At 62.2% G+C, this 115,343-nt stretch carries 86 protein-coding genes and 1 pseudogene (1 of these 87 running past the window's edge); 41 read left to right on the top strand and 46 right to left on the bottom strand.

Features of this window, described 5'->3' with window-relative positions; all coding sequences use genetic code 11:
- A protein-coding gene (locus tag F7R19_RS18725) for a LysM peptidoglycan-binding domain-containing protein (protein WP_249043165.1) crosses the window boundary here: on the bottom strand, positions 1-1,979 show its 5' end (the start). Its footprint begins 2,023 nt before the window's first position; 1,979 of the gene's 4,002 nt are visible here — the first part of the coding sequence; the start codon lies at positions 1,977-1,979; the stop codon falls past the left edge of the window.
- A 15-nt stretch (positions 1,980-1,994) separates the two neighbouring features.
- On the opposite strand from F7R19_RS18725, the gene F7R19_RS30225 reads away from it, so the two are divergent.
- Both F7R19_RS30225 and F7R19_RS30640 read left to right on the top strand, forming a co-directional pair.
- Complete coding sequence (locus tag F7R19_RS30225; protein WP_223506034.1) at positions 1,995-2,609, top strand: RHS repeat domain-containing protein; 615 nt, start codon at positions 1,995-1,997, stop codon at positions 2,607-2,609.
- Entirely contained in the window at positions 2,555-2,959 is a 405-nt protein-coding gene (locus tag F7R19_RS30640) for an SDR family NAD(P)-dependent oxidoreductase (RefSeq protein WP_170292612.1), read from the top strand. Before F7R19_RS30225 ends, F7R19_RS30640 begins: the two co-directional genes overlap by 55 nt.
- Positions 2,960-3,338: 379 nt before the next feature.
- Here the strand turns inward: F7R19_RS30640 and acnB are convergent, their stop codons facing one another.
- Positions 3,339-5,930, bottom strand: coding sequence for a bifunctional aconitate hydratase 2/2-methylisocitrate dehydratase (gene acnB / locus F7R19_RS18715; protein ID WP_150981582.1), 2,592 nt, complete (start codon positions 5,928-5,930; stop codon positions 3,339-3,341).
- A gap of 541 nt (positions 5,931-6,471) precedes the next feature.
- Here acnB and fliL point away from each other — a divergent pair.
- From fliL to fliR, 7 genes are all read left to right on the top strand, one after another.
- Positions 6,472-6,963, top strand: coding sequence for a flagellar basal body-associated protein FliL (gene fliL, locus F7R19_RS18710; protein ID WP_061958828.1), 492 nt, complete (start codon positions 6,472-6,474; stop codon positions 6,961-6,963).
- A 144-nt stretch (positions 6,964-7,107) separates the two neighbouring features.
- The gene (gene fliM, locus F7R19_RS18705; protein ID WP_150981581.1) at positions 7,108-8,121 is read left to right on the top strand and encodes a flagellar motor switch protein FliM; all 1,014 of its coding nucleotides are present in this window, start codon (positions 7,108-7,110) and stop codon (positions 8,119-8,121) included.
- The gene (fliN, locus tag F7R19_RS18700) at positions 8,114-8,581 is read left to right on the top strand and encodes a flagellar motor switch protein FliN (RefSeq protein ID WP_061958830.1); all 468 of its coding nucleotides are present in this window, start codon (positions 8,114-8,116) and stop codon (positions 8,579-8,581) included. The genes fliM and fliN overlap by 8 nt, the downstream gene beginning before the upstream one ends.
- A complete protein-coding gene (fliO, locus tag F7R19_RS18695; RefSeq protein WP_150981580.1) occupies positions 8,578-9,141 on the top strand; it encodes a flagellar biosynthetic protein FliO in 564 nt (187 codons plus the stop codon). Before fliN ends, fliO begins: the two co-directional genes overlap by 4 nt.
- Complete coding sequence (gene fliP, locus F7R19_RS18690) at positions 9,138-9,947, top strand: flagellar type III secretion system pore protein FliP (protein WP_061958831.1); 810 nt, start codon at positions 9,138-9,140, stop codon at positions 9,945-9,947. The genes fliO and fliP overlap by 4 nt, the downstream gene beginning before the upstream one ends.
- 12 nt (positions 9,948-9,959) lie before the next feature.
- Complete coding sequence (gene fliQ, locus F7R19_RS18685) at positions 9,960-10,229, top strand: flagellar biosynthesis protein FliQ (RefSeq protein WP_061958832.1); 270 nt, start codon at positions 9,960-9,962, stop codon at positions 10,227-10,229.
- 32 nt (positions 10,230-10,261) lie between these two features.
- A complete protein-coding gene (fliR, locus tag F7R19_RS18680; protein WP_150981579.1) occupies positions 10,262-11,050 on the top strand; it encodes a flagellar biosynthetic protein FliR in 789 nt (262 codons plus the stop codon).
- Positions 11,051-11,101: 51 nt separating this feature from the next.
- Here fliR and blaOXA read toward each other — a convergent pair whose 3' ends face one another.
- Positions 11,102-11,938, bottom strand: a complete 837-nt coding sequence (blaOXA, locus tag F7R19_RS18675; protein ID WP_150981578.1) for an OXA-1206 family carbapenem-hydrolyzing class D beta-lactamase — start codon at positions 11,936-11,938, stop codon at positions 11,102-11,104.
- 135 nt (positions 11,939-12,073) lie between these two features.
- On the opposite strand from blaOXA, the gene F7R19_RS18670 reads away from it, so the two are divergent.
- The 3 genes from F7R19_RS18670 to F7R19_RS18660 all read left to right on the top strand — a co-directional run bounded on the left by F7R19_RS18670 (position 12,074) and on the right by F7R19_RS18660 (position 16,677).
- Positions 12,074-13,759, top strand: coding sequence for a hypothetical protein (locus F7R19_RS18670; protein ID WP_150981577.1), 1,686 nt, complete (start codon positions 12,074-12,076; stop codon positions 13,757-13,759).
- A gap of 69 nt (positions 13,760-13,828) precedes the next feature.
- Entirely contained in the window at positions 13,829-15,337 is a 1,509-nt protein-coding gene (locus F7R19_RS18665; RefSeq protein ID WP_084004294.1) for a metallophosphoesterase family protein, read from the top strand.
- A 56-nt stretch (positions 15,338-15,393) separates the two neighbouring features.
- Positions 15,394-16,677 (top strand): cytochrome-c peroxidase, encoded by a 1,284-nt coding sequence (locus tag F7R19_RS18660; RefSeq protein ID WP_150981595.1) that lies wholly within the window; start codon positions 15,394-15,396, stop codon positions 16,675-16,677.
- Here F7R19_RS18660 and F7R19_RS18655 read toward each other — a convergent pair.
- The 4 genes from F7R19_RS18655 to F7R19_RS18640 form a co-directional block, all read right to left on the bottom strand.
- Positions 16,638-18,266, bottom strand: a complete 1,629-nt coding sequence (locus F7R19_RS18655) for a methyl-accepting chemotaxis protein (RefSeq protein WP_061959957.1) — start codon at positions 18,264-18,266, stop codon at positions 16,638-16,640. The two genes, F7R19_RS18660 and F7R19_RS18655, sit on opposite strands and share 40 nt — an antisense overlap.
- Positions 18,267-18,569: 303 nt before the next feature.
- Positions 18,570-19,925, bottom strand: a complete 1,356-nt coding sequence (locus F7R19_RS18650; protein WP_061959958.1) for an LLM class flavin-dependent oxidoreductase — start codon at positions 19,923-19,925, stop codon at positions 18,570-18,572.
- A complete protein-coding gene (locus tag F7R19_RS18645) occupies positions 19,925-21,187 on the bottom strand; it encodes an SfnB family sulfur acquisition oxidoreductase (RefSeq protein ID WP_150981576.1) in 1,263 nt (420 codons plus the stop codon). The genes F7R19_RS18650 and F7R19_RS18645 overlap by 1 nt, the downstream gene beginning before the upstream one ends.
- 1 nt (position 21,188) lies before the next feature.
- Entirely contained in the window at positions 21,189-22,400 is a 1,212-nt protein-coding gene (locus F7R19_RS18640; protein ID WP_150981575.1) for an SfnB family sulfur acquisition oxidoreductase, read from the bottom strand.
- 259 nt (positions 22,401-22,659) lie between these two features.
- Here F7R19_RS18640 and F7R19_RS18635 point away from each other — a divergent pair, with 259 nt between their 5' ends.
- Together F7R19_RS18635 and F7R19_RS18630 are read left to right on the top strand one after the other, a co-directional pair.
- Entirely contained in the window at positions 22,660-23,235 is a 576-nt protein-coding gene (locus F7R19_RS18635; protein WP_223506032.1) for a biliverdin-producing heme oxygenase, read from the top strand.
- A 17-nt stretch (positions 23,236-23,252) separates the two neighbouring features.
- Positions 23,253-24,962, top strand: a complete 1,710-nt coding sequence (locus tag F7R19_RS18630; protein WP_084004296.1) for a sensor histidine kinase — start codon at positions 23,253-23,255, stop codon at positions 24,960-24,962.
- 44 nt (positions 24,963-25,006) lie between these two features.
- Here F7R19_RS18630 and F7R19_RS18625 read toward each other — a convergent pair whose 3' ends face one another.
- Positions 25,007-25,444, bottom strand: coding sequence for a response regulator (locus F7R19_RS18625; protein WP_061959960.1), 438 nt, complete (start codon positions 25,442-25,444; stop codon positions 25,007-25,009).
- A complete protein-coding gene (locus F7R19_RS18620) occupies positions 25,407-27,842 on the bottom strand; it encodes an ATP-binding protein (RefSeq protein WP_170292611.1) in 2,436 nt (811 codons plus the stop codon). Before F7R19_RS18620 ends, F7R19_RS18625 begins: the two co-directional genes overlap by 38 nt.
- 346 nt (positions 27,843-28,188) lie before the next feature.
- Here F7R19_RS18620 and F7R19_RS18615 point away from each other — a divergent pair, with 346 nt between their 5' ends.
- On the top strand, positions 28,189-28,554 hold the full coding sequence (locus tag F7R19_RS18615) for a hypothetical protein (RefSeq protein WP_150981573.1): 366 nt from the start codon (positions 28,189-28,191) through the stop codon (positions 28,552-28,554).
- A 163-nt stretch (positions 28,555-28,717) separates the two neighbouring features.
- On the opposite strand, the gene F7R19_RS18610 is transcribed toward F7R19_RS18615, so the two are convergent.
- The 9 genes from F7R19_RS18610 to F7R19_RS18570 all read right to left on the bottom strand — a co-directional run bounded on the left by F7R19_RS18610 (position 28,718) and on the right by F7R19_RS18570 (position 39,301).
- Complete coding sequence (locus F7R19_RS18610) at positions 28,718-30,265, bottom strand: tripartite tricarboxylate transporter permease (protein ID WP_061959962.1); 1,548 nt, start codon at positions 30,263-30,265, stop codon at positions 28,718-28,720.
- A 5-nt stretch (positions 30,266-30,270) separates the two neighbouring features.
- Complete coding sequence (locus F7R19_RS18605; protein ID WP_211922757.1) at positions 30,271-30,753, bottom strand: tripartite tricarboxylate transporter TctB family protein; 483 nt, start codon at positions 30,751-30,753, stop codon at positions 30,271-30,273.
- A 325-nt stretch (positions 30,754-31,078) separates the two neighbouring features.
- Positions 31,079-32,176: an alpha-hydroxy acid oxidase gene (locus F7R19_RS18600; protein WP_150981572.1), complete on the bottom strand. Its 1,098-nt coding sequence runs from the start codon at positions 32,174-32,176 to the stop codon at positions 31,079-31,081.
- Positions 32,176-32,862, bottom strand: coding sequence for a Fe2+-dependent dioxygenase (locus F7R19_RS18595; RefSeq protein ID WP_061957397.1), 687 nt, complete (start codon positions 32,860-32,862; stop codon positions 32,176-32,178). Before F7R19_RS18595 ends, F7R19_RS18600 begins: the two co-directional genes overlap by 1 nt.
- A gap of 125 nt (positions 32,863-32,987) precedes the next feature.
- Entirely contained in the window at positions 32,988-35,273 is a 2,286-nt protein-coding gene (locus F7R19_RS18590) for a TonB-dependent receptor (RefSeq protein WP_223506031.1), read from the bottom strand.
- A gap of 366 nt (positions 35,274-35,639) precedes the next feature.
- Positions 35,640-37,016, bottom strand: coding sequence for an ATP-binding protein (locus tag F7R19_RS18585; RefSeq protein ID WP_061957396.1), 1,377 nt, complete (start codon positions 37,014-37,016; stop codon positions 35,640-35,642).
- On the bottom strand, positions 37,013-37,750 hold the full coding sequence (locus F7R19_RS18580) for a response regulator (protein WP_061957395.1): 738 nt from the start codon (positions 37,748-37,750) through the stop codon (positions 37,013-37,015). The genes F7R19_RS18585 and F7R19_RS18580 overlap by 4 nt, the downstream gene beginning before the upstream one ends.
- A 203-nt stretch (positions 37,751-37,953) precedes the next feature.
- Positions 37,954-38,379, bottom strand: coding sequence for a cupin domain-containing protein (locus F7R19_RS18575; protein ID WP_150981571.1), 426 nt, complete (start codon positions 38,377-38,379; stop codon positions 37,954-37,956).
- 82 nt (positions 38,380-38,461) lie between these two features.
- Entirely contained in the window at positions 38,462-39,301 is an 840-nt protein-coding gene (locus F7R19_RS18570) for an AraC family transcriptional regulator (protein ID WP_150981570.1), read from the bottom strand.
- Positions 39,302-39,677: 376 nt separating this feature from the next.
- Here F7R19_RS18570 and F7R19_RS18565 point away from each other — a divergent pair, with 376 nt between their 5' ends.
- A complete protein-coding gene (locus F7R19_RS18565; protein WP_061957392.1) occupies positions 39,678-41,258 on the top strand; it encodes an isocitrate lyase in 1,581 nt (526 codons plus the stop codon).
- Between the two features lie 134 nt (positions 41,259-41,392).
- Here the strand turns inward: F7R19_RS18565 and F7R19_RS18560 are convergent, their stop codons facing one another.
- Both F7R19_RS18560 and F7R19_RS18555 read right to left on the bottom strand, forming a co-directional pair.
- Positions 41,393-41,974: a PAS domain S-box protein gene (locus F7R19_RS18560; protein WP_150981569.1), complete on the bottom strand. Its 582-nt coding sequence runs from the start codon at positions 41,972-41,974 to the stop codon at positions 41,393-41,395.
- 325 nt (positions 41,975-42,299) lie between these two features.
- Positions 42,300-43,163 (bottom strand): LysR substrate-binding domain-containing protein, encoded by an 864-nt coding sequence (locus tag F7R19_RS18555; protein ID WP_150981568.1) that lies wholly within the window; start codon positions 43,161-43,163, stop codon positions 42,300-42,302.
- Positions 43,164-43,393: 230 nt separating this feature from the next.
- Here F7R19_RS18555 and psrA point away from each other — a divergent pair, with 230 nt between their 5' ends.
- From psrA to F7R19_RS18535, 4 genes and pseudogenes are all read left to right on the top strand, one after another.
- Entirely contained in the window at positions 43,394-44,488 is a 1,095-nt protein-coding gene (gene psrA, locus F7R19_RS18550; RefSeq protein ID WP_150981567.1) for an iron-containing alcohol dehydrogenase PsrA, read from the top strand.
- A 58-nt stretch (positions 44,489-44,546) separates the two neighbouring features.
- On the top strand, positions 44,547-45,833 hold the full coding sequence (locus F7R19_RS18545) for an MFS transporter (RefSeq protein WP_061957388.1): 1,287 nt from the start codon (positions 44,547-44,549) through the stop codon (positions 45,831-45,833).
- 104 nt (positions 45,834-45,937) lie between these two features.
- Positions 45,938-47,383 carry a phosphonoacetaldehyde dehydrogenase gene (phnY, locus tag F7R19_RS18540; protein ID WP_150981566.1) on the top strand — a complete coding sequence of 482 codons (1,446 nt, stop codon included), beginning with the start codon at positions 45,938-45,940 and terminating at the stop codon, positions 47,381-47,383.
- Between the two features lie 247 nt (positions 47,384-47,630).
- Positions 47,631-47,901, top strand: a pseudogene (locus F7R19_RS18535) (AMP-binding enzyme); the annotation flags it as partial.
- 1 nt (position 47,902) lies between these two features.
- On the opposite strand, the gene phnA reads toward F7R19_RS18535, so the two are convergent.
- Positions 47,903-49,123, bottom strand: a complete 1,221-nt coding sequence (gene phnA / locus F7R19_RS18530; protein WP_150981565.1) for a phosphonoacetate hydrolase — start codon at positions 49,121-49,123, stop codon at positions 47,903-47,905.
- A 110-nt stretch (positions 49,124-49,233) separates the two neighbouring features.
- On the opposite strand from phnA, the gene F7R19_RS18525 reads away from it, so the two are divergent.
- Positions 49,234-50,121, top strand: a complete 888-nt coding sequence (locus F7R19_RS18525; RefSeq protein ID WP_061957386.1) for a LysR substrate-binding domain-containing protein — start codon at positions 49,234-49,236, stop codon at positions 50,119-50,121.
- Between the two features lie 33 nt (positions 50,122-50,154).
- Here F7R19_RS18525 and F7R19_RS18520 read toward each other — a convergent pair whose 3' ends face one another.
- Complete coding sequence (locus F7R19_RS18520) at positions 50,155-50,379, bottom strand: hypothetical protein (protein ID WP_223506029.1); 225 nt, start codon at positions 50,377-50,379, stop codon at positions 50,155-50,157.
- The gene (locus F7R19_RS18515; protein WP_249043164.1) at positions 50,376-50,828 is read right to left on the bottom strand and encodes a DoxX family protein; all 453 of its coding nucleotides are present in this window, start codon (positions 50,826-50,828) and stop codon (positions 50,376-50,378) included. Before F7R19_RS18515 ends, F7R19_RS18520 begins: the two co-directional genes overlap by 4 nt.
- 174 nt (positions 50,829-51,002) lie before the next feature.
- Here F7R19_RS18515 and F7R19_RS18510 point away from each other — a divergent pair, with 174 nt between their 5' ends.
- On the top strand, positions 51,003-51,905 hold the full coding sequence (locus F7R19_RS18510) for a LysR family transcriptional regulator (protein WP_150981564.1): 903 nt from the start codon (positions 51,003-51,005) through the stop codon (positions 51,903-51,905).
- Between the two features lie 238 nt (positions 51,906-52,143).
- Here F7R19_RS18510 and F7R19_RS18505 read toward each other — a convergent pair whose 3' ends face one another.
- Complete coding sequence (locus tag F7R19_RS18505) at positions 52,144-53,751, bottom strand: hypothetical protein (RefSeq protein ID WP_061957382.1); 1,608 nt, start codon at positions 53,749-53,751, stop codon at positions 52,144-52,146.
- Positions 53,752-53,990: 239 nt separating this feature from the next.
- Between F7R19_RS18505 and F7R19_RS18500 the strand changes: the two genes are divergently transcribed.
- Positions 53,991-55,100, top strand: coding sequence for a helix-turn-helix transcriptional regulator (locus F7R19_RS18500; RefSeq protein ID WP_150981563.1), 1,110 nt, complete (start codon positions 53,991-53,993; stop codon positions 55,098-55,100).
- A gap of 73 nt (positions 55,101-55,173) precedes the next feature.
- Here the strand turns inward: F7R19_RS18500 and F7R19_RS18495 are convergent, their stop codons facing one another.
- Entirely contained in the window at positions 55,174-56,118 is a 945-nt protein-coding gene (locus tag F7R19_RS18495) for a LysR substrate-binding domain-containing protein (protein WP_061957380.1), read from the bottom strand.
- A gap of 134 nt (positions 56,119-56,252) precedes the next feature.
- On the opposite strand from F7R19_RS18495, the gene F7R19_RS18490 reads away from it, so the two are divergent.
- Positions 56,253-57,659: an FAD-binding oxidoreductase gene (locus F7R19_RS18490; protein ID WP_223506027.1), complete on the top strand. Its 1,407-nt coding sequence runs from the start codon at positions 56,253-56,255 to the stop codon at positions 57,657-57,659.
- A 297-nt stretch (positions 57,660-57,956) separates the two neighbouring features.
- Positions 57,957-58,946, top strand: coding sequence for an EAL domain-containing protein (locus F7R19_RS18485; RefSeq protein WP_223506025.1), 990 nt, complete (start codon positions 57,957-57,959; stop codon positions 58,944-58,946).
- On the opposite strand, the gene F7R19_RS18480 is transcribed toward F7R19_RS18485, so the two are convergent.
- Positions 58,915-60,366, bottom strand: a complete 1,452-nt coding sequence (locus F7R19_RS18480) for an aminotransferase-like domain-containing protein (protein WP_150981562.1) — start codon at positions 60,364-60,366, stop codon at positions 58,915-58,917. The genes F7R19_RS18485 and F7R19_RS18480 overlap by 32 nt on opposite strands.
- A 269-nt stretch (positions 60,367-60,635) precedes the next feature.
- Here F7R19_RS18480 and F7R19_RS18475 point away from each other — a divergent pair, with 269 nt between their 5' ends.
- Positions 60,636-62,687: an ATP-binding protein gene (locus tag F7R19_RS18475; protein WP_150981561.1), complete on the top strand. Its 2,052-nt coding sequence runs from the start codon at positions 60,636-60,638 to the stop codon at positions 62,685-62,687.
- A 127-nt stretch (positions 62,688-62,814) separates the two neighbouring features.
- On the opposite strand, the gene F7R19_RS18470 is transcribed toward F7R19_RS18475, so the two are convergent.
- From F7R19_RS18470 to F7R19_RS18450, 5 genes are all read right to left on the bottom strand, one after another.
- Complete coding sequence (locus F7R19_RS18470; RefSeq protein ID WP_150981588.1) at positions 62,815-65,646, bottom strand: ATP-dependent Clp protease ATP-binding subunit; 2,832 nt, start codon at positions 65,644-65,646, stop codon at positions 62,815-62,817.
- A gap of 217 nt (positions 65,647-65,863) precedes the next feature.
- Positions 65,864-66,301: a PRC-barrel domain-containing protein gene (locus F7R19_RS18465; RefSeq protein ID WP_223506024.1), complete on the bottom strand. Its 438-nt coding sequence runs from the start codon at positions 66,299-66,301 to the stop codon at positions 65,864-65,866.
- A gap of 239 nt (positions 66,302-66,540) precedes the next feature.
- Positions 66,541-67,278, bottom strand: a complete 738-nt coding sequence (locus F7R19_RS18460; protein WP_223506022.1) for a helix-turn-helix transcriptional regulator — start codon at positions 67,276-67,278, stop codon at positions 66,541-66,543.
- Positions 67,279-67,498: 220 nt separating this feature from the next.
- Complete coding sequence (locus F7R19_RS18455) at positions 67,499-67,957, bottom strand: phosphate-starvation-inducible PsiE family protein (protein ID WP_061957405.1); 459 nt, start codon at positions 67,955-67,957, stop codon at positions 67,499-67,501.
- A gap of 97 nt (positions 67,958-68,054) precedes the next feature.
- Positions 68,055-69,083: an LLM class oxidoreductase gene (locus F7R19_RS18450; protein WP_150981587.1), complete on the bottom strand. Its 1,029-nt coding sequence runs from the start codon at positions 69,081-69,083 to the stop codon at positions 68,055-68,057.
- Between the two features lie 319 nt (positions 69,084-69,402).
- On the opposite strand from F7R19_RS18450, the gene F7R19_RS18445 reads away from it, so the two are divergent.
- Positions 69,403-70,617 (top strand): alkene reductase, encoded by a 1,215-nt coding sequence (locus tag F7R19_RS18445; protein ID WP_150981586.1) that lies wholly within the window; start codon positions 69,403-69,405, stop codon positions 70,615-70,617.
- A gap of 86 nt (positions 70,618-70,703) precedes the next feature.
- The gene (locus F7R19_RS18440; RefSeq protein ID WP_061957403.1) at positions 70,704-71,060 is read left to right on the top strand and encodes a host attachment protein; all 357 of its coding nucleotides are present in this window, start codon (positions 70,704-70,706) and stop codon (positions 71,058-71,060) included.
- A gap of 209 nt (positions 71,061-71,269) precedes the next feature.
- Here the strand turns inward: F7R19_RS18440 and F7R19_RS18435 are convergent, their stop codons facing one another.
- Positions 71,270-71,842 carry a hypothetical protein gene (locus F7R19_RS18435; protein ID WP_150981560.1) on the bottom strand — a complete coding sequence of 191 codons (573 nt, stop codon included), beginning with the start codon at positions 71,840-71,842 and terminating at the stop codon, positions 71,270-71,272.
- A gap of 1,120 nt (positions 71,843-72,962) precedes the next feature.
- On the opposite strand from F7R19_RS18435, the gene F7R19_RS18430 reads away from it, so the two are divergent.
- The 13 genes from F7R19_RS18430 (at position 72,963) to F7R19_RS18370 (ending at position 86,217) form a co-directional block, all read left to right on the top strand.
- On the top strand, positions 72,963-73,148 hold the full coding sequence (locus tag F7R19_RS18430; RefSeq protein WP_061957402.1) for a Flp family type IVb pilin: 186 nt from the start codon (positions 72,963-72,965) through the stop codon (positions 73,146-73,148).
- A gap of 110 nt (positions 73,149-73,258) precedes the next feature.
- Entirely contained in the window at positions 73,259-73,855 is a 597-nt protein-coding gene (locus F7R19_RS18425) for an A24 family peptidase (protein WP_150981559.1), read from the top strand.
- 358 nt (positions 73,856-74,213) lie between these two features.
- On the top strand, positions 74,214-75,065 hold the full coding sequence (gene cpaB / locus F7R19_RS18420; protein ID WP_150981558.1) for a Flp pilus assembly protein CpaB: 852 nt from the start codon (positions 74,214-74,216) through the stop codon (positions 75,063-75,065).
- Between the two features lie 44 nt (positions 75,066-75,109).
- A complete protein-coding gene (locus F7R19_RS18415; RefSeq protein WP_150981557.1) occupies positions 75,110-77,020 on the top strand; it encodes a type II and III secretion system protein family protein in 1,911 nt (636 codons plus the stop codon).
- A 24-nt stretch (positions 77,021-77,044) separates the two neighbouring features.
- Entirely contained in the window at positions 77,045-77,353 is a 309-nt protein-coding gene (locus F7R19_RS18410; RefSeq protein ID WP_150981556.1) for a hypothetical protein, read from the top strand.
- 44 nt (positions 77,354-77,397) lie between these two features.
- On the top strand, positions 77,398-78,603 hold the full coding sequence (locus F7R19_RS18405; RefSeq protein ID WP_061957370.1) for an AAA family ATPase: 1,206 nt from the start codon (positions 77,398-77,400) through the stop codon (positions 78,601-78,603).
- A gap of 18 nt (positions 78,604-78,621) precedes the next feature.
- Positions 78,622-80,010: a CpaF family protein gene (locus tag F7R19_RS18400; RefSeq protein WP_150981555.1), complete on the top strand. Its 1,389-nt coding sequence runs from the start codon at positions 78,622-78,624 to the stop codon at positions 80,008-80,010.
- Between the two features lie 40 nt (positions 80,011-80,050).
- A complete protein-coding gene (locus tag F7R19_RS18395) occupies positions 80,051-81,028 on the top strand; it encodes a type II secretion system F family protein (protein WP_061957368.1) in 978 nt (325 codons plus the stop codon).
- Positions 81,029-81,042: 14 nt separating this feature from the next.
- The gene (locus F7R19_RS18390) at positions 81,043-81,993 is read left to right on the top strand and encodes a type II secretion system F family protein (RefSeq protein ID WP_150981554.1); all 951 of its coding nucleotides are present in this window, start codon (positions 81,043-81,045) and stop codon (positions 81,991-81,993) included.
- 58 nt (positions 81,994-82,051) lie between these two features.
- On the top strand, positions 82,052-82,537 hold the full coding sequence (locus F7R19_RS18385; protein WP_061957366.1) for a TadE/TadG family type IV pilus assembly protein: 486 nt from the start codon (positions 82,052-82,054) through the stop codon (positions 82,535-82,537).
- 25 nt (positions 82,538-82,562) lie between these two features.
- Entirely contained in the window at positions 82,563-83,231 is a 669-nt protein-coding gene (locus tag F7R19_RS18380; protein ID WP_150981553.1) for a TadE family protein, read from the top strand.
- 19 nt (positions 83,232-83,250) lie between these two features.
- Positions 83,251-84,567, top strand: a complete 1,317-nt coding sequence (locus tag F7R19_RS18375) for a vWA domain-containing protein (RefSeq protein ID WP_150981552.1) — start codon at positions 83,251-83,253, stop codon at positions 84,565-84,567.
- Between the two features lie 651 nt (positions 84,568-85,218).
- On the top strand, positions 85,219-86,217 hold the full coding sequence (locus tag F7R19_RS18370) for a hypothetical protein (RefSeq protein ID WP_150981551.1): 999 nt from the start codon (positions 85,219-85,221) through the stop codon (positions 86,215-86,217).
- Positions 86,218-86,506: 289 nt separating this feature from the next.
- Here the strand turns inward: F7R19_RS18370 and F7R19_RS18365 are convergent, their stop codons facing one another.
- The 14 genes from F7R19_RS18365 to F7R19_RS18300 form a co-directional block, all read right to left on the bottom strand.
- The gene (locus tag F7R19_RS18365) at positions 86,507-88,606 is read right to left on the bottom strand and encodes a hypothetical protein (RefSeq protein ID WP_150981550.1); all 2,100 of its coding nucleotides are present in this window, start codon (positions 88,604-88,606) and stop codon (positions 86,507-86,509) included.
- Positions 88,607-88,961: 355 nt separating this feature from the next.
- Positions 88,962-89,678, bottom strand: coding sequence for a hypothetical protein (locus F7R19_RS18360; protein WP_150981549.1), 717 nt, complete (start codon positions 89,676-89,678; stop codon positions 88,962-88,964).
- 599 nt (positions 89,679-90,277) lie between these two features.
- Positions 90,278-94,267, bottom strand: coding sequence for a GreA/GreB family elongation factor (locus F7R19_RS18355; protein WP_150981548.1), 3,990 nt, complete (start codon positions 94,265-94,267; stop codon positions 90,278-90,280).
- A 243-nt stretch (positions 94,268-94,510) separates the two neighbouring features.
- Entirely contained in the window at positions 94,511-94,921 is a 411-nt protein-coding gene (locus F7R19_RS18350) for a hypothetical protein (protein ID WP_150981547.1), read from the bottom strand.
- A 138-nt stretch (positions 94,922-95,059) separates the two neighbouring features.
- A complete protein-coding gene (locus F7R19_RS18345) occupies positions 95,060-96,427 on the bottom strand; it encodes a hypothetical protein (RefSeq protein WP_150981546.1) in 1,368 nt (455 codons plus the stop codon).
- A 2-nt stretch (positions 96,428-96,429) separates the two neighbouring features.
- The gene (locus F7R19_RS18340; RefSeq protein WP_170292610.1) at positions 96,430-101,097 is read right to left on the bottom strand and encodes an AAA domain-containing protein; all 4,668 of its coding nucleotides are present in this window, start codon (positions 101,095-101,097) and stop codon (positions 96,430-96,432) included.
- A 494-nt stretch (positions 101,098-101,591) separates the two neighbouring features.
- Positions 101,592-103,997 carry a hypothetical protein gene (locus F7R19_RS18335; RefSeq protein ID WP_150981544.1) on the bottom strand — a complete coding sequence of 802 codons (2,406 nt, stop codon included), beginning with the start codon at positions 103,995-103,997 and terminating at the stop codon, positions 101,592-101,594.
- Positions 103,994-104,782, bottom strand: coding sequence for a hypothetical protein (locus tag F7R19_RS18330; RefSeq protein ID WP_150981543.1), 789 nt, complete (start codon positions 104,780-104,782; stop codon positions 103,994-103,996). The genes F7R19_RS18335 and F7R19_RS18330 overlap by 4 nt, the downstream gene beginning before the upstream one ends.
- A 112-nt stretch (positions 104,783-104,894) precedes the next feature.
- Entirely contained in the window at positions 104,895-106,433 is a 1,539-nt protein-coding gene (locus F7R19_RS18325) for a hypothetical protein (RefSeq protein WP_150981542.1), read from the bottom strand.
- Positions 106,390-107,886, bottom strand: a complete 1,497-nt coding sequence (locus tag F7R19_RS18320) for a TnsD family Tn7-like transposition protein (RefSeq protein WP_170292609.1) — start codon at positions 107,884-107,886, stop codon at positions 106,390-106,392. Before F7R19_RS18320 ends, F7R19_RS18325 begins: the two co-directional genes overlap by 44 nt.
- A gap of 79 nt (positions 107,887-107,965) precedes the next feature.
- Entirely contained in the window at positions 107,966-109,282 is a 1,317-nt protein-coding gene (locus F7R19_RS18315; RefSeq protein WP_150981540.1) for a hypothetical protein, read from the bottom strand.
- Between the two features lie 299 nt (positions 109,283-109,581).
- A complete protein-coding gene (locus tag F7R19_RS18310) occupies positions 109,582-111,564 on the bottom strand; it encodes a phage integrase family protein (protein WP_150981539.1) in 1,983 nt (660 codons plus the stop codon).
- Between the two features lie 916 nt (positions 111,565-112,480).
- On the bottom strand, positions 112,481-114,244 hold the full coding sequence (locus tag F7R19_RS18305) for a hypothetical protein (RefSeq protein ID WP_150981538.1): 1,764 nt from the start codon (positions 114,242-114,244) through the stop codon (positions 112,481-112,483).
- 606 nt (positions 114,245-114,850) lie between these two features.
- Positions 114,851-115,114, bottom strand: coding sequence for a hypothetical protein (locus tag F7R19_RS18300; RefSeq protein WP_150981537.1), 264 nt, complete (start codon positions 115,112-115,114; stop codon positions 114,851-114,853).
- Positions 115,115-115,343: the final 229 nt, after the last annotated feature.

Genomic DNA, 115,343 nt, shown 5'->3' with positions numbered 1-115,343 from the left:
AGGTTCGGCGTCGTGTCCCCAACAACCTTACTCGAGTCATACGGCTTGAACACGCCACTGTCGTTGTGGATGCCGGTTGCCTTGTTCGGGATGTTCAGCGTCTGGCCAACGCGCAGGTCGCGGTCGGAACTCAGGCCGTTCGCTTCGGCAATGCGGTACCACAGCGCCGAATCCCCGTACGCGCTGCGGGCGATGCTCTGCAGTGAGTCTCCGGTCTGCACCGTGTAGCTGCCCGGCGCCGCGTTCGGATAGTTGGCCACGATCGGCTGGTAGCCGAAGTCGTAGTCAGCGTTGTACGAAAAGTTCGGGTTGCCCTGGCCGTCCTTCGGCGTGACCGGATTGATGCCCACGCCGTGCTGGCCCAGCACCTCGCCGTTCACCACGAGTTGGCGGTTGATGTTGCCGCCCTGGTTGACCTGCAGCACATGACCGGCTAGGTCGTTCACGAACGTGCGGTTGTTGGCCGGCTTGGTGGAGTCCGTAACGCTAACCAGGTTGCCGTTGACGTCGTAGTTGCTGGTCGTCGAACCCGGGTTCATCTTGTTACTGGTTCCCGAGACCGTGCCCTGCTTGTAGCCCTCGAACCGCTGCATGCTGTACGCATACCAGTTCGTGTAGCCACCATCGTAGTCGGTCAGCGAGTAGTTCAGCACGTTGCCGGCGGCGTCGTAGGTGTCGTAATTGACGTCCGACTTCAGCGCGCCATTGCTCTTGAGCGTGCGCTGATGCAGCAGACGACCATTGGCGTCGTACTGGTTGATCCGCAACTCCATGCCGTTGGTCTGATCCTGCGGCACACCTTCGTTGAGCTTGGTGACGTAGTCCACCGGCAGGTTGCTGGCGCCAGACACCATTACACGGCCCGCGCCGTCGTAGTAGCGGTGGTCGATCTGTACGCCGTCACGCACCACGCTGGTCAATCGTCCAAGATTGTCATAGCGGTACAGCTCCTCGACGACGCCTTGGGTGCGAACAAACGATGTCGGCGTAGTGCCGTAGATCGCCTCACCGGATTCCTGATAGCCGATGATCACCGACTCGCCGCCGGCGGTGACCACCTTGTTACCGTAGTAGCGGTCGCTGGTGCGGTTGCCGTTCAAGTCATAAGTAATGGCATGGCCCTGCGCGCCAAGATTGCCGTAAGGGTCCACGCCGTCCACGATTGTCTGGCGGTTCATCGCGTCGTACCTGAAGTACCGGCCAGCATCAGAACGGTTGTTGCCGTCCACGGAATGCTGCTCGATGTACGTGCGATTGCCCACGGCGTCGTACTGGAACGAGATGTGGACCTGCCCGTCGGCCACGTCGCGCAGGCGATTTAGTGCGTCATAGGCCAGGAAGTTGTCCTGATATACCACACCGCCCTGCGTGGTTTTCTCTCGCACGCGGTTGCCCGCCAGGTCATAGGCATACGTGGTGACCTGGCCCAGCGCGTTATCGTTGACCTGGGTGACCTGGCCGGCCGCGTCGTAGTAGTAGTTCAGGCTCTGACCTCGCGTATTGCTTTGCGCGATCAGCTGCTGCGCGTTGTCATACGCGTAGCTGTACACTGCGCCGCCGATATCGGTGTGGTGCGTGACTTTGCCGAAGTAGTTGTAGCTCCACGTCGACGCCATGTTATTCGGGTCAACTTCGGCAATTTTGTGGTTCAGCGCGTCGTAGGCCGAACGCGTCAGCTGCCCCATGGGTTGCGTGGTCGACAGCAGGTTGCCGCGCATGTCGTATGCATAGCGAGTCGCGGCGCCGGCGCCGTCGATCTGCATGGTCAGGCGACCGGCCTGGTCGTAGTAGTACCGCTCCGTCACGTTCTGCCAGCCGGCACTCTGCAGGTTGTAGTTGTCGTCGATATAGGTGACGTCAGTGCCTGCGTGGATCGTGCTTGTCAGGCGGTTTGCCGCGTCATACGTATAGCGCGTGAGCCAGCCCATGGCGTCGAGCATCCCCAACTTGTTGCCGAAGGCGTTGTAGCGATAGCTCACCACACCGCCGTCGGCGTGCAGCTCGGCCGTGACATTACCGGCTGCATCGTAGGTCTTACCAATTCTTGGGCAACCACCACGAACTACTTCGACCTGCGCGGCAACCAGATCGCGACGGTCGATGCGCTGGGCTACCTGACGACGAACAGCTTCAATGCGGCGGGCAATATAGTCGCGCAGACCGAATACGCTTCGGCGCTGGGCGCCGGCACGTGGTCGATATCGGGCTACGGTACGGTTTTGAGCTCCGCCGAAGACCGGACGACGACGTACGCGTTCGACCGTGCGAATCACAAGACCAGCGAGACGCGCATCAATGTCGAGTACAGCACGGCGTCGAACGGCGCCAGTACGCGCGGCAAACTGACGACGTCGTACACCTATGACGCCGTGGGCAACCAGACCAGCGTCACCGACGCGCTGGGCAGCAAGACGTACACGTACTATGACGCGCTCGGCCGCGTGCGTGCGATTGCCGCACCTTCGATCGCCAGCACCGAGAGCGGCAGCACACTGGTACCGCTGACCGAGTTCTGGCGAGATGCATACCCGAGGCAGGCATCGACTTTTCAAACTTGGACGGCAGTCGGTCGTACAGCCGGTTTGCTTTCTATGGACAGTCCAAGCTAGCGACAGCGCTTTTCGCAAAGGAGCTCTCCCGACGGCTGGCCGGGGCGAAGATCTCTGTCAATTCGATTCACCCCGGGGCGACGCGCGGCACGAACCTTAATGCGAATGTGAGATTTCCTCTCAACGTGGTGTTGAGTGTGGCGCAGCTCTTCATCAAGTCCATCTCGCAAGGAGCCGCGCCTCAGGTTTTGCTGGCGGCGCACCCGTTGGCAGAAGGCATGACCGGAGACTATTGGGCGGACTGCCAGCCGGCAAAGGGGAGCCCGCTTCTGGAGAATTCTGAGATTTCGAGGAAGCTATGGGACTTCTCTGAGAATTTCTTTTGGAGTCTACGCGCGTCGTGCTCGTAAGCGTTGGAATCTGGCGTCGTGGCTGAGGTAGTTATCCCGCTCGGTCCGGGCGGCACTACTCGGTGGCAAGGCTTCGCGGGGGTCCTGCCAACGTCATAGACGTGATGGAAATTTCTGGCCCGGGCTAGAGCAGACGGGAAATCGCGCGGACCACGAATTACGCTTAATGCGTCACAAATGAGCAAAAAAAGATAAAGGGCAACCCTAGGGGTTGCCCTCGTCAAAACGATCAAAACCGGCTACGCATTAGTTAGAGCCAATGCCACGCCCGGTGCGGGTTTCCCGGCAATCGGGGGGTGGCCATTGGCGTCAAGTAATGCGTTCATTGGCTCTTAGTAATGCTTAGAGCCAATGCGACGATCTACTGAAGCGATGTCGATTACATCGACACGGTGTCAGCCACTTCCTTGAAGTCTTCGATCTGGTCGAAGTTCATGTACTTGTAGATCTTGTCGCCGTTGGCGCTCAGCACGCCCATGTCGGCCATGTACTCTTCCTTGTTGGGAATGCGGCCCAGGCGCGAGCAGATGGCGGCAAGTTCGGCCGAGCCGAGGTACACGTTGGTGTTCTTGCCCAGACGATTCGGGAAGTTACGCGTCGACGTCGACATCACCGTTGCGCCTTCGCGCACCTGTGCCTGGTTGCCCATGCACAGCGAGCAGCCCGGCATTTCGGTGCGCGCGCCAGCCGTGCCGAACACGCCGTAGTGGCCTTCCTCGGTCAGTTGCTTCTGGTCCATCTTGGTCGGCGGCGCCACCCACAGCTTCACAGGGATATCGCGCTTGCCTTCCAGCAGCTTCGATGCGGCGCGGAAGTGGCCAATGTTGGTCATGCACGAACCGATGAACACTTCGTCGATCTTGGCGCCGGCCACGTCCGACAGCGTCTTCACGTCGTCGGGGTCGTTCGGGCAGGCAACGATCGGCTCGTGCACGTCGGCCAGGTCGATCTCGATCACGGCGGCGTATTCGGCGTCGGCATCCGGCTCCAGCAGCTTCGGATCGGCCAGCCACGCTTCCATGGCCTTGATGCGGCGCTGCAGGCTGCGCGGGTCCTGGTAGCCTTCGGCGATCATCCACTTCAGCAGCGTGATGTTGCTGTTGATGTATTCGATGATCGGTTCCTTGTTCAGGCGCACCGAGCAACCGGCGGCCGAGCGTTCGGCGGAGGCGTCCGACAGTTCGAAGGCCTGTTCCACCTTCAGGTCGGGCAGACCTTCGATTTCAAGGATGCGGCCCGAGAAGATGTTCTTCTTGCCTTGCTTGGCCACGGTCAGCAGACCCTGCTTGATCGCGTACAGCGGAATGGCGTTGACCAGATCGCGCAGCGTCACGCCGGGCTGCATCTTGCCCTTGAAGCGCACCAGCACCGATTCCGGCATGTCCAGCGGCATCACGCCGGTGGCAGCGGCAAACGCCACCAGGCCCGAACCGGCCGGGAAGCTGATGCCGATCGGGAAGCGGGTGTGCGAATCGCCGCCGGTGCCCACGGTGTCGGGCAACAGCATGCGGTTCAGCCACGAGTGGATCACGCCGTCGCCAGGACGCAGCGAGATGCCGCCACGGGTGCTGATGAACTGCGGCAGCGTGTGGTGCGTCTTCACGTCGACCGGCTTCGGGTAGGCGGCGGTGTGGCAGAACGACTGCATCACCAGATCGGCCGAGAAGCCCAGGCAGGCCAGGTCCTTCAGCTCGTCGCGCGTCATCGGGCCGGTGGTGTCCTGCGAGCCCACCGAAGTCATCTTCGGTTCGCAGTACGTGCCCGGACGGATGCCCTTGCCATCGGCCAGGCCGCATGCGCGGCCAACCATCTTCTGCGCCAGCGTGAAACCGCGGCCAGTATCGGCCGGGTTCTGCGGCAGGCGGAACAGCGTCGACGGCGGCAGGCCCAGCGATTCGCGGGCCTTGGCGGTCAGGCCGCGGCCGATGATCAGCGGAATGCGGCCGCCGGCGCGCACTTCGTCGAACAGCACGTCGGACTTCACCTTGAATTCGGCGATCACTTCGCCATTCTTCAGGGCCTTGCCTTCATAGGGGCGCAGTTCCACCACGTCGCCCATTTCCATCTTCGACACGTCGAGCTCGATCGGCAGCGCGCCCGCGTCTTCCATCGTGTTGTAGAAGATCGGCGCAATCTTGCTGCCCAGGCACACGCCGCCGAAGCGCTTGTTCGGCACGAACGGGATGTCTTCGCCGGTGAACCACAGCACCGAGTTGGTGGCCGACTTGCGGCTGGAGCCGGTGCCGACCACGTCGCCCACGTAGGCCACGAGGTTGCCCTTTTCCTTCAGCGATTCGATGAAGGCCACCGGACCGCGCTTGCCGTCTTCTTCCGGCTGGAACGCCGCGCCTTCGCGCTTGTTCTTGAGCATGGCCAGCGCGTGCATCGGGATGTCCGGGCGCGTGGTGGCGTCCGGGGCGGGCGACAGGTCGTCGGTGTTGGTTTCGCCGGGCACCTTGAATACGGTGATCGTCAGCGATTGCGGCAGCTCCGGACGGCTCGTGAACCATTCGGCATCGGCCCAGCTTTGCAGCACGGCACGGGCGTTGGCGTTGCCCTTGTCGGCCTTTTCCTTCACGTCGTGGAAGGCATCGAACATCAGCAGCGTCTTCTTCAGCGCTGCCGCGGCGACGGCGCCCACTTCGGCGTCGTCCAGCAGCTCGATCAGCGGCGAGATGTTGTAGCCGCCCAGCATCGTGCCGAGCAGTTCGGTGGCGCGGGCGCGCGAGATCAGCGGGGTCTTTTCCGAGCCGAGCGCCACGGCCGCCAGGTACGAGGCCTTGACCTTGGCGGCGTCATCCACGCCGGCCGGCACACGGTAGGTGATCAGGTCCACCAGGGCCTGTTCCTCGCCCGCCGGCGGGTTCTTGATCAGTTCGATCAGCTCGGCGGTCTGCTTGGCGGTCAGCGGCAGAGGGGGAATGCCAAGCGCGGCGCGTTCGGCAACATGGGCGCGATAGGTATCAAGCATGGGAACCTGCTGTTAATTGGGTTGTAACGGTACGGCTTTGTCTCTTGTGGACCGGCAGCGCGGAGCCGCCGGGTGCCGCGTGATTGTAATCCTAAGTCGGACCGAGATCAAATGTCTTATATCTTATATAAGAGTTAAATTGTGCAAACTCAGTCTGGACAAGGGCTAGCGGATACAAGACCGGTCCGAATCTACAGGTGATCGCCCGCCGATCCATGCTGACGGGCGCTGCCGATGGGCTTCCGCATGGCAGCGCGACGAACCCCGGATCGCACCTTTTACGTCACTTTTATCGAGCCCAGGGGCCACGCCTTGCGCACTTGCGGGCGATTTTCTGGGCGTTGCGCGGCAGGCATGGTCTTAAGTTCCGCCGGCCTCAATCGTTAACCAGTTTGCAGGCGCATATGGCGCGCCGATGCGCCCCTGCGTCCGACGCCCGCCCAGCTCAAACGGCCAAGCTGAGCGGGTTTCCCCCTTTTTATCGGCCCTTTGCTTGCCTGCGATTCGGGAAGAATGGCAGGCATTCCGACACAGGCATCTCATGGCGAACACGCTTTCCCCCTCCCAGACTGGCGGCACTTCGAGCAAGCGCGGCCGACTGATGCTGATCGGCGGCGGCGTGCTGGTGGTGGCGCTGGCCGCTGGCGGCTTCTTCCTGGGCAGCGTTCTGAGCGGCAATCACAACAAGCAGGCGGCTCCGGCCGCGCCTGTGGTGCCGCCGCCGATCTTCGTGCCGCTGGATGCGTTCACCGTGAATCTCAAGAGCGATGACGGCGACCGCTTCCTGCACACGGGGCTGTCCCTGAAGGTGGCGGACGCCGACACGCAGGCGCGCCTGGCGCAGTACCAGCCCGAGGCGCGCAGCCGCATCCTGCTGCTGCTTTCGTCGCAGCAGCCGGGCGATCTGGCCACCGTGGAAGGCAAGCGCAAGCTGGCGCAGGACATTCAGGCGGCCATCAGCCAGCCGTTTGCCCCCAGCCTGCCGCCGCAAAAGATCCTGGACGTCTTGTTTACATCGTTCGTGGTGCAGTGATCCACATCCTGCACCGCGAACCCGGAGCCAAACCGAAATGAAACTGCCCGCCGCACTTCCTTCCTGCCGCCGCGCCCGGCGCGGCGTCTGAAGCCGGACATGGACCGTTTCATCCTTACAGCCGTTCACGGGGCAGGACACTAGATGGCCTACGACAAGTTCCTCTCGCAGGACGAGGTAGACGAACTACTGAAAGGCGTTTCGGGCGAAACCGATTCGCCCGCCGCGGCCAACGTGCCGGCCGTCGAAGAAGGCGGCGTGCGTCCGTACAACCTGGCCAACCAGGAACGTATCGTACGGGGCCGGCTGCACACGCTCGAGATCATCAACGAGCGTTTTGCCCGCCAGCTGCGCACGGCGCTGTTCAACTTCATCCGCCGCGGCGCCGACATCTCGGTCGGTTCGATCAGGATCGAGAAGTACGGCGATTTCGTGCGCAACCTGCCGGTGCCGACCAACCTGAATCTGGTCCACATGAAGCCGCTGCGGGGCACCGCGCTGTTCGTGTACGACCCGAACCTGGTGTTCCTGGTGGTCGACAACCTGTTCGGCGGTGACGGGCGTTTCCACACACGCGTGGAAGGCCGCGACTTCACGCAGACCGAACAGCGCATCATCCGCCGCATGCTGGACCTGACGCTGAACAGCTACAGCCAGGCCTGGCGCACCGTGCATCCGATCGAGTTCGACTACGTCCGCTCGGAAATGCACACCAAGTTCGCCAGTGTGGCCGGACCGAACGATGCCGTGGTCACCACCGCATTCCATATCGAACTGGGCGCCGTGGGCGGCCAGCTCCATATCTGCATCCCCTTCTCGATGATCGAGCCGCTGCGCGATTTGCTGATGAATCCGCTGCAGGACGAAGTCGAGGTGGACAAGCGCTGGCTCGGCCAGCTTTCCACCCAGTTGCGCGCCGCCGAAGTCGATCTGGTGGCCGAATTCACGCATATCCGCAGCACCGTGGCCGAAGTGCTGGCCATGCGCGAAGGCGACGTGCTGCCGATCGAGCTGCCCGAGAAGATCTTCGGGAAGGTCGACGGCGTGCCCGTCATGCAGTGCGGCTTCGGCACGATGAACGGCCAGTACGCACTGCGCGTGGAACGAATGATCAACTACCAAGACAGCGATTCCAACAAGGAAACCGATCATGACTGACGGCACTCAGGACAAGCCGGTCGATCCGATGGACGATTGGGCCAGCGCCCTCGCGGAGCAGACCAGCGCCGAGCAAACGGCGCCCGCTGCCGATGCGGCCGCCACCGCGCCTGCGCCGGCGCCCAGCATGCCCGCCGCCACGCCGGCTGGCGCCAACGTGTTCCCGCCGCTGGCGCCGGACGCGCCGAGCGGCTTCCACAACGATATCGGGATGATCCTCGATATCCCGGTGCAGCTCACCGTCGAACTGGGCCGCACCAAGGTGCCCATCAAGAACCTGCTGCAACTGGCGCAGGGCTCGGTGGTGGAACTGGACGGCCTAGCGGGCGAACCGATGGACGTGCTCGTGAACGGCTACCTGATCGCCCAGGGCGAGGTGGTGGTGGTGAACGACAAGTTCGGCATTCGCCTGACGGACATCATCACGCCGTCCGAACGCATCCGGAAGCTCAACAAATGACAGCCGTTGCGCGCCGGCCGGCAACTGCCGCGCGCATCGCCCACCGCATCGGCCGCCGCATCGCCCACGCTGCGCTCGCCGCGTGCGCGGGCCTTGCCGCGACCGGCGTGCGGGCCGCCGACGTGGTGCTGAGCACCGCGCAGGCCGGCACTGCCGCCAGCGGCGCAGCGGCCGGCCATCTCGCGACGCACACCGCGCCCGTCATCAGCAGCGGTTCCAGCCTTGCGCAGGCGGGCATGGGTCTGTTCGCGGTGATTGCGCTGATCCTCGGCATCGCCTGGCTCGCGCGCCGCGTGGGCCTGGTGCGCCAAGGCGCGGGCAATGCATCGATCAAGGTGGTCGGCAGCCTGATGCTGGGCGCACGCCAGAAGATCGTCACGGTCGAAGTGGCCGGCACCTGGCTGGTGCTGGGCGTGTCGCCCAACGAAATCCGCCCGCTTCATACGCTGCCCGCCCAGCCGGACACCGGTGCCAGCGCGGCCTCGCTACCGTCCCAGCCAATGCACGGCGGCTTTGGCGAGCGCCTGATGCGCGCCATGCAGGAAAACCTCAAGAAATGAATTCGCCGCGTGCCGCCGCCGTCCAGCGGCAACCCGTGAAGCCCTTCGTGCGCCCGTCGCGCGCGGCCGGACTGCTGCTTGCGCTGCTGCCGCTGGCGCTGTGGCTCGCGCCCGAAAGCGCGCTGGCGCAGTCGCTGCCGGGCATGACCAGCCGCCCTGCGGCAGGCGGCGGCCAGGTATGGTCGCTGTCGGTGCAGACGCTGGTGCTGCTGACGTCGCTGTCGTTCCTGCCGGCGGCCATGCTGATGATGACCGGCTTCACGCGCATCATCATCGTGCTGGGCCTGCTGCGCAATGCGCTCGGCACGGCATCGTCGCCGCCCAACCAGGTGCTGGTCGGCCTGTCGCTGTTCCTCACGTTCTTCGTCATGTCGCCGGTAGCCGACAAGGTCTACAACGACGCCTACAAGCCGCTGTCGGAAAACAAGATCAGCCTGGAGACGGCAGCGCAGCGCGCCGCCGTGCCGGTGCGCGCGTTCATGCTGCGCCAGACGCGCGAAAAGGACCTGGCGATGTTTGCCCAGATGGCCAAGACGCCGGAAATGCAGAGTGCCGACGACGTGCCGTTTGCGGTGCTGGTGCCCGCCTTCGTGACCAGCGAGCTGAAGACCGCGTTCCAGATCGGCTTCACGATCTTCATCCCGTTCCTGATCATCGACCTGGTAGTGGCCAGCGTGCTGATGGCGATGGGCATGATGATGGTGCCGCCGGCCACCATTTCGCTGCCGTTCAAGCTGATGTTGTTCGTGCTTGTCGATGGCTGGCAACTGCTGCTGGGGTCCCTGGCGCAGAGTTTCATGAATTGAGCGGAGACTGACATGACACCGGAAATGGTCATGACCATCGCCACGCAGGCGATGAAGATGACGCTGATGCTGTCCGCCCCGCTGCTGCTGGTGGCGCTGGCCGCCGGCCTGGTGGTGAGCCTGTTCCAGGCCGCCACGCAGATCAACGAAATGACGCTCACGTTCATCCCCAAGCTGGTCGCGCTGTTCGTGACCATGGTGCTGGTGGGGCCGTGGATGATCAACACGTTCGTCGATTACATGCGCGAAGTCTTCCAGGGCATCCCCGCCCTGGCGCACTGACCCGCGATCGCAAACAGGCAGGCGCAAGCGTCGTGTTCGAGGTCACCACCGACCAGATGTACGGATGGATCGCCACGTTCTTGTGGCCGATGTTCCGTCTGCTGGCGCTGATCATGACGGCGCCGCTGTTCAGCGAGTCCGCCATTCCGCGCCGCGCCAAGGTCCTGCTGGCGGCGGCGCTGTCCACCATCGTGTCTCCGACCATCGGTCATATCCCGACCGCGCAGGTCTATTCGTTCGACGGCTTCCTGATCATCCTGAACGAGATCGGCATTGGCGTGGCGATGGGTTTCTCGATGCGGCTGGTGTTCGCGGCCGTGCAGATGGCCGGCGAAGTGATCGGCCTGCAGATGGGCCTGTCGTTCGCCTCGTTCTACGACCGCTCGGCAGGCGGGCAGACCATGGTGCTGTCGCGCTTTCTCAATATCGTGTCGATGCTGCTGTTTCTGGCGCTTGACGGTCATCTGATGATGCTGGCCGCGCTCATCGACAGCTTCCAGGGCGTGCCCATCGCCGGCGTGCCGTTGTCCGGCCATGGCTGGGGCATGGTGGCGCGCGCCGGATCGACGGTGTTCGCGGCGGGCACGCTGCTGGCGCTGCCGATGATCGCCGTGCTGCTCACGCTGAACCTGTCGATGGGCATCCTGAATCGCGCATCGCCGCAGTTGTCGATCTTTGCAGTGGGTTTCCCCGTGACGCTGCTGGGCGGCATGCTGTTGATGCTGCTGATCATGCCGCAGATGGGCGTCTACATGCAGCACATGATCGACGCCGGCTTGCAGACCGCCGCATCGGTGCTCGATCAACTGGCGCCCAACTAGGCGGCCAGCCGATCCGGGCTGGCGCACGGCGCGCTCGCCAGGGCCCCAGCCTCAGGGCAGCGCGCCCACCTGCTTGAGCACGGCGCGCGCAATTTCCTGGCGCTTGGCGCCGACTTCCGGCTGAGGCATGTCGAGGTTCATCGCAAATACATAGGTGTCATCGCCATGCGTCACCCAGCCCACCCACCAGCCCACGTCCATCTTGTCCGCCGTGGACCAGCCGGTTTTCGCGCGCAGGGTGTAGTCGGCGGTCTTCTCGATGGTGAGGATGTCGTCGAGCGCCGCGAAGCTGTGCGCCGAGATCAGCGGCACCTGGTGCGCGGCCGCGTCGCGCAGGAAATCGACCTGCTGGTATGTGGAGATACGCAGATGACCGTTGAGCCAGAAGCGGTCTACCGGGCCTTCGACATCGGCATTGCCGAAGTGAGCGGCGCTCAGGTACTTGCGGTATTGCGCCGTGCCCACGCGCCGCGCCAACGCCTGGTAGGCGGGCACGCACGAGTTCTTCAGCGCCACGCGCAGCGACACGTCGCCATTGCACACCGCCGGAAGGATCGGCTTGCCGTGGTGCATCCAGACCTTGCCGTCCCACGGCAGCTTGTCGTTGTCGACGTCAGCCACCGCGCCGGTTTCCAGGCCGATCAGCGCATTGAAGATCTTGAACGTCGACGCCGGCGAATAGGCGATCGCGGCGCGCTTCGGGTTGTAGGTCAGGGTGCGCTGCCGGCGCACGTCGTACACCACCATCGTGCCGTCGACCCCGGCGGCATCGAACAATGGCTTGGCGTCGAGCGGGACGTCGGCGGCATATGCGGCCGAAGCCGCGGCGGCAATCGCGCTGCCGAGCAACGCGGCGCGCAGGAATGAACGGGCAATACTGTTTGGCATATCAACACGCTTGTAGTGAGGAGGTTGTCGTCATGCTGACGGATGGCAATCCAGGCCCGGATCGTGGTGCGCAGCATAGGCAATGGCGCGACACACGCCAACCGCCACGGCCGTAACACGCGTAACATCTCGTCCATGTCCGCCTCCACCATCCTCATCGAACTGGCCGCGCCGCATCGCGTGGCAGGGCAACCGGCGCGCTATCAATCGGTCTGGTTGCTGGCGCGTATCTGGCTGGCCGTAGCGCGCGATCGCGAAGACCTGACCGCCGCCGCACTACGCGCGCGCTTTGCCGACGCCGCCGACGTGCGCATGATCGTGTCGCGCGCATTCGCGGACTTCGCGCGCTGGCAGATTCCAGTGGGATGGGGTCCCGACAAGGCGATCGGCCTTTCGGGGCTGCGCGCCACGGGCCGCAGCCGCGGGCCGTTCTGGATGCCGGCGGCCGCCGCGCGGCGCCTGCGTTTCACCGCGCACGGCAAGCCGCTGGGCGCGGCGGGCGTGGCGCGCTGGCTGGGCCAATCGAACGCGCGCGACGCCGACGCGATCGCCACTGGCGCGCCGGGTTCGACATCGGCGTCTTCCGCATCGGCATCCGCGCCGGCGCAGGACGGCCTGCATTATGTGATGCGCGACATGGCCTTCTGGCGCCATCTGACGCAGGCGATGCGCGGCGCGCAGGACGGCTTTGCCGGCGCACTCGACAGCAGCGTGGCCGAATCGTTTCGCGCGGCGCAGCGCTCGGCAGCCGACGACTTCCAGCAGGCGCTGTCGCTCCTCAAGGAAAGCCTGGCGTGGCGCCGCAGCGACCGCCTGGACAAGAGCCGCGCCGCGTTGCGCCGTTTCGAACGCATCGTGGTGGCGGGCGGCGTCAATGCGGCGCTGCCGACGTTCGCCGCGATGGCGCATGTGGTGCGCGCGTGGGAACACTACGCGCGCAGCGATCTCGATGCCGCGCGACGCGAACTGGCGCGGCTGGCCGGCGATGCGGAACTGCGCCCAGTGGTGCGCTACAACCCGCGCATCCGCTTTGAATCGCTCAACCTCGATGCGCTGATCAACAAGAGCGTGGCGCTGCGCCCGGACGGCGCCGATGCGCCAGGCCCGGCACAGCGCCGGCATGCCGCACGACACGCGCTCGATGCGTTTTCGGGCGCGCTGCAGGCTGCTTACGAAGCCGATTCGGTCGATGCGGTGCAGCATGCGGCGGCGAATATCGGCTGGTCGCTATGGCTGTTCTGGCAACACGGATTGGTCGACGAGGCGCGCACGATGGCCGCAGGCGATGTGCAGCGCCAGTCGATGCGCTGGCTGGGGCTGTCCGAATGGATTTGCGACCGCTTCGGCGTGGGCGGTGGATCGGCATGGAACACGATCTTCCTGCTGCGCGTGGCGCGCGGCGTTATCGATGTGGCTGCCGCGGCGGCATCGCTCGGCGCATTCCGCGCGCAACAGCCGCTGACGGTTGGCGCGGCGATCGATGCGCTGCGCCCATTCCATGCGCCCTTCGCGCCGGCCAAGGGATTTACGCGCTGGTCGTCGGTGGCGGGCTTCGCGCTCGACGAGCACGATACCGGGCGCGTGCGCTTCAACGCGCTGCAACTGGCCAACCTGCTGCTGGAGACCGCGTGGTATCTCACGCACGAACAGGGCGCATCGGTGCAGGCCTATGCGGCGATGGAGCGGCTTGCGGTACAGATCGGCACATTGCGCGCGAGCGAACGCGGCTTCTTTCACGCCGGCATCCGCGGCTTTCCGCCTGAATTGCGCGCCGCGGCGGCCGAGGCTGCGCGCGCACAACGCAAGGCGCGCGCCGAGTGAAGCCTGGGCGTCATATTTCTTACATGCGCAGCAGGTAGGGTGTCTCCCCCAAACAGGGGAGAAACCACAATGCGCACAAAAAAGACCCTCGGCTGGACGGCCGGGATGGCGGCGCTTGCCGCCGTGGCGGCCTTGCACGGCTGCGGCAGCGATGACAACAACGGCACCGGCAATGCGCCCGCAACGCCTCCGGTGACCACTCCGGCTGACGCCGCCACGGACATCGCCAACATCCAGGCCGCCTGGGTTGAGATCGGCGATGGCAACCAGGCCATCGCGCGCGCGATCACGCGCTACGTGCCGTCCGCCGATGCCGGCGCCAACGGCGCGTGTCCGCTGCTGACGGTCAACGGCACGGCGTCGCGCATGACGCTGCGCGTGGCGCCAGCCACGGCGCCGCTGCGCACCACGGCCAGCGCGCCGGCCGATTCCAAGCCTTCCGAATTCCCGGTTTCCGTTTGCGAAGCCACGCTGCCCGCCACCGCAACCAGCGCGGCAATCGGCACGCAGGCGCTGCCGCTGCCCAAGGCGACGCCGCAGCGCATCGTGGTGCTGGCCGATACCGGCTGCCGGCTGAAGAAGGCCGACAACGCATGGCAGGCCTGCAGCGACACCGAGGCATGGCCGCTGGCGTCGCTGGCGGCCACGGCGGCCGGCTTCAATCCCGATCTGGTGCTGCATATCGGCGACTACCACTACCGCGAGAATGCCTGCCCGCCCGACATCGCCGGCTGCCAGGGCAGCCCGTGGGGCTATGGCTGGGATACCTGGCAGGCCGACCTGTTCAAGCCCGCCGCACCGCTGCTGGCCAAGGCGCCGTGGGTGGTGGTGCGCGGCAACCACGAGGAATGCGCGCGCGCCGGCCAGGGCTGGGCGCGTTTTCTCGATACCCGCCCGTACGACGCCACGCGGTCGTGCGACGACCCCGCCAACGATGCCACCGGCAATTACGCCGACCCGTACGCGGTATCGCTGGGCGGCGGCTCGCAGGTGATCGTGTTCGATTCGGCAAAGGCCGGCAAGACTGCACTGGCGACCAACGATCCGCAGTTCATCGCCTACCAGAAGCAGTTCCAGACCGTGGCAACGCTGGCTGCAAAGCCGGGCATGACCACCACGATCTTCACGAACCATCATCCGATCCTGGGCTTCGCACCGGTGGCCGGCGCCAATCCCGCACCGGGCAACCTGGCGCTGCAATCGGTGATGTCGAACCTGAACGCGCAGGCGTACTATCCGCCCGGCGTGCAGGTGGCACTGCACGGCCACGTGCACGATTTCCAGGCGATCAATTTCGCATCGGCGCATCCGGCGACCATCGTTTCCGGCAATGGCGGCGACAATCTCGACGTGGCGCTACCCGATCCGCTTCCCGGCGGCAGCGTGCCCGCGCCGGGCACCACGATCGACAGGATCACGCATCACGCAAGCTTTGGCTTCCTGGTGATGGACCGTCGCGCCGCGCCGTCCACGGGCTGGCAGTTCAAGGCCTACTCGAAGGCCGGCAAGCTGATGGCAACCTGCGACCAGACCGGCAACACGCTGGCGTGCGACAAGACGGGATTCATCGCGCCTTGAGCACCTTGAGCACCTTGAGCACCTTGAGCGCCGTGGGCCACGTTCGCCTCGTCGTCATGGCGGCGCTGGCCGCGGCATCGTTGCCGGCCGCGCCGGCCACTGCGGCAGAAACCACGCTGCTGCCCGGCGCGCCGCCCGCGGTGGTGGTGCGCACCATCGGCGCCGGCACGCCCCAGGTGGCCGCGAAGATCGACGCCACCAGCGCCGTGTTCCGTCCCGATCCCGCGCTGGCGGCGCTGGGCCGGCGCATCTTCTTTGACACCCGACTGTCGATGCCGCGCGGGCAGTCGTGCGCAAGCTGCCATGATCCGGCGCGCGCGTTTTCCGCCACGCTGCCGGCCGGCAGCCCCGGCGTGACGCAGGGCAGCCGCCCGGGGCACTTCAGCCTGCGCAATCCGCCCTCGCTGCTTTACGTGCGCTACGTGCCGCGCCGCCATTTCTACCAGGATGACGATGCTCCAGCGGCGGCGCCGTTCGGCGGCCTGTTCGCCGATGGCCGCGCCGACACGCTGGCCGAACAGGTGCGCGGGCCGCTGCTCGATCCCAACGAAATGAACAACGGCACGCCAGCGCGGCTGCTGCGCAATATCAACGCGACGGACCTTGCCCCGGCGCTGGCGGCCCGCTTCGGCGGCGCGGTGCGCGACGACCCCGAGGCAATGCTGCGCGCGCTCGGCACGGCGCTAGAGGCCTACATGCAAAGCGACGAGATGGCGCCGTTCACATCGCGCTTCGACGCCTACCTGCGCCACCGCACGCCGCTGTCTGCGCAGGAAATGCGCGGGCTGGCGCTGTTCAAGAATCCCGACAAGGGCAACTGCATGAGTTGCCACGCGCTGTCCGACACCGCGCGACGTCCGGAACGATCGTTGTTCACGGACTTCGGCTACGACGCCATCGCCGTGCCGCGCAATCGCGCGCTGCCCGCCAATCGCGATCCACGGCATTTCGACAACGGCCTGTGCCAGACCGCGCGCACGCTGCGCTGGCCCGAGCCCGACCAATGGTGCGGATACCTGCGCACGCCGGGCTTGCGCAACGTGGCCGTGCGCCAGCGCTTCATGCACAACGGCGTGTTCACCACGCTGCGCGACGCCGTGGCGTTCTACAACACGCGCTCGACCGATCCGCGCAAGTGGTACGGCGGCGCGGCCACGTTTGACGATGTGCCCGCCGCCTATCGCGACAACATCAACGTGAACTCGCCCCCCATGAATCGCCGGCCGGGCATGCCGGCCGCACTCACCGAGGGCGAGATCGACGATATCGTCGCGTTCTTGCGCACGCTGACCGACGCCGCCTACGAAAACGCGATGCCGCCCGCCACAGCAAGCCGCTGAGCGGACGTTGCGGGGCGCACCAGGCCACCCGTGGCGGGGAGCTTGAAGAACGCCACGGCCTCGGTCAGCAGGCGGCCCTGTTCCTCCAGCGATTTCGACGCCATGGCCGCTTCGTGCACCAGCGATGCGTTCTGCTGCGTCACCTGATCGATCTGAACGATGGCCTGATTCACCTGCTCGATGCCGCGGTTCTGCTCGCCCGACGCGGCGGCGATTTCCTCGACGATGCGCGTCACGCGCGCCACCGCCTGCGTCACCTCGCTCATGGTCTGGCCCGCCTCGCCGGCCAGCGTGGAGCCGGCCTGCACCTGCGACACCGACGCCTCGATCAGGTCCTTGATTTCCTTGGCCGCGTGCGACGAGCGCTGGGCCAGGCTGCGCACCTCGCTGGCCACCACCGCGAAGCCGCGCCCCTGCTCGCCCGCGCGCGCGGCTTCCACCGCGGCATTGAGCGCCAGGATGTTGGTCTGGAAGGCGATGCTTTCGATCATGCCCGTGATGTCCGCAATCTTGGCGGAACTGGCGCTGATGCCTTCCATCGTATGGACCACGCGGCCCACCGTGGTGCTGCCCATCTGCGCCACGTCGGCGGCGTCTCGCGCCAGTTGGCTGGCCTCGCGCGCGTTCTCGGTGTTGTGACGCACGGTGGCCGTCAACTGCTCGATGCTCGCGGCGGTTTCTTCCAGCGATGCGGCCTGCTGCTCGGTACGGCTCGACAGGTCCATGTTGCCGCTGGCAATCTCGCCCGTCGCCAGCGCGATGCTGGCGCTGCTTTCTCGCACGCTGGACACGGTTTCGGTCAGCTTGTCGTTCATGTCGCGCAGCGCGCCAAGCAGGCGCCCCGTCTCGTCACGCGAATCGACGGCGATATGCGTGCCCAGTTCGCCGCGCGCCACGGTGTGCGCCACTTCCACCGCGCGCTGGATCGGCCGCGTGATCGCGCGCGTCAACAACAGCCCGCCGACGATGCCGAACGCCACGGCCGCCGCCGCCACCACGATCAGGAACAGGCGCTGGCGCGCATAGTCGTCGTTCAGTTGGCGGATCATCTCGTCCTGGCGCTCGCGCGTGAAGCTGGCGTAGTCCTGCGTCGCCTTGACCAGCGCGGCCAGCAACGGCCTGCACTCGGCGTTCATCTTGGCAATCGCGGCATCGTTCTTCTTGTCCAGCGCCAGCGCCACGATATCGGTGGCCACCGGGCCGTAGCGGCCTTCGATCCGGTCGATTTCCGCCACAAGCTTGCGCGCGCCTTCGCTGACGCCTTCGGCCATCACCATCTGTTTGAGCTTGCCCAGGCGCTCGCCCACTTCGGCATGCGCCTTGAACACGTCCGCCTTTTCGAGATCGAGATCGGCCTGGGTGGTCACCAGCACCAGATTGCGCGCGGCAATGGCGCGGCGATCCACCGCCGCAAGCATTTGCGAAGCCATCTGCGCGCGTGCGTTCAGCCCGTTGATATAGGCGCTGAAGCCTTCGGTAGAGCGGCTCAACGCCCGCAAGGAAAGCCCCGACACCACCAACACCACGAGCGCCAGCGTGCCAAACCCCGCGAGGAGCCTGGTCTTGATCGATAGATCACGGAATTTCACGGTTAACCCCTCTCTTTCCCGAATAGGCCGGACGGCAGGCCAATGGCGAACGCGCCATGACGGCGGTCGTGGCGCACGTGTATCGCTGACGGATCCCGTTCCTCGGTATCGGCACTTCGTGCGACGGCCAATGCACTGGCCGGGCACGAATTTGGCGGCAAGGCGCCGTGCTCTGTGTGGTTATGCGAGGCTAACGGCAAGGCGGGCCCGGATTGAGCCCTACGCGCGGAGGGTATGACGGCGAAAATACGTCGGTGTTTACGCTAACCAGCGTATTCCCGGGTGGGCGCCGGGCCGGCAGCCCTACTGCCAGCGGAACGCCGCGGCGGCATGCCGGGGGGGCAGCCGGTCGGCTTCGGCAAACAGCTTGCGCCGCAACGTGCCCGGTGCATAGGCGGTCTTGTAGCGCCCGCGATTCTGCAGCTCCGGCACCACCAGATCGACAAAGTGCTCATAGCTTTCCGGCACCACGGTGCGGCTCAGGTTGAAGCCGTCGATGCCGGTTTCATCGATCCACGATACCAGCGCATCGGCCACCTGTGACGGATCGCCGACGATGGCCGGGTAGCGTCCGCCCAGTTCGAACAGGTCCAGCAACTTGCGGCGCGTCCAGCCGTGCTGCGCGGCGGTGCGCGTGGCTGATTCGATCGCATTGCCGCCGCCGTAATCCACCGGCTCGTCGAGCCCGTACTTTGCAAAATCCACGCCGGTGCTGGCCGCGAAATGCGCCAGTCCCGCCTCGCGGCTGGCATGGTCGCGATATTCGGCATGCAGCGCGCGCGCCTCGGCCTCGGTTGCGCCCGTCACCACGGCTGCGCCCGCAAACACCTTGATATCGCCGGGATCGCGGCCGGCTGCCACCAATTGCTCGCGCAGCGCGCGCACCGTCTGGCGCGCCGCTTCCTTGCTGGGCGGCGAGATGAACACGCATTCGGCATGGCGCGCGGCAAACTGCTGGCCCCGCCCGGAACTGCCAGCCTGGAACAGCACCGGAGTGCGCTGCGGCGACGGCTCCGACAAGTGATAGCCTTCCACGCGGTAGTGCTCGCCATGGTGGCGCACCATGCGCACGCGGCGCGGGTCAGCAAACACGCGCGCCGCCTTGTCGCGCCGCACGGCGTCGTCGGCCCAACTGCCTTCCCATAGCTGGTACAGCACGTCCATGAATTCATCGGCGCGGTCGTAGCGCGCATCGTGCGCCAGTTGTCCTTCCAGCCCCATCGCGCGCGCCGCGCTGTCCAGGTAGCCCGTCACGATATTCCACCCCACGCGTCCGCGCGTCAGGTGATCGAGCGTGGAAAAGCGCCTTGCCAGCAGATACGGCTGCTCGTAGCTGAGATTGACGGTTACGCCAAATCCCAGATGCCGCGTCGCCGCCGCCATTGCGGGCACCAGCAGCACCGGGTCGTTGACCGGCAACTGGATCGATTCGCGCAGCGTCGTATCGACGTTGCCGCCATAGACATCGTAGGTCCCGACGATATCGGCAATGAACAGGCCGTCGAACAATCCGCGCTCCAGCGTGCGCGCCTGATCGATCCAGTAGTCGAGCGAGTGATAGGTGTCGGAGCGGTCGCGCGGATGCGTCCACAGCCCGTGATTGATATGGCCCACGCAATTCATGTTGAACGCGTTGAGCAGGATTTGCTTGCCAGCCATCACAGCGCTCCGTGCCGCGGCGGCAGCTTGTCGTTGAGGTAATAGTTGCCCACGGCGTGATACTTCCAGCGCACCGGATCGTGCAGCGTGTGCGTGCGCGCGTTGCGCCAGAAGCGGTCCAGCCCCAGGCCGTCCAGCGTCGATGCAGTGCCGCCCAATTCGAACAGCTTGCTGCCCGCCAGCAGCGACGCGGTGGTGGTCAGCGCGCGCGCCTCCGCGACGGCGACCGACGCGGCGGCCACGGATTGCTCGTCCGCTGCGCGCTGTGCGGCATCGACGAATCGCCCGGCCCGGCGCACCAGCGCTTCGGCCGCGCGCAGCCGCACCGCCACCTCGCCCACCTGGTGGATGGTCAGCGGATCGTCCGTGGCGCGCGCCACCCGGGCGTCGATCCACGGGCGCGCGTGGTCGCGCACGAACGGCAGCGCGGCGGCAAACGCGCCACGGCCGATGCCCAGATCGATGGCCGCATGCAGGATCTGCGCAAAAGGACCGATGGTGGTGGGCGCTTCGAACGATGCCTGGAACGGCACCACCCAGTCGCGCTCGACCCGCACCTGATCGAACGTCACGGACCCGCTGCCGGTGACGCGTTGACCGAAGCCATCCCAATCGTCCTCGATCGACACGCCCGCCGCGGTGCGCGGCACGAACGCAATCTGCGTCACATCGCGGTCGCCTTGCCGCGCCACCACCAGCGTGGGAATCCAGTGCGCGTACAGCGCGCCGGTGCAGTAGAACTTCTTGCCGTCGACGCGATAGCCGTCGCCGTCCGGATCGATACGGGTGCGGCGCTTGAAGTCCTTGTGGCCGATTTCGGCCAGCGCATTGCCAAAGCGTTCGCCGGCCAGCGCGCGTTCGTAGAAGAACCGCTGTTGCGCCGGCGTGCCGCCCACGCGCAACACTTCCAGCGCGTAGAAGTGGTTTTGCGGAATCTGCCCGAGCGACCCGTCCGCCGCAGCGACCAGCGCGATCACTTCGGCCAGCGTGCCGGCCGACACACCGGCGCCGCCAAATTCCCGCGGAACCGTGATGCCCCACAGGCCGCTGGCGCTGAACGCTTCCAGTTCGGCCCACGGCAGGCGGCGCTCCCGATCGCGCAGCGCCGCTTCCGGCGCAAACCGTGCGGCCAGTTGCGTGGCCACGGCGATCGCCTCGGCGTCGTCGGCGATGCGATGCGGCACTAGATGCGGCGCCGCGGCGGGCGCGGGGCGGCGAGCCGGATCCGCTTCGGCCGGCGCGGGAGTGTAGAGCAGCGTCATGTCAGTTCCAGGAATGCCGTGCCGGCAGTACGTCGTTCAGGTGGAAATTGCCGATCAGATGCAGCTTCCAGCGGACCGGATCGTGCAGCGTATGGGTGCGCGCGTTGCGCCAGTGGCGATCGAGGTTGTGGCGCGCGCGCGTGGCCGACGATCCGGCCAGTTCGAACAGCTTTTCGCTGGCGGCCAGTGCCACTTCTGTGGTCAGTACCTTGGCTTCGGCCACGGCCAGCGACGCGCGCGCACTGTCGCGTGCCGTCACCGGCGCGGCGGCGATCTCGTCCAGCGTGTGGCCAGCTTCCAGCAGCACCGCATGCGCGGCATGCAGATCGATGGCCAGCCGTCCCACGTCGCCGATCAGGTAGGGATCGTCGCTGGCGTGCGCCACGCCGGCGTCGATCCACGGACGCGCGTACTGGCGCACGAAGGCCAGCGCGTCGTCGAACGCAGCCTGCGCGATGCCCTGGTCGATGGCTGCCTGGATCAACTGCGAAGTGGGGCCGAACAGCCCCGGCCGGTCGGCCAGTTGCCAGATCGGCAGCACGTCTTCCTCGGACACCGCCACGGCGTCGAATGTCACCGTGCCGCTGGCCGTGGTGCGCTGCCCGAACGACGACCAATCGTCGATCACCGTCAGGCCGGGCGCATCGCGCGGCACCCAGACCTGCACCGCGCGATCGTCGTCATCGAGCGCGCGCACCGGCACGCGATGCGCGAACAACGCGCCCGTGGAGTAGAAGCGCGTGCCGGTGAGACGCAGGCCGTCCGGCGTGCGACGCAGGCGCGTATCCGATTGCAGTACGGTGCCGCTGGCGGCCGAGCGGCGCGGCGGGCCGGCATTGCCAAGCCGGCGACCGGCGAGCACTTCGCCGTAATAGCGCTGCTTCTGCGCGTCGGTGCCGATTTCGCGCAGCACGCCGAGCAGGCCGAAATGATTCTGCGGAATCTGGCCCAGCGCCGCGTCGGCGGCACTCAGGATCGCAAAGACCTCGGCCAACGTCGCATACGACACGTCCGCGCCGCCGTACGCGCGCGGGACGGTGATCGCACCAAGGCCGCTGGCCGACCAGCGATCCAGTTCAGCCCACGGCAGAATGCGTTCGCGGTCGCGGCGCGACGCGCCATCGGCAAATATCGCCGCCAGCTCGCGCGCCGCGTCGAGCGCCTCGGCATCGCTGGCAATCCGGCGGATGGAAAGGTCGGAAAGTTTGGTCATGGCGCATGGCGTTCAAACGATGCGGCCGAGTCTACGGACGCCGCGCGCAAATCCCAAAGACGCATTTCAACGCTGGTTATGCGCAAACGGTTTTTGCGGCGCTAGACTGGAGGTTCGGCCCGTCATTGCGGAGGCCGACTTCCTGTACCATGTTGTCCTGACGCCGCCCCGGTAGCGCCGCCGTCCATCGCCACGGTTGCCTGGCACGGTTTGCGCGATCATCACCACTGTGACTGAACACTCGACGCCCCCATCCGACGTGCTCGCATCCCTGCGGGCCGCAACCGCCGAACGCCACGCCATACTTGACCGGGCGATGCCGCTCGCGCGCGAGGTTCCCACGCATGCCGACTACCGCGATCACCTGCTGATCCTGCGTGCATGGCTGGCGCCGCTGGAAAACTGGCTGGTGCGCTTCGACGATGGTCCGCAGGACGCCACGCGGCTGCCGGTCGTCACGCGCACGCCGCTGATCGAGCGCGACCTGACGCATCCGTCCATTCCGGCCGGCGCCACCGCCGTGCCCGATATCGATATCGACAGCCTGCCTGGCGATGCGGCATTCCGCTGGGGGCTCTGCTATGTCATCGAAGGCTCGCAGCTCGGCGGCACCGTCCTGTATCGGCAACTGGCGCAACGGCTTGCGCCGCACCCGTTGCAATATCTCGGCGCGGGGCAGTCGCCCGGCCCGCGCTGGCAGCAATTTTTACAAGCGCTGCGCGCCGGCGTCACGACATCCACGGACATCGCGCTCGCGTGTGAAGGTGCGCGCCGTGCCTTCGACGACCTGATTGCGCGCATCCCGGCCGATACGGCCACCGTCGCCAGCCAGTGATCGCGCACGAGTCCATCATGTCAGACGCCGACCGCCAGCCGCCGCGCGCCACACAGGTAGACACCGCGGCACTGTTCGATGCGCTGCCCGAGTCCTACCTGGTGCTCAACGGCCGCCACGAAGTGGTCCAGGCCAACGCGCGCTATCTGGCCATGGCGGGCCGCACGCTCGACGACGTGCTGGGCAGGTCTGTGTTCGACATCAACCCGTCGCTGTCGGCCGCGCAGACGGCGGCGCGGCGCGAATGGCTGATGGCCACGCTCGGCGATCTGCAGGACGGCGAATCGCGCCTGTCGCCGCTGATCCGCTACGACGGCCACCCCACCGGCAACGGCGAGGGCGAACGCTATTGGCAGGTCAAGGCCACGCGCCTGAGCGGCTTCGATCACGAGGAGGGCTCGGTGGTGCTGCTGCACGTCACCGATGTCACCCACCAGATCGTGCAAACCGAGCAGAGCCGGCGCGAACACGCCAAGCTGCGTTCGCAGGCCCGCCTGCGCAAGCTGCTGGTCGACGAAGCCAACGCGGCGCTGCAAACGCATCGCGAGCGGCTGGAAGAGCTGCTGTCGTTTGCCAAGGTGGGCGCGTGGGAGCTCGACATCGCCACCGGGCACCTGTCGTGCACCGACCAGTGCAAGGCCAACCTGGGCCTGGGCCCGCAAGACTCGGTCGACGAAGCGCGCGTATTCAACGTGCTGATGCACCCCGACGACCGCCGCGACGTGCGCGCCGCCATGGACAGGGCCATCGAAACGCGTACGCACTTTGAAGTCGAATACCGTGTGATGTGGGGCGACGGCAGCCTGCACTGGCTGATGTCGCGCGGCGCGGCACGCTATCTGGGCGACGGCACTGCCCAGTCGATGATCGGCTTCACCATCGACATCACCGCGCGCAAGGCATCGGAGCTGCGCTATCAGGCGATCGCCGAAGAAGAACAGCGCGCGCGCGAAGTGAGCGAGCGCGGCGCACGCGCCATGGACCACTTCGTCGCGGCAGTCAGCCACGAATTGCGCTCGCCACTGCATGCCATTCTCTGGTGGACCACGCTGCTGGAACGCGCCGGCGACCCGACGCATGCCACGCGCGCCGCACAGGTCATCGAGCGCAATACGCGGCAACTGGCGCGCATGGTCGACGACCTGCTCGACAGCGGCGCGATCGCCACCGGCAAGCTGTCGGTCGAGCTTCGCCCGCTCGACATGGCGTTGCTGGCGGCCACCGTTGCCGAAGACCTGCGCCTGGATGCACAGGCGCGACAGGTCACGCTGATCGTGGCCGAGCCGGTGCCGTGCATGGTGATGGCCGATGAAAACCGGCTCAAGCAGGTGGTGCTGAACCTGCTGACCAATGCGCTGAAATTCGCCGAGCGCGGCTGCGTGGAAGTAGCGGTGACGCCCAGCGGCGACCACGCCGAGCTATCGGTGCGCGATACGGGCGTGGGGATTGCGCCTGAAGCATTGGAGCGGATTTTCGAGCGCTTCGAGCAGGCGCATCACGATCGCGCCAATCGCGCGCCGGGGCTGGGGCTAGGGCTCTGGATGGTGAAGAACCTCGTGCAGATGCACAACGGCACGGTCACGGCGCACAGCGAAGGGCTGGGCAAGGGCGCCACGTTCCGCGTGCGGGTGCCGCTGATTGGCGCGGCGGCCGTCGATGAAAACCTGCAGGCAGGCGCCGCTCGCTTCGGGGTGCGGGACGATTCCGCGCGCGTTCAGCGCGATTGAGCGGAAGCGGCGGGCTTGCGCGATTCAGCGCAATTCAGCGTGTCTCAGCGCGTGTAGGGCGGCGGTTCGTTCAGCACGGCCCAGAACACGCCGAGATCATTGATGGCGGCCATGAAGTCGTCGAACTCCACAGGCTTCACCACGTACGCATTGACGCCGAGATCGTAGCTGCGCAACAGATCGCGCTCTTCTCGCGACGACGTGAGCATCACCACCGGAATACGGCGCAGCAGCTCGTCGCTGCGCACCGCGCGCAGCACCTCGTGGCCGTCCACCTTCGGCAGTTTCTTGTCCAGCAGGATGACGGCAGGGTTCTCTTCGGGGCGATCCGCGTAGGGGCCTTCGCGGCGCAGGAATTCCAGCGCCTCGGCGCCATCGCGCACGGACACCACCGGGTTGGCCAGCCGGCTTTTTTCCAGCGCGATCAGCGTCAGCTCAATATCGTCAGGGTTGTCTTCCACCAGAAGGATCGGCCTCAGCACGCTCGTTCTCCACATTCTTCAAATCTTTAAACACCGGGCGATACGGCTGCCCGGACGACACCGCGGCAAGTCGCGCGGCGGCTTGCGCGGCCGTCTCGCTGGTGCCGCCTACGCCGTCCTGCACAAACTCGTGCGGCAGCGCGAACCAGATCGTCGCGCCGCGATTGACTTCGGCTTGCGCCCAGGTCTTGCCGCCATGACGCTCGATGATGCGCCGCACGTTGGCCAGCCCAATGCCGGTGCCGGGAAATTCCTCGGCGCGATGCAGGCGCTGAAACACGCCAAATAGCTTGTCGGCATAGCGCATATCAAAACCAACGCCATTGTCACGCACGAAAAACAGGTCGTGTCCGGCCCATTCGTTTTCGCCTTGCACCCTGCCCACTTCGATCCGTCCCGGCGGCGCATCGGCATCCAGGCCGCGCGTGCCGGTGAATTTTACAGCGTTCGCGATCAGGTTTCGCATCACCACGTCCATCAGCACCGGATCGGCAGTGACGGTGCCAAGCGCGCCAATCTCGTATTGGAGCCGCCGCTCGCCGATATCCTTCGATTCCTCGGACATCAGGCGTTCGGCCAGCGCGCGCATATCGATGCGCTGCGGGCGCAACGCCGCGCGCCCCATCTGCGAGAACGCCAGCAGGTCATCGACCAGCTTGCCGCCGAAGCGCGCCTGCGCAATGATCCGTTCGACAAAATGGCGGCCGCGGTCCGACAGTCGGGTGTGGTCCATCTCGCGCAGCAGATCGGCAAAGCCGACGATATGGCGCAGCGGCGCGCGCAGATCATGCGAAATCGAGTACGAGAAACCTTCGAGTTCGCGATTGGCGCGCCCCAGCTCCAGCGCCAGTTGCGCCAGTTCCTCGGCGCGGCGCAGCACGATGCCCAGCAGCGCACCGCGGAATTCGGCGGCGATCTCGAGTTCGGCCGGGCGCCACGCCGTCGAGCGGCCGCGCACGGTCTGGGTCCACACCTCGAAACTCTCGCGCGGGGACAGCGAGCTGGAAAGCGACGACAGCTTTTCGCGCGGATCGCCGGCCCAGTGGATGGTGCGAACCACTTCGGCGCGGAACCAGATCACGTAGTTGCGGAACAGACGCGACAGCGACAGCACCAGCGCGCCTGCCGCTTCCGGACCCACGCCGCACGCGTGCGCTTCGGGCCAGTCTACCTCGAGCTGGTCGGTGGCCAAGACATCGTCCTGGCGCGAATCAAGCCACGTGATCAGCTTTTCGATCACATCGTCGGGAGGCGCATCGCCCATGCGCACGATGCGGCCTTCGAACACCGCCACGGCGCCGGTGGCATCGACCAGCGCCAGCAGATCCTCGGCGTCGCTGGTGATCGATTCAACAAAATCGTCCGTGTTGGCCATGGCCGCCAGCAATTGCGCCTGGCGCCGGCGCAGCGTCAGGCGATAGTCGGCTTCGGCATGGTCTTCCTTGGCCTCGACCTGCAGCGACAGCAACTGCGCGATGTGTTCGCATGCGGCGCGCACCTCGAACGACGGCAGCCGCGCGGTGGCGTGATGGCACGAGATCAGTCCCCACAGCTTGCCGCGCACCACGATCGACATCGACATCGACGCCCACGTGCCCATGTTCTTCATGTACTTCACATGCACGGGCGAAATACTGCGCAGCGACGCATAGGTGAGATCGGTCGGCTTGCCGGTGGCCGGGTGCAGCGCAGGCACCAGCGGCGCGGCCACGTAGTCGGCGTCGGCGATCAGGCGGATGCGATTGCGCACATAGAGCGCGCGCGCCTGTTGCGGGATGTCCGAGGCCGGGAATCGCTGGCCGAGATAGCTCGCGTAGCCTGGTTCCAACGATTCCGCAATGACGTGGCCGTGTCCGTCCTCGTCGAACGAATACACCATGGTGCGGCCGAAGCCGGTGATGCGATGCACTTCCTCTGCGGCCAGCCGGGCCAGGCCCTCGATATCGTCGACATGCTGGAGGCTGATGCTGAAGGAGCGCACCAGCGGGTACATAGACGCGAACACATCGGCGGTGCCGCTGGCCTGCTCCAGTTCGACGATATCCACGCCCTGATGGCGATGCACCACAATCGCCAGCGGCGACCACGCAACCGACGGGTCGCGCGTGCGGCGCGGATCCTCGATCGAGCCGGCATACAGCGGGATGCCTTCCGCATCGAGACGGCCCAGCGCGGCGAGCGCGAGCGGCGCACCGGCGCCAATCACATCGGCCAGCGGGCGACCGATCACTTCGTCGATATTGGTGCCGGCCAGCAGCGCAACGTTCTTGCTGGCCTGCACGATGGCGCCCGCACTGTCGACACTCACGAGAAATCCGTACGGCTGAATGCCGCCCGGGATGTGAATGGGCTCTTTGGCGCAATCGTTGGGCGCCGCCCTTGTCGATATGGAATCCATGCCTGCTCCGCCGATCTGCATGGGCCGGATTTTCGCACAGCGCCTGCAGCGCTGCCGGCTTTGTGCGCAATTGACAGCAATGGCAGCGGGGGCGGTAAAAACTACAAGTTGCGGAAGGCAAAAGCTGGCCACGATGAGCGGATCTACAGCCCGCGATATGGGCTGCGATCTGGCTGCAGTTCGGTATCTGATTTGACATCCGGCACACCATCCGGTCCGCGATCCGGCGTCCGTCCCGGCTATCGCGGAGCGCGATCCGGTGGGTGCTTCATCGTCAATATTTGGCTTGCCAGTCACGGTACGTGCAGCTAGTCTTTGCGAGACCCCACCCAATCCCGGAGCACGCATGACACACGTTGCGAAATACCTTCAGCGCTGGTTGGCCCTTGCTGGCTTGCTGGCGGCAAGCGTTGTCATGCCGGCGCATGCCCAGTCCACCCAGACTCCGGGAGCGGCGGCAGCCATTTCGGAAGCCGTCCAGGAAGGCGGCAGCCCGTACCGCCCACCTTCGGCCGGCACCGCCAATCCCGCGGAAGACAAACGCGCGCGCTGCGAGGCGCTGCTCGATGAAATCGGCGGCACGTCAAAGCGGCGCGGCTATGCGTCGCCGGGACAGGCGACCACCAATGCGCAGGGCCGCGCGGTGCCAAAGATCGAGCGCGACGATGCGCGCAAGCAGTTGGAAGAGACTTATCGCGCTAACTGCATGTAGATGCGGCCAGGGGCCGATTGCACGCGGTGAAAGCCGCCGCACGCGCCAATGACAAAGGGACGGGGCCATCCAACTGACCCCGTCCCTTCTCGCTTTCCGCCGTTGCAGCCGTTCCAGCCGATCCCTCGCACAGGACTCGACGGCCGGCGCGGCCCGAACGGGGTTATTCGTTGACCGCCAGCTCCGTCTCCGGCACCACGAAAGCGGGCTTCTTCTGCTTGGCGCTGCGCGAGCGCCACGCGGACCATGTCACGGCCGTCACCAGCAGCGCGGAAATCACCACGAACGTGCAGCTGATCGGGCGGTCGATAAACACCATCATGTCCCCACGCGACAGCAGCAAAGCGCGACGGAAGTTCTCCTCGACCATTGGTCCCAGCACGAAGCCAAGCAGAATCGGCGCCACCGAGAACTCCAGGTACATCAGCAGCGCGCCGATCAGCCCAAAGGCCAGCACCTCCCAGATCTGGAACAGGCTGCTCTGCGTGCTGAACACGCCCACCGCGATAAAGAACATCGCCGATGGGAACAGGTAGCGGTACGGCACCTGCAGCAGTTTCACCCACACGCCGATCATCGGCACGTTCAGGATCATCAGGATCACGTTGCCGATCCAGAAGCTGGCGATCAGGCCCCAGAAGATGTCCGGGTGATCGCTGATCAGTTGTGGCCCCGGCGCGATGCCCTGGATCATCAGGGCGCCAAGGATCAGCGCCATCACCGCATCGCCCGGAATGCCCAGGCTCATGGTCGGGATGAAATCGACCTGCGTCTTGGAATGCGACGATGCTTCCGGCGAGGCCACGCCCGCGATCATGCCCGTGCCGAATTTCTCGGGCGTCTTCGAGATCTTGCGCTCCAGCGCGTAGGCGACGAACGTGGTGATGGTGGGACCGGTGCCCGGCATCGCGCCAAACAGCGTCCCCACACCCGTGCCGCGTACCATCGGCCAGAACGCCTCCTTCAGTTCCGCCCAACTGGGTCGCATATCGCGGATGCGCAATTTGGCGTTGCTGGTGACCGCTGTCATGCGGTTCACATTGAGAATGAAGTCGGCCACGCCGAACAGGCCCATTGCAATCGCCACCAGTTCCAGCCCGTCGCTAAGCTCGGGAATGCCGAGCGCAAAGCGAAAAGTGCCGGTGTTGACGTCGGTGCCCACCACGCCGCACAACAGGCCGAACAGCGTCATGGCCACGCCCTTGAGCGGCGACCCGCGCGACATCGTCGACCCTGCCAGCAAGCCCAGCAGCATGATCGAGAAGATCTCGGCGGGACCGAACTTGAATGCGATGGCGGTCAGCAGCGGCGATGCGAAGATCATCACCAGAATGCCCACCGATGCCGCGAAGAACGAGCAGATCATGGTGATGCCCAGCGCCGTACCGCCCTTGCCGGCGCGCGTCATCGGGTATCCGTCCAGACAGGTCACCGCGTGCGGCGGATGCGAGGGCAGATTCAGCAGGATGGCGCCAATCGCGCCGCCATATTGCGACCCGTAGAAAATGCCGGCCAGCATCAGGATGGCGGGCACCGGGTGCATCACGTATGTCAGCGGCAGCAGGATCGAAATTGCCGACAGCGCACCCATGCCGGGCAGCACGCCGATCAGGTTGCCAACCAGCACCCCGAAAAACGACCACATCAGGTTGCTTCCCTGGAATGCGACGCCGAAGCCGAACCAGAGATCATGCAAGGCATTGGAAACCATGGCGTTCAGCCTCCCCAGGTAAACAGCGGCAACTGCAATTGCAGCGCCCACGAGAACACCACTGCCGCGATCACGCACATGGCAATCGCCAGACAAGCAGCCTGCTTGATGGTGTTGTTGCGATCGCCAAGCGCCGAGATGAATACGATGGCGAAGGTTGCCGGAATCATCCCGCCGTACTTGCCCAGCAACAGGAATGCCAGCGTGCCCAGCACGATGCAAACGGTGCCGCGCAGATCCGGCGCGGCATGGCTGTGGCCATGGCCGGTTGGTTGCGCCGGGTCGCTCGCCTCGCCGCGTGCTGAGGCAGCGATCAGCACGCCGACCAGCGCGAGCAGCGTGCCCACGGCAACGGGAAAGAATCCCGGGCCCATATGGCTGAGCGTGCCGGTGTGATATTGCAGCCCCGCCATGACGGCAGCCAGTCCCACCAGTACCATCAGCGCGCCGCCGTAGTAATCCTTCTTGAAGCCGTGCGGCTGATTCATGCGCCGGCCCTCCCTTCTCGGCGCGGCGTAGCGCGCGTCGATGCCGGGCAGCTGCGGGTATATCGATCGAACATCGTTCTGTCTCCTTCAAAGCCCCCGCATACGGCGGGTCAGACGGAATCTACAAACGATGTCTTCCAAGGGCCTTTCATGCGGCTTGCAGCGAGCTTACAACTTACATCATGTCGTGATGTATTTCGGAGATGACACGAAGACGTCGGTGTAATCCCTGAATTGAGAGACAGGCACTGCCGCGCTTGAATGTCTTTTCCCGGGACAACCATGGCGGAGCATGATTGGCCGCACGCCAGCGGTGTCTCGCTGCTTATCGGTGCGCGGGTGCAGGGGCCAGCACGGAAGCGTCGATGTCGCGCAGCGTCGGGCAACCGGTCAGCGCCATGGCGATTTCCAGTTCGGTCTGCAGTAACGTCAGCATGTGCGCGATGCCAGGCATGCCACCGACCGCCAGCGCATGGAGCACCGGCTGCCCCACCAGCACCGCCGTGGCGCCCAGCGCGATCGCCTTGACGATATCGGTGCCGCGTCGCACCGCGCCGTCGAGCAGCACCGGCACGCGGCCGGCCACCTGCGCGGCAACAGCGGGCAGGCAATCGATGGTGGCGGGAACGGTGTCCAGCGTGCGGCCGCCGTGGTTGGAGACGATGATGCCTGCCACGCCAGCGCGCAGCGCGGGGTCGACATCGCGCGGATTCAGCAGCCCCTTGACCAGCACCGGCAACGACGTGCGCCGGCACAGCGTCTCGATGTCGGCCCAGGTGGGCGCGTGCTGCAGCATGCCGCGGAATAGCGGACTGCCGTGCGTGGCCGTCGTCGGCCGGTTGGGCGGATATGCATCGAGATTGACGGCGCCCACGCCGGCCGGCAGGCAAAAGCCCGCGCGTTGCTCGATATTGCGCACGCCGCTGACCACTGCATCGATGGTCACCACAATCGCCTTGTAGCCGGCCTGCTCGGCGCGTTGCAGCAGGTCGAACGTATCCTGCTGGCGCGGCTGACAATAGAGCTGAAACCACAGCGGCGCCCCACTGGCGCTCGCGATGTCCTCAAGCGTGACGCTGGCCTGCGTGCTGACGGTCATGCAGGTGCGCGTCAGCGCGGCCGCCTGCGCGGTGGCAAGTTCGCCATCGGGATGCACGAGCCGGTGGAACGCGGTGGGCGCCAACAGGATCGGATAGTCGAGTGTTTCGCCCAACAGCGTGCAGCGCGCGGACGCCGCCGACATGTCCACCAGCGCGCGCGGCATCAGCCTGATCCGGTCGAAGGCGGCGCGGTTTTCATGCTGGGTGATGCCATCGGCGGCCGCGCCGGCGATGTAGGCGCGAATGGCCGGGTCCACGCGCTCGTGGAAGCGCCGCTCGTAGTCCTGCAGCGATACGGTGTCGGGCGGAATCTGCCGATCCATCACAGTTCGGCCCAGCGGCGCAGCAGGTTGTGATAGTGATTCACGAGCGCCAGCACGGCGTCCTGATCGTCGCCGAGTTGCTTGCGGATCGCGATGATGGCGAGATCGAGTTCGTAAAGCATGGCGCGCTGCCCATCGTCCTTGACCATCGACTGGGCCCAGAAGAACGATGCCCAGCGCGCGCCGCGCGTGACCGGTGTCACCGCATGCAGCGACGATGCGGGATACACCACCAGATGCCCCGCAGGCAGCTTTACGGAATGCGATCCGTAGAGATCGTTGATCACCAGCTCGCCGCCCTCGTACTCATCGGGATCGGAGAGGAACAGCGTGCTCGACACATCCGCGCGAATCCGCATGCCGCCGGTTCCCGGCACAGTGCGGATCGCATTGTCGACATGAGTGCCGAACGTCATCGCCTCTTCGTAGCGATTGAACATCGGCGGCAGCACGCGGAGCGGCAGGGCGGCGGAATGATAGGTGGGATTGCGACCCAGCGCCGTGAGCACCAGTTCGCCCAACTCGCGCGCCTGAGCGCTTTCCACCGGGATCTGCAGGTTGCGCTTGGTCTGGGCGGCAAGGTCGCCCGCGCTCACGCGGCCATCGACCCACGGCGAAGCCTCCAGGCACTGCCTGCAATGGCGGATTTCTTCGGCGGTCAGCACATCGGGAATCTGGACGAGCATGATGATCTGAAGGCGCCTGATCGGCGCTGGGGCGGGGGTTGTGCGCGATTGTAGCGGCTGGCCGGGCGGGCAGCGCGCCAACGCCTCGGCTGGCGCCCCGCCCGGCCGGACCGGTCAGGTGTGGCTCAGAACGTCATGCCGACGTTGAGCAGCACAGTCCTGCGCGAGGTGGGCACCGCACGCACGGCACCGAACGACGACTGGTAGTTCAGGTGGTTGGTGAGGTTGTAGCCGTTCAGTGAGATGCGGTACTTGCCCTGCTTGTACGCGATCATCGCGTCCAGCGAGAAGTTGTCCGGCATCTTCGCGGTGTTGGCCGAATCGGCCCAGTAACCGGTGGCGTATTGCAGACCACCGCCGATGGTCAGTTGGCCCGGCACCGGCAGCAACGTGCGCGGAATGTCATACGCGGTCCATAGCGTGACGTTGTGGCGCGAAACGCCGGGCGCCGCGTTGCCCACGATCGACGCAGTGCTCGCCGATGTGACTTCGCCACTGACATACGCATAGGCGACGTTCGCGGTCCAGCCGCCGACGATGCGGCCGCTCAGGCCCAGTTCCAGCCCGCGGATGCGACGGCCCTCGCCGGAATCGGAAAAGCCGTTCGTGATGTCGCCCGTAATCGGATCGACGGTGTAGGCGTTGGTCTTCTTGGTCTGGAACAGCGCGCCGGTCAGGCCCAGTCGCTTGTCCAGGAAATCGAGCTTGGCGCCCACTTCGATCGTATCGGCGCGTTCCGGCTCGGCGTTGACGCCATTCTGCGGCACTTCCGATGCCACACCGCCGACGGCCACGGCGATGTCGGTGCCGACCGGGCGATAGGTGCGCGAGAACGACGTGTAGAACATGTAGTCTTTGGTCGGTTCCCAGATCGCGCTGATGGCCGGGCTCAGCTTCTTCGAATCGGCGGCGCCGCCCAGCGACGATGCGCTGGTGGCGTATTCGCTGCGGAAGTAGTCCCAGCGCAGGCTGCCAAGCAACGAGATCTGCTCGGTCAGCCAGACGCGGTCGTTCAGGAACACGCCGATGTCGGTGGCGTTGGCGTCGCGCGTGCCGGTGTACGACACGCTGGCGTTGGGACTGTTGTAGAACACCGGGTTGACCACGGTCTGGTTGTTGTTGCGGCCGGTCCAAGTGCCCTGGTCGCGGTGGTCGCGCTGATAGATCGTATCGAGCCCCACCATGGCCTTGTGGCGGAAGCTGCCGGTCATGAACTCGCCCTTGGCGCTGAGCACATTCTGGATGCCCCAGCCACGCTGCAGGTATGTCGTGCCGCCACCGGCGCCATACGGCAGTGCCACGTTGCGCCCGGCCAGCAGCGATTGCAGATTGGCGTACGTCAGCGAGCCGGGGTTGGTCGACGAGAAATCGCGCTCGTAGAAGCTGAAGCGCGTGTCGTTGCTGATGGTGATGCCATTGTCGAGCTTGGTCATGAAGTTCGACGACACGATATGCGCATCGGTCGTGTCGCGGTCGGTGTTGCGCACATAGGACGTGGACGAACGGATGCCCGGCACACCGTAGCCGGTCAGCGGACGCAGGATGCCGTCGCCGCCCTGCGCCAGCGGCACGCCGAAGTCGGGCGCGCCGCTGCGGTGCAGGTACGAATAATTCAGGTGCCATTCCGTGCCGGTGCCAAGGCCCGTGCCGAAATCGATCGCGATGCCGCGGCGGTCGTCGTCAACATGGTCGCGATCGGCCACGCGGCCGTTCTGGAACAGACCGTTGACGCGCAGGGCCGACGTGTCGTTAAGGCGGAAGTTGCTGTCCAGCGTGGTGCGGTACGTGGCGTCCGAGCCAAAGCCCTGGTCGATGCTGGTGCTGGTGTTGAGGTTGGCTTTCTTGGTGGTCTGGTTGATCAGGCCGCCGATATTGCCGACGCCAAAGCTCTCGCCGGACGGGCCCTTGATGACTTCGACGCTTTCGGTGTTGAAGGCATCGCGCTTGTATGCGCCGAAATCGCGCAGGCCGTCGACATAGATGTCGCCCTTGGCGGACAGGCCGCGAATACGGAACTGATCGCCATTCTGGCCGCCGTTGCCCTCGCCGGTTGAAATCGTGATGCCCGGCACGTTGCGCAGAATCTGTTCCAGCGAAGTGGCGTGCTGCTGCTCGATAACTTCCTGCGGCACCACGTTGATCGTCTTCGGCGTCTCCTTGACGGTGGCGGGCAGGCGCGAAATGCCGAGCGGCATGTCGTTGGTGTTCTCGCTGGCGCGGCCCGTGACGGTGACCTGCGGCAGCACGCCGGTGCGCTTGCCTGCTGCCGGGCCGGTGCCGGCGGGTGCGTCGGCCCCTGGCGCGGCCTGCGCATGGGCGACCAGCGGCAGCGCCGAGGCGGAAATCACGAGACCTGCGGATGCGCCTGAGACCAGCAGGCGGATGGCATTGGCGATTTTTCGTTGTTGCACGAAAGGCTCCAGAGAAAAGGACGATCGGTCATGACGTGCCGCCGAGCCTTTTCGCTGGACACACTTGCTTTCCTCCCCGTCAGAGGCAAACGCTGTATTCCGACGCTGCCGCATGGCAGGCATCAGCACCCGTCAAAATGAGAATGATTACTATTTGATGTTGTGCGGTTATGTTCTTTTGTGGCGAAATGTGGCAAACCCACGACGCGCTGAACGATTTCGCCACAATCGCCAGCCGGTCTGCGCCGGTCGACGTTGACTGCAAACGGTTGCCGGGCACGGCTTGGTGTGACGGGAGGAAGAGTGACGGCGGTCCGAAGCCGGCCGCCCGGACATCGGTCGATATCGGATAGCGGCGGCAGGCGCCTAGTTGGGCAGTTCGATCACTGCGCGCAGGCCGCCCTCGGCGCAGTTGTGCAGCGCGATGTCGCCGCCATGGGCGCGAATGCATGAGCGCGCGATGGCCAGGCCCAGCCCCAGACCGCCCGTGTGTGCGCTGCGCGCGGCGTCCAGCCGCGTGAAGGGCTCGAACACGCGCTGCAACTGCGCGGGGTCGATACCCGGGCCGTGGTCCTGCACTTCGATACGCAGCACGCGGCGCGCCTTGTCGGCCAGGACACCCAGACGTACTTCGCCGTAGCGCGCGGCGTTGTCGAGCAGATTGTTCAGGCCGCGTTTCAGGTGAACGGGCCGACAGCGATAGCTCATGGCCGGATCGATCTGCAGCGTGCAGGCGATGCTGCGGCCCTGGATCGTCTGCTGGTCGACGATCTCCTGCACCAGCGCGGCGACGTTCACTTCCTGGGTGGGCTCGCGCAATGCGTCGTCGCGCACGAAGCGCAGGGTCTCCTCGACCATCACGCTCATGTCGTCGATGGTCCGCACCATGGCGTTGCGCAGCGCTTCGTCTTCGATCAGCTCCGCACGGATGCGCAGCGACGTCAGCGGCGTGCGCAGGTCGTGGCCGATGGCGGCCAGCATCTGCGTGCGTCCGTTGACGAAGCGCACCAGGTTTTCCTGCATGTCGTTAAAGGCCTGCGTGATCTCGCGCACGCCACTGAGACGGTCCGGCGGCGGAAGAATGACCTGTTCGCCGCGGCTCACGCGCTGCGACGCCGCGGTCAGCAGCTTGAGCGGCCGCATGATCCGGCGGCCGAACAGCAGCGCGATGAGGGCCGTGGGCAGCATGCCCACCAGCAGCGAAAAGCTGAGCACGCGCGACCAGTGCGCCGGCAGCGTAGTCGGCCAATGCCGGCTCTGCAGCCAGCGGCCGTCCGGCAACTGGATATCGATGTCGAGCGCCCACGCACTGGCGCCGCCCAGCGCCGTTTCCAGCCAGTTCGTTGCGTGCCCGGAGCGCGGTCTTGCGTCGTCCTGCTGCAACTGCACGTTCACGGAAGCGTGCGCGGAAAGATTCAGCATGCCGCGCAAGCGCTGGGCGATGCCATGTTCCACGCTGCCCATCGCGTCCGGCTTGAGCGGCAGCGCCCGATCGGCCAACCGGAATGCGGAGTCGGGCAGGCTCAGGTCTTCCAGCAGCGCGGGCGCGTCGGGCGATCGCGCGGCCAGTCGATAGGCCGACAGCACGCGCGATTCAATCGAGCGCACCGCCAGCGGATGGATCGTGACGTTTTCCGCGCGCCACCACGACAGCACGAGCACCGCGATCACATGCGCGGCCACCATCGCCAGCAGCCACAGCGCAACCAGTTGGCCCGACAGGGTGCGCGGGGCCCACCTCATGCGTGTTCGACCGAGACGCGCGTGGCCAGCAGATAGCCGTCGCCGCGCACCGTCTTCAGCATGTTGGGCCGACGCGGATCGGGTTCCAGCTTCTTGCGCAGCCGGCTGACCTGGCTGTCGATGCTGCGGTCGAAGGTCACCGTTTCGGAACGCTGCGTCAGATCGAGCAACTGGCTGCGGCTCAGCACACGGTTGGGGTTTTCGACCAGCGCGCGCAGCAGATGAAACTCCGCGGTACTGATCGGCACGTTCTCGTTGGTGGGACTGCACAGCTGGCGCGTTCTGGTATCGAACGCCCAGCCGTTGAAGCTGAAGCGGTATTCGGGCTGCGCCGGCACTTCGATCGGCTCGCGCGGCTCGGGCGGACGATTGCGCCGCAGCACGCTGCGGATCCTTGCCACCAGTTCGCGCGGATCGAACGGCTTGACGACATAGTCGGCGGCGCCAATCTCCAATCCGGCGATGCGGTCGGCCTGATCCGCCATCGCCGTCAGCAGGATGACCGGCGTTCCCACCCGCTCGGTCACCGAACGGCACAGCGACAGACCGTCCTCGCCGGGCAGCATGATGTCGAGCACGATCAGGCTGAAGCGCCGCGCCTCCAGCCGCTGACGCATCGCCTTGCCGTCGCCGACCGCTTCCACATCGAAATCGAAGCGGCGGATATAGGTGGAAAGGGGATCGCGGATGTCCTGGTGATCGTCGACGATGAGGATGCTGGGGCGGCCGTCCATGCTGCGGTCACGACTTATAAACGAGAATCATTCTCGACATTCTACCGGAAATGTACGTTTTTCAACACGCTTTCCGATATTTCCGATACACCGCGGTGGACTGGCCGGCGCTCGTTCCCTGTCCATCGTTGCCGGGCGCCGTGACCGGCGCGTGGGCGAGCCGCCAGACGCCGCCCGTCCGCCGAACGTCAGGCGTCAGGAGGCTAGATCCACTGGTCGTTTGCGACAGTGCGCTCGCTCGTCGCGCCGTCGCCGGTATTGGCCACGCCGCGCGGCTCGATCAGCAGCACCTTGACCTCGCGCGCGGCGCAGGGCTTGTGCTCGACACCCCGGGGGACGACGGCCATCTGGCCAGCGCGCAGCATGATCGAGCCATCGCCGGATGGACCGCCGCGCACATCGATCCGCAATTCTCCGTCCAGCACGATGAACGTCTCGTCGGTCTCGTCGTGCTTGTGCCAGATGAAATCGCCTTCGAGCTTGACCACCTTGAACTGGTAGTCGTTCATCTCGGCCACCACGCGCGGCTGCCAATGGCCGTCGATCAGGTCGATCTTGCCCGCCATGTCGATGGCCTGGCATTGGCCGCGCGACGCGGGGGCGGCGGTGGAACGGGGGGATGCGGACATCGTTGTCTCCGGTGGGGTTGACGTGTCCTGCAGGATAGATCGCCGGCGGCGCGCGGTATTGAACGATCGTGGGCGGACCGGTTCAGGCGCGCGGCGCGTTGGCCGCGATCTGCTTCCAGCGGCCCGGCGTGAGACCGAAGGTCTTCAGGAAATGGCGCGTCATGTGGCTCTGGTCGGCAAAACCGGCGCCGGCCGCCGCGTCCGCCAGCGACGCGCCCGTCAGCAACAGGCGCCGCACCACGTCCAGCCGGCGCATGGTCAGATAACGATAGGGACTCGTGCCGTAGAACGTGCGGAAATCGTGCGAAAGGCTCCAGCGGTCGCGGCCGGTGGCGTTTTCGAGTTCTTCCAGGGCCACCACGCGCGTGACATTGGCGTGCAGGAAATCGCGCGCCCGGCGCGCCGCGAAGTAATCGCCCTGCCCCGGCGCGCGGCCCCGGACGGCCGGCATGCCCGACACCGCAGCCAGCGCGTGTGCCAGTTCCGCCAGCGCGTCGCTCTGTTCAAGCGGCTCGAATGTGTGGCCGACGCGCTGCAGCAGGGTTTCCGTGGCCGCCGCCATCCGCGCATCGCTGGTCACGCCGCCTTCGACGAACGGTAGCGCGCGCCCACCGAGTGCGTCCTGCAACAACGCCGGTTCCACATAGACCATGCGGTAGCGAAAGCCCTCGCCCGTACCGGCCTGACCGTCATGCGGCTCGTCGGGGTGCAGCACGATGGTGTTGCCGGGCAGGCTGTCGCGCCGGCTGTGCCGATAGTTGAAACGCTGCACGCCAGCCAGCGTGCGGCCGATCGCGTACGTATCGTGCCGATGCATCGCGTAGGCGTTGCCCTGGAACCACGCCTCGATGCGCTCGATGCCGTCTACCGGCTGGGTGCGCACCACCCAGTCGGGGCGTGCGCACGCTGGATGTCTTGGCATGGCGCTGTGGGTGAAAGTGCGCCGGATCGGCGCGGCCCCAGAGAGTGCCACAGGAATCGACCAGGCGTGGCAGCCGGGTCATTACTGACGCAGCGACGGCCGCTTTCCCCGATCCTGAAAGCACCTTTCACATTGCGAAATTTCGCCAGAAATTCGCGCGCGACGCCCTTCCGCTGCCTGAAAAATCGTTCCACATCACGAAATCAACAACCTATCCCATTGAATCATAACGATAAATTTACTCTTATATCTTATATAAGACCTAGGTGCACCACAGCAAAAGGGCCATACAATCTTTTCCACGCTGCTTCGCTTCGGCGCCTCCTGGCGGCACACGCAACCTTTGTTAAACGTGCTTTTTTCTTAGGAATTTCCCATGGCCCAGTATCAAGACGACATCAAGGCAGTTGCCGGTTTGAAAGAGCAACACGGCAGCGCGTGGAATGCGATCAACCCCGAGTACGCCGCGCGCATGCGTGCCCAGAACAAGTTCAAGACGGGCCTGGACATCGCCAAGTACACCGCCAAGATCATGCGCGCCGACATGGCTGCGTACGATGCGGATCCGACCAAGTACACCCAGTCGCTGGGATGCTGGCACGGCTTCATCGGCCAGCAGAAGATGATTTCCATCAAGAAGCACTTCAAGAGCACCGAACGCCGCTACCTGTACCTGTCCGGCTGGATGGTTGCCGCACTGCGTTCCGAGTTCGGCCCGCTGCCGGACCAGTCGATGCACGAAAAGACTTCGGTCAGCGCGCTGATCCGCGAGCTGTACACCTTCCTGCGCCAGGCCGACGCCCGTGAACTGGGCGGTCTGTTCCGCGAACTGGACGCCGCCACCGGCGCAGCCAAGGCCGCCATCCAGGAAAAGATCGACAACCACGTGACGCACGTGGTGCCCATCATCGCGGACATCGACGCGGGCTTCGGCAACGCCGAGGCAACCTATCTGCTGGCCAAGCAGTTCATCGAAGCCGGCGCATGCTGCATCCAGATCGAGAACCAGGTGTCCGACGAGAAGCAGTGCGGCCACCAGGACGGCAAGGTCACCGTGCCGCACGAGGACTTCCTGGCCAAGATCCGCGCCATCCGCTACGCCTTCCTGGAACTGGGCGTGGACGACGGCATCATCGTGGCCCGTACCGATTCGCTGGGCGCCGGCCTGACCAAGCAGATCGCCGTGACCAACACCCCGGGCGACCTGGGCGACCAGTACAACTCGTTCCTCGACTGCGAGGAACTGTCGGCCGACCAACTCGGCAACGGTGACGTGATCATCAAGCGCGACGGCAAGCTGCTGCGCCCCAAGCGCCTGCCGAGCAACCTGTTCCAGTTCCGCGCCGGCACGGGCGAAGCGCGTTGCGTGCTGGACTGCGTGACCGCGCTGCAGAACGGCGCCGACCTGCTGTGGATCGAAACCGAAAAACCGCATATCGCCCAGATCGGCGGCATGGTCAGCGAGATCCGCAAGGTCATCCCGAACGCCAAGCTGGTGTACAACAACAGCCCGTCGTTCAACTGGACGCTGAATTTCCGCCAGCAGGCCTATGACGCGATGAAGGCCGCAGGCAAAGACGTGTCGGCATACGAGCGCGGCCAGCTGATGAGCGTGGAATACGACGACAGCGAACTGGCGAAGCTGGCCGACGAGAAGATCCGCACCTTCCAGGCCGATGCATCGCGTGAAGCCGGCATCTTCCATCACCTGATCACGCTGCCGACGTACCACACCGCCGCGCTGTCGACCGACAACCTGGCCAAGGAATACTTCGGCGACCAGGGCATGCTGGGCTACGTGGCCGGCGTGCAGCGCAAGGAAATCCGCCAGGGCATCGCCTGCGTCAAGCACCAGAACATGTCCGGTTCGGACATCGGTGACGACCACAAGGAATACTTCAGCGGCGAAGCCGCCCTGAAGGCGGCGGGCAAGGACAACACGATGAATCAGTTCTGATATCTGCCCTACGCTTCGGCCCGGCGCCGCGCCGGGTCAGCATACAGACGCCAATCCACCCGGGTTGGCGTTTTTTCTTTGCAGACCGCGGGGATGACGGCGCGCGGCCCGCCAAAGCGCAATAGCTGACGATTTCAGATGCGTCCGAGGCAAAGGCTGAACAGCGCGAGCCGGCCGGAAACACGGAGCTTGCGATAGATGCTGGCGACGCGATGTCCCACTTCGTCTCGCGCCAATCCCGTCCGCTCGGCAATCTGCACTTCCGACAGCGAAGTCAGCAACAGGAAAAATATGTCACGCTCGGGCGATGCCAGTGCGTTCACCACGGCCTCGGGCAGCAGCAATCCGCCATGCCCCGGCTGCCAGGCCGTGACATCGCGCGCAACGCCGAATCGCAACTGATTGGTTTCAAGCCAGCGCGCCGACCAGCGGAAATGAACGCTTGCGCCACTGCGATGCCGATAGCGGTTCTCGAAGCCTTCGCGACGCTCGCCGGAAAGCACCCGTTGCGCCTCGCGCATCGTCATCACGCGATCGGCGGGGACGACGAGGTCCAGCATGCGTACGCCAACGAGATCGGACGCGGCATAGCCGAGGCTTGCTGAACAGTGCCGGTTGACGTACTGGATCACCCCCGCGGCATCCACCAGGAAAACGTTCTTGTCGGAGCGATCCGCAATGTCGAGAAGAGCTTGCTCACCTGTGAAAGCAGTCATGGCCGGCCAGCCGCACGATGAAGTGGTCCGATATTGACACAATCGGACGCGGCTTTGACAGCTCGTTTTCCGCACAGGTGGCTTCGGCAACGCGTGCGGCGGCGGATCGGGACCAGCGCTGACTGGCGTGGTGGCCGGCGAGGTCGACGCGATGGTCCGAGGCCATCAAGCAACGTGCGGCGTCGGAATCGAAAGTCTGGGGCGAATTCATCCGCAAGCGCGGCATCCAGAGTTCCTGAGGCGCAGTGCAAAAGGCGGCGGGTCCATACATGCTGCTCACAGGCGGCCTGATGGCACGACCCGCAGTCCATGCGATAGCGATGACTCAGCCCGCCATGTCGAACACGGCTGCGATAAGTGGCCGCTTCTTTCGGACTTCGAGACAGCACAGCGAGTAGCCGATGCCCAGCAGCGGTTCGTCGACGGGGATAATCCGGAGGCCCGGCAGCGGAATGCACTCGATCTCCGTCACGAAGCTGATGCCGATGCCGCTGGCCACCGCGTGCAGGATGGCCTCGCGGCTATTGATCTCCATGACACACAGCAGCGTCACGCCGTTCTGCGCGGCCGCGTTCTCTACGTGGTTGCGTGTCTTGGAGCCCGCCTCCCGCAGGATCACACCCTCGTCGGCGATATCGCGCATGGTGAGGCTGGCCCTGCCGGCCAGGCGGTGATTGTCCGGCACTACCGCCACGATGCGCTCACGCCGGAACGGCATGATATGGAGCCCCTCCACGGGGTCCGGTTCGGCAAGGATGCCAACGTCGATGTCAAAGTCCTGCAAGCCACGCAGCACGGACACTTCTGATCCGATACTTACGCTAAGTTCCAGCGACGCGTGCCGGCCGCGGAAGCGCCGAGCCAGATCCAGCGCAATCGGTGGCGAAACGCCGCCAACGCGCACGAGGCCGGCCTTGAGCTTGTGGACGCTGTGCAGGAACTGCATGGCCTCGTCTTCCAGGCCAAACAAGCCTCGCGTGATCCCGTAGAGCTGCTCGCCGCTGTCGGTGAGCAGGACCGTGCGGCCTGTCCGATAGAACAGCTCCACGCCGAAGCGCTCCTCCAGTGCCTTGACCTGGTCCGTGACTGTCGGTTGGCCGATGTGGAGATACTGTGCGGCCGCAGTGAATCCTCCGGTACGGGCCACTGCGTGAAAGCAGCGAATCCATTTGTAGTATTGGTGGAACATGGGTCTCGGTCCGGGGCGCGCCATTCATGAATGGCGTCTAGCGAAGAGTCTCCCACAGGCACCTCTCGCCGTGCATGCAGGGTTTTCCCCATGGCGCGCGTGGATCTATCGTTTTCGGCCTTCCGCAGCCGCCCAAAAGCGATTGGACGCGATATCTCGCGGCTCCCACACTGCTGTCAACGGATGACGCGCACCGCGCGGTCCACGACAAGCAGAAGAGAGAGGAGACCATGATTCATTCGTACCACAACCCCGTTTCGATTCACTGCGGCACGGGTAGCCTTGAACTGCTGCCGCAAGTGTTGCGCGGGCGCCGTGCAGTGGTGGTGACTTTCCCGGAGGCTCGCGCACTGGGGTTGGTCGCGCGGCTTGAAGCACTGCTTGGCGCCGACCTTGTTGCGGTGATCGAGGACATCCAGCCCAACCCCGACGTGGCGCAATTGGAGGGCCTTTACAACAGCTTCTGGTCAGACCCGGACGCGTGCGACGCGATTGTCGCCGTGGGTGGTGGAAGTGCCATCGATACCGCCAAAGCGCTGATGGTCGGCACGGCGAACTGCCAATTTGGTTCGCTGGTCGGGCTGCTGGCAACCGGCATGCCATTCACGCCCGCGCGGGTCAAGTCGCTGATTGCGGTGCCGACCACCGCCGGCACCGGCAGCGAAGTGACGCCCTGGGCCACAATCTGGGACGCGCGCAATCAGAAGAAGTACTCGTTGCACCTGGATGCCACCTGGCCGGAAGCGGCCATCATCGACGCGAGCCTGATGCTGTCGGTACCACTGGGCACCACGGTATCCACGGGGCTCGATGCACTATCGCATGCGCTGGAATCGGTCTGGAACGTGAATGCCAACCCGATCTCCGATACCTACGCGATCTCGGCCGCAGAAGACATCCTCGAAACGCTGCCGGCCCTGATCCACAACGCCTCCGACATCATGCTGCGCGAGCGCATGGCCATGGCCGCGCTCAAAGCGGGGCTGGCGTTCTCCAACACCAAGACGGCACTGGCGCATTCGATCTCCTATGAGATGACGCTGCGCCATGGTCTGCCGCACGGCATCGCCTGCTCGTTCACGCTGCCGATGGTGCTGGAAAAAGCCTGGGCCTGTTGCCCGGAGCGTGACCGTGCGCTGCAACGCTTGTTCGGGCCATCGCTGCCCGTCGCGCAGGACAGGTTGCGCGACTTCCTGCAAGGCTTGGGCGTCAAGACCGAGTTTGCAGACTACGGGGTGTCCAACGACGAAGCAGACGCCATCATCGCCCGTGCAATGGATGGCGCACGCGGCAAGAATTTTATCGGCGCCATGTACGCCGCCTGACGACACAACAGCGCACCGGCGAACCACGCCGGGCCAAACATGATGTGAGGAGACAAACATGGAAACCGCCGATCGCGTGCCGGTAGGCACATTCGTTGCCCCTGCGGAGCAGACTTTCCGGCGCGCGCAGTGGCGCATGCTGCTGGCCGCGATGTTCTGCTACCTGTTTTTCTACACCGGACGGCAGACGTTCGGGTTCGCCATTCCCGGCATCCAGCAGGAATTCGGGCTGTCCAAGGAAGTCCTCGGATGGGCGTCGACGTGCCTGCTCTGGTGCTATGCGGCCGGGCAGGCCATCAACGGCAATCTCGGCGACAAGTTCGGCGGCCGTCGCGTGATGACGGCCGGCGCCATCCTGTCGTGCGCCGCCAACTGGGTCGTCAGCTTTGCGGTGGGCTTCAAGAGTCTGGCGATTCCCTGGGGTATCAATGGATACTTCCAGGCCCTTGGCTGGGCACCGGGCAGCCGCCTGCTGTCCAACTGGTGGGACGCGGGCGAGCGCGGCAAGGTCTACGGCTTCTACGTCTTCGCCGCAGGCTGCGCGTCGGTGCTGTCGTTCGTCACCTCGATCCTGGTAATCAACATCCTGCACCTGGACTGGCGCTGGATCTTCCGGCTGCCCGTGCTGTTGATGTTGGTGGGCGGCATCACCTTCTTCCTGGTCGTGAGAGAACGTCCGGAGGAGCTTGGCTTCCGCTCGCCCGACACGGGATGCGGCCGCGCTGGCGCCGAAGAGACCGACGCATCGGAAAGCTCGTGGTCACGCTACAAGGCGGTGCTCAGCAATCCGCGGCTGATGATCGCCGGCCTCTCGATCGGTTTTCAGAACGCGGCGCGCTACGGCCTGATCGTCTGGGTGCCCGTGCACTTCCTGGGCAAGGACTGGAGCCGGGCTGACACGTTCATCAATCCCGCATGGATCTCGGTGGCGCTGCCGGTCGGCATGGCCTTTGGCGCGCTGTCCAACGGCTGGATTTCCGATCGACTTTTCGGGTCCAGCCGCAGCAAGGCCATCGTGCTCTACATGGTGCTGGGCGCGATTGCCTCGATGATCATGTACCGGTTGCCAATGGGCATGACCGCGATCGGCGCGCTGTTCCTGGCCGGCTTCTTCGTCTACGGACCGGCGTCGTCGTTCTGGGCGCTGTGTCCGGACCTGGTCGGCGCACGGCGCGCCGGCACGGCCACGGGCATCCTGAATTTCTTCTCCTATTTGCTGGCGGGCCTCGGCGAGCCGCTGATCGGCCGCATGCTGGATCATTCTGGCAACACGTCGCTGGTGTTCCCCATCGTGGCCACGAGCTGCGTCATCAGCGCAGTCATCGCCGCCTTCATCCGTCGCTGATCACAGCGCAAGAAGCCATGCGCCGGCCCTGCCCGGCGCCTCTCCCCCGCGGCATCCCTTCCGGTTTTTCCACGAGCTTGTCCCGCCTGTCGGGCACGACGACCATGAACGCTTTGCATCCCATTCCCACGCTCCGCCACGAAGCCCTGCGCATCGCCGGCGAAAAGGTCTACCGCGACGACGTGATCGAGGTGACCTATCCCTACACCGGCGAAGTCATCGCCACGGTATCCAAGGCCACGCGCGACGACGTGCGCCGCGCCTATCGCATCGCCCGCGACTACCGGCCAACACTGACGCGCTACGAGCGATATCAGATCCTGATGCGGGCCGGCGAGATCATCGCTTCGCGTCTCGACGAGATCTCGCGCACGATCACGATGGAATCCGGCCTGTGCCGGAAGGATTCGCTGTACGAGGTGGGCCGCGCGTCCGACGTACTGCTGTTCGCCGCCAACCAGGCGCTCGTGGACGACGGCCAGGTGTTCTCATGCGATCTGACGCACCATGGCAAGCGTCGCAAGGTTTATACGCTGCGCGAGCCTCTGTTAGGCGTCATCACCGCGATTACGCCGTTCAATCACCCGCTCAACCAGGTAATCCACAAGGTGGCGCCGGCAGTAGCCACCAACAACCGCATGGTGCTCAAACCAAGCGAGAAAACGCCGCTCGCGGCTTTCCTGCTCGCTGACATCCTCTACGAAGCAGGGCTGCCGCCGCAGATGCTGTCCGTGATCACCGGCGATCCAGGAGAGATCGCCGACGACATGCTGACGCATCCCGACGTCGACCTTGTGACCTTCACCGGCGGCGTGTCCATCGGCAAATACATTGCCAGCAAGGCCATCTATAAACGACAGGTGCTGGAGCTGGGCGGCAACGATCCCATCATCGTGATGGAGGATGCCGATCTTGAGGAGGCCGCCACGCTGGCCGTGAGCGGTTCCTACAAGAACTCGGGGCAACGCTGCACGGCGATCAAGCGCATGCTGGTGCAGGAGTCAGTGGCCGACAGATTTGTCGAACTGCTGGTGGCCAAGACCGAGGCGATCCGCTATGGGGATCCGATGGATCCGAATGTCGACATGGGGACCGTGATCGACGAGGCCGCAGCCATCCAGTTTGAACAGGCGGTCAACGAGGCGATTGCGGCGGGCGCGCGGCTACGCTACGGCAATTTGCGGCGCGGCGCGCTGTATTCGCCGACGGTGCTGGACAACGTCGATCCGGAGATGACAGTGGTGAAGTACGAGACGTTCGGGCCGGTGTCTCCGGTAATTCGATTCAAGGACATCGATGACGCCATCCGCATTTCCAACGGTACGGCCTATGGGCTGTCCTCGTCGGTGTGCACCAACCGGCTCGACTACATCACGCGCTTTATCAGCGAACTGAAGGTGGGCAGCGTCAACGTGCGCGAGGTGCCCGGTTATCGCCTGGAGCTGACGCCGTTCGGTGGCATCAAGGATTCGGGGTTGGGCTACAAGGAGGGTGTGCTGGAAGCAATGAAGAGCTTCTGCAACACGAAATCCTACTCGCTGCCCTGGTAATCCTGCGCAAGCCCGCGGCGCGGCCATCGCCTCGCCGCCGGCGCACTTCCCCGCGCGCCAACTCTCCCTCTGGCGCCACTTGATCCCGCGTCTTCCCTTTCGTGTCTTTCCCGTGATTTCCACGACATCAGTCCGGCCAGAGGCCGGTCCCTGTTTTCCGAAGCCGACGACGGCGGCGTTTCGCACGTCAGTACTCAGTCGTGCCCGGTGGCTTTTTCGCAGAGTCGCTGCAGGTGGATTGGGAGAAGGCGACGGGTCGATCCGTGACAAGGACACCGGCCGCTTCACGATCATGGATCGCATCGACGACGTGCTGAACGCGTCGGACCACCGCATGGGCGCGATGGAGATCGCGTGCCGCCGGTGTCGAACCCCAGCGTCGCCGAGGCCGCCGTGGTAGGACGCCCCGACGACACGGCCGGCGAAGCGATATGCGCGATCGTGGTGCTCAAGCGCTCGCGTTCGACCGGCGAAGAGGCATGAAGATTGCCGCCGAACTGCGCGGCTGGGTGGGCAGACTCAACTGACGTGGTTCAGGGCCAAGCGCAGGATGTCGAAGTTTCGCAAACGCTGGCCCGTCGGCGCCGCCACAGCACGGTTGAACAGCAACGGCACCTTCTGCTCAGACAAGCCACCATGCGAGCGCAGCGGGGCATCGAGGCCGCTCAGGTCATGCCGGGCAGGCGTGGTGCCGATGACGGTCAGGCGCTCGCTGACCACCACGAGGTCGCCGATGCGATCCGGCGGCAGCTCGAACCGCTCGGCGGCCTGGGCCTTGTCGAGGACCAACTCGATGCCGGGCACGGCGGCGATGGCATGCTGGATGGCGGCCACGTCGGCATCGGGCGAAACGTACACGGTCGCGTACGAGCCGAGTGCGCCGTGGTGGGCCACATAGGGATCGGTGATAGGCAGCAGTACGCGCGCAGCGGTATGGCCAAAGCGCGAGTCGAGCCACTCCTGGAGGAACAGGATGTTGGCCTTACCGACAGAATCGGTCTTGGCATTCATCCCGTGGTCGGCGGTGATGCCGATGACGGCTCCCATTGCGTCGAGCCGCTGCAGGTAGCTGTCCATCATCGCGTAGAAGGCGTTCGCTTCGGGAGTGCCCGGCGCGTACTTGTGCTGGACGTAGTCCGTGGTGGACAGGTACATCAGGTCGGGCCGCGTGGTCTCCATGAGGTACACACCAGCGGCGAACACGAATTCCGACAGGTCGGCGCTATAGACCGACGGAAGGGGCTCGCCCACCTTCGCCAGCACATCTTCGATGCCATTCTCGGCGAGCGTGGCCTCATTGGCCTTTTCCGCCGAGAAACAGATGCCTTCCAGCCGGTGGCCCAGTAGTGCGCGCAGCTTGTCCTTGGCAGTGACCACCGCCACGGACGCGCCCGCACGTGCAGCCTCAGCCAGCACGGTGGGGGCCCGCAAATAGCGCGCATTGTTCATGAGCACCTCGGCATTCGTCTCGGTATCGAAGAAGAAGTTGCCGCAGATGCCATGGATGGCGGGCGGCACACCGGTGACGATGGAGAGGTTGTTGGGATTGGTGAACGACGGCACCACGCAATCGCCGCTAAGCACCGTGCCGCGCTGGGCCAGGCTTTCGAAAAAAGGCGCCACGCCAGCCTGCACGGCGAGATTGATGTATTCCTGCTCGCAGCCATCGATACACACGATGACTGTCGGGGCTGTCGGAAGCTGGTAGCGATGCCCGTTGACCTGAATGTCCTTTCTCATGTTCGTCTCATCCTAAATGGGGGGTGAGACGATCTTAATTTGGAAGATTTTTTGACACAATCGACGATATCTCGCCTATTCTGTCAGAAAAATTCACAGGTAAGGACGATATGCCACATAAGCTACCGCCACTCAATGCGCTGCGCATTTTCGAGGTGGCCGTGCGGGCAGGAAGCTATTCAGCAGCGGCCAGGGAACTGCATCTTACGCACGGCGCGGTCAGCCGCCAGATCGAGATCCTTGAAAATTGGTTGGGCCAGCCGATGTTTGTCCGCCAGGGCCAACGCATGGTGGCGACGATTCACGCGGAAGCGTTCGCGCGCGAAATCAGCGCGGCGTTCGATCATATCGGCGCGGCTTCGGAGCGCTACGGCAAGATTGCCGCGCAGAAGATCATCCGGGTGAATGCGCCCGCGACATTCGCGATGCGATGGCTGATTCCGCGGCTGGCCGACTTCCACGCGCGGCATCCCGACGTCGAGGTGCGCGTGTCTACGGCATTCAGCAACGAATCGAATTTCCACAGCACGTTCGACGTGGCCATCCGGCGATCCGCCGACCTGAAAAGCCAGTTCGAGGTGGAGCCGATCTTCAGCGAGGTGCAGACGGTGATCGCCAATCCCGCCCTGTGGCAGGACAGCGCGATGCGCGATGTGCAAGATCTGGCCGAGGCGGTGTGGCTGTACACCGAGACCCGTCCCGGCGATTGGGAACACTGGCTGCAGCATGCCGGCATCGCGTCGGTTCGCCCGCTGCGTACGCTACGCTTCGACCATTTCTTCGTCACGCTGCAGGCGGTGGTGGACCGTCTTGGATGCGCCATCGGCGCATTCCCGACGCTGAATGTCGATCGAGTCGACGGCAGAATCGCGCTGCCCTTTCCGGACATCGTCGCCCCGGGCAGCACGTACTTCAGGCTGCTGCCGCGCGATGCCGACAAGCCTGCCTATCTGCGCGATTTCCTCACATGGCTGTCGGAGCAGGGGCAGCAAGCGTGACCGGCGTGATGGCCATCGTCTTCGATTGATCCATCATGCGCACTTGGATAACAGGTCTCCCACGCCGTAGCGTGTGCCGTCGGTAAAGACGTCCGGACGACGGATGGCGCCATCGGTGAAGACGTCCCGGGTGCCAATTCTTGCGCCATCGGAGAACGCGTCACGCTTTTTATCGGTCGCCGCAAGCGCGGGCAGCGTGACGGTGGAGACTGCAATCAGCAGGCCAAGTGCCATGCCGCGTGTTTGAGCATTCATCATCGAGATCCTTCTGGTTGTGAAACTTGCGCGGTGCACGCCGATCGGTCGGCGGAAGGCCGCGTGCAGGCAATGGCGAGCAATGCGCCGAACAGGCCCACGTTCTTGAGAAAGTGGTTGAGCTGGTTGCCGTAGCTCGCGGCATCGGCAGCCCAGAACGCGTGGAAGAGGAACGTTGCCGGCACGACAAACGCGGCCAGCGTGGCGGCGGCCAACCGCGTTTGCCACGCCAGGAACAATGCCGCGCCGCACCCGGCCTCCACGATGATCACCAGGGTCGTCAGCAGCGGTGCCAAAGGCAGCCCCATTTGGCTCAACCGGGCTGCCAGGGCTGCAAAGCCGATGGCCTTGAGGGCTCCGGATATCAGGAATAGCGCGCCGATCATCGCTTGCCCGATCCGCAGGCCGGCTGGACATCCTCCGGCGCGATCGAGTCGCGTCAGGGTCTTCAAATTCAGGTCCATGGAATATTTCCGTTTCTCGTCACAAAATTTGATGAGCCCGAGAGTAACCTTTCCACTTGCGCCCTGAAATCGCCAATAGGAATAATATCTGTGCCGTTCAGGCAAAAATCACGACGCCGCATCGCCCTCTTTCAGCAAGGGTGCCAACCAAGGGATATACACATGAAGGGATCGACCGGCAGCCGGCTGGATGCGGTGGAAATGTTCTGCGTCGCGGCGCGAATGCAGAGTTTCACGGCCGCTGCCATCCACCTCGGCACGACGCCTTCTGCGGTCAGCAAGTCTGTCCAACGGCTGGAAGCCAGGCTTGGACTCAGGCTCTTCGCACGCACGACGCGGGCCGTCCGCCTGACCGACGAGGGGCAGCTCTACTACGATTCCTGCCAACAGGCGCTCGACCGTATCAACGAAACTGAAACGGCGCTCACCCACGCGCAAGTCCCCAGAGGCATATTGCGTGTGAGCCTGCCATACAGCTACGGCATCAAGCGTTTGATCCCGTTAATTCCGCAATACATGGCGCGCTTTGCCGAGCATGTCAGCATGGAGGTATCGCTGAGCAATGCGGCCGTCGATTTTGTGCGACAAGACTTCGACATGGCCGTGCGTATCGGCAACGTAGCCGATTCCCGCCTGGTGGCGCGCCCGTTGGAAAACGTTCGGCGCGTGGTCGTGGCCACACCGGAATACCTGCGCCAGCACGGCCGTCCGCGAGAACCAGGGGATCTGATGCGCCATCAGTGCATTGGCATGCTGATGCCAGACACCGGGAGATGCCTGCCGTGGGAATTCCGGTCGGACGACGGGAACGTTTCCGAAGTGGCGCTTCGCCCTGCCCTGGCTTTCGATCACCCTCTCGGTGCGCTAGCCGCCGTCACCCATGGTGCCGGCATCGCGCAGCTACTCGAAGTCACGGTGCGAGAGGATTTGGCTAGCGGGCGATTGGTTGAATTGCTGCGCAAACATGCGCCGCCCGTGCAGCCGGTGTTCGCTGTCTATCCAAGCCATAGATATATGCCAGCGAAAGTCCGCGCCTTTATCGACTTTCTTCTGGAAACGCTGTGAGGCGAGCGGAAAGAGATATCGACTATCGGCAATCGACTATCGGCTTTGGATCGAAGACCGCAATCAATCAATTGTCAAAGCCGACGCCGACGAACGCCGCCAAAACACTCCTGTCGGCCTGCCAACGCTCCCATCGATCGCTAATCCCAACAAGCAAGTTACTTATGAGTTAAAAAAACCCCACGCAACCGAAGTTGCGCAGGGCCTGAAGCGCTTTCCCAGATTGGGTTAGGTTGGGTTACGGCCTGTCGATCGAGATCGAATAGAAGGCGGGGTTGCTCGGGCTGGCATTGATCGCGACGGTTAGACCCGTGTTGGACAGGCTCATGCCGATGGTTTCCGCGGCGCCTGGAATGCCATTGACCGGCGCGACAACCGGACGATAACGAAGGCCGATAGACGGCACGTTGTCTTGCCATGTGTCGAGGCGCCCATCATTGCGCTGGCGCGTATAGGTATGGGTCGTTGCGTCGACGGTAATCACAGTGTTGGAGAACGTGGTGATGTCCGTGACGCCCGCGGGATTCAAGACTGCGTCCCAGTAGGCGTTGGTGAATCCCACTACCGGCAATGCGCGTGCCACCGGGTGCCTTGCGACCATGAACCCGTTCGCATGCACGATGACGATGGCCAATTGCCCGTCCACACCCTTGAAGCCGAAGGCGCGCGCCGTACCGCTGGAGTCGATCAGGTCAAAGCCACCGTTGGCGTTGACCGAGAACGTTGGCAGGTCACTCGCCGGCCAGGGTTGGCCACAGCCGCTCATTCCGCAATCGGCAGCTTTGGTGAACTTGCCTGTGCCATCCACATTGAACTGGATCAGGCCCGAGCCGTAGTTGCCCGGATTGGTCGCGCGCTCGAAGCTCATTGCCACCCAATCGCCCGCCAGTTCGGACAGCGGAATGGTCTGCTCCGGAATCAGAAGGCTCGCCGCCCCGGCACGGCGCTCCACCCCGATTCCCGATTTGGAAACCAGCAGCCTGGCGTCGTTATTGCCGAAGCGGCAGGCTTCCGTGGCATTCGCCTGGTACGCCTCCGAGGCGCTGGTGGCGTCATTGGTGCGCGTCAGCGCCACCGCATCGACGGTGAATCGCTGGATCGTATTCGCGGTCAGATCCAGCTTGTGGTATTTACCACTGCGGTAGGCCGCGCACGTGGCAGACGCGGGATTCAACAGCGTCTTGATGCCGTCCGTCGAACCCTTGTTGCTGGCCACTGCATCCGACAGATCCGCGATGGAGGTCTTCGACGTCGCAAGCGCAGCGCCCAACGTATCCAAACGCTGATCCAGCGCGTTGCCCGGCGTACCGCCATGGGCGGCCACGAGCGTATCTTTGAGCGGATCCATGCCGGCCAGGTCAACCGTGCCGCTCAAGATCAGCTTGACTGCGTCAATGGCGCCGCTAAGGCCTTCGGCGTTCAGTTTCGATTGCGCGCTGGCGTCGAAGCTGTCGAAAAAGTCCTTCGTGTTGCCGCCGGCCAGCGATGCCGTGATCAGCTCGGTCAACGGCGTGATATTGGCGACGGCGTTCATGCTCGTCCCGGCCTCCACCACCGAATGCAGCGCAATGCCGTCTGCCGTAGTGACACTCAGCACGCACGGACGCTTGGCGTCCGGGATGCTGATGACGAACGTGCCGTCGGCGGCGGTAGTCGCCGTTCCGCTGCCGGAGGCGCATTTGGCCTGCACTGTGGCATTCGCCAGTGCCGCGCCTACGGCGGCCGTACCGGAAACCTTCGTCGTAGGCGTCGTCGATGCCGCGGGTGTGGCCGAATCGGAACCGCCACCACCACAGGCACTCAGTGCCGCTGCGGCGATAGCCGCGAGAATAATTCTTGTTTTCATAGACCGAATTCCCCCTGTCGTTTATTCAGAAAGCGAGAGACGTATATCGATGTCTTCGCGCTGCGATTCTCTGAAAGGCAATCTTCGCGCGCATCGTTCATTTGAATGAAACGCCGTCAATCCCCCGTTTCGAAGGGCACGATTTGGTACGTCGTTGTGGGAAGCTGACACCAGCCCGCTAGAGGCTTGCCGGCGTATGCGTCGGTCAGAAGGAAACCGGATTCCCTGGGGAGGAAAGCATGCTACGAGACGATCTTATCGGCGACCTCTATGAGGCTGCGCTACAGCACGACGGTTTTCTTGAAGTGTTTCAAACAGTTGTCGAAGCGCTGGGGGCAAGCGGATTCCACATGTTCAGTTGGGACTCGGAACGCAACGCTCCCCATCTGTCCGCCTACACGTCGAACCGAGAGTGGGATTCAGTCGTGGCGCTTTATGACCAGTACTATGGCGCGCTGGATCCACGACGCGACGTGGTCGCAAAATCCGCTATCGGCCAATTCCAGTTTTGCCAGGATTACCTTAGCGAAGCGGATGTCGCGCGAAGCGAGTTTTACCAGGACTTCCATATTCCGACAGGCTTCCGCTATTTGGCCGGTGCGCGCCTGGCGCGGCCCGGCTCGGATGACATCCTGCTTGGCTTGTTGCGGACGAACGATCGACCGGCCTATACAGACAATGAGCGCCACGGTATCCGCAGTATGGCTATCCACCTGCAGCGCGCAATCAACCTCTGGCAGGACGCCAGCGTGCTGCATCGTGATGCAGCAGTCGGGTCGGAACTGATGGCCCAGTTGGGCGTTGCAGTGCTGGCCCTCGATGACGATTTAAAACTTGTATTCGCCAACAAATCGGCGGAAGCATTGTTACGCGCTACAACCTCTTTAAAACTCAGTCATGGGAAACTGTCGGCAACCGTCGCAGCCGAGAACGTGAGGTTGCAGGCGGCGTTGACCCATACCGTCAGATCGCGCCAGGGGGAAAACGTAGCGCTGCGTCCGGCACCGGGCCTGCCGCCGGAAGTTTTTCTGGGCATCAGCCGCCTGTCGGGGCCTGCTACGCGCATGGCGCTGGGTCATGCAAAAATTCTCGTGACGGTCAGGCGCAGGGGTACTGTGCCAATGGTTCGCGCCAGGCAGTTGCAGCAGGCATTCGGGCTGACCGCGGCAGAGGCGGCTGTCGGCGAAGCGTTAATCGGCGGCAAGACGCCCGACGAGTATGCGATTGCTGCCGGCGTATCCGTCGCGACTGTTCGGACCCAGTTACGCGCAATCTTCGAGAAAACCTGCTCGCGTTCGCAAGCAGAAGCTGTCGGTGCCATGCTCCATCTTCCACCGCAACTCCCCTGAACTTCGCGAATCCCTGGCGCCTGTCGGCTCGATGCCGGAATTTGCCAAAACCCATGGGCGGGGGACTTGCCGGTCAGGGGGCAGTTCCTTCGGACAGCAACTCGGTCTTCAACGCCGTCGACCGGATCCAGCCCGCGAAGGCGTCAATGGCCGCCTGCCTTGGATGATGCGCGGTGGCCACCAGGTAGAAGCCATAGCCTGGCAGGGATAGTGGATGCGCCTTGACCAGCGTGCCCATGCGCAATTCATTGCCGACCACCACATCGCTGCATATTGCGATGCCCTGCCCGGCAATCACTGCGTCAATGGCATGCAGTTCCTCGCGAAAGCTCAGGCCGCATTTCACGGAGAGGTTCATCAACATCGGATCGATCATGCCCGCGGTAGCGAGCCATTTGTGCCACGTGGGGGCATCCGGATCCCGGTTCATCCAGTCGAAATGGATCAGCGGAAAGCGCAGCAGATCCGCGGCGTGTTGAACGGGCCCGCCATTCGTGGCAAGCACTTCCGGCCGGCAGATGGGAAAAAAGGTGTCCCGGCAAATCTCCTGCACGACATGATCGGGCGGCGAAGTTCGCGCGTAGCGGATCGCGATATCGCACTGCCCCGCCCGCAGGTCCAGGACGGCATCGGTGCCGATGATTTCCAGCGCAATCCCCGGGTGCAATGCACGCCACTCGGGGAGTCGGGGCACCAGCCATCGGCTGGCGAACGCGTTCGAGCTTGTCACCCGCAGCGGCGGTTGATGGTCGGTCGCCGCAATCGATGCCACGGCACTCGCCAGTGCATCGAAGCCATTGCGCAGCGCCGGAAATAGCTGCGCGCCTGCACCAGTCAGGGCCAGTGGGCGGGGGCGCCGCTGGAACAGCTGCTGGCCGCACGTTTCCTCCAGCAACCGGATCTGATGGCTGATGGCAGTCGGCGTCACACCGAGTTCTGCCGCTGCAGCCTTGAAGCTCCGGTGCCGGGCCGCGGCCTCGAAAGCGTGTAGCGAACGTAGGGGTGGCAGTTTGCGCATGAACTGAGTGTAGGTGAGCAGAGCTCATCTGCCAGATGAGTTCTTAGAGCTTGCTTCGTTTGCTGCCAGCATCAAGCATGTAGGCGGAAGCCGCGGTGCAGACGTCGCCGTGCGGGATATGGAAAGGGGGCAGCATGGATACGCATCTCATCCCTCGGCGTGCCAACAGCGGGCCGGAGCAAGCCGGCTCGAGCATGGAGCGATTTCGCCAGAGTTTGACCGGCGAAGCGGTCCTGCGCGGAGAGGACGGCTACGACAAGGCACGCCAGGTCTGGAACGGCGCAATCGACAAGCGACCGGCGATGATCGTGTACTGCGCCGACGCCGCGGATGTCAGCCGCGCCGTGACGTTTGCCCGGTCAGCCGGCTATCAGATGGCCGTGCGCAGCGGAGGCCATAACGTAGCCGGCCTGTCCGTCTGCGACGACGGCATCGTGATCGATCTGGCGCGCCTGAAACGGATCGAAATCGATCCGGTACGCCGCATTGCGCGTGCGGGTGCAGGCCTGACGCTGGGCGAATTCGACAGTGCGACCCAATCGCACGGGCTGGCGACGACGATGGGCGTCAACAGCGATACGGGCATCGCCGGGCTGACGCTTGGCGGCGGCTTCGGCAAGCTGGGCCGCAAGCATGGGCTCGCCTGCGACAACCTGATCGCGGCCGAGATCGTGCTGGCCGATGGCCGCATGCTCAGGGCCAGTGCCACCGAGAACGCGGACCTGTTATGGGGCCTTCGCGGCGGCGGCGGAAACTTCGGCATCGTGACGGCATTCGAGTACCGGCTTCATCCTGTCGGGCCAAAGCTTCTGACGGGATCCGTGCTGCATCGGTACGACGAGGCACGAGATGCCCTGCGCTTCCACCACGCGTTTGCGAGCCAGGCGCCGGACGAACTCAGCGTCGACGCAGCCCTGGTGACCACGCCATCCGGCGAACGTTTTTTGAGCCTCTCGGCCTGCTATGTCGGACCGATTCCCGAAGGCGAACACGTGCTCGCGCCGCTCAGGGACTATGGAACCCCGGCCGAATGCCGGTTTGAGGCGGTCCCTTACCTGCAGATCCAGAGCGCCGGCGATGCCATCTTTCCCCGCGGGCGCCGCTACTACTGGAAGGCACAGTTTCTGCGCGAGCTCACGGATCCAGCCATCGATGCGCTGCTAGACGCCTACGCAAACGCACCTGGCGGCGGCATGTCACTGCTGGTTTTGCAGCAGGTCGGCGGTGCGATCGCTCGGGTGGCGAGGACTGAGACAGCCTACGTCAATCGCGATGCGCTCTACGACTGCTTCCCGATCTCGATCTGGGACGACCCGGAAGACGATGACGCGCATGTACGGTGGGCGCGTGAAACCTGGGACGCGATCCGGCCGTTTTCGACGGGTGGCGTCTATGCGAACAATCTGGGCGAGGAGGGAGAGGACAGGGTACGGGCCGCCTATGGCGAAAACTATCAACGGCTCGTCGAAATCAAGAACAAATACGACCCAGACAATGTCTTCCGTCTGAACCAGAATATTCGGCCGGGCCCGGTAGCTTGAAGCAGTCTCTGCCTCACCAGGGAGAGAACCCTACAACCCGGGCGCGGCGCCGCTCAAGCCGTCGCGCTTGTCCTTCGGAAATTGACACTGCATTCGCTGGGCGGTGTGTGCTCCGCTGTCATGCCATCGAGGGCGATCGTTTTCCGGGTGCTTTGTCGAGCGCCGCGAGTTTCCGAGCCGATCTACTGCTGGTGGCCGCGGAGCTGATACGCATGTTTTGCCACGTAACTGCTACTCGTTTTAGAACGCGAGTCAGGCCATAGTTCGCCACTCAGATCCCCGTTTGAAAACGACCTCATGCGATTTCTGCAACGCTGCATGGCACGAATACGTCGGCTGCAACCCGTTTGCGGCGAGCATCTTGACATCGCGGAGACCGTCGCCCTTACGGCGTGCATGGCTGGTTTGCTCGCGGCCAGCCTGATCCGATCTCGCGATGCCATCGTGCTGGTGATCGCGGTATCGGCCTGCTGCGCAGCTGTGTACGCGGGTTACGCTCTTCGCCCCAAAGCAAGATTGCATCGAGCGGCGTGCATCGGTCTTCGCCGCGGGGAGTTCCACGTCGTCTACCAGCCCATCGTCGACATGCGCACGCAGCATTGCGTCGGCATGGAAGCCCTGCTCCGGTGGAATCATCCAAAGTTCGGAGCCGGGGGCACGGCGGAATTCATCGCAGAGCTCGAAGGCACCCGCCTGATCGGTGCGTTGAGCTGTTTCGTGCTGCGCGAAGTGAAGAGTGCACTGACCCATCTGCCGCTTCCTCAGCACTGGCATATATCGGTCAATATCTGCGCGCGGCATTTGAGGGAAGACCGCTTTGTTGAGAATATCTGCGAGGCCGCCGGTCCGGTGCTGGAACGCCTTGTGCTGGAACTCACCGAGCGCGCCTGCGTGGAGCGCACACCGCGGGTGGTCGCGGCGCTCAGCCGCATAAGCCAACACGGCGTACGACTGTCGCTCGACGATTTCGGCACGGGCTTCAGCAATTTCGACTTACTCGCGGACTTTCGATTCGATTACGTCAAGGTGGATCGACGATTTCTGGCGATACGCGGCGAAGCGCGAATCCAATTCTTGAAAGCGGTAGCCGCATTGGCGCATGCACTGGGAGCGAAAGTGGTTGCGGAGGGCGTCGAGTCTGCTGCGGAAGACGATGTGGTACAGCGCTCCGGAATCGACCTCGCGCAGGGATACTGGTATGGGAAGCCGATGACGTTCGATCAGATCCGGGCGTCCGCGTGGGCAACGGCGCCGATCAATGTGGACGAGCAGGACCGGACAGTTTAGTGCTGCAACGTGTTTCGTCCGCGCATAGGGCGCCCAGTGTCGCGACTGCTTTATCAAGCCGCGCCGACCACGGATATCCATAATTCACACGCACATGGTTGCGAAAGCCGCCGTCCGCAGAGAAGATGGGCCCGGGTGCAATACTGATGCCACTGCCGAGCGCAGCCAGGAAGAACTGAATCGCGTCTACGTAATCCGGAAGCGTCACCCACGTGAAATAGCCGCCGCTGGACTTGGTCGCCATCGTATCGGCCGGGAAGTATCGGCTGATTGCGTCCAGCATCTGCGATTGCTGTTGCGCCAGTTCACGACGTAGCTTGTGCAGGAAACGTTCATAGCCGCCATGCTCAAGATAGTCAGCAATGGCGCGCTGCGCGGGCATGCTGGCCGATAACGTGGTCATCCATTTCGCGCGCTCCAGCCTGTCCGCGAACCTTCCCGCTGCCGCCCAGCCGATACGATATCCAGGCGCCAGACACTTCGAGAACGAACCACAATGGATGACAAGGCCGTTCCGATCGAAGAATTTCGCAGGGCGCACCGGATGCGGACCAAAATGCAGCTCACTGTAAACGTCGTCCTCGATGAGCGGCACGTCATGTTTGGCGAGCAAATCGACTAACGCCTGCTTGCCCGAATCGCTCAGCGTTGCCCCGGTCGGATTGTGGAACGAGGTCATGAACCAGCAGGCGCGCACCTCATATTGCTGTAGCGCACGCGCCAGCGCATCCAGATCATGACCCTTCACCGGGTCGACAGAAATCTCCACGACATTCAGCCGTAGACGCTCGATAGCCTGCAGCGCTGCATAGAACGTCGGCTTTTCGATCACGATCACATCACCGGGAGCGGTCAGCAACTGCGCGCTGAGCGTCATGGCTTCGAGTGCACCGCTCGTGATGACGATCTCGTCGACGGGGATTGTCATTCCCGCCATCAGGTAACGCAGTGAAATCTGCCGGCGCAATCCTTCATATCCCGGAGGCAGGCCGTCCACCATGCTGGCCACGCACGCCGTACGATTGACCGTCGCACACGACTTTCCGATGCGCGCTATCGGCAGCAGCGCGGGGCTTAGGAACGCTGAGCCAAGGGGCACCGTCTCGGGTTGCCTGACCGTCTTGAGTACCTCAAAGACAAGGTCGCTGACATTGACGTTCTTCGGGTCGACGCGGGGCGGGGCAGCGGGACTCGCTTGCGGTACTTCTAAAGGGCCCGGAGACACGAAATAGCCCGAACGTGGGCGCGCCCTGATCACGCCCCTGTTTTCGAGCAGGTAGTAAGCGCGAAATACCGTCGCAGGGCTCACGCCCCACGCCTTGCACGCCGTGCGAACCGAAGGAATGCGCGCGCCTGGCGCCAGATCACCGCGCTTGATGAGCTCGGTGAGCTGGTCGGCTAACCGCTCGTACCGTTTCATCGCGTACTCCTCGCAGGTCACGCCCTTGCTATCGGATCAGCGGCGCCGCTCACCCGTCCACATTTAGAAGATAGCCGCTTTCCCATCTGATACGGCTTTTCTTTTTCTTTCTGCTTCTATTAGGTAGGCACACACACAGGCAAAGTGCGACGCAGTCCGGCTGTACTGGTTCCGAAGCCTGGCCTGCATATAACGGGTTCAATCGATAACAATTCTCGGGGCGGCCTTTGCGGCGGTCCGTACCCACATTTTTCGGGGTGCCAGAGTCCATGGGTCTGGAAATATATAGGCCGGTAGCGGCGGAAAGCTCCGCGGGCACCATCACCGCGCGTATTTCGGCATTCATACTCCTACTACTCATCTGGCTGGGCTTCGCCATATGGGCCGGATGGGACAGGGGTAGCGAATTACGCCGGATCCAGGTCGATGCCGACCGTCTTGCCTATACCCTTGGCCAGCACGTCGAGCGCACACTGTCCGATGCGGACCAACTGACCTCCCTGGTAGGCGGCGCTGTCATCGAACGCGGTCCGGACTTGCCGCTCGCCGAATGGACCCGAAACGGTCATCTCAGTGCCGAGCCCTTCCTTCAGACCGAGATCCTGGACGAAAGCGGCGTCGTCAGGTCATCGACCAATCCGACCTTCGAAGCCATCGACGCAGGCGATCGCGACTATTTCCGCGTCCATGCCAACAATCCCAGGTCCACCTTGTTTGTCAGCAAGCCGCGGCGGGAGCGTAATTCGGGGCGCTGGGTAGTCCTGCTTTCCAAGGGAATCGTCGCGCCGACTGGCCGTTTCCTGGGCGTCGTCGTGGTGTCGCTGGACCCAATCTCACTGACCAATATCTCCAAAAGCATCACCTATCTGGGCACCCAGGGTGCAGTCGGTCTATTGGGTACCAATGACTTTATCTACAGGGTGCGCTGGAGTGGCGCGGCTTACGACCCCGGCCAGGCGGTGGCGGCGAGTTCCGTAACGCGACGAGCCGTTGTAGCCGCCGCCCACGCCGACGCGCTGGAGAGCACCCAGCTGGACGACGTCGAGCGCATTTATGGCGTGCAAAGACTGTCGAAAGGAGACCTGGCGGTTGTGGTCAGGTACAACCGGCATGAAGCGCTAGCGATGTACCGCGGCAGGCTGATAGTCGTCGCTTGCATCGCAAGCCTGGCATCCGCACTGATCATCTTCCTCCAGATGGGCCAGGCAAAGTCAATCATGACGATGGTGAAGGCGGCGAAGCGTGCCGCAGTGGTCAGCCGCAGGCTACGGGAAAGGAATCAGCACCTGCATGCGCTGTTCTTTGCCGTGCCAGGCGGCGTCGCCATTTTCAACAAGGATCGCCTGGTGGAAGACACCAACGGCGGGCTGTGCGACATCCTGGGCGTTTCGCCCGGTGACTTGCGCGGCGCCCCGTCACAACGATTCGTCGACCTTCTGTACCGCGGCCAACGTCCCACGCGGGACTCAGCCACGCCGTCCGAACTGCTGGCGGAGATCGACCGGATCGCAGCCTCCCACGACTTCAGCAGTCTTATCGAGTTCGATATAGCGGATGCCTCCAGCTATGCGATCCGCGTAGTGCATACCAGCGACGGCGCAGGCTGCGTGGTGTCTGTCTGCGACGTCAGCGCAATGCGGCGAGAGGAACGGGCGAGGTCCCATTTCATCGATACCGTGGAAGCCGAAAACAAGGTGGCGATCGCAAATATCGTCGGATATGCCGACCTTCTCGCCGCCGATCTGATCCCCCCGGAAAAACGCCTTGGCATCTGTCGCACGATGCGTTCGCAAGCCCAGCGCATCAGCCAGTTCGCTTCCAATCATCTTCAACTGACGCGCCTGGAAACCTTGGGTGCATCCGAGATGACCTCTCGCCGGGTGGATCTCGCAGCGCTCGTGCGCGATGTTATTGAGGAAGGACGTATGAACGGCAATGGAGTGACTCTGGAGGGCGCGCGAGGGCCAGTCTGGGTGATGGGCGACTCTGCCTCACTCGCCAGCGTGATACGGCATCTGCTCGAGAACGCTGTGAAATACGGCCTGGGAAATGACGTCAACGTGTCGGTCGCCAGAGCAACGGATGAAAGCGGCAACGCCGTGCTGAAGGTGACCGACCGAGGCATGGGAATCAAAGTCGACGAACTCAGGCTCGTGTGCGACAAGTTCTTCCGCGGCAAGCACCAGGATGGGACGGCCGGCGATGGTCTGGGCCTCGCGCTCGTGCGCGAAATTGTGCTGCTGCATCGCGGCAATATTTCTCTTGAAAGCGAGGTCGGCACAGGCACCACGGTGACGGCGCACCTTCCGGCGGTGGTATGACTCGCCAGCCTGCGGGGCTGGTGCATCGCAAACTGAGCCGCAGCAGGGCTGCGAAGGCTTCTACCAAAGCCTGCGCAAGACGCGGAGGGAGATCCCGCGCAAGCGGCATCGCCCTCGAACCCTTTTTTCAGACGTGCGCCGGTTTTTGCTCCTCCTCTGCCGGGCTCGCCGTCTGCGCATCGGCGGATGACTTCTGCACGCGCACCGCATTCGCGCCCGAGTCGTAGGTGATGGTCACCTTGTCGCCATCACGCACATCGCCCCGCAGCAGTGCATCGGCAAGTTTCGATTCCACTTCGGCGCGAATCTTGCGCTTGAGCATCCGCGCGCCGAACTCGGGGTCATAGCCAATCTCCGCCAGATGATTGCGCAGCGAATCGTCGAACGACAACTCGATGTTCTGCCCAGCCACGGTGCGCCGCACACGCTCCAGTTGCAAATCCACGATGCTGCGGATCTGCGCCTTGCCGAGCGCATGAAACACCACCACCTCATCCACCCGGTTCAGGAATTCTGGCCTGAAGTGATGCCGCAGAACCTCCATCAGACGGTCGCGCAGCTCAGGGTAGTCGAGTTGCGTCTTGTCGGCGCGCATATTATCCTGAATCATCTGTGAACCGATATTGCTGGTCGCGATGATGATGGTGTTCGTGAAATCCACGAGACGCCCTTTGCCGTCGGTGAGACGGCCTTCGTCGAAGAGCTGCAGCAGGATGTTGTGCACCTCGGAATGTGCTTTCTCGATTTCGTCGAGCAGGACGATGCAATATGGGCGGCGACGCACCCGCTCGGTCAACTGCCCTCCTTCCTCATAGCCGACATAGCCCGGAGGCGAGCCCACCAGGCGCGCCACCGTATGCCGCTCCGAGTATTCGCTCATGTCGATGCGCACCAGCGCGTTTTCGTCGCCGAACACCGCAGCGGCGAGCGCTTTGGCGAGTTCGGTCTTGCCCACACCGGTTGGGCCGAGAAAGAGGAAGCTTGCGGTCGGCTTGCCGCCTTCGGTGAGACCGGCACGTGAGAGCCGAACCGCCTGCGCGACGGCGCGGACCGCCTCGTCCTGGCCGACCACACGCTCCCTCAGGCGATCTTCCAGGCTCAGCAACTTCTCGCGGTCTTCTGCGGTGAGTTCGGACACCGGCACGCCAGTGAGCGCCGCCACGACCTGCGCGATGTCCTCAGCCGTGACCTCTTGCGAACTGGTCCCGCGTTCCTTCTTCCACGCTTCGGTCGCCTCATCAAGTCGCTTCTGCTCGGAGACGATCTTGGATTCCAGTTCCTTTGCCTTGTCGAACTGCTTGGCCGAGCTTGCCGCGTCCTGTTCCTGGCGCGTGCGACGGATGGACGCCTCGATATCGTGCAGTTGCGTCGGCCGCGAGTTCGATGAGATGCGCACGCGGGCGGCTGCCTGGTCGAGCAGGTCGATGGCCTTGTCCGGCAGGAATCGCGCGGCAATATAGCGGTCCGACAACTTCGCCGCGGCCGCGATCGCCCCCTCGGTGATCTTCACCTTATGGTGCGCTTCAAGGCGGTCGCGCAAGCCGCGCAGGATCTCGATGGTTTCCGCGACGCTTGGCTCGGGCACGTTGACGGGCTGGAAGCGCCGTTCGAGCGCCGAGTCCTTCTCGATGTACTTCTGGTATTCGTTGAGCGTCGTGGCGCCCACGAGATGCAGTTCGCCGCGCGCCAGCGCGGGCTTGAAGACGTTGCCGATATCGAGCCCGCCTTCGCCGCCACCCTGGCCGGCACCGACGATCGTATGCAGTTCGTCGATGAAAACGATCAGCCGGTCCTGGTTCTCGACGATCTCGTCAAGCACCTGCTTCAACCGTTCCTCGAACTCGCCCCGATACTTTGCGCCCGCCACCACGCTGTTGATATTCAATTCGACGACGCGCTTGCCGCGCAGCACCTCTGGCACCTGGTCCTGGACGATGCGCTGCGCAAGTCCCTCGACGATTGCCGTCTTGCCAACGCCCGGTTCGCCGATCAGCACCGGATTGTTCTTGCGCCGTCGGGCAAGAACCTCGATAGTCGTTTCGATTTCCTTGTCGCGGCCGATCACCGGATCGAGCTTGCCGCGCCGCGCGAGTTCGCTGAGATCGCGCGCGTACTTGTCGAGCGTTGGCGTGGTGGAGCGCCCCTCGACGGTGCCTTCCTCGGCACCCTTGCCGACCACCTTGACGGTCTTCTGCCGGAGCGCATGCGACGATAGCCCGTACTTGCGCAGCAACTCGCCTGCGAAGCCGTCTTCCTCTTCGACGAGCCCGATCAGGATATGCTCGGGTCCCACGTAGCTGTGGCCAAGCTCCCGCGACGCGGTGAGCGCGTTCTCTAGCGCGCTCTTTGCGCGCGGCGATACGCCGATGCGTTCGTCGTCTGTCTTTTCGCTACGCGTGCCACGCGGCGCATTCTTATCGACATCCTTCTTGATCTCTTCGGGATCCAGCTTGAATTCGCGCAGGATCTCCTGCACCACGTTGTTATCGGCGAGTGCGAGCAGCAGGTGCTCTGTATCGACTTCAGACTTGCCGAACTCGACCGCCTTTTGCGCGGCTGCCTGCAATCGGTCCAGGCCGCTCTCACTCAGGAACGTCTGCAGGTCGACAGCTTCGCGCGCACGGCGATGCCGGCGCGGCCGGCCGCCCGGCGAGCCCGCGCGAGTACCCATACCAGCGCCGCCGTTGCCGCCTTCCCCTGCACTCGCGCGCGGCTCCTCCGCCTGGCCGAGTGCATGCCAGCCGCCGCGCCTACCTTCCATCGGCGGCCACATATCGTCGAAGAGACTTTCAAAGAGACCGCCGTGAAAAAGCGACTCAAGCGGAGAGAGGCTGCGCTGGTTGCGTGCCATGAACTGCACATAGTGCTCGTTGCACAGCGTCAGCTGACGACGCTGGCCGTTCTCAGTGATCGTGATCTGCGAAGTCGCCGGTTTTCCGCAAACGCTGCAAGTTGCCATGATGTGCTCCGTTGGAGAGGCGGTGGAGTTTGAAAGCGAGGAGTTGTACGTGAGTGGTGAAAAAATGCCCGCCCTGCGCGCAGCAGCGCACCGGTTGATCATCGACGCGCGCGCACGGCATGGAGCGATGGCGCCGAGCGCATCGCGCTACGGGATCTCGATGCGCCGCGTCGCCCAAGGATCATTGGCCGGCGTGCCGCGATGTCGCAGCCCGCTGTCAGCTCTTGGCATATTCGAACTCCGGCAGCTTCTTCAGCGCTTCCTTGCTTGCACCCGGGAGGACGGCCTTCGGTGCCATTTGCTTGAAATGCTGAACGGGGATGGCGACACGATGCGTCGCCATTCCAAGAAAGCCACCCACATCGATAATTGCGGCCGAGAGCGTGCCATCCGGTGCGATGATCAGGTCATCAACCTTGCCGATCTTTTCGTTCTTGTCGTTGTAGACATCGGTGTGGATCATCTTCGATGCGCGCCAGCCTGTTGCAACGACTTGGGCTTCGGTGACGGTGACGCCAAGTGTCGCCTTGCCCGCGATAGGCACATCCTGCGCGATGGCGCTAATGGCCACCAGGCCACCAGCGCATAGCGCGAGCACAAACGACGACAGCCTGGCGGCCGAGATGAGGTGAGTCTTCATGGTGTTCTCCGACATACGCAACGTGATAGGTGCACGCCGGACGCACAATGCGTTCACGCGTGCAGCAGCGCGTTCTGCCTGTCGCGAAGGACGGGCCGCCAGTTCCGCGCGTCGAGCCCGAGGCGCGCGCAGATGGTTATGGCGCGAGTATCGTCAAGCATATGTCCGGCAGACGCGCGCTTCTTTCGGGTTCCTGCCCAGAGGTGTCGGATTCCTGCGCGTGTTGGTCACTCACGGATCGAGCCGCGAGCGCGTTACCGGATCGTGGGGTGGTGATGCGCGAGGCGGAACGCACGGGGCGTACAGCCTGCATAGCGATGAAACACCTCGGTGAAGTGCTGCTGAGTCTGAAAGCCTGCGCGTGCCGCGACATCGATCAGCGGAAGACTTCCTTCGAGAAGCATCAACTGCGCAAATTTCAACCGCTTGGTCGTCACGTAGAAGTGTGGCGCAAGCCCCGTCGCATTCTTGAAAGCATGCGCAAAATGCGAGGGGCTCATATGTAGAAGCGCAGCGAGGTGTTCCACCTGGATGTTTTCCGCAATGTGTTCGTGAATGAAAAGTTCCACGACACTCAGCTTGCTCTGGGAGAGACTGGTACCGGCCTCGCGCGTGTCGGCGTTGCGTCCGTAGCGGCACGCGAGATGAAGTGAGATGACGTCGGCGAACGCCGCGAAGCACATGGGGTCGGGGCCTATGTTGGAGTGCAAAGTGATAAGGATGTCGGCCGCTTCCCGTAGGAAAGGATCCCACGCCGTGAACCAGCACGGGATGTCGCAGGTCCCGTTGCCGAGTGCCTTGCGAGCGGCTTCCCTCAGCGTAGGCGAATGCAGCGCAAGGACGAGGCCGCGTGGATCGTCATTGTCGACTTCAATGCGAGCCCACGCCGGCACGATTGCGATGAACGGCGCGCTGACGCTGATATGGTGATCCGGCCGCTCGCTGCCTCCGACTGTGCTCGCATGCGCGGTGGTCCTGTCCGCCGGTATCACACACAAGATCCATTGCGCCGACTTTTCGGCGCAGTCCGTGCAGAACGCACCGATCGAGTGACAGTGGAGACACCGCGATTCTGAGGGACGAGACATTTGCGCTATGGGGAGCGTTTGCCAAGAAGACGGATCGATCTTGCTGCATCGAAACGAATTCTAGTGGTCCATGTCCGTCGGTGTTAGAAATGTTTTTTTTCATGCATAAACCCGGGCCGCCTTGTCACACGCCCGACTCACGATCGCGCGTGGCGCGCTCTGCAATTGCGGCATCGACGGGATCATCGCGCTGCCGCATCAGCCAGTAAACACTACCGAGCGCAACCAGGCCAGCCGCAAGTGCGGCGATGTGAGCGGGGTCCGTGGCGGGATCGAGGATGATGAACTTGCGCGCTATCGCAAGCATCGCCACGAGGATCACAGTCTTGACTTGCACAATGTGATCTCGCCTGAGCATGACGCGGATAATCGAATGCTTGAACTCCATTGCGATCAACAGCGTCATCACCATGCCAAAGACCGCCTGGAAGACCGCATGATCAAGGGGATCGAACGCCCCGGACAGCAACAGCACGACGACCGCCCGGATCAACTGCCAAAGCGATACCAGGACGACCACCGAAATCACGATGCTCAGGATATGGGCGATGACCTGCTCGAAGCGCTCATAGAAAGTCAGCATGCTCCATTGCGGCCGAATCTTGTCGAGGTTCAAGGAAATGGGTAGCTCTCATTTGCTCATCGATTGAAAAAGACGGCCAACCCCGCACGAACGCCTCTTACCAGACACTCACGATTTGCGCGTCCCGCCCGTCATCCTTCCCCGCAGGCTGTGCGCCAGCATCTCGCGCCCGGAACCGAGGCACCACATGCGTGCCAAGTTCTTCCACCACCTCGGCCGCACTTCGGCGGCCGTATTTCAGATTCAAAATGACGTGGTCAACGCCAATCTCCTGCAGCGCATCGAGCAAGTCAATGAGATGGCGCCTGCCTAGCTTGTATCCCAAGTGAATTGGCGATGCTGCTGTGGACGGCGATGCGTCGAGGTCGATATACAGCGACTGTAAGAACGGCTTGTACTCGGTCCCGGATTGCACGATAACTTCTTGTCTCCATTTTTCTACGAACGATCGCTGCAGATGAGGAGGACGGGGATAGGTGATCCACCCGCAGCTATGTTTTGCGATCCAATCGAGCGATTGGCGACTGTGTCCGGTCACAAAGAGCGGAATCTCGTTTGTCGTCGGCTTTGGAATGAGGTCGGCACCGATGAGCTCTCCGTCACTCCATCTGACATGCGCAAAGCTCGTGCGCTGAACCCATCGGATCACCTCCACCCTTTCGCGGAAAATCTCCCCGCGCCTTTCCGGATCGATGTTGAACGCTGGAAATTCGACCGGACGATCGCCGGAGGCGACTCCCAGTAGCAGACGGCCATGACTCAGTTGATCGACGCTCGCCGCTGCTTTGGCAGTATGCAAGGGGTTGCGCAACGGCAGCGCGATCGAGGCCGTGCCAAGCGCGATTTTCGAAGTGTGGGCGGCCATAAATCCCATATAGACCCACGGATCGAACACCTGGCCGACGTCGCCAAAGCTTGGATCTCTCAGCGGCACATCACGGAACCATAATGCTGAAAAACCTAACGCCTCGGCGCGCTTTGCAAGTGTTACCTGGTTCTGCATGGTCGGCCGATCTCCCTCGAAAGCTTCAATGGGAAAGAACAATCCCAAGCTAAGAGAGCCGGACGAAAATGTGTGCTCAAATGCCCTGTGCCGCTGGTAAGGAACAGTACTAGGTTGGTACATCTGCATGCCCCCCTTCTGTTTCATGCCCTTCCCTAGCCAGCAGCCCGCACGTCACAGCCGGGGTAGACCACATTTTCCAGCACGGTAGACGCATCGCAGCGGTCTGTCTTTCGCGATGCTGCCGAATTTTGTTGGCGTTCTGCCGCCGCCAAGGCCGCAGGATCGTGACACATCTCAGCAGAAACCAAAAAGAAGCCCGCGCGGCGTCACGGCTAGACTGCGCGTAGAACGGGGATCCCGTCGATTTGCTTTGACGCCGACGCTTCTGTGCGTCTGTGGCAACACGTTTCGGCCCGAGTCGGAAACACATGGAGCGAATATGCCTGATACGGAGATTGCCCCCGAACAAGCCCGGCAGCATGAAGCTCCAGTTTCCCTGCACAAGCTGTTCGAACCCCTAAAGGTGGGCCCCTACACCCTGCGTCATCGTGTCGTCATGGGGCCGCTGACGCGTTCGCGCGCTAACCGGGCAGGCAACATTCCGTCGCAGCTCAACGCCTGCTATTACGCGCAGCGTGCAACGGCCGCGCTAATCATCAGCGAAGCGACCCAGGTGTCGATGCAGGGACAGGGCTACGCATGGACGCCTGGGATACATACCGCAGAGCAGGTTGAAGGCTGGCGACACGTAGCGGACGCCGTGCACGACGCGGGCGGTCTGATGTTCATGCAGCTGTGGCACGTAGGACGCATATCGCACCCCTCATTGCAGCCCGATGAAATGCTGCCGGTTGCACCCTCTGCGATCCAGCCGAAAGCGGAGGCGTTTATTGAGAACGAGCGAGGCGAAGGTGTTGTCGCGCCCTGCGTCAAGCCGCGTGCGCTGCAGGTCGAAGAAATGCCGTATCTGGTGCGCCAATACTTCCGGGCAGCGCGCAACGCAAAGGCTGCCGGTATGGACGGCGTCGAAGTACATGGCGCGAATGGATATTTGCTCGACCAGTTCCTGCTGTCCGGCACGAACCACCGCACAGACGAATACGGCGGATCGATCGAGCGTCGGGCCAAGCTGCTATTCGAGGTGATCGAGACGGTTTGCGAAGTGTGGGGACCAGAAAAGGTGGGCGTGAGGCTCTCTCCTCTTGGCACCTTCAACGACATGCACGACGACGATCCCGAGGCGACCTTTTCATACGTCGTAGAGAAACTCAATCGATACGGGCTGGCATATTTGCACATCGTGAATCCCGCGTTGGCAGCGACCGGTGCGGATGTGGCTTTCATCGAACGCGCGGAACGCATGAGCCAGATGATTCGCCGCACCTATCGTGGTGTGCTGATGGTCGCGGGCGGCTTCGACGTGAGCAGTGCGGAAAGATGGCTCGAGGACGGCAACGCGGACCTGATCGCATTCGGACGTTTGTTCATCGCCAATCCCGACCTGCCGGAACGCTTGCGGTCGCACGCTCCGCTCAATTCGCCGGATCCTTCCACGTTCTACGGCGGCGGTGAGCGCGGATATACCGACTATCCATCGCTCGCGCAGGAACGCGGGGAAGCGCCACGGTCCGTCATCGATGGGCGCTGGAGATAGACCGTCGCCGATGGCAAATTCGCCGGCGTTCGCGACGATTTTCGATGGACGCAGAGCCGGCGACCGATCACGTTGAAAGGTGCACCATGGCTGACACTACCTGGGTTGTCGTCGCCGACGGCAGCCGTGCTCGAATCTTCGAGACCCCGGGGCTCAAACTGGACTTGCGGGAAATTGAAGACCTGGTCAATGTCGTCCCCGGTGGAACGACGCTAAGCGAGAAAGACCGCGAGAAATTCGCAAAGACCGTCGCCGACCACCTCGAACAAGGAAGGCTTCATCACCGATTTCATCGATTGCGCCTTGCCGTGGAGCCAAAGTTTCTCGGCATGCTTCGCAAGCGTCTGAGCGAGGAAACGCGTCAGATGATTTTCGAAGACATCAACGAAGATCTCTCGGCCCTCGATACGCAGCAAATTCAAGCGCACCTGGCAAGGCATTGAAGGCGACGTCGCGGTCGTAGCGAACGTTGTTCAAGCCATCTTCACGATCAAAAAAAAAGACCCGCCACATATAAATCAGGGCGGGTCTTTCGATAAAGTTCGAGAAGAATTTAATTTGTCAACGTCGCCTATGTGTCCCTAATGTAAGAGAAAAGCATCAGGAAATCGGGCATCTCCGCAACAACACGCATTCGGCGCAATCCTGCTCATCAGCACTCGGCAGGCCACTGCTGCTGGCCAAACAACTTCTTCAACGCCTTTCCATCATTTCGCTCATCCTCAAGCGCAACCTGATCGATTAGGCGCCTCGTACTTTCGTCCGGTGCATACCTGGCTGAAGGCTCCGACAGATATTTTCCTGCGACGGATATCAATTCCGTACGTAGATCAAGAATGCGCAGCGGGGCGCTAGATCCGTAAATTCTAACTTTCGCAAACCAAAAAGAGTCCGAGAACTCCGCAAAGATCTCGTATCCGAACCCACGATGTAGCGTCAATGGTCCGACTTGCTTGTCAATCCATGCTTTTGCTGCACCGACACCAGCATCCAAGGCGTCTGCGAACGATCGGTATCGCTCAGATCCCACATAAATTTGATGCTCCCGAGCTTCAGTCTCACGCAGGTCTGTTGCCACCTGAAACTCGGCTAAGTAGCGTGTACTGGCAAAGGCTCGCTTCGGCATCTTTACAGTGACTATGGGCGAAAATCTGCCGTCCTCGCTACGGGATGTGCTGCACCGAATGGGATAGCCGCGATACGTCAAAGACAACTGTTCGCTCATCCCGGTCTCAAAAAGGTCGCCCATACGCACCAATCGCATCATTCCTGGACGCTATATACCGGCCTCAGTCCCGAGGCGCACTCAACTCTTCGGCCTCAAGCGCAGAAAGCGTTGCTCCGATCTCGAAACTCAGAATAGCAAAATATGAACTCCGAGTCAGACCGGTTTCGCATTTGCAACCTTTTGGTTCAAGGCCGCCTCAGCATCGATTTGCACCCCGCGCTCGTCCTTCAGGAGGAGCAAAGGGCCACAAAAATCACATCTGTTTGGTGAAACGCTCCTCATTTTGGGAACCAAACACGAGGGTGCACCGGGACTGCAAACATCCCAATCACCAGTACTCATCCTTTTGCTGGGCCATCTGGCGGAGAAGCGTCCAAAAAGGCGTTTCATCCTTGCAACCGTTTTAACCGATCGGGCGTCTAGTCGTTCGCCCTGATTGGGCAGTCTAAAAGCGGATTATTTATCTCATTATTTATTACACAAACAGCATAAAGAATTGTAAGCGATACAATTCGCCGCAAAAAGCGCCTAATAATCTACGTAAAGATCTAGAAACATTTAGTTACATCGTCTCGAAAAAGGTACGCCACAAAAAACCCTCTTTATAAAAATCAAGCACTTACGACGAGTGGCACGTTCGTCGCTGTATATCCGCCACAGGCAGCGAGGCGGCCCCAAAACAAACGGAGCCACCGAGACTGCAGAACCCGAGTCACGGATACCGAGGACGGGGAAAAAGGGGGCGAAATTAACCAGCACCCAGGGAGCGAAAGCGGCCGGCACGCTGCAGTGCCGGTCCGGACTGGGAGGGCCTCGGCCGCCAAGTCAGCAGATTGCAGCAAATTCAGGTGTGGGTCGGATCCCTGGAGAGAAGTTGGATCAGTTCCACAGTGTCCAGCAGGATGCAATGCGTCGAGCCGAATGGTGCATGCATCGGACATCGTCAAGACGGCCTTTGTGGCGCGGTCTCGTCCCTGAGCCAGGTGGAATCGGAACAGACACCACACACCTTCGTGGTAGCTGGCCGGTTTGGCCTCGGCCGGTTTCCGGCCGAAACCTTGTGCCCGATCTCCAGCGGGCGCTTTTTTCCACTAACCATGACGTGAAGGAGAAGGACATGAACTCCATGTTCAATGGCATCAAGCAATTCGCCCAGGAAGAAGACGGCGCAGCCGGCATTGAATATGCCCTGCTGCTTGCGTTCGTGGCCCTGTGCATGGTCGCGGCAGGCCCTGCCGTCAAGACCGCAGTGACGAAAATCTGGACCAGCATCCAGACGGCACTCACGACGGCAGCTGGCTGAGCGGCGCGCAGCCCGGTGCAACGCGCCACGCACCGGGCTGCAGTATCGCTAACGTTGGCGCACCACTCGCCCGAACATCGAGCGATCTGAATCACGCATGAGAGGCTGCCATGCATGTCACAAACATCAGCTCCGTCTTTGACCCACTCACGTCGGCCTCCTTGATGGCTGTGCTGGGCATGGCGGTCGTGACGGATGTGAGCAGCCATCGAATTCCAAACCGGCTGGTTGCCGCCGGCACCGTCGCCGCGCTGGTGCTGCAAGTTTGGCAACACGGTTCGGGCGACGGAACATGGCGATGGGCCACGGGACTTGCCGCCGCCTTCGTGCCATTCCTGCTGCTGTACATCGTGCGCGCCGTCGGCGCAGGTGATGCCAAATTGATGGGATTTGTCGGCGCGCAGGTTGGACCCAATGCTGTGCCGGAGATTCTGTTGGCGACTCTACTGGCCGGCGGCGTGCTGGGTCTGATCGTAATGTTGTGGCGACGTGAATCGCGTCGCACGCTGCATGCAGTCATCGGCGCACTGCTTTGGCTGCCATTTGCAGGACATGCCTCCTCCATGACAGAGGCATGCGCAACGACGGAGGGTCAAGGCAGCTCCACGGCATCTACGGGTGCCAACAGAATTCGCACCATTACTCGCCTGCCCTATGCGGTGGCAATCACAACAGGCGTGGCACTGGTCATGACTGGCGTCATCTGACACGCCAGGCAGGACCATCGTAAGAAAAAGCAAGTCCGATAGCAATCAACGGACACGGGAACGGGAGATCGATCATGGCCATGAAGCTTCGCAATACCGTCAGCCCCGCGAACGCGCGCCGCTGCCCGTCACGCCACTTCAGTGGGACACCACGTGCTGAACCACCCGCGCAAGCCGCGCGCACCGTGCGACAGCACATCGGCTGGGTGTTCCACCACTAGCGACCTAAGAGCTGCACCACCGGTTTCACAACGTTGTATGGCGCACCGCATACGCCGTGCCGCCAGGGGCGCCTGCGTCCTTTTCACCAGATCGGCCAGATCGGACCAGGCATCGCGAGTAAAGGGAGGAACATCAAATGAGAAACGTACGCACCCTGATGATGCTGCTCGTGGCGGCTCTCGCCGGCCTGGCGGCAGTTGTGTTGGCCTCGCGCTGGATGGTCGAGCAGAGCGCCGGCAGCACGGTGAAAGTGGCCGTGGCCAACACGGATATCAACCTGGGGCAGCGCCTGGCACCCGAGTTCGTGAAACTGGTCGAATGGCCGCGTGAAAGCCTCCCACCGGGAACGCTGAGCGATCTCAAGACAGTGGATGGGCGCGTGACCAAGGCCAGCGTGATGCGCGGAGAACCGATCCTCGAATCGAAGCTCACCCCAGCCGGCACGAAAGGTGGTCTCTCGGCGGTCATCGCCGAAGGCAAGCGTGCCATCACGGTCCGCGTCAACGATGTGGTGGGCGTCGCCGGCTTCGCCTTGCCCGGCAGCTTCGTCGACATCATCGTCAACACCCAGAAAGCCGGCATGAAGACCAACACCGCGACCGAAGGCGAGCAGTCGATCTCCAAGATCGTCCTCGAGAAGATCCTGGTGCTCGCGGTGGCACAAGAGGTGAATCGCGACGAAACCAAGCCCAAAGTGGTCAACGCCGTCACGCTGGAGGTATCACCCGAAGAGGCCGAGAAGCTCGATCTCGCCCGCAGCGTAGGCTCCCTTTCGCTGGTTCTACGTAATCAGGTGGAAGCCCGTCCTGTGGAAACCGCTGGCGCCACCAAGCGCAGCTTGCTCAATGAGCCCGTCATCCAGGCCGCTGCGCCCGCCACACCGATCGCCAAGGCCATTCAAGTCGTACATCGCCTCGTCGAACGCAAAGTCAATACCAACTGCGTAGGCGTGATCAGCGGCATGCAACAGGACAAGGAGTGCTTCTGAGCGCGCGAGCCAAGCGCCAGAAGCCACCAACCGGGGAAATCATCATGAAGACCAGCCATACATCGTCAGGCCGCACGCGTGCCACACGCATGCACGGCGTCGTTCGACTGAGCGCCCTTTCCACTGTGGCCATTGCCAGTGTCTGGCTTGCCAGCACCCAGGTGCAGGCCGCAGAGGAAACCGCTGCGGCGCAGCCAGCACGCATCGCCGCCAATGGGCCGATTCAGCTCACGATAGGCGCTGCCGCAGCGCCTGCGGCTCCCGCCGATAGCGGCGCTCGCGGCCCAAGTTGTAGTGGCGCAGCCGCCGAACCCGAACAGGTGACGGTGCCCATCGGCAAGTCCCGCATGCTGCCGTTACCTGAGCCGGTGCGCACTCGCACCTTGGGCAACCCAAGCGTGGTCCAGGCCATGCTGGTGTCGCCGCAGACGATGTATCTGCTGGGTCTTGATATCGGCACGACGAACATGATCGTGCAAGGGCGCAGCGGTCGCTGCACCGTCATCGACGTAACGGTGGGCGCCGATCCCGGTGGCCTGCAATCAACGCTGCGTTCACTCCTGCCGGGCGCGCGTGGAGTACAGGTGGCAGCCGCCGCAGACAGCCTGGTCCTCAGCGGCAATGTGCCCGATTCCTCCACCGCGCAACAGGTGATGGACATCGCCAATGCGTATGTCTCCCGTCAGTCGCGCAGCCCCTTGCAGGCGCCACCGCAGGCGCTCGGGACACCGGCCAACGTCGCGAACCCCAATATGGGAATGATGATGGGCGGCATGATGATCCCGGTCGCCAATACGCTCCAGGCCAGCGGCATGCCACAGCGCAGCAGCAAGATCATCAACATGATGTCGGTCGATGCGCCACAGCAGGTGATGCTCGAAGTGAAGGTAGCCGAGGTCTCGAAAACCCTGATCGACCAGCTTGGCGCGGCAGCCAACCTGCAGGGCGCATTCGGCAGTTGGCAATTTGGCCTGCTGGCGAATTTCCTGTCCGGCAGCGCAGCATCGCTCACCGGCATCAAGAGTAACAACCTGCCGTTTTCCTTCCAACTCGATGCTCAGAAGGGGGACAGCCTGGTCAAGATCCTGGCCGAGCCGAACCTGATGGCCATCAGCGGCCAGGAGGCCAGCTTCCTGGCAGGCGGCAAGGTCTACATACCTGTGCCGCAGTCCAACATTGGCGGCGTCACCACCATTGTGCTGCAGGAAGAAACCTTCGGTGTGGGCCTCAAGTTCACGCCGACGGTACTCGCCAACGGCCGCATCAATCTCAAGGTGGCGCCTGAAGTCTCCGAGCTGTCACCGACAGGCGTAGCGGTTACCGCGCCGAACACCTCCGGCTCGACCATCCTGCCTCTGATCACCACGCGGCGCGCGTCTACCACGTTGCAGGTGATGGACGGACAAAGCTTTGCCATCGGCGGACTGATCAAGAGCAACGTGACCGGCAGCCTGAAGGGCCTGCCAGGGGCGGGCGAACTGCCAGTGCTGGGCAACCTTTTCCGCAGCACGAGCTTCCAGCAGGACCGCAGCGAGCTGCTGTTCGTGGTCACGCCTCGCCTGGTCAAGCCGCTGCCGCCGAACTATCCGATGCCCACCGATTCGTTCGGACCAGCAACGAACGGTGAGGTCTATATCAACGGCAACATGGAAGGACATCCGGTACGCGTGCCAGACAACCTCGCCCGGCCTGCGATGGCCCCAGCACCCGCGACGCCGGCCGCACCGATGTCTCCCGCCCTGCCAGCCGCGCCAACCACCAGCATCGGACCGGTTCCCAGCGTGAGCGTCCAGCCCGTCGACATGTCGCCGAACTCGGGGCAGCCACTGGGCGCCCGGCCCGCCGACGCACCGCAGCCCGCAAGTGGCGGCTTTGTGCCGACCGCCTCCTTGCCCCCAGCGTCGCCCACTTCGGCCCCGACGGCCGTGACGATGGCAAGCGACACCATCCAATAATCGACCTACGGACAGGTGAACACCATGAACTCCAAGACACGACTCATGTACGCGGCCGCGGCCACCTTGCTCAGCACCGGCCTGGCCAGTTGCATGAACACTTCGCCGATCTGGGACGCGAACTTCGGTGAATCGGTGCGTACCGTGCGCATGATGCAGACGCTCAATCCTGATGCGACATACACCAACACGGACCCGGTCACCGGGGTTGACGGCCGCGCCGCCACGTTCGCGATGGACCGCTACGGTCAGTCCTTCCGCAACCCACCGACCGATAACAACACATTCGTGATTGGCGTTGGCAGCGGGACGATGGCGTCGCCGGCGCAATAGGCACGACCGCCCCGAATCATCCGGATTACCGAGGGAGATGTGACATGGCTAAGCTGATACTGGTCGCCGCCGACGATATACGTGCACGCCAGATGCTGGCGCTGGCGCAACAGGCTGACACCAAGCGCCAGCCGCAGTTGGTGTGCGTAGACCCGGCGAAAGCTCTCGGGATGCCAGGGCTGATCCACGCATCGGATTTCGTGGTCCTGCAGGCTGACGAGTTCGGAATGGACGTGTTTGAGCACCTGCGTCAGCGATTTCCGGAGCCGGGGGATGTGCCGTGCATCCTCGTCACACCGCAGCCATCAGCCGAGCTGCTAATGCGCGCGATGCGTATGGGCGTGCGCAGTGTCCTGCGCTGGCCGCTCGACCCCCGCGAGTTCAATGAGGAACTGGCCCGCCTGGATACCCGCGCGCAAGTGGACCCGGATGCCCAAGCCCGGACCTTTGCCTTCACGTCTTGCAAGGGCGGCAGCGGCACCACCTTTGCGGCGGCGAATTTCTCCTTCGGGGTCGCGCAGCGCGGCAAGCGCGTGTTGTTGCTGGACCTGGACCAGCAGTTCGGCGATGCGGCATTCATCGTCACGGACAAGACCCCGCCCGCCACGCTTGCCGATATTTGCCATCAAATCGACCGGCTCGACGCTGCATTGCTGGATGCCTGTGTCACGCATGCGCACCCGAATCTCGACGTCATTGCAGGTGCAGGCGATCCAGTCAAGGGCGCCGACGTCAAGGCGGCACATCTGGAACGCATCCTTGATCTCGCAAAGCCCGCCTACGACGTACTGGTATTCGACTTGGGACAGGCCATCAACCCTGCGTCGATCATGGTGCTTGACCACAGCGAGGTTATCCATTCCGTGGTGCAACTAGAGCTGCCCTACCTGCGCGCGGGGCGGCACATGATGGAGATCTTCCGTTCGCTCGGCTACCCGCCAGAACGCATGCAGGTCATCCTCAACCAGTTCGGAAAACACGCCCCCATCACTATCCGCACGATGGAAGAAACGCTCGGCGCCCGGACGGCGCATACATTGCCCACCGACGCTAAAACGGCCCGCGAGGCCGCCAATCAAGGCGTTCCTGTGCTGCAGCTCGCTCCGAACAGTGCGATGTCTCGCGCGTTCCAACAGATGGTGGACATCCAGTTTCCCGCGCCCGCGAAGAAAGAAGAGGGCCTGCTCACACGCCTGCTCGGGCATCGCGGCGACTCGAGCCAGCCGCTGCCCGTCAGCCGGCACGCTTAACCCCTGGGGAGAATCGAGATGTCACTGCGCGCACAACTCTTCGAAAAGGCCGGCGAAACGCCGATTGACCGCGTGCCAGAACGCACCGCAGAACGACCTGCGGAGCGCGCTCCGGTTAGCTCTGGTGCAAGCGCTGCCTACCAGCAACTGAAGGCAGACATTCATGAAGCGATCATCGAGCGCGTGGAGCTGGAGAAGCTTCAGCGACTGAATCCCGAGCAGGTCAAGCGTGAGTTGGCGGTGCTGGTGGAGCGCATTATCGACGAACGCAATATCCCGATCAACGAAGCCGAACGCCGCCGCCTGGTGTCCGATGTGCGGGACGAAATGCTTGGGTACGGTCCACTGGAACCGTTGCTGTCCGACCCCACGATTTCGGACATTCTTGTCAACACGGCACACAAGGTGTACGTCGAAAGAAGGGGCAAGCTGGAGCTGACCGATGTCACCTTCCGCGACGATGCGCACCTCATGAAGGTCATCGACAAGATGGTCTCCCGTGTCGGCCGCCGCGTCGATGAATCGAGCCCGATGGTGGATGCGCGCCTGCCCGATGGATCCCGGATCAACGCCATCATCCCGCCGTCCGCGGTGGATGGTCCGCTACTGTCCATCCGGCGTTTTGCTGTGAATCCGCTAATGGTGAAGGACCTCGTCGAGCTCCAAACGCTGACGCCGCCGATGGCCCAGTTAATGGAGGCCATGGTCAAGGCCAAGCTCAACATCCTGATCTCGGGCGGTACCGGCAGCGGCAAGACGACGATGCTCAACATTCTTTCGGGCTTCATCCCGGAGAGCGAGCGCATCGTGACCATCGAGGATGCGGCCGAACTGCAGTTGCGCCAGGACCATGTGCTGAGGCTCGAAACACGTCCGCCCAATATTGAAAATCGGGGCGAGATCACGCAGCGATCGCTGGTGCGCAACGCGCTACGGATGCGTCCGGACCGCATCATCCTTGGGGAAGTTCGCGGTGCGGAAGCTTTGGACATGCTTCACGCGATGAACACCGGTCACGAAGGGTCGCTGGCGACTATCCACGCCAACACCCCGCGCGATGCTCTCACCCGCCTTGAAAACATGATCAGCATGGCGGGATTGGCGCTGCCGCCGCGCACCATGCGCCAGCAGATCACGTCGGCCATTACAGTGATTCTGCAGGTATCACGACTGGCGGACGGACGGCGCAAGCTCATGAGCATCCAGGAAGTCACCGGCATGGAAAGCGACGTAGTGAACATGCAGGAGATCTTCACGTTCAAGCGCACCGGAGTGGACGCGGAGGGCCGCGTCAAGGGCTACTTCTGCGCCACTGGAGTCCGTCCGCATTTCTCCGAGCGATTGCAGGCATTCGGATTGTCCGTGCCCGAGCGGCTATATGAGCCGTCGGTGCGATTCGACGTCTGAGCCAATGCGCAACCAAACGATGCAATAACGGAGACTCGCCATGGACAACACACTGCTCGGGTTCGGCGTCTGCCTGTTCGTGGCCATTGTGACGGCGGCGACGTTGGGCTACCAATGGTGGCAGCGTCGGCATAGCGCCGCAGCGCGACGGTTCGGACGGCGCTTGCGGGCGGTGGCATCCACACCGTGGCAAGACGATGCCGCCGCATCGATCATGAAGGCCCGCAAGCTCGCCCATTCGCCCTTCATGACCATGCTCCTGCGCAAGTGGCCGCACACGATTGCGGTGGAACGGCTACTCATGCAGTCGGGGCTGAATTGGACGGTGTCGACGTTCCTGACGATGACGCTATTGCCGCCTATTGCGTTGTGGGTAGTTGGAAGAATTCTCACGCTTCCAGAGGTTCCTGTCGTCGTTGCCGCCTTGGTCTGGCTTTTCATACCCGCCTTTCACGTGCGGCGCGCCCGGGATCGTCGGATGCAACGCATCGAGACGCAATTGCCGGAAGCCGCGGACCTGATCAGCCGCGCCCTGCGTGCCGGCCACTCGTTCTCAAGCGCCCTCGACATGGCTGGTGACGAACTGCCCGAGCCCATCGCCGCCGAGTTCCGCACAACGTTCGACGAGATCAATTTCGGCACCTCCATGCACGATGCGCTCGGCGCACTGGCGGAGCGCGTACCGCTGCCAGACCTGCGCTATCTGGTTATCGCGGTCCTGATCCAGCGCGAATCGGGCGGCAACCTGGCCGAGATTCTTGGAAACGTCAGCCACATCATTCGCGAGCGGATGAAGCTGATGGGCCAGGTGCGCGTGCTGTCGGCGGAGGGCCGGCTTTCCGGGATCATCCTGTCGCTGCTGCCCTTCGTCGTGGCCGGCGCGATGTATGTCCTGAATCCGGAGTTTCTTGATCCCTTGGCCAATGACCCCGTCGGCCCCTGGATTGTGGGATACGCCTTGCTGCTGATGGGACTGGGCTTGCTCTGGATGCGTCGGATCGTGCGCATTCATGTTTGAATGAGGAGTCTGCGATGAAAACCGGTCAGATCCTGATCCTTCTGCTGACGTTTGTGCTCACGTTCGGCGCTGCTTTGCTTGCCATGTTGCTCATCCAGCCCGACGTCATGCGTCGGCGCATCTCCCAGGCGACTCAGGCGCCCGCGCCGGAGGCACAGACCGATCCGCAAGAGGAGTGGCTCCAGCGCATGGCACGTGTATCAAAGCCGCTGGCAAAGCTGGCTGTGCCCAAGGAAGGCTGGGACACTTCAGCGCTGCGTACGCGCTTCATGAACGCTGGATGGCGCAATCCTTCGGCCATCCCCGTCTACTTCGCCACCAAGACGTTGTTGGCGATCGCGTTCCCGTTGATCCTGTTCGTCGCAACCGGTGGCGTGGTCAGCGAGGACAATCCCCGGCTGCTGCCCATATCGCTGCTGGCTGCCGCCATCGCCGGATTCTATTTGCCTGACCTGATCCTGCGTCGGCGCATTGTGCGGCGCAAGGAGGAGATCTTCGAATCCTTTCCCGACGCGCTGGACCTGATCACAGTCTGCGTTGAGGCGGGCCTTGCGCTCGACGCCGCGCTGCTGAAGGTGGTGGAAGAACTCCGCGTCAGCGGGACTGCGCTGTGCGACGAGTTGGAGCTACTGGTGCTGGAACTGCGCGCCGGCTTGTCCCGCGACAAAGCCTTACGAAATCTGGCGCTGCGCACGGCCGTGGAAGACGTTGACATGCTGGCCAGCATGCTGATTCAGGCCGATCGCTTCGGCACCAGCATTGCTGAGTCGCTGCGCGTGCAGGCCGACACATTGCGAACACGTCGACGTCAGCGCGCGGAGGAGCGTGCGGCAAAAATTGCCGTGAAGCTCCTCTTTCCACTGATCTTCTTCATCTTCCCCTCACTGATGGTCGTCTTGCTTGGCTCCCCTGCCCTGCAGTTCTATCGATCCCTGATGCCGTTCATGATGGGTGAAGGTAGTTGAGCCTTTTGCAAACGATCGCGACGTCGCAAACGGACAAGGCAAAAAGAGGGAGACCATCATGCGCCAACGACTGAAGTTTCCGTTTCGGACAGGACGGCAACGCGGTGCCAGTGCCGTCGAGTTTGCGCTGGTGGCCCCGATATTCTTCCTGCTGCTGTTCTCGGTTGTCGATTTCGGCATGATGATGTGGGCCAACCTGACGATGCAGCACGCTGTCCGCGAGGGCGCACGATATGCGGTGACTGGCCAGGCGAACCTCGATCCGAACGCCAGCGCGCCGCAACGCTATCGCGCGGTGCTTGAGAAAATCCACGATACCTCGCTAGGCGTATTCGACATGTCCAACGCTCAGGTCACGACCTGGGTTAACGGGTCGTCGCAGCCAAATGGTGCGGGCATGTTCGGCAACGCGGGCGACATTGTGGTGATCCAGGTGACGTGCAACTGGCCCTTGCTGACGCCCGTGGTGGCGGCGTTCTACCAGGCCACGGGCGGGAAATACAAGTTCAGCGTCGCCGCCACGATGCGCAACGAGGCTTTTTAGGGTGCGACCACAAGCGAGGACTGCCATGAATGCCACGAATGCGACCCTCCGGCCCACAAGGCGCCCGTCGAAGCCGCGCGTGCCGCCTGCGCGCAGAACAATGCGTGGCATCGCGGCCATCGAGTTCGGCATCCTGCTGCCCATCTTCATCTTTCTGACCTTGCCGGTCATCGACTTCGCCCGCGCCATCCAGGCCAACCTGATTTTGGTGAACCTGACCCGTGAGGGAGCGAGCCTGGCGTCCCGCACCTCTCAACTGCCGCAGACGATCATGGATTCTCTTGCGCAGACGACCCCTCCGCTCAACATGGGGCAGCGCGGGATGATCTATATCACCAAGGTGATGGGCAATGCAGAGAACTGCAATAAGAGCGGCACGAACTGCACCGTCCGAAATATCGTCATCGAGCAGTACCGCTGGACGGATGGCTGGGGCATCGGCGGCAGCGCGCCCGCCAGCAAGGTCTATGGCTGCGGGAGTTACGCGAGCAGCGATGGCTCGTGCCGGAACCTGCCCTCGCCTGGAACCTCTTCTCCTACCGCCAATGCCATGACGGGGAAGCTCTCGGATGGCCAAGTGATCTACGTAGTGGAGACCTGGTACAGCTTCAACATGTTTTTTCAGGGGCTGACGATGGGTACGCTCAAGATGCCCACGCTAGGTCCCAATCTCTATTCGTCCACGACGTTTTGAGCCACGGGGGGGAGACGCCATGACATCCATCAAGTTCGGCACGCGTCCACATCTACGTATTCAGCGGCAGCGTGGGCAGATCACGATGATTGCCGGTGTGCTGATGATTGGCTTGCTTGGTATCGTCGGTCTCGGGATCGATGGCGGAATGTCCTACGTGACCAAAGCGCGATTGAATGCCGCCGTCGATTCGGCCGCGGTGGCAGCCGCCCGCGCAGTCACCAACGGCACGACACAAGCCGAGCAGACCGCCGCAGCGCGCCAGGCAGCAACGGATTTCTTCAATGCAAACTTCCCAAATGGCTATCTGCGCGGCACGCCTACCCTCAACGCGACAAGTGTGACCTTCGACCAGGGAAAGGTCACCATCGCCGTGTCGGCAACCGCTTCGATGCCGCTATCGCTGATGAAGGTGCTCGGCTTCAACAACGTGGTGGTGGCGGCGGCATCCACGACGATTCGCAAAGATCTGGACATGATCTTCGTGATCGACTCGTCCGGTTCCATGAGCCCAGTCTGGAGTACCGTGCGCAGCAACGCGAACAGCTTCCTGAACCAATTCAGCCCCTCTACCGATCGCGTCGGTTTGGTGCATTTCTCCTCCGGCGCCGTGTCGGATATTGCGATCCGCACGTCTGCCCGAGGCTTCGACCGGCCGACGATGCAAAGCACCATTACCAACCTTCCGAACGGCGGCAACACCAATTACGCGGAAGGGCTATGGCAGGCGCGCTCGCAGTTGAACAGCATCCCGCAAACCAGCCGATCCAGCCTGCGGGTAATTGTCTTTTTCTCGGACGGTCAACCCAATACCATTGCGGCGGCCTACCAGACGAAGAATGGCAACACTTGCACGGGCGGCATCACGTCGGCAGGAGGCGTTGACGGATACTTCGCGATTGATCAGCAAGACTCCACTCTGAATGGAAATTGCAACAGCGTGTCGAACAACAAGGCACCGGCGCAAATGCCCGCCTACTACAACGCGCACAATCCTACTGATACCGAGTTCAAGATCGTTGGCAGTACGCCAAATACCGTGACGTCATCGACAAGCGGTGGAAATCTGGCCACAAACGTTGCCAACGCGTCCACCAACGTGCCATTGGCGATGGCGTCGTCGTTGCGCGACCAAGGCGTCTACATCTTCACACTCGGTCTGGATGGCAATGGTGGATTTGACGCTGACCTTCTCAAAAACATGGCAAATACCCCAGATGCTTCAGCGTATAACAAGGCACAACCGAGTGGCATCTATTGCTACGCAAAGACCATCAACGATTTGCGGCCTTGCTTCTCGAAGTTGGCCTCTGAAATTCTGCGTATTTCTCAATGAAGCTACGCGGTCACGCTTGCCGACGGGGGGACCGTGCACCCCTCGGTCAAATCGATGGCAGAGCGATGGTTCTGGACCGCCTTATTGTTCCGCCACAAACGGTGGTACGCGAGATTAAAGTTTGCACGAGTACGTACCAATTTTAGCTCACCCTAAAAATTTTTAAATAATCAATAACTTAGGATCATCACACTACAATTATGATTCGAATGATCCACAATCATTCCGCATTTTCAATGCCTGGCGGCCGGAGCCGCGTACGCGAGATTGAAGTTGGTACACAAAGGCACTCAGATAGTCAACCTACTCGCTCAGACCCAACCGGATACGAAGGAATTACGCCATGCTCGTCGCTACCTCTACCCTGTACCGGCAGGGCCAGCAGTACTCCGAACACCCTGACTTCCGAAGCTGTTTCCATGATTTCTCCCCTCCTTTGATGTTGTCTATCGAGCCTGGATGCGGCACAGGAGGACGTACTTCCGGTTGGAAAGTCGCAGATCAAGGCGATGCGGGAGGGCACAGTCGCCCTGGAAAATGAAGCCAGACGAGGTGGCTCGAAAGAATGTGTTTCTTCTCACCAGTTTCCCCGGGGGAAGGCACATGGCCTGACGGGTAGAATCCCGAGAAATTAACTCGTGAGGAATGCGCATGCTCAGAGAGAAGGTATTCAAGTCGGAGAGAGCGCGTAAGCAGGCGCTGCTAGCTGGAGATCTGGCTGCCGCGCATGCCGCACAGGTACAGAAGGTAAATGCGCTGCGGGCCACGGGCATGCTAGTTCCACCTGGCACCATTCCTACATACTTGGCTGCAGCTGACCTCGGCGCGAGGACGATCCGCCAAATAGCAGCGACCAATGCGATGGCGCTGGAGGACCGCGTTACGTGCGAGAATTTCGAAGAGCTAAAGGAATTCGTAGGAAACCTGTATGGCGTGGATCTCAGCAATACCACGCTCCTGCGGGTTCCTCCGGAGGTTTTGGCCGAGCTAGCCGGGGGCGAACTCGCAGAGGCGATGGCGCTGAGCTGCGGCATTGACGAGCACGTGGTAGTGCTTCCGAACTCTGGTTTCCAGTCATACGATCTGGTCGCACACGAACTTGGCCACGCCGCAGAGTTCACGCTTCGCCGACAGCTTGATACTGACTGGTGTCTGTTCAATCGCCCGATCGTATCGGAAACCACGGCGTACTACGCTCAGTTTCATCACCTCCTTGCCTATGGGAACCCAACTCGCAGGCAAGGCGCACTCGCTGCATTTCTACCAGCTTACCTAGCAACTCAGTACATCTTCACTGCAGACGGTGGCACCAGGAAGGCGAAGGACGCCCTTAAAACGGAGCGTTTCGCGGCGTTCAAGGAAGCCGATTGCTACTCCTTGGCGACATTGGAGGCGCTCCTTCGGCCTTTTGAAGACCGTCCCTTGGTTGAAACCTATTGCCTACCCGTGGAAAAGCTCTTCAGCATCCCACTTGCATTAAAGCTGCTGTATAGGCCGCTCTACATGCGAAAGCTCGCCATCGCGAACTTCCATGCGCCTCTCGATGACATTCTCCGAGAATTGGAACTGTCTCCTCAGGATGTGCTGGACTTCACGAACCTGGATACGCCCTTCGACGCTTTCATCGCCGGCCATCGGCTTGACCAGTAGCTGTACACACAAAGCCAATATCCGTCTCTACCACCCTTGCAGCGACTACATGCGTACTTCGAGAAGTATCTCGAGTACTCGGCCATCGCGGGTTTTCGACAGGGTTGGTTGCTCGGGGCCCTCGTCCTGGGAATCGCGAATGCGAGCCCGGCGGTGCGCAAGCGGATTCGCGTGGCTTGGGCCCACGCTCATTTGACTGTGTTCGACTGACTGCCTTTGATTGGACTCAGACGGATAGAACGCCACTGGCCCGCGACCGGCTCTGACCGGACCCGAAGCAGATATCCGCTCAAGTGCAGTCGTCGGGCGCCAATCGCGCGGATTCGAAATCTTGCGCGGGAGCTTCCCACAGGGCGCCCCCCTCTTTCAGAAATGCTGCGATTACCTGATCGATTTCCATCGCTTCGCGTTGTAGATCGACGATCGTCGTTACCACATTCCTCGAAAGCAATTCGGCTCGCGCTTTCTTGTGGTAGTGCGCCGCGGCGATCTTGAGCTGCGGTGGATCCGACAGGTACTGGACGAATTCCTCGGGAGTCGGCGCTGCGCCCTTCCACAGCCGAGCAAGCTCCATACGCATTCTTGGCGCAGTGGACTCTTTGCTTAGCGGAGCCGTGTTGACGCCGATACTTGGTGAATCGAAGAATCGCCGAATCAATCCCTCGTCTGCAAAGTAGATTCCGTCAACGGGTGGGCGCGCATAGGGAAGTGAATTGAGCACACAGAACACACGCTTTTTACCGACGGCGTTCGGAATTCGTTCAGACAAAATTTCAGGATAGTCGTCCAGGCCCTTTCGAAGGCGACGGACTTGCTTGATATGTGACTGAACCGTGTGATTGTAGTAGTGAATGGCGATGGGGCTGTCGCCCGGTAAACTACGGTTCTTACACTCGAAGAAGAATGCATAGTCGCCCCAAGTGAAAGCCACGTCGTAGTCGAACATTTCATTGCTCGGGCCACGCTTGGTTAAAATGTTCTGAGCGTCGAACTTCCACTCGCGGAACATACTCAGAATGCGTCTCTCGAAGAGATTACCCTTATCTTCGATGTCGCCGTCTTGGCTGCTGATGCTGGACAGCACGAGCTTTAGGAGATCAGCTTGAGCCATGGTCCATCCGAAAAGCATAAACGTTTCGTCAGCGCAACGGATCAGTGGGCAGTCATAGAGATCTCGGCTAGATCGCTTGAATGTGGCTATACCGAGGAAACTGTCAACTGCCGGATACGAAAGACCCCAGCGGCCGAGAGTGCTCTCCAACTCTGCGCGAGTCAGCTTTTGGAACACGTCGCCTGCTTTATTGATGTGCTGCGCGCTCATCAACTGAAGCGATGCAAAACCTCTTAGCAACTCGCCGACAGTGAGTTGCACGCCCTGTATTCGTGAAGTCTGAATGTCAACGGAAAGAGCGTTGTGAAGACCCTCGGCTGCATGTCCCTCTTCAATGGAAAGAAAACTAGCCGGCGGGAGATCTACTGTCGCGTCAGAATTCAGTGCTACCTTACTGCTGAGATTAGTCTCAGTGATTAAGCGGAACAAGGTCTGCCGTTGACGCTCATCAAACCGCTCGCCGGCTATGACTACAAGCGCTTCGGCCTCGAGGTTAGCCTCGAATTCAAGAGTTGTATCGACATCCTCCAGCCTCTTGTCGTTAGAACCGACCCAAATGGGCTTGTCGTGAATGACTTTTATCTGGCCTGCCAAGAAGCGAGTCTTCTCGTCGACGTTTTTCCACAACTTCCACAGATGCGCTGTCGCATAGTTGCCGACGATTGGTTCCGCTTCCCTCTCGGCCATCGCCGGGAGCGCCGGCATAACGATCTCATCCTCGACGTTGAAGTAGTTCTCACGGTAGGCTTCCATCATGAAGATGTTGAAGGCAGCTGCCGCGAGGTTGTGGACCACCGCGTTGGGGTTGTACCGGTTGCCGTCCAGATCCGAAATCACGGGTTCTGGTATGAGCGCCGGAACACCCGTCAAGGAACGTCCAATATCTGCGTGAATTTTCTTGGCAGCGCTCTGGAGCATTGTCAACGTCGCAGCAATTCGCTGGGGTCCAGTCCATTGACTGGTTGGTAGTAGGCGTTCTGATTCGAAGACCGCGGCGTACCCTGTGTCGATTGCCTCGAATTCAATCCGCATGTCGCTGATGGCCTCGACTGCGTCCGTGAAACCGGAGCTCCTCAGCCGGCTTTCCAGCGCGTCAAGGAATTGATTCCGTCGCATACCGGTGTCGTTGGGGCGTCTGCGAACCATGGAGTCCGAGTGATAGACCTCCTTTACCAAATTCTCGACATCATCCTCAGACAGTGGCGACTCCAGCAAATGCGCATCAAGTTTCTTCCAGTTTAAGGCCTTGATGAGCTTCTTGATGAGTTCGACGTCCATACTATCCCTTCGATACTTTCGATGGCTATTCTTTTCGCATTTCACTGGCGGGCGAGTACAAGCGCCCAGCATCAGGCGCACACAAAGATGCGAAAGTCCATGCGCCGGCTGCCACCGGTTCTACCCATTACAACGGCACGCCTAACCGCCGGCGGCGAACGGCCGCCTATGACTGTCGCTGCGGCCTGTGCGCGCACCGGGGCAACGTGTTGGTACAACTATTGCCCCACCACCTTCATCTCGCGCTGAGGGTCGACGGACGGAACGACCGAGAACGGACATTCGCGCGCTGCAACCCAGCGGCCGATCATGGAACACTACCCCGTGGCATGCAAGCGACTTCCGCCGAAACGACTTAGGCTGACGGGCGTTGCGGCGTGCGCAGTCGTCTGCAGTATTCGTTGCCGCCAAGCTCAATCGCTTGGAATAGCTTGTTCACCGCTGCCTCATAGCCCCATACCAGGAGATAAGCCACCATTGATACGCAAGCCAAACCAACGACGACACCCACAGCCGAGAGAACTGAGTCCGGCGTGGCGTTTAACGCCTTCCCCCATGAGTAATTGAACCATGCCACGATCAATCCCGTGAGCCACTTCATGGCGACGATACGAGCTCGCGCCCGCTCCTCGAATGGCCTAATGGTTTTCTTCAGTGTCTCGACGTCTGCATCGCTAGCGAGTTCCCGCGCGCCTAGATGGCGCACTACGAAGAGGACAGTGTCGTCACTTATCTCTCCGGCTCCGTAGGTGCTCGGCAATGAGAAGACGACCATCACCAGCGCAGCAAGCGTACACAGAAATGGAATACCCTGCGCCAGCATCTGATTGTCCAATCCAAGCCAATGGACAATCCAAACACTGGCCATAAACAATCCGCCATTTAACAGACCCCAAAGTGATACCACGGAGAGCTTCGCACGTACACCCAACCACAGAAAGCGGAGGGGAAAGTAGACGTATCGTTGAAGGGCTGCGATTAGCCGCCAAGGCGATTCCACGCGATCAATGAGGTGCGCTTCCAATGCTCGCAAGATAGCCAGCGCATCCGAGAGAATAGTCATTTCGGTCATGTTTGTAGCTGGGGTGCAAGAGACTGATACATGTCTAGTATCGGCTGGTCCTGCAACAACCTTTAGATGCGTGTGTCTGTCGTCCGCAACCGGCCCGAAAGAAGACGGGCGCCCTGTCCGCGCGAAGAACGGCGCGGCAACTGCGTTCTCGGCACCATGGTTCGCGACGTTGTTGGCGACGGCCTTATCTACACTTTCACAATCCCGGGGCCGGGTCCGGTAGTGCCAGTGTCCGGGCTTACGAAGACCGCCTACAACGTGAGACTCACCCCGAAGGGGAAGGCATTGGCTTCCGCCTCCGTGACGCGGTACCACTGTGGCAGATTCTGAGAAGAAGTACTTGCCCACTGCAGGTGAGACCATCCACTTGGCCACCTCGGAGCGGGACCGTTCATCTCAGCGGCCAAAATCTAGCCGTTTGCAGTCATCGACGAAGAGGAGAATCGTCCAATCTTCAGCGGCACTGACGAGTGACGGTTAGAACTGGCTCCTCTTGAATGCGTCACCTGATATCGGGGCGCAGATGAACAGCACGCCTGCGCTGTCCTCCGCAAGCAGCGCGACGTTCTTGGCGACGCGTGGCTGGATGAATTACTTGCTCATTGCCGGGCCAGCGCATTTTCCTCCACTGTCGTCGCTTTCGGTCGATGGGCTACGAAGCCCGTACTGCAATAGAGTGCCGCAATTTCAGGCGACTGAATCGCACCATCCGTCTGGGCCAAAGTAATGCCAGCCTCCAGACCATCTTCGAGAAAACTGAAGAAATCCGCACATTCTTTGTTAGGAATCTGACACGCAGTAGGATAGACATAACCCGAAGGGAACAATAGGCTGGCTACTTGTCGCAGCCAATAGGCTATACCATCTCGAGTCCCGCTAACGTTATCCTTTCTGCGAAACAAACCATAGGCAACGAACTTCACCACCTCCGCGGCCGCCCCGTACTGCATTGACACACTGGGTATGCCGAGAAGCAAGTCTCTCGCAAGACCAATTGCATACGGGCGATTGAGAGACATCGCCAAGTGGGTCGAAGCCAACTCTAGCGTCTTGATCGCTAGATCTGGCTGCTGAAGTCCCCATAGGATGTCTTCTGCATGTAGAGCAAAAATAGAGCGATTGTGCAGCGCTGAACCGAGGATGAAACTGGCGTGTTCGCCTCGCGAGATTGCGCCGTCGCTCAGGCTCTTCATGGCCAGGAGATAGGGAAATAGTCCCTTGATCCCAAATACCCCTTTGGCCCAGCTTCTAAGGCGCTCATCAATCGAGAGCAATGCTGCCCCCTTCTCGAGGCACAGAGCCAGTGCATCATAGGTGTCCGTATCGAGCAGATCCTTCAGAAGGAGAAGCTCATTGGGCGTTTGCTCTGGCCCATACACCGGGCAGATTTCGCAGTACGTCTCAATAAGTCTCAACGCCTCAGTGTATTGGCGAGCCTTCCATTCGCGAGCATCCTCAGTGACCGGTAGAAATGCAAACTGCCCATCAATGTCCGCCGCGTGAGCCACGGTTCGCGAATCTAGGGCTTCTACTTCTGCCTGCTTGAAGCGATCGTACGTGCCTCTACAAACATACACACGCCCCAAGGTTGAAAGAAGCTTACCTTGCTCAAAGCGAACGAGTTCGGCAAGTGTGATTGCGTCCACTACAACGGGCGACGCCCGATCTCGCAGCAAGGACATTGCGGCGTCAAACTCTTGCACCGAACTGACCCCGCTTGCGAGTGGCGGGTTTCGCTGATCCCAACCGAAAACGAGCTGCATCGCGCCCGCACCCATCATTCTGGCGCAGAAGCCCAGCGGCAACTGGCTCTCCGCGTATTGCTCCATTACAGTCTTGCTATGCCGAGATTGAGCCTTGAGTTGCTCATGAATGGGCGTGACATCTAGCCCCCCATCCTCCTTCTCCGCGAGCGTGAAGATATGAAGGTCAGGCGCCGGCTCCAGCGATCGCGAGAAGAGTTCGTGTGCATGCTCGCCTAGTCCATGATGAGCATCGCCGATCTCGACTATCGTGAAGTTGCGCACGTCGAACGCACCCGCCACTTCGACCGAATCCCCACGTTCACGGCCGATCAGCTGCTTTGCCAGCGAGCTATCAGCCGCCAGAAATCTTGCGGCTTTGGGAAGATCAGTCATGTTGAAGGGGTCAATAACAATCTTCACGACGCTCTTGTCTGCCCCCTCAAGCGTCACCCAGGAGCCGGGTGTGACGACAGGAAAGCCGGAGGCGCCCTGGCTGGGTCGGTGACCCATCAAAACTGCTGTCAAATAGGCGGAGGCCGCAGCGACATCCTCCATGTTTGAACGGAACATGCGATAGAGGCGTGCATACCCATGCTCCGGTCGACCATACTTCAACTCGGCCGTCGCAAGTTTCGCAATCTGTTTGGGTGTCCCGGTGAGATGTTCCGGTGCCTCACTGAAGGCATTGCGAATTTGGGCTGGCGGTCTCGTGTGAAGCACCACCTGGTACCAGTGGACCCAAGCCTCAGCGCGTCCTGGGTGTGCTTCGCGATGCAGCTTGGTAAGTCGCTCAAGCGCGCTCCAATCATTAGCCTCCTGCGCCACACTCATCGCCAGCCGACGGAATGCATCATCGGAAAGCCACTCCGGTGGCGCCTTTTCCAAGAGGTCTTTCGATTTCCTACGGTGCCCACTCAGTAGGAGCGCACGCAGACGTCTCCTCTGAATAGGAAGACTGCGGATTCCCGAGTCCACCGATTCCAGGAGTGCTACTGCATCCGATAACGCCTCGGCGCGAATCAAGGTATCAACGACGATGAGGCACTCGGACGCACTGCCCCCCCTTGAAATTCGGCTCTTTATTGCTTCAACGAACCTGAGTGCTTCCGTAGCCCGGTTTGCATTGAACATGAACCCGGCAAAGGCATTGAGTGTTATCAGATCGAAACCATCGACGGGCATTTCGCTGATCTCTTGCAGCACTTGTTCGGATTCACCAGAATTGCACCTGCATACCAATCCAAGCAGTTTGAGGACTGGCTTGTTCTCCGAGGTGTATTCCTGCAGTGCGTGAATGATGCATGCGAATGCTTCGGCATTGCCTTGATTGGCAGCCGTTTCTGCTACGATGAGCAACCCGTCGTCGTCCAGCGCGTCGAGGTGTGTCATAGCGAATCTGATCACATCATCATACCGTTGAAGAAAGCGTAAGGCTCCGACATGCAGTGCAGCAATACGCTCGGCGTACTCAGGGATCTCCGATTCGATTCGCTCGCACATAGAAAGTGCGATTCCAGGAGCGCCGGTCAACATGTGGGCTAACGCCACGTGTGCAGCGGCCTCGGCCCTGTGCTGATCGTTCTCTATCCGCCACAGTTCACTCGCCGCAGGCTCAAACGCACGTATTACCTCAGCGAGACCCTCGCGCAGCGGTTGCGAGTACGCGTCAAATTCCGCCAAGACGCCGTGCCTGCCGGCAACGCCAACAATTATTCCGGCTGCCCCTTTTCGCGTGAACAGGCCCGCATTCTTCGCCGTCAGAGCTCGACGGGCGTATGTCACCGCCAAATCGCTCCGCTGCCGATAGAAGGCGTAGGCCATCATCTGCAACGCGTCGGCCTCGTCCCTATATCGCGCCGGCAAGCTGGCCTCACTCAAGTCCTCCTGCTCGCAAATCCGAGCGTTCGTAGACGCCAGCCAAACATGAAGCGAATGAGGAAATTGGCATAGTAGGCGCTTGCCCTCGGCATTGGCGAGTTTTAGATCTCCTTGAATAATGTGCGCTCGGATCTTATTTGCAGCGATGCGCTCATCGTCCGCAAAAATGTCATAGGCGCGTAGAAACCATTCTGCCGCCACTTCCTCGCGATTCTGCTGCCAGTGCGCAATGCCATTCTGGAGCGTCCACCGTGCCTTCTGGTGGGGATCGAAGTTCTCGATGTCAGTTTCGAGAACAGCCAACATTTCCTGTGCCGCCTTAAACTCCAAGGTCCGCAGCAGATCGTTCACCTTGTCCAGTTGCCTGGTGACAATCCCGTTCGGGGAATCAGGTCGGCCCATCGGCAGCATCTGCATTAGCGCCGCCTTTAGTGTCGCCTCCATTGTCGCGGGCATAACAGCAATCTGCGCCTCCGTTCTCTCGCCCTGCGCGCGCAGGGCAGCGATTGCCCCGCCCGGACTATTTGGCGAGTATTTCGGATGCAGTGCATCGTGTCGCTGGATATGGTTGCAGATCTCTGTCCAGGATTCCACTTCCACCGTAAATTGCCCACGAGCCTGACGAGCGTCGCTGATTAGCTGCGCGTGACTGACAAGCGCCGTATCGCTTGCTGCGGTCGTAGCAATGATCAATCGGGCAATCTTCCAACCAGCGGCGTCGGCAGCAGCAACCTCATCGTCAACGGTCCTGGTAGTTACGCCGCCATCGACATATCGCTTGCATTGAATGCCAACTCGACCGGCGTTAGACATAACAAAGATGTCTACACCGCCCTGCTTCTGCCCGGATCTGCCGTTCCTCTTTGGAGTCGGATCCTCGAACACGACCCCATAGACATCGGTGCACATGTTTTCGAAGCTGTCAGCATTCGCCGGCTTGGAGATCTCAATCTCGAATGCGCGCATTCTGTACGCCTTTCGCGTTCTGTGTCGGAGCGTGACCCTTGCGTGTATTGCGTGGCCATGAATTCCCGCAAGCGATGCTTCGCAGTTTGCGCCGTGGTCGCGAGTTGAGTATGCACGACCGCAATGGAGGTCGTCCTGCATTGCGCCCGACTCGTTAAGCGCAAACCAAAATAGCCGGACCGGAAGCATAGTGCGAGCGCCAGAGGCGGCGCTGCCGACGTTGGAGCACACAGCTTGCTGACATCATGGTCCCAGAAATGCCGCGCTGGAGTAAGGCGTCGCATATCTCGCACTTGTCCGATCGGTGCTTCTAGCCTTCGCCCGGGAATCGGGTGCACCCTGAATTTCGTCCTCCCGTTTCCCGCTATTGAGCTGGAAATTCAGAAACTCAATGATCTCGAGATCCGCCTCCTCGCCATAGGACTCCCGAGCCTTGACTCGCGCGGGAATCACAATCACGCGGCCATCATGCAGCCAGTAGGCGCAGTTCCCATAGGGTGGGATCACGATTGGCGCCAGCGGCGGCGCTCCACGCGCGTCCGGATGCTCAAGCCGCCATTGCTTGGCGCACTCCGTGAGCGCAGCGGCAGCTTCGCTCCCACAATCGTCCTCGCGATTTCCCCATAGACCAAACTGTTCTTCCGGATCGCCCAATGGCCTCGCTCATACCTTCCGCCAGAAGCAGTCCATAGACCGTCCCAAGCGTTTCCTCCAACCGTTCTGTTTCCACACTGCGCGCCCAGTTTCAGATATCGTGCATCAGACTAACAACAGTGCATAAAAGGCAGCGAACTAGACTCGCTCACTCCTCGGCCATAAGCGCTCCCCCTCGTTCACCAAGGCCTGCATGCGGCTTAGGTGCATGATACGTTTGACGGCAACCTCATCGATCGTCACATATCCGATCGGCACGTGGACCGACTGAGTCAGTGGCATCATGACTGATACCACTGCCAAGGCTCCAGGAACAATTAGGATTTCGAGCGCGATCGGTGACTTCCCCGCCGGTGCAAGAAGCCCTCGGTCAAAGATTCGCTGAAATAACAACGACTCCTTGCCCCCTACGGCAGCGGGGGAAACCAAGGCTGTAGAGATACTCCCCCCTTTGGTACGGGCCCGCACGATAGCCCGAAGCGATTCAAGCGTAGAAGGCAGGTCCTCTGTCGCCCCCCATCGCGCTCCCCCAGGTCGTAGCCAGTGGAGTTCGCAGCGATCATCTTTCCCAAGATCAAGCGTCACCTCATCCAGCAGTTGCGCAATCGCCTTTCGGTTTCTTTCGACATAGGGATAACCTACCAAGGGAATGGTGATGTCAGCCCCGGACCTCAACTCATAAGAGTACCAATCCGCGACATCAAATGTTGCGTCACTGCGCATCCAGCGGCCGAGATCCTCCTTTCCCACGAGTCGTACAAAGTCATTCAGTGCCACCTGACTTGGTGATGCCTCGTCTCGCTTCGCAAGCTCAACGATCATGGCCTCCGTCAACCGCCGCGTCCGCGCCCCGCGGTCATAATCCTCAAGCTGTAGTCGCGATTCAAGTTTCGGCACCGGATCCAGCTTAAGAACCTCGTTGCCACCGATCTGCACAAAGCTGTAACGACCCGGATGGACATCCAGAATCGAATACAGATTCCATTGGTCCGCATTCTTATCGCTACGTGCGATGCGCAGATAGTCCCGGAAATTGTCGTGAAACGCTGTACGTGCTTCGCTTTCAGTCATGGCCTGCATCGCCGGCAGCGATACGAGATGCTGTACGTTGCGAAGCCCACGACCGCTTACCATATGTTTGGTAACAAGATCGAACCACACGTCCGCATGCATTGGTTCGGCAACCGTAATCGTCGGCGTCGTTCCGTCTGACGTTCGGAATAGCTCCCTTGCCGACGCATGCAGCGTAAGATTGTCGCCATCAACCACGACTAAGCCTCGGGTCTGAAGATCAGAAATCACAATACCTAGATCCTGGCCTTCGAACCCAAAAAATCGGGCGAGCCTAGCGGCTTTAATAGTCTGGACGACGTGAAGCGTACGAAGGACAAACTCGTCAACCATTGGCAATCGTCTCTCCCTCGTGCGCTCCGCCGCAATGACGAATTGCCTGCACGGTAGATTGAAACCAAAGGTATTGGTCTCGAAAGTATCGATCACAGTCATTTTTACGTGAGATCCTCGAGAGTAATGACCTTCGAGTTAGAAGTGTCCTGTCGCATGTATTCCAGTTCCTGCCGCATCGGAGATTGTGCGGGGACGCGATCCTCCCACATCCCGCAGTCTCCTACGATGATGAGCCGCTCCTTCGCTCTTGACGTGGCGACATTGCAGCGATTCGCATTGGCCACGTGTCCGCCAGATCCGCCTGGGTTGCTGCGCACCAGGGAGAGAATGACAATCGCATTCTCCTTGCCCTGGTAGGCATCCACGGTGTCGATCCGCACCAGGCGTCGGAACCGCGGTTCGAAGGGCTTTCTGGACCAGGCGGTCTCCAATTGGCGCTTCTGGCCACTGTACATACAGATCACGCCAATGGGCGTTTCGTCGTCCAATCGCCCCAAAGCATCGACGAGCTTGCTGTCCGCAGCCAGCCCTTCCAAAGCACGCACGACCGCATCGACCTCAGCGGTATTGTAGTAAGTTGTTTCGCCTTCGTGCTGGGACTCTCTGCAACCCTGCTCGGACGCCGTGTTGATCCAGACCAGCGGATGGGCAAGCCAGGAAAGCTCGATACTCGAGGCCTCCAACGTTGGCACACGCTCACTCGACGTATCGAGTCGTATATCGTGGGACTCGTAGAAGCATTGAGAGACCATGGCGCAAATAGCCGGGTGCATTCGATACTGCTCGGTCAGCCGCACGCCAATCTGCAGCCCATAGTCGGATGAGAACGCCCGTTCAAAGTCACTCCGCGTAAGCTCTTCCGGCTCAACATCGGGAGTGTAAGTGCGAAGATCGTTCAGCATTTCGCGATCCAACATGGGGCGGAGCTGAAGGTGATCGCCAACCAGCAGCACGCGCTTTGCCATCTGGATGGGTACAGCAAGTTCTCCCGGCGTGCAACGCGCGGCTTCGTCCACGATGACCCAATCAAATAGTTGCGAGTCGATCCGGATACGCGTCTGCCCGACCCCCACGCACGTCGCGGCGACAACACTGCGCGTCTTAGCAAGAAACTCCTCGAAGTTTCGCCCGGGTGACCCCAATGAATGCAGCCAATCGTTGGTGAGCTTCAACGCGCGGTTGGCCGCGTTGACATCAGCAGGTGAGACCTGCGGATGCTTCGCGACGAGACCGGCGACCAACTCTTCATACTCCTGCAGCGCCAGATCCACGTTGGGTTCCCGGCCTGAGAGCTTCTCATATGCAGAGCGAAACGCTTGATGCACACGCGACCGCTGCACGCGATTGCGATCGCGGTCGCTGGCTAGCTGGTCCGGGTGCTCCTCCAGGGCGTCTTCCACGTTGGCGCAGCGACGCGCGAGAACGCCCACTTCCTTGTCCAGATCAAACAAGTCAGACGCGTATGCCCGATCAACCCCGAGCGCTGTGGCAAGCTGGCTGAAGCGGAATTTCGCGCCGGCTTCAAACTTCACGCGATATCGTTCACGTAGCTCCGCAGAATGGTAGGGCCGGATTCGTTCCGTAATCCCTTTCGAACCAATGCGCAACAAGCTGGGACGCGTGCTTCGGCTCTTGTGCAATCGCAAGAGAGAGTCCACGGCATTGTTGACCGCTTCGTGAGACTGGCTTGCAATCAGAATGCGCTGAGATCCTCCGCGAGTCAGCAGCCAGTGCACAAGCGAGGCAATGAAACGCGTCTTGCCAGTGCCCGGCGGCCCTTGCAGCAAGCCTACCGGCCCACTCGTCAGGACTTGGCGGAATGCGTGCCGCTGCCCAGCATTGAGGCCGTAGTTGGCCAACTCGTCATCCGGGACCGCCACATCGAACTGCAGGGGATCGAGTCGCTGCGCGGGATCAAAGTAGTCGATTAGATTCGAGATTACCGAGCGATACTCGAGAATCCGGCGCACAGCCCTAGCGCGCCGCTCCATCGATGTCTGCTCGCGTCGTCCTGCCAGCCGGAGGCGATCACCGGCGGCGATGCGACCTCGGTCGCATACGATGCCAATGGCGGCAGGAATTGCGCTGGAAGGCAGATCAACGTATCCAATCCGGCGGTTTCCCGCGTACACCTCGATAACATCCTCATCATCGAAGTCGAAGTCTTTCCCCAAGTTGTCGTAGGTACACGCGATAGTCTGATCTCGCTGGGAGAGCACCTCCGTGACCGCGATCTCGACACGAGCATCCTCTTCCAGCTCGACAAGCTTTCGCCAATGCCAAGCGACGTCGAACTGGAAATCGCTGGGTAACACCAACGCGCCTCGCGAAGGAACGGCGAATCGCGGATGCCCGCACAAGTAGGCATAGAGCGCATCGAACCCGCTCTCGCTACCGCCCCCCAGTTCCAAATGGAATTGGAGGTTGTCGTGGCCCGCCGCGGACTCGTAGGCCAACGCCGTGAAAGACGTTTTCCTAAACCAGTGTTTGTGTAGGCGTTGGCCGTCACCGGCAAGTTGCAGTTGGGCCTTCGCGGTTGTGAGCAGGAAGTTGGTGCGCCCGTCATCTTCCACCTTGCGGCGAACATATATCCGGTCTGCATCGCCAAACCCATGAGTATCCAACGATGTGCGCACGTCAAACACATTGATTTCAGGAGCACTGGCAACTGCGACGGCCTTGGCCACCAGCGAAGAGGCTCGCTCCAACGACTCGATGACCGGCTGATCCAACTCTGTTCGCAGTTCTTCGAGTAGCGTCGTGGCCAGAGCGCCGGCATCGAGCTCCATCAGAAGACATGACACCTTCAAGGCGGCATATCGATCGATGGCCATCTGATTCAGATGCTCCCAGTTCGTCGGAGACATGGACGGTGTGCGAACCGTGCCATCCCCCGTGGGTGCGATATCGAAGGGATCGATGAGCACCGCGGACGCGTTGTCCACCTCGATGAGTACATTGTTTGGCGAGATATCGGCGTGCTCGCAGCCGAGTTCATGCAAGGCAGTGACCGTACGCAGAATTTGTTGCGCAAGTCGTAGCGAAGCATTTTCCGGAAGTGTGGCGAGCGTGGCGACCGGCACGCCTTCGGCGCGCTCATAGACGACGAACACGCCGACGGGCGACAGACCACACGCTACGAATTTCGGCATCCCGTCGACAGGCTTTCCCTGTAACTTCTCCACGCTTTGCAGGAGCCTGAGCAAGGCGCAGTCGCTGGCCAACGAACGGTTTCTTTGCAGGGACATCCACACCTTGACCATGAAGACCCGGCCGTCCTTCTCGTGCGAATAGGTGTGTTTCTGCCCCACTGTTGTGCCAGGTGCGGTGGGTGGCCATGCCGTAAAAGGGACGATGCTCGTCTCAAACCGGTCTAACAGCGTTGCATCAAATACGTCCGGCGCTGCGCTCTCCACCAAGGCGGAAAAGGCCTCAGTCAGCGCAATCGCATCCACGAACCGCGCGGTCGGATCCTGCGCCAACCCGCGGCGAAACCATCCCTCCAGGATCAATAGCTCTTGCGGCAGCGATGCGATGAATTTGTCAACGTGGACATTGAGGAGACTCCTGCCGGTCAGGATGTGTGCCGCAAGATAGGTACACGCATAAACGTCGCGTTGACGCCCTGAACTGGGCACACCGGTGACATCCTCTGGAAGGAACGTCGCGTAGCCGCGCAGTTCGCTGAGCCAGTCCATGACAGACGACTTGTCCGGCAATTGGCAGGACATGAACCCCGTGAGCGCGACGTCACTATGACTACCAATCCACACTGCGCGTGGGCCAATGTCGCGATGGGTGACATTGACACGATGCAGTTGCGCCACAATATTCAGCAGGCTAGCGGTCATCACGACTCTGTCCTGCATGCGCAGATCGTCGTCCTGATGGACGAGATATCGGTCGAGAGGCTTCCACCCGGCCCCTAAATGGCGCACCTCGAAGTGATCTGTGGAGATCTCCTCCTCCGGTGCGATCGCTTCCCGGAGGACGCGGTCCCGCGCAATCAGATCGCTGCCCACATCTTGGAGATAGGCCAATGCGTTGGTTTCGCGCAAGGCCACCAGCTTGCGCGTTTCGCCACTGTTCAGGCCAACGGGTAGCCGGTCAAACGACCACGTCCGCACCATGGCCTTGAGGCGGGGTTCGCTGCGCCTGTGTGCAAAGTGGTCCTGCCACACCCCCCGGGGATGAACGAAGACATCACTCTCCGTCACCGCGTGACCAGACCAGTCCATCTCCGAGCGCTGGAAGAGTTTGGCGTTATTGAAGATCCGGTCAAACTCCGACTCCAGCTGGTGCGCCTTTTTAAGCTGAAGCTGGCCCTTCGGCAGGTAGTGCTGTCGCTTTAACGGATCGCCAATACAACAGGCTTCGGCCAGCGTTAGTGTTCGCGCAGCCTCGTGACCCGGCAGCTTTGCACCATCAGCGGTGCCTGTGAATACGACACGGGCTTCGACGCGAAACGCGCCGGCCAAGAGACTTTCGCTCTTGATCACCGACCTGAGCTTCTTGGCCTTTTCCTCGCTCGCGGCAACCGCAGAGCGACCGCGAGGCGCTTTTCCTACAAACCAACGATCACCTCGACATGTGAGCGTGCCGTTCCAATCCTTGATTTCTAGCAACAGAACCTGGTCATCAGTCACCACCACGGCGTCGATTTCCATGGCCGACTGATTTCGCGGAAAGCAATTCAGCGACACGTAGAACAACCACTCCGGCGGGAACGCCTTTGATAGCGCATCAACTCCCTTTATCTCGCGCGGCATAATTCCAGCACTACTGAGATACCTTACGCGACAGACCATCCCCCCTCCTCAAACTTAGATTCTTAAATTTTCGATATCCGAAATGAGCCCACCAAACGCTCCAGCGTTTCGCCGACCTTCGCTGAACAACGCTAAGAAGGTGTCACCACCGATGGTGGCCCAAACGCCGAGAAGGTGCGTGATACGGTTTAATTGATCATTTCCTCACACAGCACCGCAATCTGTGGACCCCCAATTGGTAGGGGCCTCTCCGAGAGCAACGCCGAGGCTTCGGGCCTCGGAGACTGCCCTCTCAGCGGCGCTTCAGGGTGGTTCGGCGCAGCCTGCGCGTTCCTGCTGTGACCGCCAACAGAGACTGCCTGCCCTATCCTTCTGTCGGTGCAACGGATCACAAGTGATTGGGAAGGCGAGCGTCTGCCGAGGGGATGGGCGCGGCTGCGATGACGCAGGCGGAACGACAGGTGCTACTCCAGCCTCGAGGCAGCAGGGGATAGCTACTGCACCCCGTTCCGCGAGTCATCTTCGCCTTCGCCCTCCCCCTCCTCCGGAACCGGACGAGGCGTGATCACGGCATCCTTCAGCGAAGGCGACGCAGCCGGGGCCTCTGGCGCCACCACGATGGGCAATCCGAGCTTCTGTGCGACCTCATTGAAGCGCGTCAGGTCCTCTTTCTGTCGGGCAGCTTCGCGGGCTTGACTCTTTGCAGCCATTTTGACGTTGAAGGTCTCCCTCGCGGGATCGCGATTGGCCACCTCCATGATCCTTCTGCTCGCTTCCTGCGCACGCCGGCTGGCCTTCGCCCGGGAATCGAGCACACCCTGAATCTCGTCCTCCCGTTTCCCGCTATTGAGCTCGAAATTCAGAAACTCAATGATCTCAAGATCCGCCGCTTCGCCATAGGACTCCCGAGCCTTGACTCGCGCGGGAATCACAATCACGCGGCTACCATTCAGCCAGTAGGCGCAGTTCCCATAGGGTGGGATCACGATCGGTGCCAGCGGCGGCGCTCCACGCTCGTTCGGATGGTCTTGCCGCCATTGTTTGGCGTACTCCGCGAGCGCAGCGGCAGCTTCGCTCCCACAATCGTCCTCGCGATTTCCCCCATAGGTCACATTGTTCTTCCGGATCGCCCCACGACGTAGCTTGCAATCGTCGTACGTGGGCAGTGTGCGCCACAAAAGGTCGGTCTCACTCCAGGGAGCGCGTGCGTTGCCACGCCGCGACTCCAACATCGCAGCGTGGATGCCAACACGCGTGTTCGGCGTGCCTTGTACCCGCATGCTGAGCGTCAGGCCCAGGCTGTCGGATTTCCAATTGGTATTGATCGATGAGACGGCTTCCGCGACCATCCAATCACAGCCTCGGAGCGATGATTGCACCTTGTCCGGAATCTTTCCTCGCCGTCTTTCGGCACGATAGGTCTTCAGTCGCTCCGCGGTGATCACCCCCGTCGGCAAGGTCGCGACCCTTGCCTGCAATGACGCTCTGGTCTGCTCGATCAGCCAGCTGTTCTTCAGAGACGTCTCTTGATCGCGCACCTGCGTCTGTACCAGCCCTCCCCCACTTTCCACATCGCCTTTGTCCTCCGGCACTTTGGTCCGCCCCCATTGCAGGCCGATGCCGAGCAATTTTGTGGCCACCTCTAGGAACTGACGGCCGCGCCCAGGCCCCCGGTCAATGAAGATTTCATCGATGGCACCGGATACGATACCCGGCGGCACTTGCTCGAAGCCGAGCTGGCGCAATCGGGGCGCCTTATCACTGAGTGCGTTGTAGAGGGCATAGCAGTAGCACAGAGCGCTTTCTGGCCGCATCGTCAGATACCAGCCAACAATGCAGTTGCTGCGTCGCGCGATCACCAAAATAAGCGTGGGCGGGCCTAGCACAAGCTGACGGCCATCCTCCTCCACAACGATGTCAATGAAATCGAGGACCAGCCCATCCATGTCGACGACAAGCAGCCGTTCCTCGCATAGGTCCGAGGCATTGCCACCGGTCGGCAAGTCGACGAGGGGCGGAAACATCTCCGCACGCAACTCATCCAGCATCGTCCGCTTGTGGGCGTTGATACTAAACAACGAGGGGATATGCGCGCCATCGATGCCGGGAGGATGCGGGTCGTCTCGATGACCAGGAACAAAGCTAAAATTGTCGCGCACGTACTTGTAGAAGGACTTGCGCTGTCGCAATCGCGCAACGGCCTCCTCCCAGTTCTCTGAATCAAGGCGATAGGCAATGATCGCAGCCATCACCCGAGCTCGCCAGAACTCGTTAAAGCGGATCAGCATGCAGTGATGCTTCAGTTCGTAGGCCGACCGCACTCCGGGCTTTTTTCTTTCACGGGAATCGCCATGGGATTGGCGCTTGGCACCTGAGTGCTCCGTAAGCGGGATCACAGCTGCATCGTCCGCACCATAGTGCAGCCACTGTGCGACCAGTTGCGCGATGCGCGCGGGCCGTAGTTGAAACTGATCGCCGACGCAGCGAATTGCACTATGGAAGACGGCCGGATCAAAGAAGATTGCGTCGATGCTACCAATGCCAGCGCAGGCACTCACTACCCGGCCCGTGTCGAGCAGCGCAGCGATGATGGCAAGTCGCCTGGCCCAACGACGCGCATCGACAGGCGTCAGGCCCTCCCCCTTGCTGTACATGTGTGCCGTACGCTCGGTGTCGGGGACCTCGACGAGTCCCCCGCCAGCCAGGGCCCGCTCCACCTCGTCAACCGGAACCACCACCAGCGGGAACTGCGTTCCGGCGCTGCCCCCATCCAGCGGATAGAAGGCGAGCCGGCCCCGACGCGCGTCGAAGCGTACAAAGCGGTAGCGCCCATTGCCGCCCTTCCCGCGTGGCCAACAGAAAAGCCGGTTGAGTTCGACTGGGCAGGTCGCCGTTGTCATGCGAATGCTCGTCGTCGCAGCAGATGCAGCGTTTTGCGGGGTCCCAGCTCGTAGCACGGGTCAATCCACACCATACCGAGCGCGATGCTCGCCGCGAGCAGAACATAGGCCGCATCATCACTGCACTTCAGAGCCCGTGCGAGTTCGTGCATGGTGTCATCCAGCACCCCTGTGTTGGGCGAGCCTCCCAATCTCGCAGAAAACTGCACGGCAAGCGGGCGCAAGGCATTCAGATCGCAGCGATGCAACCACTGGCAACAGGTGATCGCGTTCTTGACTTCGATGTCGGGCAGATCGCGCGGCTGGAAGTATTCAAGCGTCACGTCCTTGCCGCGCAGAAGCACTGTGGCACGCTGCCATTCACGGCGGTGATAGCACAACCCGTGCAGATGCACCTTTCCGCGACGTGCCGCAAGCTCGACGCTGAGCATCCGGTGGATGACGGCGTAATCATCGGCGTACACGATCGCCTGACGCCCCTCGCCCTGCAATCGCCCTGTATCAATGACCGGATAGTTGCAGCGAATCTCCAGCACGTACGGACACATCTTCAGATGGTAGTCGGCACGCCGCTGAGCCATGCTCTGGAAGAAGTAGGGCTGTCCGCCCCGCAAGTTGAAGCTGAAGCCCTGAAGACCCAGTCCGCCGCGTTTGCCCTTGGCAAAGAGATCATGCTGATAGGCCTCGCCGGTGGGCACGCCGAGCGCGTCGCGTTCGTCTACCGGGAGTGTCGGCCCGCTCACACAGTGCTGCGCCAGGGTGTGATAGCAAAGACCAGACGACACGTCGTCGCATGCGGGGTCAGCGTTCGCCTCCCGGGGCATGTGCTGCGATTGGTGAACGTCGGCCGCGCGAAGGAGCACAGACTTTGCTGTCGTGCGCGAGAGTGCCGAGGACCTATGTTTTGCCATCTTCGCGAATCTTGCGGTCGATGTAGACGAGCTTGCTCTTCACCTGTTCCCGGGTAAGGGCAGCAATCTCGCTTCGGGACAGATCGAGGGCACCCGTGGCAAGGTGGGCGTAATCGATCAGCTTAATGTACAGGTGGCGGCGCTCCCATTCTTCACCGGTCTCTGCCTCCGTGGCGAGTGCAGCGACGAGCTTTGGCAAGCGGCCGCGTTGCGTCTGGTACGTCGCGTACCGGACTACGCCATCGAGCAGCCGCTTCACAGTGATCCATGGCGCATGCAGATCCTGGCGCATGGCCTTAGCCTTCCTGCGCACCTGCTGAGCCCAGGCCTCGTCGGTCGCCTGCCAACGCTCCTGCAGTCGTTCGGCACAGGCGAACTGATCCCTCAACCAGCGCGGCGCGTGCAAATCGACATAGGTCAGTTCATCGCGCCAAGCGAGCTCGAGATCTGACAGTCTCAGGTGGGGCAACCGCTTCTTGAGCGCCATGACCATGGTCTGATCGAGTTCTAATCGGGCAACATCGGGCTTACGATCGACCTGCAGAAACGGTTGGCCCACACCCGTGCTGGCAGCCCCGGTCACCTTCTGGTCCGCTTGGCCCAGCAGCGCAATCGCTGCTCTCACCGAGCCGAACATCCGCCGCAGAGCCACCACGTTGACGATCGGGCTGCCTGAAAAGCCATGCCCATAGGCTACCCGCGCAGCACTGGTTTCACCCGCGCCGCGCATGCGCAGCGCATTGCCTGGACTCAGGTCCGGCCCGGATTCCCCCCCATGCAAGAGGTCGCCCGGCATTGCCTGGTTCGCCGACAGGATCAGACCTTGCTCTCGTACCAGTACCTGCAGTGTCGGGCCGTTTACACGTTCGGGGTCCACCCTGAGCAAGGCCTGAAAATCCTGCGCGATCTCGTACCACTCCCTTTCATGGGTGAGGACGCGCTTGTCCACTTGCAGTGATTTGCCGCATTGGCATACCTCGGTGGGCGCCGGAGGCAGCCCGCGATGACGGCATGCCTCACTGCAGGCCGCACACATGCGTCGTATGGGCTCATGGTGCGCCAAACACATCTCCCATCCCTTCAGCATCCCTGAGCGCAACCAGATCCCGATCCCGACGTGTTCGATCTGCTCCTGTAGGCACGATAGGCACACGCCAGGATTGATACAGAAGGAGTGCAGATTCGCTCTCTGCAACTTGACCGCCCGAGAACCCGGTCCCTTGAGCATGTCACGCAGGAACAGTTGCCCCACATGGGGTTCTTCGAAGGCCATCGCCATGGGCAAGAAGCTGTGCTGGTACGCCAGTTGGAGCGGGGGCGGAACGAGCGGGCTGCCGATGATGGCATGCAATTGCTCGAGTTCGGTGCCAAACAGGGGCAGGTCGCTACAACGGAACAGTGCCGCGATCTGCGCCTGCCCGATCTGGCCCGCCGCAACAAGGCAGCGCGCCGCGCGTGCCGCATAGGCACTGCATAGCTCCTCAGGCTGAATGGCCAGCATGTTTCCCAGCAGGTGCTTGCTCATCTCCGCTTCCTAGGGCGTCGGCCTTGCGATGCCTCCTCTCTACGCATCCGACGGCCTTCAGCATGTCGCGTACGATGTCCCATCGCTCCGCCTTGACCAGCGCATACTCGTCAATCCCCATCTGCCGACAGATGGCACGCCGGGAGAACCGCACGCGCCTCCCGGCTTGCACCTCCGTCTGCATTTGCTTGAGTGCCTGGCGCAGGCGCGCGGCCACCGCACAAGCCCTTCCCTTTGGTCCCGGATCGACGCGCCGGCCTCTGTCAGTTGGCCAGGCGACTGGCCGATGGGCAGATAACCACACCGGGTCATGATGCTGGAGCCAGGACCATGCATTCGGCTCGTAGTGCTGCAGTTGGTTGGCGGACATCCAGGGATAGCGCCGTTGCACCGCCAGCCATGCCGCACGCGCACGCCGGCGCAGCCGTTCCGCAAAGCCGTGATTGCATTGTGCGCGGTAACCCCTCTCTCGCACGATCCGGTGCACGGTGGCCTGACTTGTCAGGCACAGGCCAGCGATCTCCAGACAGGTACAGCCCTGCGCCAGCAACGCAGGTATCTCGTCCCGGGTATAGTGCCGTCGACGGTCGACCGGACAAGGGCCTGGCCCATTCGGTCGCTTGACACCCCAGCCGGCACGCGTTTGGGAACGGGCACCCCGTGGCGCGGCCGGGAACCGATCGGCCGCCAGCGTGGACGAGAGAAACCAATCCAGCAGGACGATGTATAGCGGATGCAAGCGGCGCTCCTCGTCCCCCATCCAGCCGCAGAGCGCCGCAAGCCGCCTGGGCTGCGTTGCAAGTCGCAAGAGTGGGCAAGGCAACCCCACCTGCGCACAAAACGCATTGAAATCGGCCTGGAACTGTTTTGCGTAGTAGCGTCCGTCAGAGCGGTAATAGCCGGCCTGCGCCGTGCGTCTGCGCAGGACGTCGCGGGCCTCGTGCGGATCCAGCTGGGCAACTGCGAAGCTGGTCTGCGCAAACGCCAGTTCGTGTGCGGTGGCCACCTGCGGCCGACGGTTCAGCAGCGCCCCGTCGATCTCGGTAGCCAGTACAAGACGCGTGCCATGCCGCCAACATCCCCTAACACCCGGCACATAGTGCGGATAAAAGTCCGCCTCGACACCGTAGTTGCGCCACGCCTCCGCGCAGCACACCACGCAAAGCTTGCGCGCGACCGTGCCCACCGTCAGCCAGGCGGGCAGATGCCATTGGCTTATCGCCCCCTGCCCGTCCAGCAGCCTGTGGCTGAAGGCGTCAACTTGCCGCGTGGCCAGGCCGATGGCGCAGTAACGGAACAGGGTATGCAGATCCCGCAGTTGCTCTCCAGAGCCCATCAGGCCGCCATACATCTCGGCAAGTGGATGCAAGGGGCAGCTAGCCGTACCGAAAGCGAGATTCCTCATCGCGGCGACACGATGCAGGCCCGTTGCCTCGGCCAACGGGTCGTTCAACGCCCTCGCCATGCTGCTCGCTGCCTCAAAGGCCGGACGGACACACAAGGGGACAAAGGTCTTCGGGCATGCCATGGCGCTAGCCCCCCGGCGCCCCTTCCGTCCGCGACAGCCGTATGACGGGATCCCTGGTCATTGCCACAGGGAACCAATCGCGGAGTTCACGCGCCTGCAGGGACTCGAGCGGCCTCTTGCCTGAGCTCATGAAATGGGTCCAGCATGCAAAGGGCACTGCCGCCGCACCCCTGCAATTGACCAGGTACAGCTGAGGCAAGGCACTGTCGGCCACGCTCCGCGACTCGGTATGCATCAGTCGAACGAACTCCGCAATCGTTGCTTCGATCCATTCCCGCTGCCCAAAACACTGGGTCGCCACCTTCAGCAATGCATCGGGCACCTCGCCGTCGAGCCCGAGAGCCGACCAGTAATAGGGGATCGTCGCGCGGGCATCGGCAGGGCTGAGTCCGGGTATCTCGTAGCACTGACCCGGGAAGAGATGGCAATACTCGGGCACCAACGGACTATGCACGATGGCCGAGGTCACGAACGCCGCCACGGGCACGCCCCAGTCCCGGATCTTGTGCAGCAGGCCCCACACGGAAGACAGTCCGGCCGAGAGATGCCGGCGATCAATTCCGTAGACCGCCAGCATGCCCACATGCAGACCCGCCAGGATCTGCCGGAGGTGAGCCTCGTGCGAGCGAATGTTGGTGAAGCGTTCGCTGCGATAGAGCTGGGTGTCTTCGACGTCGTCAATGGCATCGCAGATATTCAGGTAGAGGTCGGCCGGAAACGGGCGTTCTGGCATGCGCACCGGCAGCAGCCCAATCTGCTCAATACTCGCGGAAGACTCGCAGATCGTCCCGTCAGGGAACCGTTCGAACACGTGTTTGTGCTCAAAGAAGGGGCCAATCATGGCCTGCATGGCGCTCAACAGCTTGACGACTTGCATGGTGCACGGCGCCGTGACCAGTAGCGACTGGGGGATGGCATGCACGGCGGTGCTGCGCGCGACTTCCTTGTACCCCCAGCCACTCCAGCCTACCGCACGAAAGTAGGTCCGGTTGATTTCCGACAGCGACTCCCCATACGCGGCCGTCGCAAGCCAGATCATCTCTAGCATGCGTTCCACCACCTCCAACTCTGTCAGCGTCGGGACAAATACGCGGCCCAAGGCATAGAGTTGCTGCAGCTCGGGCAAAAGGCAGTCGATCACCGATGCTGGTGGCTCGAGTTGCGCGGCGTCCATCAACCGCTGCGACAGCGCCTTGCGCGGCTGCCCGATGGGCGGCAGCCGGTTCAGCAGAAAACTCCGCGCTGTCAGGTCGGTAAAGATCCGGGCAGGCTGTATGGATTCGGGTGGCGCAGGCACCTGGACTCGTCCGCGTCTATTCATGCACGCCCTCCTGCCCGACGTCGCCTGCCGAAAGCGGCAACGGTCGCCGATCTGAACACAGCACGCTGACCGGCAGTGCGTGGCCCAGCCGTTTGGCCATCCCTTCTCAACACCGCTCGCCCTGCTCCGGGCACCCGGCAGGCCATCAACCCGGCGCTCAAGAAGGGGGGGCACCTTGATGGTAGTCCTCCGTGCATACTGCGGTGAAATGGCATGACCACACGCATGGGTAAGCGCGCTGTAGCGATTCGATACAGACAGTGTCATGCGAATGCTGCAGCCGCTAACCGGTGCGGCCCTTAGCTCTGGGAACTGCGCCACCAGCGCGCCATGGCACCTTGTCGCCGAGCGGCCTCGGTACGCACATAGCGCGAGGTCGTGCCCAGCGACGCGTGGCCCACGTTTTGCTGCACCACCTCGATGGGCACGCCGCCAGCCAAAGCATGACTCACGTGAGTGTGGCGCATCCAATGGGTGCTCGCACACAGCAGTCGCGCCGCGGCCGGCGCGTCCGCGGCCACAATGCGGGCCGCACAGCGCTGGAAGAACGTCTTGATCTGCCGATGAAAGGTGCTGGGCGCAATCGGTGCGGCCGGATCGATGGTCTGCGGGCGCGCCCAGGGCGCCCGCTCGGCCCGGTCGGTGGCCGCCCCCAACAGCGCCACCCCGGACGCTTGGCGCGGATCGTCCTCCAGGCCCCTCGCGCGCAAGTACGCACCGAGCTGCGCGATCCGGTCTGGCGGCACGGGCACCTCTCGCAGTCGCCCGCCCTTGCCCACCACGCTCAGCCACCAGGCATCTGCCGCCCCGCCATCGCCTTGCCGCTCGCAACGCAGATCGTCAGTCGTCGCCGCAATGAGTTCCGACAGCCGAAGCCCCGTCTCATACAGGAGCGGCAGGGCGAGCTGCAGGCGCTGATTGGCCGAGGTCTGGGGCAGGGCCTCGAGCTCAGCCAGCACAAAGGCCCACTGTTCGGCGGACAGGCTGCGACCTGGATCGAGCCCCGGGGTCAGCGTGCGGGGCGCCCGCACCGCACGCCAAGGATTGCCGCTGAGGTAGCCCTGGTCGACGAGGAACGCGTACAGGTTGCCGAGCACGCCCAACGCGTAGGCGCAGGAGGCCGGCGAGAGCGGTCCGGCCAGCGGCCGCCAGCGCGCGCTCCAGCGCGGCTGCGTGCGCACACTGCACCAGTCGGCGGGTGGCGCCAGCAGGAAGCCCCGATAGGCCACGGCGTCCTCGATCGTGGCGGAGGACAGCGCGCAGCGCCGCACGAGCACCACCCACAGCAGGAAGCGCTCGGCCTCCTTGCGGTACGCCCGCTGCGTCGCGTTCACTGCCCCTTCCGCGCCCACCGCACCATCGCCCTTGCTGGCGAGCCACGCGAGGATCGCGTCCCGGTCGTTATCCGCGGTGAGGCGACACTGCGCGCGCGGGCAACGGTAGGCGCCAGTGCGGCCGTCCAGGGCCGACGGCGGCGTAAAGCGCTCGAGCGGCACGCATGCGCTGCATGGGCTGCACGCAGCCTCGGTCGTCATCACCGGTGTCTCCGCCACGTGAACCTCGGGCACCGGCACGGCCCCGAGCGTGTCGCCATGCGCGCGCAGGAACGCGGTGATCGCGTGCGCCTTGCGCGCCCCGATGCCGCGCAGGAGGCGCCACCAGCCCGGCCCCTGCGCGCGCAGGAAGGCCACCAGATCGCCCAGCGTGGTCAGGTGGGCGCGGCGCAAACGTGTGGCGACTGCGTCCACGAGCCACGCCTCGCAGCCGTCCGCCGGCGACACCGGCTGGGCGACCTGCGCCTCGAGTGCGTAGATGGCGTCAAGCTGGCGGTGCAGCAGCGCCGTGCGGCGGCGCTGGCGGGCCAACGCCGGGCCAAAGGCGGCCTCGTAGGCACTCATTTGCTCGGCTTCACGGAACCCATCGAGGCCTTCGGCCCGCGCAAAGTCCGCCAGGGACGGCAGCGGCGCGGCGCCCGGGGGCGCGAGATCGAGCCGCAGCAAGCGGGCACGGGCGAAGTCGCCACCGCGCGCGGCGGCCGCGCCGAGCTCGCCCCGGATCCAGGCCGTCATCCGGTGCACGCGCGGGCCACCATCGAACGCGCCCGCGTCCGCGAGGTAGCGCGCCCACATGGTGTGCGGGGATAGCCCTTGCGCCACCGCGCGCAGGAAGGCGAAGTGGCCGCGGTGCAGGCGCGGGCGCACCACGCTATAGCGGCCGCGGGGGCCGCGCGGCGGCGGCGCAGGCGCCTGCAAATCTGAGGGAATGGACGAGGACGAGGCCATGGCGGCTCCAGGCGTCGGGGAGCGCACGGCACGGGCGGGAGGCAGCACACGGGCCGCAGGTGTCGGCCGATTTACGATAGCAGATAAGACGAATTATCCTGCAGTGGACACGCGCATTTTACGGGCCGCTTTGGACACCTAGGAATCCGTGGAGCGCGGGGATTTGCTGAGGGAGAGTTTTTAGGTGCAGCAACCCCACGCGGAATGTAGGTTGTTGCATTTATTTCGTGGCCGACGTCTTGCCGCCGCGCTCAATGGTCCACGATTTTTGCTCTTCGCAATGACAAACGCCTACGGCGGCTTGCCAAGGTCGTTCAACATTTCATGACTGCCTTGCCATATGAACTCGACAGCCATTCCCGTTTCTGCCGCCCATCCACGCCACTTCACAACGTGCTCATCCGACTGCTGTCGACCGGACTTTGAGCGGCTGATTCGCCCATCGGGTAGGTCCAGCAGCACGCAAACAATGAAACGCGTCAGCTTCAGGGTCCGACTAGTGCCGTCCTAATCGATTCGTCCAGTTGTGCCCACTGCGAACTCCTCATGGCGCCGAAGTACTTCGATTGCCATGCCCACTCGGTACCGTCCGGATGCACAACATGCGCCTCAACACCGGAGTCCGGGCGCCCTTTACGAATGAACACAGATCCCCGAGGACAGGACATCCGGGCCAGCTGGGTACAAAGTTCCTCGAAAGCGTCCTGCTTCGAGCCATTTATGGGCTGTATCGAAGCCCAATCTAGGTCCATGGTTTTACGGGAAAGCACCTTGGTTCTGAATTAGCGTTGTTGCGACGAGGGGGCTACCGGATTGGCGGCATCAAGGGTATTTCGAAATGACGTGGACCACGATACTGCACAACGTAGCCGATTGCGAGATCTGCAACGGACGACGCTTACGGCGTCGATTCGCTTCAGCGCCCACGTCTCTTTGCATCAACGCGAACGTAACCGCCGTACAGCGTCAACACCAGTACATGCGTATCGCCCAGGTCCGCCAATACCTCGGTGACTTTGCCGACAAAGTGACTCGTCGATGCAACCCTCGTCGCTAGGCGCTCGAAGGCGTCAATGAAAGTTTGGTCTGCAATTTGCGGTAAAAAGAAGTCCCGCGTGAACAGGAATCCTGCACCTATTTTCCATTTTTCGGCCTGTTCATATCCGAGCGAAATCCGCGTGCATCGCTTGTATTCCATTTCCATTCTGGCGTCGCTGATATCTGGCTCGATGACAAACATATGTGGGTGCAACGGCTCCAGAAATGCCGATTCTCCCGCATTCAAACTCAGGAAGCCGACTGGCTCCCAGCCCGCGCGGAGTTTCTTAAGCAAGTCGAAGTATGCGTAGAAGTCATCACGAACTTCGAAGTCGTCACTTGTCGACGGGATAGGATGGCTAGTCCCGCGCAATGTAAGCTGGCTTTGTGCCGTACATTGCTGACCTTGACTGCTCACGTCAAGCAACCAATCCAGAGGATTCGTACTTGTCGTAGTGCGCGTAATTTTTACCCGAGCCCGATGATCTCCCTCGCTGGTGTATTCATATTCGGCCGCGAGGAGCACGGCCCTTCCCCAGATGCATTCATTGGACAAATCACCGGTGACGCGGTGGCGAGCACACAGCTTGACATGTCCCTTGTACAAGTATCGCCCTTGTCGCACCGCGCCGTAGCACTTTGCCCAAGCCCAGCACAGATCGATCAGTGCCTGACTTAGCGCGACATCGGCAAATGCCCCCCCGCGGCACGATTCGCCGCCTGTGAAATCAAGGTCCTTCACCGCCTTCTCTCTGCCCGTTTGCCCAATGGATTTCTCCACGGCTTGCGCAATTTCCGTTCTTCGCGAGAAGGTCATATCTGCATCGTCATTGGCCGGAGTGGAGAGGAAACGTCCGCTGAACAGCCCACGCAGATTCTCTTCAGTCGCTCGAATCAGGATGGAGGTCCTTCGCTCAAAAACCTGGTCCCTCTGCTCCCGTGTAAGAACACGTGCGTCGGGATCGCTTCGAATGGCAACATCCCAACAGTACGCTAGAAGACCATGCAACGCGTCGAGCGATCTGGATGGCGATATGTCGTCGCGGGACCCGAGTCCTATCACCAGAATCGAAACATTCTGCTGGACCGCCTCAATTCCAGGCTGACCAGTCAGCCAATCTAGGCGACTGAACAAGCGCTCCCGCAAATCGGCGACGCTAGCAGTCGCAAGAAAGTCTCGAAGATCCGTGGGGAACCCTTCGACCGTGCACAAATATGCCGCCAGCTTCCGTGCCGCCTCGTCGCTCTCTCGAGCGGCGCGCCTCCACACATCGATACCCGTCTCGCCATCGAACTGTCCATTACGCTCACTTCCAACCATTCCGCGTGTCAGGAAGTGCATGCGCACCGAGCGATCTGAATTTCTCTCGGCCAATGTCCACAAGCTTGTGATCGCGGCCCTGACATCGCGGGAAGCCAGCGTAATCGTTTCGGGGGAACTCTTCACCTGCGTGGTAATTGCCTCGTGAAGTGTGCTTTTGTCGAAGTCCTCTCCACACTCAAGATATAGAGCCTCCCCCGCTTGCAACTTTAGCCAGGCCTCCACCGATCTCCACATCTGATAGTTGTAGCCTGCGAGCGACGCGACTGCCTGACGCGACGGAACACCTGTCAAGGGCGGAGGAATAGCGGTCGATGCCAAGAGAATAACTCCCTGATTAACGATGCTCTTACGAAGCTGGCTATTCTGCCCGATTTCGACGAATAGCCTCCCAAGCTGTCCGCAAATTACAAACCTCCCGTTGCCCCGGCAGACTTTATGACCTGACTGGATGCTAACGATTCTGGAACGGCCCTATCATCTACCGGCTCGGCGTCCGGTTCTCGATCTCTCTGAAGCTAATGGCGAGGCATTCAGCGCGAGCCCGCTTCCACTTTGCTGCGATAATTCACGTCGACGGCAGCCAAAAAGTAATTCCTTCTTGAACCCGAAAGCCAAGTCATGAAATTCTCATCCGTCGGCGCTAGATGGCGCAATGCTACGCTGGACCAGCGCTTTTACTTGCTGGCCGAAATGGGAGCTTTCCTAGCAGGAGCTCTCGCCATCGTGTTGCGACCTAAGGACCTCCCCTCGCTTTCAGGGCTCTCGCTGAGCGTCTTGCTACTGGCTGCATTTGGATTTCTAGCCTGGGCCACGCCTCGCGCAATCAGATTGGGACGCTCGCAGTATGGAAAATATCTTATCTGTTGCTCAATGCACTCGCAGTTCCGTTCGCAATTGGCGCTAGTCGGCGTATGACGGCGGCAGCTACACAATTGCCGCCGCAATCCTTTGATCTGACCGTAACGTTGTTCGCCCTGCTTGCCATGCCAATGATTTTGGGCAGTGATTGTTGTCGTAGGGTTGCTCCTCGGCATATGTATTACCGGACTGGCACTCCTTAGTACCGTGACCGCTATTGCGATGGCGGGCTGCAGTTCCATCGTCATCGACGAGCGGCTGATACGGCTCGTCGATGACGGACTGGATTTCACGCATGCGGCCCGCTATCCATCCATCGATCACGACCATCAAATGCGACTTCTGGACAACGGCGCCGTGGTATATGCACGGCGGACTGGGCTGAATGTGCAACTTAAGGTGTGCGAAGCCCTAAATGCACAGTGTCCCGATTGAGCTTGCCCCCGCAAAACGAATCCCTTGCTGAGGTTAAACTGAAGCAAGGAGAGATGTGATGACAAGCAAGACAAAGCGGGCGCAGTACACGCTGGAATTCAAGCTGGAAGCGGTACGGCTGGTG

The organism is Cupriavidus pauculus, assembly GCF_008801835.1.
Lineage (GTDB): Bacteria > Pseudomonadota > Gammaproteobacteria > Burkholderiales > Burkholderiaceae > Cupriavidus > Cupriavidus pauculus.
Note: the sequence above shows the minus strand (reverse complement) of the source record. Positions and strands in the feature narration are given on the sequence as shown.

Coding starts and splice junctions, on each gene's coding strand:
- F7R19_RS18645 (WP_150981576.1), bottom strand. CDS start 21,187: ATGACGCTGCTCTACACTCCCGCGCCGGCCGAAGCGGATCCGGCTCGC.
- F7R19_RS18520 (WP_223506029.1), bottom strand. CDS start 50,379: ATGATGAATGCTCAAACACGCGGCATGGCACTTGGCCTGCTGATTGCA.
- F7R19_RS18525 (WP_061957386.1), top strand. CDS start 49,234: ATGCCACATAAGCTACCGCCACTCAATGCGCTGCGCATTTTCGAGGTG.
- F7R19_RS18355 (WP_150981548.1), bottom strand. CDS start 94,267: ATGCGCGCATTCGAGATTGAGATCTCCAAGCCGGCGAATGCTGACAGC.
- F7R19_RS18365 (WP_150981550.1), bottom strand. CDS start 88,606: ATGGACGTCGAACTCATCAAGAAGCTCATCAAGGCCTTAAACTGGAAG.
- acnB (WP_150981582.1), bottom strand. CDS start 5,930: ATGCTTGATACCTATCGCGCCCATGTTGCCGAACGCGCCGCGCTTGGC.
- F7R19_RS18430 (WP_061957402.1), top strand. CDS start 72,963: ATGAACTCCATGTTCAATGGCATCAAGCAATTCGCCCAGGAAGAAGAC.
- F7R19_RS18630 (WP_084004296.1), top strand. CDS start 23,253: ATGTCAGACGCCGACCGCCAGCCGCCGCGCGCCACACAGGTAGACACC.
- F7R19_RS18470 (WP_150981588.1), bottom strand. CDS start 65,646: ATGGCAACTTGCAGCGTTTGCGGAAAACCGGCGACTTCGCAGATCACG.
- F7R19_RS18660 (WP_150981595.1), top strand. CDS start 15,394: ATGGCGGCGCTGGCCGCGGCATCGTTGCCGGCCGCGCCGGCCACTGCG.
- fliL (WP_061958828.1), top strand. CDS start 6,472: ATGGCGAACACGCTTTCCCCCTCCCAGACTGGCGGCACTTCGAGCAAG.
- F7R19_RS18370 (WP_150981551.1), top strand. CDS start 85,219: ATGCTCAGAGAGAAGGTATTCAAGTCGGAGAGAGCGCGTAAGCAGGCG.
- F7R19_RS18610 (WP_061959962.1), bottom strand. CDS start 30,265: ATGGTTTCCAATGCCTTGCATGATCTCTGGTTCGGCTTCGGCGTCGCA.
- fliN (WP_061958830.1), top strand. CDS start 8,114: ATGACTGACGGCACTCAGGACAAGCCGGTCGATCCGATGGACGATTGG.
- F7R19_RS18415 (WP_150981557.1), top strand. CDS start 75,110: ATGAAGACCAGCCATACATCGTCAGGCCGCACGCGTGCCACACGCATG.
- F7R19_RS18670 (WP_150981577.1), top strand. CDS start 12,074: ATGTCCGCCTCCACCATCCTCATCGAACTGGCCGCGCCGCATCGCGTG.
- F7R19_RS18500 (WP_150981563.1), top strand. CDS start 53,991: ATGCTACGAGACGATCTTATCGGCGACCTCTATGAGGCTGCGCTACAG.
- F7R19_RS18480 (WP_150981562.1), bottom strand. CDS start 60,366: ATGAAACGGTACGAGCGGTTAGCCGACCAGCTCACCGAGCTCATCAAG.
- F7R19_RS18425 (WP_150981559.1), top strand. CDS start 73,259: ATGCATGTCACAAACATCAGCTCCGTCTTTGACCCACTCACGTCGGCC.
- F7R19_RS18345 (WP_150981546.1), bottom strand. CDS start 96,427: ATGACTGTGATCGATACTTTCGAGACCAATACCTTTGGTTTCAATCTA.
- psrA (WP_150981567.1), top strand. CDS start 43,394: ATGATTCATTCGTACCACAACCCCGTTTCGATTCACTGCGGCACGGGT.
- F7R19_RS18495 (WP_061957380.1), bottom strand. CDS start 56,118: ATGCGCAAACTGCCACCCCTACGTTCGCTACACGCTTTCGAGGCCGCG.
- F7R19_RS18650 (WP_061959958.1), bottom strand. CDS start 19,925: ATGGCTGGCAAGCAAATCCTGCTCAACGCGTTCAACATGAATTGCGTG.
- F7R19_RS18580 (WP_061957395.1), bottom strand. CDS start 37,750: ATGGACGGCCGCCCCAGCATCCTCATCGTCGACGATCACCAGGACATC.
- cpaB (WP_150981558.1), top strand. CDS start 74,214: ATGAGAAACGTACGCACCCTGATGATGCTGCTCGTGGCGGCTCTCGCC.
- F7R19_RS18465 (WP_223506024.1), bottom strand. CDS start 66,301: ATGTCGGAGAACACCATGAAGACTCACCTCATCTCGGCCGCCAGGCTG.
- F7R19_RS18600 (WP_150981572.1), bottom strand. CDS start 32,176: ATGGATCGGCAGATTCCGCCCGACACCGTATCGCTGCAGGACTACGAG.
- F7R19_RS18545 (WP_061957388.1), top strand. CDS start 44,547: ATGGAAACCGCCGATCGCGTGCCGGTAGGCACATTCGTTGCCCCTGCG.
- F7R19_RS18575 (WP_150981571.1), bottom strand. CDS start 38,379: ATGTCCGCATCCCCCCGTTCCACCGCCGCCCCCGCGTCGCGCGGCCAA.
- F7R19_RS18585 (WP_061957396.1), bottom strand. CDS start 37,016: ATGAGGTGGGCCCCGCGCACCCTGTCGGGCCAACTGGTTGCGCTGTGG.
- F7R19_RS18435 (WP_150981560.1), bottom strand. CDS start 71,842: ATGAGCGAACAGTTGTCTTTGACGTATCGCGGCTATCCCATTCGGTGC.
- F7R19_RS18410 (WP_150981556.1), top strand. CDS start 77,045: ATGAACTCCAAGACACGACTCATGTACGCGGCCGCGGCCACCTTGCTC.
- F7R19_RS18340 (WP_170292610.1), bottom strand. CDS start 101,097: ATGCCGCGCGAGATAAAGGGAGTTGATGCGCTATCAAAGGCGTTCCCG.
- F7R19_RS18390 (WP_150981554.1), top strand. CDS start 81,043: ATGAAAACCGGTCAGATCCTGATCCTTCTGCTGACGTTTGTGCTCACG.
- F7R19_RS18510 (WP_150981564.1), top strand. CDS start 51,003: ATGAAGGGATCGACCGGCAGCCGGCTGGATGCGGTGGAAATGTTCTGC.
- F7R19_RS18310 (WP_150981539.1), bottom strand. CDS start 111,564: ATGGCCTCGTCCTCGTCCATTCCCTCAGATTTGCAGGCGCCTGCGCCG.
- F7R19_RS18485 (WP_223506025.1), top strand. CDS start 57,957: ATGCGATTTCTGCAACGCTGCATGGCACGAATACGTCGGCTGCAACCC.
- F7R19_RS18640 (WP_150981575.1), bottom strand. CDS start 22,400: ATGACCAAACTTTCCGACCTTTCCATCCGCCGGATTGCCAGCGATGCC.
- F7R19_RS18300 (WP_150981537.1), bottom strand. CDS start 115,114: ATGGTCGTGATCGATGGATGGATAGCGGGCCGCATGCGTGAAATCCAG.
- F7R19_RS18405 (WP_061957370.1), top strand. CDS start 77,398: ATGGCTAAGCTGATACTGGTCGCCGCCGACGATATACGTGCACGCCAG.
- F7R19_RS18385 (WP_061957366.1), top strand. CDS start 82,052: ATGCGCCAACGACTGAAGTTTCCGTTTCGGACAGGACGGCAACGCGGT.
- F7R19_RS18440 (WP_061957403.1), top strand. CDS start 70,704: ATGGCTGACACTACCTGGGTTGTCGTCGCCGACGGCAGCCGTGCTCGA.
- F7R19_RS18335 (WP_150981544.1), bottom strand. CDS start 103,997: ATGACAACGGCGACCTGCCCAGTCGAACTCAACCGGCTTTTCTGTTGG.
- F7R19_RS18555 (WP_150981568.1), bottom strand. CDS start 43,163: ATGTTCCACCAATACTACAAATGGATTCGCTGCTTTCACGCAGTGGCC.
- phnA (WP_150981565.1), bottom strand. CDS start 49,123: ATGAGAAAGGACATTCAGGTCAACGGGCATCGCTACCAGCTTCCGACA.
- phnY (WP_150981566.1), top strand. CDS start 45,938: ATGAACGCTTTGCATCCCATTCCCACGCTCCGCCACGAAGCCCTGCGC.
- fliO (WP_150981580.1), top strand. CDS start 8,578: ATGACAGCCGTTGCGCGCCGGCCGGCAACTGCCGCGCGCATCGCCCAC.
- F7R19_RS18445 (WP_150981586.1), top strand. CDS start 69,403: ATGCCTGATACGGAGATTGCCCCCGAACAAGCCCGGCAGCATGAAGCT.
- F7R19_RS18315 (WP_150981540.1), bottom strand. CDS start 109,282: ATGAATAGACGCGGACGAGTCCAGGTGCCTGCGCCACCCGAATCCATA.
- fliM (WP_150981581.1), top strand. CDS start 7,108: ATGGCCTACGACAAGTTCCTCTCGCAGGACGAGGTAGACGAACTACTG.
- F7R19_RS18475 (WP_150981561.1), top strand. CDS start 60,636: ATGGGTCTGGAAATATATAGGCCGGTAGCGGCGGAAAGCTCCGCGGGC.
- F7R19_RS18455 (WP_061957405.1), bottom strand. CDS start 67,957: ATGCTGACTTTCTATGAGCGCTTCGAGCAGGTCATCGCCCATATCCTG.
- blaOXA (WP_150981578.1), bottom strand. CDS start 11,938: ATGCCAAACAGTATTGCCCGTTCATTCCTGCGCGCCGCGTTGCTCGGC.
- F7R19_RS18595 (WP_061957397.1), bottom strand. CDS start 32,862: ATGCTCGTCCAGATTCCCGATGTGCTGACCGCCGAAGAAATCCGCCAT.
- F7R19_RS18325 (WP_150981542.1), bottom strand. CDS start 106,433: ATGAGCAAGCACCTGCTGGGAAACATGCTGGCCATTCAGCCTGAGGAG.
- F7R19_RS18565 (WP_061957392.1), top strand. CDS start 39,678: ATGGCCCAGTATCAAGACGACATCAAGGCAGTTGCCGGTTTGAAAGAG.
- F7R19_RS18490 (WP_223506027.1), top strand. CDS start 56,253: ATGGATACGCATCTCATCCCTCGGCGTGCCAACAGCGGGCCGGAGCAA.
- F7R19_RS18400 (WP_150981555.1), top strand. CDS start 78,622: ATGTCACTGCGCGCACAACTCTTCGAAAAGGCCGGCGAAACGCCGATT.
- F7R19_RS18505 (WP_061957382.1), bottom strand. CDS start 53,751: ATGAAAACAAGAATTATTCTCGCGGCTATCGCCGCAGCGGCACTGAGT.
- F7R19_RS18375 (WP_150981552.1), top strand. CDS start 83,251: ATGACATCCATCAAGTTCGGCACGCGTCCACATCTACGTATTCAGCGG.
- fliP (WP_061958831.1), top strand. CDS start 9,138: ATGAATTCGCCGCGTGCCGCCGCCGTCCAGCGGCAACCCGTGAAGCCC.
- F7R19_RS18605 (WP_211922757.1), bottom strand. CDS start 30,753: ATGAATCAGCCGCACGGCTTCAAGAAGGATTACTACGGCGGCGCGCTG.
- F7R19_RS18360 (WP_150981549.1), bottom strand. CDS start 89,678: ATGACCGAAATGACTATTCTCTCGGATGCGCTGGCTATCTTGCGAGCA.
- F7R19_RS18560 (WP_150981569.1), bottom strand. CDS start 41,974: ATGACTGCTTTCACAGGTGAGCAAGCTCTTCTCGACATTGCGGATCGC.
- F7R19_RS18395 (WP_061957368.1), top strand. CDS start 80,051: ATGGACAACACACTGCTCGGGTTCGGCGTCTGCCTGTTCGTGGCCATT.
- F7R19_RS18570 (WP_150981570.1), bottom strand. CDS start 39,301: ATGCCAAGACATCCAGCGTGCGCACGCCCCGACTGGGTGGTGCGCACC.
- F7R19_RS18380 (WP_150981553.1), top strand. CDS start 82,563: ATGAATGCCACGAATGCGACCCTCCGGCCCACAAGGCGCCCGTCGAAG.
- F7R19_RS18450 (WP_150981587.1), bottom strand. CDS start 69,083: ATGTACCAACCTAGTACTGTTCCTTACCAGCGGCACAGGGCATTTGAG.
- F7R19_RS18615 (WP_150981573.1), top strand. CDS start 28,189: ATGACACACGTTGCGAAATACCTTCAGCGCTGGTTGGCCCTTGCTGGC.
- fliQ (WP_061958832.1), top strand. CDS start 9,960: ATGACACCGGAAATGGTCATGACCATCGCCACGCAGGCGATGAAGATG.
- F7R19_RS18620 (WP_170292611.1), bottom strand. CDS start 27,842: ATGGATTCCATATCGACAAGGGCGGCGCCCAACGATTGCGCCAAAGAG.
- F7R19_RS18665 (WP_084004294.1), top strand. CDS start 13,829: ATGCGCACAAAAAAGACCCTCGGCTGGACGGCCGGGATGGCGGCGCTT.